This is a genomic window from Enterobacter sp. CPE_E890, from assembly GCF_046521475.1.
Taxonomy (GTDB): Bacteria; Pseudomonadota; Gammaproteobacteria; order Enterobacterales; family Enterobacteriaceae; genus Enterobacter; species Enterobacter adelaidei.
Genome location: NZ_JBKFZW010000001.1, coordinates 3,393,640 through 3,505,256 on the forward strand (window position 1 = coordinate 3,393,640; position 111,617 = coordinate 3,505,256).

Annotated in this window: 121 protein-coding genes, 1 tRNA gene and 10 pseudogenes (2 of these 132 only partly in view); 54 read left to right on the top strand and 78 right to left on the bottom strand. The window is 51.7% G+C overall.

What is annotated here, in order from left to right:
- The 6 genes from folC to pdxB all read right to left on the bottom strand — a co-directional run.
- Window positions 1-178, bottom strand: the beginning of a protein-coding gene (folC, locus tag ACLHV9_RS16610; protein WP_407220851.1) for a bifunctional tetrahydrofolate synthase/dihydrofolate synthase. It extends 1,091 nt beyond the left edge of the window; 178 of the gene's 1,269 nt are visible here — the first part of the coding sequence; it begins with the start codon at window positions 176-178; its stop codon lies beyond the left edge, outside the window.
- Between the two features lie 70 nt (window positions 179-248).
- Window positions 249-1,154 (bottom strand): acetyl-CoA carboxylase, carboxyltransferase subunit beta, encoded by a 906-nt coding sequence (accD, locus tag ACLHV9_RS16615; protein WP_003861408.1) that lies wholly within the window; start codon window positions 1,152-1,154, stop codon window positions 249-251.
- A gap of 154 nt (window positions 1,155-1,308) precedes the next feature.
- A complete protein-coding gene (locus ACLHV9_RS16620; RefSeq protein ID WP_028016213.1) occupies window positions 1,309-1,968 on the bottom strand; it encodes a DedA family protein in 660 nt (219 codons plus the stop codon).
- 28 nt (window positions 1,969-1,996) lie between these two features.
- On the bottom strand, window positions 1,997-2,809 hold the full coding sequence (gene truA / locus ACLHV9_RS16625; RefSeq protein WP_028016212.1) for a tRNA pseudouridine(38-40) synthase TruA: 813 nt from the start codon (window positions 2,807-2,809) through the stop codon (window positions 1,997-1,999).
- Window positions 2,809-3,822, bottom strand: coding sequence for an aspartate-semialdehyde dehydrogenase (locus ACLHV9_RS16630; RefSeq protein WP_049005881.1), 1,014 nt, complete (start codon window positions 3,820-3,822; stop codon window positions 2,809-2,811). The genes truA and ACLHV9_RS16630 overlap by 1 nt, the downstream gene beginning before the upstream one ends.
- 67 nt (window positions 3,823-3,889) lie before the next feature.
- Entirely contained in the window at window positions 3,890-5,026 is a 1,137-nt protein-coding gene (pdxB, locus tag ACLHV9_RS16635; protein ID WP_407220854.1) for a 4-phosphoerythronate dehydrogenase PdxB, read from the bottom strand.
- A gap of 113 nt (window positions 5,027-5,139) precedes the next feature.
- Between pdxB and flk the strand changes: the two genes are divergently transcribed.
- Window positions 5,140-6,144 (top strand): flagella biosynthesis regulator Flk, encoded by a 1,005-nt coding sequence (flk, locus tag ACLHV9_RS16640; protein WP_407220855.1) that lies wholly within the window; start codon window positions 5,140-5,142, stop codon window positions 6,142-6,144.
- A gap of 42 nt (window positions 6,145-6,186) precedes the next feature.
- Here flk and ACLHV9_RS16645 read toward each other — a convergent pair whose 3' ends face one another.
- Window positions 6,187-7,365: an MFS transporter gene (locus ACLHV9_RS16645; protein ID WP_410376042.1), complete on the bottom strand. Its 1,179-nt coding sequence runs from the start codon at window positions 7,363-7,365 to the stop codon at window positions 6,187-6,189.
- Between the two features lie 208 nt (window positions 7,366-7,573).
- Window positions 7,574-8,791: a beta-ketoacyl-ACP synthase I gene (fabB, locus tag ACLHV9_RS16650; RefSeq protein WP_028016207.1), complete on the bottom strand. Its 1,218-nt coding sequence runs from the start codon at window positions 8,789-8,791 to the stop codon at window positions 7,574-7,576.
- A 158-nt stretch (window positions 8,792-8,949) separates the two neighbouring features.
- Between fabB and mnmC the strand changes: the two genes are divergently transcribed.
- Window positions 8,950-10,947 (top strand): bifunctional tRNA (5-methylaminomethyl-2-thiouridine)(34)-methyltransferase MnmD/FAD-dependent 5-carboxymethylaminomethyl-2-thiouridine(34) oxidoreductase MnmC, encoded by a 1,998-nt coding sequence (gene mnmC / locus ACLHV9_RS16655; RefSeq protein WP_407220857.1) that lies wholly within the window; start codon window positions 8,950-8,952, stop codon window positions 10,945-10,947.
- 45 nt (window positions 10,948-10,992) lie between these two features.
- Here the strand turns inward: mnmC and ACLHV9_RS16660 are convergent, their stop codons facing one another.
- The 6 genes from ACLHV9_RS16660 to prmB are packed head-to-tail and all read right to left on the bottom strand — an operon-like array spanning window position 10,993 to window position 15,544.
- Window positions 10,993-11,271 carry a YfcL family protein gene (locus ACLHV9_RS16660; RefSeq protein ID WP_028016205.1) on the bottom strand — a complete coding sequence of 93 codons (279 nt, stop codon included), beginning with the start codon at window positions 11,269-11,271 and terminating at the stop codon, window positions 10,993-10,995.
- A gap of 13 nt (window positions 11,272-11,284) precedes the next feature.
- Window positions 11,285-11,830, bottom strand: coding sequence for an elongation factor P hydroxylase (locus ACLHV9_RS16665; RefSeq protein ID WP_108090844.1), 546 nt, complete (start codon window positions 11,828-11,830; stop codon window positions 11,285-11,287).
- Window positions 11,827-12,639, bottom strand: a complete 813-nt coding sequence (locus tag ACLHV9_RS16670; RefSeq protein ID WP_028016203.1) for a sulfite exporter TauE/SafE family protein — start codon at window positions 12,637-12,639, stop codon at window positions 11,827-11,829. The genes ACLHV9_RS16665 and ACLHV9_RS16670 overlap by 4 nt, the downstream gene beginning before the upstream one ends.
- A complete protein-coding gene (mepA, locus tag ACLHV9_RS16675; RefSeq protein ID WP_407220858.1) occupies window positions 12,639-13,463 on the bottom strand; it encodes a penicillin-insensitive murein endopeptidase in 825 nt (274 codons plus the stop codon). The genes ACLHV9_RS16670 and mepA overlap by 1 nt, the downstream gene beginning before the upstream one ends.
- Window positions 13,464-13,465: 2 nt before the next feature.
- Complete coding sequence (aroC, locus tag ACLHV9_RS16680) at window positions 13,466-14,551, bottom strand: chorismate synthase (RefSeq protein ID WP_407220859.1); 1,086 nt, start codon at window positions 14,549-14,551, stop codon at window positions 13,466-13,468.
- A gap of 60 nt (window positions 14,552-14,611) precedes the next feature.
- Window positions 14,612-15,544, bottom strand: a complete 933-nt coding sequence (gene prmB, locus ACLHV9_RS16685) for a 50S ribosomal protein L3 N(5)-glutamine methyltransferase (RefSeq protein WP_008502612.1) — start codon at window positions 15,542-15,544, stop codon at window positions 14,612-14,614.
- A gap of 145 nt (window positions 15,545-15,689) precedes the next feature.
- Between prmB and smrB the strand changes: the two genes are divergently transcribed.
- The gene (smrB, locus tag ACLHV9_RS16690; protein WP_028016200.1) at window positions 15,690-16,241 is read left to right on the top strand and encodes an endonuclease SmrB; all 552 of its coding nucleotides are present in this window, start codon (window positions 15,690-15,692) and stop codon (window positions 16,239-16,241) included.
- A 48-nt stretch (window positions 16,242-16,289) separates the two neighbouring features.
- Here smrB and sixA read toward each other — a convergent pair whose 3' ends face one another.
- From sixA to ACLHV9_RS16710, 4 genes are all read right to left on the bottom strand, one after another.
- Window positions 16,290-16,775, bottom strand: coding sequence for a phosphohistidine phosphatase SixA (gene sixA, locus ACLHV9_RS16695; RefSeq protein WP_407220860.1), 486 nt, complete (start codon window positions 16,773-16,775; stop codon window positions 16,290-16,292).
- Between the two features lie 209 nt (window positions 16,776-16,984).
- Window positions 16,985-19,132, bottom strand: coding sequence for a fatty acid oxidation complex subunit alpha FadJ (gene fadJ / locus ACLHV9_RS16700; protein WP_407220861.1), 2,148 nt, complete (start codon window positions 19,130-19,132; stop codon window positions 16,985-16,987).
- Window positions 19,132-20,442 (bottom strand): acetyl-CoA C-acyltransferase FadI, encoded by a 1,311-nt coding sequence (gene fadI, locus ACLHV9_RS16705; protein WP_028016197.1) that lies wholly within the window; start codon window positions 20,440-20,442, stop codon window positions 19,132-19,134. The genes fadJ and fadI overlap by 1 nt, the downstream gene beginning before the upstream one ends.
- A gap of 184 nt (window positions 20,443-20,626) precedes the next feature.
- The gene (locus ACLHV9_RS16710) at window positions 20,627-20,911 is read right to left on the bottom strand and encodes a YfcZ/YiiS family protein (RefSeq protein WP_028016196.1); all 285 of its coding nucleotides are present in this window, start codon (window positions 20,909-20,911) and stop codon (window positions 20,627-20,629) included.
- Between the two features lie 372 nt (window positions 20,912-21,283).
- Between ACLHV9_RS16710 and fadL the strand changes: the two genes are divergently transcribed.
- The gene (gene fadL, locus ACLHV9_RS16715; protein ID WP_080357350.1) at window positions 21,284-22,624 is read left to right on the top strand and encodes a long-chain fatty acid transporter FadL; all 1,341 of its coding nucleotides are present in this window, start codon (window positions 21,284-21,286) and stop codon (window positions 22,622-22,624) included.
- Window positions 22,625-22,667: 43 nt separating this feature from the next.
- On the opposite strand, the gene mlaA is transcribed toward fadL, so the two are convergent.
- The gene (gene mlaA, locus ACLHV9_RS16720; protein ID WP_028016194.1) at window positions 22,668-23,420 is read right to left on the bottom strand and encodes a phospholipid-binding lipoprotein MlaA; all 753 of its coding nucleotides are present in this window, start codon (window positions 23,418-23,420) and stop codon (window positions 22,668-22,670) included.
- 314 nt (window positions 23,421-23,734) lie between these two features.
- Between mlaA and ACLHV9_RS16725 the strand changes: the two genes are divergently transcribed.
- The gene (locus ACLHV9_RS16725) at window positions 23,735-24,664 is read left to right on the top strand and encodes a formate/nitrite transporter family protein (protein ID WP_028016193.1); all 930 of its coding nucleotides are present in this window, start codon (window positions 23,735-23,737) and stop codon (window positions 24,662-24,664) included.
- Between the two features lie 262 nt (window positions 24,665-24,926).
- Complete coding sequence (locus ACLHV9_RS16730; protein ID WP_407220862.1) at window positions 24,927-25,193, top strand: DinI family protein; 267 nt, start codon at window positions 24,927-24,929, stop codon at window positions 25,191-25,193.
- 95 nt (window positions 25,194-25,288) lie between these two features.
- On the opposite strand, the gene ACLHV9_RS16735 is transcribed toward ACLHV9_RS16730, so the two are convergent.
- From ACLHV9_RS16735 to ACLHV9_RS16920, 38 genes and pseudogenes are all read right to left on the bottom strand, one after another.
- A complete protein-coding gene (locus ACLHV9_RS16735) occupies window positions 25,289-26,692 on the bottom strand; it encodes a phage tail protein (RefSeq protein WP_407220863.1) in 1,404 nt (467 codons plus the stop codon).
- A gap of 98 nt (window positions 26,693-26,790) precedes the next feature.
- Complete coding sequence (locus ACLHV9_RS16740) at window positions 26,791-30,603, bottom strand: host specificity protein J (protein WP_407220864.1); 3,813 nt, start codon at window positions 30,601-30,603, stop codon at window positions 26,791-26,793.
- 52 nt (window positions 30,604-30,655) lie between these two features.
- On the bottom strand, window positions 30,656-31,240 hold the full coding sequence (locus ACLHV9_RS16745; protein WP_022648879.1) for a tail assembly protein: 585 nt from the start codon (window positions 31,238-31,240) through the stop codon (window positions 30,656-30,658).
- The gene (locus ACLHV9_RS16750; RefSeq protein ID WP_023296258.1) at window positions 31,240-31,950 is read right to left on the bottom strand and encodes a C40 family peptidase; all 711 of its coding nucleotides are present in this window, start codon (window positions 31,948-31,950) and stop codon (window positions 31,240-31,242) included. The genes ACLHV9_RS16745 and ACLHV9_RS16750 overlap by 1 nt, the downstream gene beginning before the upstream one ends.
- A 2-nt stretch (window positions 31,951-31,952) precedes the next feature.
- Window positions 31,953-32,711 (bottom strand): phage minor tail protein L, encoded by a 759-nt coding sequence (locus ACLHV9_RS16755; RefSeq protein ID WP_283945365.1) that lies wholly within the window; start codon window positions 32,709-32,711, stop codon window positions 31,953-31,955.
- A complete protein-coding gene (locus ACLHV9_RS16760) occupies window positions 32,708-33,046 on the bottom strand; it encodes a phage tail protein (RefSeq protein WP_058683958.1) in 339 nt (112 codons plus the stop codon). The genes ACLHV9_RS16755 and ACLHV9_RS16760 overlap by 4 nt, the downstream gene beginning before the upstream one ends.
- A 2-nt stretch (window positions 33,047-33,048) precedes the next feature.
- Window positions 33,049-36,540, bottom strand: coding sequence for a phage tail tape measure protein (locus ACLHV9_RS16765; protein WP_407220865.1), 3,492 nt, complete (start codon window positions 36,538-36,540; stop codon window positions 33,049-33,051).
- 46 nt (window positions 36,541-36,586) lie between these two features.
- Complete coding sequence (locus ACLHV9_RS16770; protein WP_016240210.1) at window positions 36,587-36,922, bottom strand: zinc ribbon domain-containing protein; 336 nt, start codon at window positions 36,920-36,922, stop codon at window positions 36,587-36,589.
- A gap of 54 nt (window positions 36,923-36,976) precedes the next feature.
- Window positions 36,977-37,255 (bottom strand): DUF4035 domain-containing protein, encoded by a 279-nt coding sequence (locus tag ACLHV9_RS16775; protein ID WP_045332808.1) that lies wholly within the window; start codon window positions 37,253-37,255, stop codon window positions 36,977-36,979.
- Between the two features lie 8 nt (window positions 37,256-37,263).
- Window positions 37,264-37,647, bottom strand: a complete 384-nt coding sequence (locus ACLHV9_RS16780; protein WP_001549114.1) for a phage tail assembly chaperone — start codon at window positions 37,645-37,647, stop codon at window positions 37,264-37,266.
- Window positions 37,648-37,679: 32 nt separating this feature from the next.
- A pseudogene (locus ACLHV9_RS16785) lies at window positions 37,680-38,099 on the bottom strand (phage tail tube protein); the annotation flags it as partial.
- 58 nt (window positions 38,100-38,157) lie between these two features.
- A complete protein-coding gene (locus ACLHV9_RS16790; RefSeq protein WP_407220866.1) occupies window positions 38,158-38,505 on the bottom strand; it encodes a DUF3168 domain-containing protein in 348 nt (115 codons plus the stop codon).
- Window positions 38,502-38,951: an HK97-gp10 family putative phage morphogenesis protein gene (locus tag ACLHV9_RS16795; protein ID WP_163373930.1), complete on the bottom strand. Its 450-nt coding sequence runs from the start codon at window positions 38,949-38,951 to the stop codon at window positions 38,502-38,504. Before ACLHV9_RS16795 ends, ACLHV9_RS16790 begins: the two co-directional genes overlap by 4 nt.
- The gene (locus ACLHV9_RS16800; RefSeq protein WP_016042205.1) at window positions 38,948-39,286 is read right to left on the bottom strand and encodes a phage head closure protein; all 339 of its coding nucleotides are present in this window, start codon (window positions 39,284-39,286) and stop codon (window positions 38,948-38,950) included. The genes ACLHV9_RS16795 and ACLHV9_RS16800 overlap by 4 nt, the downstream gene beginning before the upstream one ends.
- Complete coding sequence (locus ACLHV9_RS16805; protein ID WP_080396471.1) at window positions 39,286-39,612, bottom strand: head-tail connector protein; 327 nt, start codon at window positions 39,610-39,612, stop codon at window positions 39,286-39,288. The genes ACLHV9_RS16800 and ACLHV9_RS16805 overlap by 1 nt, the downstream gene beginning before the upstream one ends.
- A 33-nt stretch (window positions 39,613-39,645) precedes the next feature.
- Window positions 39,646-40,803, bottom strand: coding sequence for a phage major capsid protein (locus ACLHV9_RS16810; RefSeq protein ID WP_248200541.1), 1,158 nt, complete (start codon window positions 40,801-40,803; stop codon window positions 39,646-39,648).
- 2 nt (window positions 40,804-40,805) lie between these two features.
- Window positions 40,806-41,483 carry an HK97 family phage prohead protease gene (locus ACLHV9_RS16815; protein WP_058651211.1) on the bottom strand — a complete coding sequence of 226 codons (678 nt, stop codon included), beginning with the start codon at window positions 41,481-41,483 and terminating at the stop codon, window positions 40,806-40,808.
- Window positions 41,484-41,499: 16 nt separating this feature from the next.
- On the bottom strand, window positions 41,500-42,774 hold the full coding sequence (locus tag ACLHV9_RS16820) for a phage portal protein (protein WP_407220867.1): 1,275 nt from the start codon (window positions 42,772-42,774) through the stop codon (window positions 41,500-41,502).
- The gene (locus tag ACLHV9_RS16825; protein WP_407220868.1) at window positions 42,774-44,288 is read right to left on the bottom strand and encodes a terminase large subunit; all 1,515 of its coding nucleotides are present in this window, start codon (window positions 44,286-44,288) and stop codon (window positions 42,774-42,776) included. The genes ACLHV9_RS16820 and ACLHV9_RS16825 overlap by 1 nt, the downstream gene beginning before the upstream one ends.
- Window positions 44,289-44,294: 6 nt before the next feature.
- On the bottom strand, window positions 44,295-44,780 hold the full coding sequence (locus ACLHV9_RS16830; RefSeq protein ID WP_045407331.1) for a hypothetical protein: 486 nt from the start codon (window positions 44,778-44,780) through the stop codon (window positions 44,295-44,297).
- A gap of 149 nt (window positions 44,781-44,929) precedes the next feature.
- The gene (locus ACLHV9_RS16835; protein WP_022648757.1) at window positions 44,930-45,166 is read right to left on the bottom strand and encodes a hypothetical protein; all 237 of its coding nucleotides are present in this window, start codon (window positions 45,164-45,166) and stop codon (window positions 44,930-44,932) included.
- On the bottom strand, window positions 45,166-45,507 hold the full coding sequence (locus tag ACLHV9_RS16840) for an HNH endonuclease signature motif containing protein (protein ID WP_407220869.1): 342 nt from the start codon (window positions 45,505-45,507) through the stop codon (window positions 45,166-45,168). The genes ACLHV9_RS16835 and ACLHV9_RS16840 overlap by 1 nt, the downstream gene beginning before the upstream one ends.
- Entirely contained in the window at window positions 45,504-46,094 is a 591-nt protein-coding gene (locus ACLHV9_RS16845) for a hypothetical protein (protein WP_407220870.1), read from the bottom strand. The genes ACLHV9_RS16840 and ACLHV9_RS16845 overlap by 4 nt, the downstream gene beginning before the upstream one ends.
- Window positions 46,076-47,533, bottom strand: a complete 1,458-nt coding sequence (locus tag ACLHV9_RS16850) for a glycosyltransferase family 2 protein (protein ID WP_407220871.1) — start codon at window positions 47,531-47,533, stop codon at window positions 46,076-46,078. Before ACLHV9_RS16850 ends, ACLHV9_RS16845 begins: the two co-directional genes overlap by 19 nt.
- 209 nt (window positions 47,534-47,742) lie before the next feature.
- On the bottom strand, window positions 47,743-48,093 hold the full coding sequence (locus ACLHV9_RS16855) for a hypothetical protein (protein WP_407220872.1): 351 nt from the start codon (window positions 48,091-48,093) through the stop codon (window positions 47,743-47,745).
- A 227-nt stretch (window positions 48,094-48,320) separates the two neighbouring features.
- Window positions 48,321-48,545 carry a hypothetical protein gene (locus ACLHV9_RS16860; RefSeq protein WP_045345419.1) on the bottom strand — a complete coding sequence of 75 codons (225 nt, stop codon included), beginning with the start codon at window positions 48,543-48,545 and terminating at the stop codon, window positions 48,321-48,323.
- 180 nt (window positions 48,546-48,725) lie between these two features.
- On the bottom strand, window positions 48,726-48,995 hold the full coding sequence (locus ACLHV9_RS16865; RefSeq protein WP_128348804.1) for a hypothetical protein: 270 nt from the start codon (window positions 48,993-48,995) through the stop codon (window positions 48,726-48,728).
- 7 nt (window positions 48,996-49,002) lie between these two features.
- The gene (locus ACLHV9_RS16870) at window positions 49,003-49,629 is read right to left on the bottom strand and encodes a glycoside hydrolase family 19 protein (RefSeq protein WP_128348805.1); all 627 of its coding nucleotides are present in this window, start codon (window positions 49,627-49,629) and stop codon (window positions 49,003-49,005) included.
- Complete coding sequence (locus ACLHV9_RS16875; RefSeq protein ID WP_194400461.1) at window positions 49,629-49,910, bottom strand: phage holin family protein; 282 nt, start codon at window positions 49,908-49,910, stop codon at window positions 49,629-49,631. The genes ACLHV9_RS16870 and ACLHV9_RS16875 overlap by 1 nt, the downstream gene beginning before the upstream one ends.
- Complete coding sequence (locus tag ACLHV9_RS16880; RefSeq protein WP_407220873.1) at window positions 49,897-50,292, bottom strand: phage holin family protein; 396 nt, start codon at window positions 50,290-50,292, stop codon at window positions 49,897-49,899. The genes ACLHV9_RS16875 and ACLHV9_RS16880 overlap by 14 nt, the downstream gene beginning before the upstream one ends.
- Window positions 50,293-50,446: 154 nt before the next feature.
- Entirely contained in the window at window positions 50,447-51,025 is a 579-nt protein-coding gene (locus ACLHV9_RS16885; RefSeq protein ID WP_407220874.1) for a DUF1133 family protein, read from the bottom strand.
- Window positions 51,018-51,662, bottom strand: coding sequence for an MT-A70 family methyltransferase (locus ACLHV9_RS16890; protein ID WP_048206688.1), 645 nt, complete (start codon window positions 51,660-51,662; stop codon window positions 51,018-51,020). The genes ACLHV9_RS16885 and ACLHV9_RS16890 overlap by 8 nt, the downstream gene beginning before the upstream one ends.
- Window positions 51,659-52,303, bottom strand: coding sequence for a recombination protein NinG (locus ACLHV9_RS16895; RefSeq protein WP_150325129.1), 645 nt, complete (start codon window positions 52,301-52,303; stop codon window positions 51,659-51,661). Before ACLHV9_RS16895 ends, ACLHV9_RS16890 begins: the two co-directional genes overlap by 4 nt.
- The gene (locus ACLHV9_RS16900) at window positions 52,273-53,244 is read right to left on the bottom strand and encodes a toprim domain-containing protein (protein ID WP_048206686.1); all 972 of its coding nucleotides are present in this window, start codon (window positions 53,242-53,244) and stop codon (window positions 52,273-52,275) included. Before ACLHV9_RS16900 ends, ACLHV9_RS16895 begins: the two co-directional genes overlap by 31 nt.
- Complete coding sequence (locus ACLHV9_RS16905; protein WP_407220875.1) at window positions 53,241-54,773, bottom strand: DEAD/DEAH box helicase family protein; 1,533 nt, start codon at window positions 54,771-54,773, stop codon at window positions 53,241-53,243. The genes ACLHV9_RS16900 and ACLHV9_RS16905 overlap by 4 nt, the downstream gene beginning before the upstream one ends.
- Window positions 54,766-55,041, bottom strand: coding sequence for an NUMOD4 domain-containing protein (locus ACLHV9_RS16910; RefSeq protein ID WP_047352683.1), 276 nt, complete (start codon window positions 55,039-55,041; stop codon window positions 54,766-54,768). Before ACLHV9_RS16910 ends, ACLHV9_RS16905 begins: the two co-directional genes overlap by 8 nt.
- A 481-nt stretch (window positions 55,042-55,522) precedes the next feature.
- Window positions 55,523-56,029: a YmfL family putative regulatory protein gene (locus tag ACLHV9_RS16915; RefSeq protein ID WP_047352704.1), complete on the bottom strand. Its 507-nt coding sequence runs from the start codon at window positions 56,027-56,029 to the stop codon at window positions 55,523-55,525.
- Window positions 56,030-56,057: 28 nt separating this feature from the next.
- Window positions 56,058-56,318 (bottom strand): transcriptional regulator, encoded by a 261-nt coding sequence (locus ACLHV9_RS16920; protein ID WP_248179689.1) that lies wholly within the window; start codon window positions 56,316-56,318, stop codon window positions 56,058-56,060.
- A 105-nt stretch (window positions 56,319-56,423) separates the two neighbouring features.
- Between ACLHV9_RS16920 and ACLHV9_RS16925 the strand changes: the two genes are divergently transcribed.
- The 4 genes from ACLHV9_RS16925 to ACLHV9_RS16940 all read left to right on the top strand — a co-directional run bounded on the left by ACLHV9_RS16925 (window position 56,424) and on the right by ACLHV9_RS16940 (window position 58,381).
- On the top strand, window positions 56,424-57,128 hold the full coding sequence (locus ACLHV9_RS16925; protein ID WP_316376053.1) for an XRE family transcriptional regulator: 705 nt from the start codon (window positions 56,424-56,426) through the stop codon (window positions 57,126-57,128).
- A 125-nt stretch (window positions 57,129-57,253) separates the two neighbouring features.
- Window positions 57,254-57,508 carry a type II toxin-antitoxin system HicA family toxin gene (locus tag ACLHV9_RS16930; protein ID WP_023330793.1) on the top strand — a complete coding sequence of 85 codons (255 nt, stop codon included), beginning with the start codon at window positions 57,254-57,256 and terminating at the stop codon, window positions 57,506-57,508.
- Window positions 57,501-57,956, top strand: coding sequence for a type II toxin-antitoxin system HicB family antitoxin (locus ACLHV9_RS16935; RefSeq protein WP_248179687.1), 456 nt, complete (start codon window positions 57,501-57,503; stop codon window positions 57,954-57,956). The genes ACLHV9_RS16930 and ACLHV9_RS16935 overlap by 8 nt, the downstream gene beginning before the upstream one ends.
- The gene (locus tag ACLHV9_RS16940; RefSeq protein ID WP_248179686.1) at window positions 57,956-58,381 is read left to right on the top strand and encodes a hypothetical protein; all 426 of its coding nucleotides are present in this window, start codon (window positions 57,956-57,958) and stop codon (window positions 58,379-58,381) included. Before ACLHV9_RS16935 ends, ACLHV9_RS16940 begins: the two co-directional genes overlap by 1 nt.
- Before the next feature lie 28 nt (window positions 58,382-58,409).
- Here ACLHV9_RS16940 and ACLHV9_RS16945 read toward each other — a convergent pair whose 3' ends face one another.
- The gene (locus ACLHV9_RS16945) at window positions 58,410-58,616 is read right to left on the bottom strand and encodes a hypothetical protein (protein WP_407220876.1); all 207 of its coding nucleotides are present in this window, start codon (window positions 58,614-58,616) and stop codon (window positions 58,410-58,412) included.
- 400 nt (window positions 58,617-59,016) lie between these two features.
- Here ACLHV9_RS16945 and ACLHV9_RS16950 point away from each other — a divergent pair, with 400 nt between their 5' ends.
- From ACLHV9_RS16950 to ACLHV9_RS16985, 8 genes are all read left to right on the top strand, one after another.
- Window positions 59,017-60,126: a RelA/SpoT domain-containing protein gene (locus ACLHV9_RS16950; protein WP_223604519.1), complete on the top strand. Its 1,110-nt coding sequence runs from the start codon at window positions 59,017-59,019 to the stop codon at window positions 60,124-60,126.
- A gap of 218 nt (window positions 60,127-60,344) precedes the next feature.
- Entirely contained in the window at window positions 60,345-60,497 is a 153-nt protein-coding gene (locus ACLHV9_RS16955) for a hypothetical protein (RefSeq protein ID WP_407220877.1), read from the top strand.
- A gap of 12 nt (window positions 60,498-60,509) precedes the next feature.
- On the top strand, window positions 60,510-60,869 hold the full coding sequence (locus tag ACLHV9_RS16960; RefSeq protein ID WP_047352688.1) for a hypothetical protein: 360 nt from the start codon (window positions 60,510-60,512) through the stop codon (window positions 60,867-60,869).
- Between the two features lie 43 nt (window positions 60,870-60,912).
- Window positions 60,913-61,725: a YfdQ family protein gene (locus ACLHV9_RS16965; RefSeq protein ID WP_047352689.1), complete on the top strand. Its 813-nt coding sequence runs from the start codon at window positions 60,913-60,915 to the stop codon at window positions 61,723-61,725.
- An 81-nt stretch (window positions 61,726-61,806) separates the two neighbouring features.
- The gene (locus ACLHV9_RS16970) at window positions 61,807-62,616 is read left to right on the top strand and encodes a ParB/RepB/Spo0J family partition protein (RefSeq protein ID WP_048206678.1); all 810 of its coding nucleotides are present in this window, start codon (window positions 61,807-61,809) and stop codon (window positions 62,614-62,616) included.
- A gap of 118 nt (window positions 62,617-62,734) precedes the next feature.
- The gene (locus tag ACLHV9_RS16975; protein ID WP_048206674.1) at window positions 62,735-62,959 is read left to right on the top strand and encodes a hypothetical protein; all 225 of its coding nucleotides are present in this window, start codon (window positions 62,735-62,737) and stop codon (window positions 62,957-62,959) included.
- Between the two features lie 245 nt (window positions 62,960-63,204).
- Window positions 63,205-63,693, top strand: coding sequence for a hypothetical protein (locus tag ACLHV9_RS16980; protein ID WP_063448874.1), 489 nt, complete (start codon window positions 63,205-63,207; stop codon window positions 63,691-63,693).
- Between the two features lie 81 nt (window positions 63,694-63,774).
- Entirely contained in the window at window positions 63,775-63,960 is a 186-nt protein-coding gene (locus ACLHV9_RS16985) for a DNA-binding protein (protein ID WP_165298120.1), read from the top strand.
- Here ACLHV9_RS16985 and ACLHV9_RS16990 read toward each other — a convergent pair.
- On the bottom strand, window positions 63,944-65,113 hold the full coding sequence (locus ACLHV9_RS16990) for a tyrosine-type recombinase/integrase (protein ID WP_032634979.1): 1,170 nt from the start codon (window positions 65,111-65,113) through the stop codon (window positions 63,944-63,946). The two genes, ACLHV9_RS16985 and ACLHV9_RS16990, sit on opposite strands and share 17 nt — an antisense overlap.
- A gap of 195 nt (window positions 65,114-65,308) precedes the next feature.
- Here ACLHV9_RS16990 and ACLHV9_RS16995 point away from each other — a divergent pair.
- From ACLHV9_RS16995 to ACLHV9_RS17025, 7 genes and pseudogenes are all read left to right on the top strand, one after another.
- Window positions 65,309-65,383: transfer RNA gene (locus tag ACLHV9_RS16995), tRNA-Arg, on the top strand.
- A gap of 175 nt (window positions 65,384-65,558) precedes the next feature.
- Window positions 65,559-66,758 (top strand): tyrosine-type recombinase/integrase, encoded by a 1,200-nt coding sequence (locus ACLHV9_RS17000; protein ID WP_007851503.1) that lies wholly within the window; start codon window positions 65,559-65,561, stop codon window positions 66,756-66,758.
- Between the two features lie 143 nt (window positions 66,759-66,901).
- Window positions 66,902-67,123: pseudogene (locus ACLHV9_RS17005) on the top strand (transposase); the annotation flags it as partial.
- Between the two features lie 236 nt (window positions 67,124-67,359).
- Window positions 67,360-68,442 (top strand): DNA-binding transcriptional repressor LacI, encoded by a 1,083-nt coding sequence (gene lacI / locus ACLHV9_RS17010; RefSeq protein ID WP_410375991.1) that lies wholly within the window; start codon window positions 67,360-67,362, stop codon window positions 68,440-68,442.
- Window positions 68,443-68,563: 121 nt separating this feature from the next.
- Window positions 68,564-71,638 (top strand): beta-galactosidase, encoded by a 3,075-nt coding sequence (gene lacZ, locus ACLHV9_RS17015; RefSeq protein WP_015386474.1) that lies wholly within the window; start codon window positions 68,564-68,566, stop codon window positions 71,636-71,638.
- Window positions 71,639-71,655: 17 nt separating this feature from the next.
- Window positions 71,656-72,941, top strand: a pseudogene (gene lacY / locus ACLHV9_RS17020) (lactose permease).
- 65 nt (window positions 72,942-73,006) lie between these two features.
- A pseudogene (locus ACLHV9_RS17025) lies at window positions 73,007-73,143 on the top strand (maltose acetyltransferase domain-containing protein); the annotation flags it as partial.
- Between the two features lie 16 nt (window positions 73,144-73,159).
- Here ACLHV9_RS17025 and ACLHV9_RS17030 read toward each other — a convergent pair.
- A protein-coding gene (locus tag ACLHV9_RS17030) for an IS1 family transposase (RefSeq protein ID WP_410375992.1) occupies window positions 73,160-73,856 on the bottom strand; the annotation gives its coding sequence in 2 pieces (ribosomal slippage) (window positions 73,160-73,604 and window positions 73,603-73,856; 699 coding nt in all).
- Window positions 73,857-73,910: 54 nt separating this feature from the next.
- Between ACLHV9_RS17030 and ACLHV9_RS17035 the strand changes: the two are divergent.
- A pseudogene (locus ACLHV9_RS17035) lies at window positions 73,911-74,144 on the top strand (IS5/IS1182 family transposase); the annotation flags it as partial.
- A 56-nt stretch (window positions 74,145-74,200) separates the two neighbouring features.
- Here the strand turns inward: ACLHV9_RS17035 and ACLHV9_RS17040 are convergent.
- From ACLHV9_RS17040 to ACLHV9_RS17075, 8 genes and pseudogenes are all read right to left on the bottom strand, one after another.
- Window positions 74,201-74,506: pseudogene (locus ACLHV9_RS17040) on the bottom strand (hypothetical protein); the annotation flags it as partial.
- Between the two features lie 87 nt (window positions 74,507-74,593).
- Complete coding sequence (locus ACLHV9_RS17045) at window positions 74,594-75,835, bottom strand: vWA domain-containing protein (protein WP_047343499.1); 1,242 nt, start codon at window positions 75,833-75,835, stop codon at window positions 74,594-74,596.
- A gap of 427 nt (window positions 75,836-76,262) precedes the next feature.
- On the bottom strand, window positions 76,263-76,838 hold the full coding sequence (locus ACLHV9_RS17050) for a TerD family protein (protein WP_020996162.1): 576 nt from the start codon (window positions 76,836-76,838) through the stop codon (window positions 76,263-76,265).
- Between the two features lie 68 nt (window positions 76,839-76,906).
- Window positions 76,907-77,485: a tellurium resistance membrane protein TerD gene (terD, locus tag ACLHV9_RS17055; RefSeq protein ID WP_000116680.1), complete on the bottom strand. Its 579-nt coding sequence runs from the start codon at window positions 77,483-77,485 to the stop codon at window positions 76,907-76,909.
- A 48-nt stretch (window positions 77,486-77,533) separates the two neighbouring features.
- On the bottom strand, window positions 77,534-78,574 hold the full coding sequence (gene terC / locus ACLHV9_RS17060; RefSeq protein WP_000255079.1) for a tellurium resistance membrane protein TerC: 1,041 nt from the start codon (window positions 78,572-78,574) through the stop codon (window positions 77,534-77,536).
- A gap of 22 nt (window positions 78,575-78,596) precedes the next feature.
- Window positions 78,597-79,052: a tellurite resistance TerB family protein gene (locus tag ACLHV9_RS17065; RefSeq protein ID WP_000007449.1), complete on the bottom strand. Its 456-nt coding sequence runs from the start codon at window positions 79,050-79,052 to the stop codon at window positions 78,597-78,599.
- 22 nt (window positions 79,053-79,074) lie between these two features.
- Window positions 79,075-80,232, bottom strand: coding sequence for a TerD family protein (locus ACLHV9_RS17070; protein ID WP_001054786.1), 1,158 nt, complete (start codon window positions 80,230-80,232; stop codon window positions 79,075-79,077).
- Entirely contained in the window at window positions 80,232-80,813 is a 582-nt protein-coding gene (locus ACLHV9_RS17075) for a tellurium resistance-associated protein TerZ (RefSeq protein ID WP_000254137.1), read from the bottom strand. Before ACLHV9_RS17075 ends, ACLHV9_RS17070 begins: the two co-directional genes overlap by 1 nt.
- A 321-nt stretch (window positions 80,814-81,134) precedes the next feature.
- Here ACLHV9_RS17075 and ACLHV9_RS17080 point away from each other — a divergent pair, with 321 nt between their 5' ends.
- The 14 genes and pseudogenes from ACLHV9_RS17080 to ACLHV9_RS17145 all read left to right on the top strand — a co-directional run.
- Window positions 81,135-82,193, top strand: a complete 1,059-nt coding sequence (locus ACLHV9_RS17080; protein WP_126325310.1) for an ATP-grasp domain-containing protein — start codon at window positions 81,135-81,137, stop codon at window positions 82,191-82,193.
- 9 nt (window positions 82,194-82,202) lie between these two features.
- A complete protein-coding gene (locus tag ACLHV9_RS17085; RefSeq protein ID WP_001280115.1) occupies window positions 82,203-83,345 on the top strand; it encodes a phosphoribosyltransferase domain-containing protein in 1,143 nt (380 codons plus the stop codon).
- Complete coding sequence (locus ACLHV9_RS17090; RefSeq protein ID WP_049120898.1) at window positions 83,338-84,126, top strand: hypothetical protein; 789 nt, start codon at window positions 83,338-83,340, stop codon at window positions 84,124-84,126. The genes ACLHV9_RS17085 and ACLHV9_RS17090 overlap by 8 nt, the downstream gene beginning before the upstream one ends.
- Window positions 84,113-85,192 carry a cysteine protease StiP family protein gene (locus tag ACLHV9_RS17095; RefSeq protein ID WP_063928006.1) on the top strand — a complete coding sequence of 360 codons (1,080 nt, stop codon included), beginning with the start codon at window positions 84,113-84,115 and terminating at the stop codon, window positions 85,190-85,192. Before ACLHV9_RS17090 ends, ACLHV9_RS17095 begins: the two co-directional genes overlap by 14 nt.
- On the top strand, window positions 85,192-86,148 hold the full coding sequence (locus tag ACLHV9_RS17100) for an HpcH/HpaI aldolase/citrate lyase family protein (protein ID WP_000797367.1): 957 nt from the start codon (window positions 85,192-85,194) through the stop codon (window positions 86,146-86,148). Before ACLHV9_RS17095 ends, ACLHV9_RS17100 begins: the two co-directional genes overlap by 1 nt.
- Before the next feature lie 10 nt (window positions 86,149-86,158).
- Complete coding sequence (locus tag ACLHV9_RS17105; protein ID WP_126325309.1) at window positions 86,159-87,367, top strand: DUF4236 domain-containing protein; 1,209 nt, start codon at window positions 86,159-86,161, stop codon at window positions 87,365-87,367.
- Window positions 87,368-87,384: 17 nt separating this feature from the next.
- Window positions 87,385-87,852, top strand: coding sequence for a tellurium resistance protein TerW (gene terW / locus ACLHV9_RS17110; RefSeq protein ID WP_001176767.1), 468 nt, complete (start codon window positions 87,385-87,387; stop codon window positions 87,850-87,852).
- A gap of 464 nt (window positions 87,853-88,316) precedes the next feature.
- Window positions 88,317-88,955, top strand: coding sequence for a vWA domain-containing protein (locus ACLHV9_RS17115; protein ID WP_024182867.1), 639 nt, complete (start codon window positions 88,317-88,319; stop codon window positions 88,953-88,955).
- A gap of 22 nt (window positions 88,956-88,977) precedes the next feature.
- Complete coding sequence (locus ACLHV9_RS17120; RefSeq protein ID WP_000116681.1) at window positions 88,978-89,619, top strand: TerD family protein; 642 nt, start codon at window positions 88,978-88,980, stop codon at window positions 89,617-89,619.
- Window positions 89,619-90,257 (top strand): vWA domain-containing protein, encoded by a 639-nt coding sequence (locus ACLHV9_RS17125; RefSeq protein WP_013087240.1) that lies wholly within the window; start codon window positions 89,619-89,621, stop codon window positions 90,255-90,257. Before ACLHV9_RS17120 ends, ACLHV9_RS17125 begins: the two co-directional genes overlap by 1 nt.
- Before the next feature lie 85 nt (window positions 90,258-90,342).
- The gene (locus tag ACLHV9_RS17130; protein ID WP_045899550.1) at window positions 90,343-91,383 is read left to right on the top strand and encodes a TerY-C metal binding domain-containing protein; all 1,041 of its coding nucleotides are present in this window, start codon (window positions 90,343-90,345) and stop codon (window positions 91,381-91,383) included.
- The gene (locus ACLHV9_RS17135; RefSeq protein WP_063928008.1) at window positions 91,383-93,020 is read left to right on the top strand and encodes a PP2C family serine/threonine-protein phosphatase; all 1,638 of its coding nucleotides are present in this window, start codon (window positions 91,383-91,385) and stop codon (window positions 93,018-93,020) included. Before ACLHV9_RS17130 ends, ACLHV9_RS17135 begins: the two co-directional genes overlap by 1 nt.
- A 25-nt stretch (window positions 93,021-93,045) precedes the next feature.
- The gene (locus ACLHV9_RS17140; RefSeq protein WP_032662300.1) at window positions 93,046-94,545 is read left to right on the top strand and encodes a helix-hairpin-helix domain-containing protein; all 1,500 of its coding nucleotides are present in this window, start codon (window positions 93,046-93,048) and stop codon (window positions 94,543-94,545) included.
- A 74-nt stretch (window positions 94,546-94,619) separates the two neighbouring features.
- A pseudogene (locus tag ACLHV9_RS17145) lies at window positions 94,620-94,877 on the top strand (transposase); the annotation flags it as partial.
- Between the two features lie 12 nt (window positions 94,878-94,889).
- On the opposite strand, the pseudogene ACLHV9_RS17150 reads toward ACLHV9_RS17145, so the two are convergent.
- The 7 genes and pseudogenes from ACLHV9_RS17150 to ACLHV9_RS17180 all read right to left on the bottom strand — a co-directional run.
- A pseudogene (locus tag ACLHV9_RS17150) lies at window positions 94,890-95,045 on the bottom strand (IS30 family transposase); the annotation flags it as partial.
- 31 nt (window positions 95,046-95,076) lie between these two features.
- Window positions 95,077-96,669, bottom strand: a complete 1,593-nt coding sequence (locus ACLHV9_RS17155; protein ID WP_058691233.1) for an IS66-like element ISKox1 family transposase — start codon at window positions 96,667-96,669, stop codon at window positions 95,077-95,079.
- 30 nt (window positions 96,670-96,699) lie between these two features.
- On the bottom strand, window positions 96,700-97,050 hold the full coding sequence (tnpB, locus tag ACLHV9_RS17160) for an IS66 family insertion sequence element accessory protein TnpB (protein ID WP_004189161.1): 351 nt from the start codon (window positions 97,048-97,050) through the stop codon (window positions 96,700-96,702).
- Window positions 97,047-97,487 carry a transposase gene (locus ACLHV9_RS17165; RefSeq protein ID WP_048994037.1) on the bottom strand — a complete coding sequence of 147 codons (441 nt, stop codon included), beginning with the start codon at window positions 97,485-97,487 and terminating at the stop codon, window positions 97,047-97,049. The genes tnpB (ACLHV9_RS17160) and ACLHV9_RS17165 overlap by 4 nt, the downstream gene beginning before the upstream one ends.
- Before the next feature lie 83 nt (window positions 97,488-97,570).
- Window positions 97,571-98,328, bottom strand: a pseudogene (locus tag ACLHV9_RS17170) (IS30-like element IS30 family transposase); the annotation flags it as partial.
- A 55-nt stretch (window positions 98,329-98,383) separates the two neighbouring features.
- The gene (locus tag ACLHV9_RS17175) at window positions 98,384-99,307 is read right to left on the bottom strand and encodes an IS5 family transposase (RefSeq protein WP_058689838.1); all 924 of its coding nucleotides are present in this window, start codon (window positions 99,305-99,307) and stop codon (window positions 98,384-98,386) included.
- Between the two features lie 51 nt (window positions 99,308-99,358).
- A protein-coding gene (locus tag ACLHV9_RS17180) for an IS3-like element ISSen4 family transposase (RefSeq protein ID WP_121528277.1) occupies window positions 99,359-100,479 on the bottom strand; the annotation gives its coding sequence in 2 pieces (ribosomal slippage) (window positions 99,359-100,221 and window positions 100,221-100,479; 1,122 coding nt in all).
- A gap of 558 nt (window positions 100,480-101,037) precedes the next feature.
- Here ACLHV9_RS17180 and ACLHV9_RS17185 point away from each other — a divergent pair.
- Window positions 101,038-101,205 carry a helix-turn-helix transcriptional regulator gene (locus ACLHV9_RS17185; RefSeq protein WP_044593897.1) on the top strand — a complete coding sequence of 56 codons (168 nt, stop codon included), beginning with the start codon at window positions 101,038-101,040 and terminating at the stop codon, window positions 101,203-101,205.
- Window positions 101,206-101,434: 229 nt separating this feature from the next.
- Window positions 101,435-102,433 carry a hypothetical protein gene (locus ACLHV9_RS17190; protein WP_015386466.1) on the top strand — a complete coding sequence of 333 codons (999 nt, stop codon included), beginning with the start codon at window positions 101,435-101,437 and terminating at the stop codon, window positions 102,431-102,433.
- On the opposite strand, the gene ACLHV9_RS17195 is transcribed toward ACLHV9_RS17190, so the two are convergent.
- Window positions 102,430-103,389, bottom strand: a complete 960-nt coding sequence (locus ACLHV9_RS17195) for a hypothetical protein (RefSeq protein WP_058691042.1) — start codon at window positions 103,387-103,389, stop codon at window positions 102,430-102,432. The two genes, ACLHV9_RS17190 and ACLHV9_RS17195, sit on opposite strands and share 4 nt — an antisense overlap.
- 81 nt (window positions 103,390-103,470) lie before the next feature.
- Between ACLHV9_RS17195 and ACLHV9_RS17200 the strand changes: the two genes are divergently transcribed.
- The 12 genes and pseudogenes from ACLHV9_RS17200 to ACLHV9_RS17255 all read left to right on the top strand — a co-directional run.
- Complete coding sequence (locus tag ACLHV9_RS17200; protein ID WP_007869717.1) at window positions 103,471-104,355, top strand: GTPase family protein; 885 nt, start codon at window positions 103,471-103,473, stop codon at window positions 104,353-104,355.
- 260 nt (window positions 104,356-104,615) lie between these two features.
- Complete coding sequence (locus ACLHV9_RS17205; RefSeq protein WP_044593432.1) at window positions 104,616-105,353, top strand: DeoR family transcriptional regulator; 738 nt, start codon at window positions 104,616-104,618, stop codon at window positions 105,351-105,353.
- Window positions 105,354-105,409: 56 nt separating this feature from the next.
- Window positions 105,410-105,682: a hypothetical protein gene (locus ACLHV9_RS17210; protein WP_007869719.1), complete on the top strand. Its 273-nt coding sequence runs from the start codon at window positions 105,410-105,412 to the stop codon at window positions 105,680-105,682.
- Window positions 105,683-105,725: 43 nt separating this feature from the next.
- Window positions 105,726-106,022, top strand: coding sequence for a permease (locus ACLHV9_RS17215; RefSeq protein ID WP_202402041.1), 297 nt, complete (start codon window positions 105,726-105,728; stop codon window positions 106,020-106,022).
- A 126-nt stretch (window positions 106,023-106,148) separates the two neighbouring features.
- The gene (locus ACLHV9_RS17220) at window positions 106,149-106,970 is read left to right on the top strand and encodes a DUF932 domain-containing protein (RefSeq protein ID WP_007869723.1); all 822 of its coding nucleotides are present in this window, start codon (window positions 106,149-106,151) and stop codon (window positions 106,968-106,970) included.
- Window positions 106,971-106,993: 23 nt separating this feature from the next.
- Window positions 106,994-107,233: a DUF905 domain-containing protein gene (locus tag ACLHV9_RS17225; RefSeq protein WP_007869725.1), complete on the top strand. Its 240-nt coding sequence runs from the start codon at window positions 106,994-106,996 to the stop codon at window positions 107,231-107,233.
- Window positions 107,234-107,336: 103 nt separating this feature from the next.
- Entirely contained in the window at window positions 107,337-107,795 is a 459-nt protein-coding gene (locus ACLHV9_RS17230) for an antirestriction protein (protein ID WP_013098170.1), read from the top strand.
- Between the two features lie 15 nt (window positions 107,796-107,810).
- Window positions 107,811-108,287 (top strand): RadC family protein, encoded by a 477-nt coding sequence (gene radC / locus ACLHV9_RS17235; RefSeq protein WP_013098171.1) that lies wholly within the window; start codon window positions 107,811-107,813, stop codon window positions 108,285-108,287.
- An 8-nt stretch (window positions 108,288-108,295) separates the two neighbouring features.
- On the top strand, window positions 108,296-108,523 hold the full coding sequence (locus ACLHV9_RS17240; protein WP_013098172.1) for a DUF987 domain-containing protein: 228 nt from the start codon (window positions 108,296-108,298) through the stop codon (window positions 108,521-108,523).
- Window positions 108,524-108,536: 13 nt separating this feature from the next.
- Window positions 108,537-108,854, top strand: coding sequence for a type IV toxin-antitoxin system YeeU family antitoxin (locus tag ACLHV9_RS17245; RefSeq protein ID WP_007869729.1), 318 nt, complete (start codon window positions 108,537-108,539; stop codon window positions 108,852-108,854).
- 20 nt (window positions 108,855-108,874) lie between these two features.
- Entirely contained in the window at window positions 108,875-109,201 is a 327-nt protein-coding gene (locus ACLHV9_RS17250) for a TA system toxin CbtA family protein (RefSeq protein WP_007869731.1), read from the top strand.
- Window positions 109,202-109,557: 356 nt separating this feature from the next.
- Window positions 109,558-109,819: pseudogene (locus tag ACLHV9_RS17255) on the top strand (Arm DNA-binding domain-containing protein); the annotation flags it as partial.
- A 23-nt stretch (window positions 109,820-109,842) separates the two neighbouring features.
- Here ACLHV9_RS17255 and tnpC read toward each other — a convergent pair.
- Together tnpC and tnpB (ACLHV9_RS17265) are read right to left on the bottom strand one after the other, a co-directional pair.
- Window positions 109,843-111,381, bottom strand: a complete 1,539-nt coding sequence (tnpC, locus tag ACLHV9_RS17260; protein ID WP_003843773.1) for an IS66 family transposase — start codon at window positions 111,379-111,381, stop codon at window positions 109,843-109,845.
- Window positions 111,382-111,430: 49 nt separating this feature from the next.
- Window positions 111,431-111,617 carry the 3' portion of an IS66 family insertion sequence element accessory protein TnpB gene (tnpB, locus tag ACLHV9_RS17265; protein ID WP_003843771.1) on the bottom strand. 161 nt of this gene lie beyond the right edge of the window, so 187 of the gene's 348 nt are visible here — the last part of the coding sequence; its start codon lies off the right edge, out of view; the stop codon is at window positions 111,431-111,433.

Genomic DNA, 111,617 nt, shown 5'->3' on the forward strand with positions numbered 1-111,617 from the left:
TACCGTTGGTGCCCGCGACAGTAAAAACGAAAGGCGCAGGTTTCAGCACATCAAGACGCGCAGCGACCTGGCTTACGCGCTCAAGGCCCATATCAATGGTTTTGCTGTGCAGGTTTTCCAGATAAGAAAGCCACGCGGCCAGGGGCGACGTGGCTTGGGGAATGCTTTTATTTTCCATGATGCCCGGTTGTCATTAACAGTTTAGAAAGCAAAAGGGCAGCGCCAACCGGCCCTGCCCTTTTCAGTTATCAGGCCTCGGGTTCCTGATCCGGTACCACCACGCCTTCGCGCGGCTCATCCGGGTTTGGCGCTGGCAGGTTCATCAGCTTCGCCAGAATGCTCGCCAGCTTCAGGCGCATTTCCGGACGACGGACAATCATGTCGATGGCGCCTTTTTCGATGAGGAACTCACTGCGCTGGAAGCCCGGCGGCAGTTTTTCACGCACGGTCTGCTCAATAACGCGAGGACCCGCAAAGCCGATCAGCGCTTTTGGCTCAGCGATGTTCAGATCGCCCAGCATCGCGAAACTTGCGGAGACGCCACCCATGGTTGGGTCGGTCAGCACAGAGATGTAAGGCAGACCACGCTCCTGCATTTTTGCCAGTGCAGCAGAGGTTTTCGCCATCTGCATCAGAGACATCAACGCTTCCTGCATACGCGCACCGCCAGAGGCAGAGAAGCAGATCAGCGGGCAGTTGTCTTCCAGCGCCTGCTCAACGGCACGCACAAAACGCGCACCCACCACTGAACCCATTGAGCCGCCCATAAAGGAGAACTCAAACGCAGCGGCAACAACCGGCATCTCATGCAGGGTGCCCTTCATGACGATCAGCGCGTCTTTCTCGCCGGTCTCTTTCTGTGCAGAGGCCAGACGATCTTTGTATTTTTTGGAATCGCGGAACTTCAGCACGTCTTTTGGCTCAAGCTCGCTACCCAGTTCTACCAGAGAACCTTCGTCCAGCAGGCTATGCAGGCGGTTACGCGCCGACATACGCATGTGGTGGTCACACTTCGGACACACCTCTAGGTTGCGTTCCAGCTCTGCGCGATACAGAACCTGGCCGCAGCTATCACACTTCGTCCATACCCCTTCAGGAATGCTCGCTTTGCGCGTTGGGGTAATGTTGCTTTTAATTCGTTCAATCCAGCTCATTGATAACCTTTCTGCCTGAACCTGGTCGTATGCCAGTTTTGCTATAAGAGGCGAATAATGCCATTTTTGCCTCCAACAGACCATGAATGTTGCACATTAAAACATAACAGCCCGAAACTTTGGATAAAAAAGTGGTCGAACCGCCAGTGTGCATTTACTTCGTTTGTTTCGCCGCCGCACGTTTGTGACGGATAATTTCAATCACGCCCGGCAGTACAGAAAGCACAATAATCGCTACAATCAGTAACTTAAGGTTTTCCTGAACCACCGGAAGATCGCCAAACAGGTAGCCTGCATAGGTAAAGAGCAGAACCCACAGCAGCGCGCCAACCACGTTGTATGCTGCAAAGTGACGATAGGACATATGTCCCATTCCCGCCACAAACGGTGCAAATGTACGCACAATAGGCACAAAACGCGCAAGGATAATGGTTTTACCACCATGGCGTTCATAAAACGCATGGGTCTTGTCTAAATAGCTACGACGGAAAATTTTCGAGTCCGGATTACTGAAAAGCCGCTCACCAAATACTCGCCCAATCGTATAGTTGACCGCATCACCAATAATGGCGGCAATCACCATCAGCACAACCATCAGATGTACATTCAGATCATTGGTCGGTAACGCTGATAACGCCCCGGCGACGAACAGCAGCGAATCCCCGGGTAAAAATGGGGTGACGACCAGACCTGTTTCACAGAACAGAATGAGGAACAGAATAGCGTAAACCCAGACGCCATATTGCGCGACAAGCTCTGCCAGGTGAACATCAATATGCAGGATGAAATCAATCAAAAAACGAATTACGTCCATATTGTTTAAGCCCTAATTGCACCTTTGTTTAGTCCGCTAAAAATAGCGGGCCCATTGGCGGTTTCGGCAGGTCAAACCGATCCGGATAGTCTACCGAGACCAGATACAACCCCTCCGCTTTCGCCGTGGCTGCCGCAAGCGTTCTGTCCTTCGCTGCCAGCAGTTCAGCAATCCAGCTCTCCGGCTGGTGTCCGGCACCCACTTCCATCAGGCTGCCCACAATATTCCGTACCATATGATGTACAAAGGCATTGGCTTTGATATCCACCACCACATAAGCGCCAAAACGGCTGACGTTTATGTGCATGACATTACGCCACGGCGTGCGGGACTGACACTGCACCGCACGAAACGACGTAAAGTCATTCTCACCAATCAGACATTGCGCCGCACGATGCATACGTTCAGCATCAAGCGGTTCATAAAAATGCGTCACACCCTGGCTTAACACCGCTGGACGAAGACGTTGATTGTAGATGACATAACGGTAGCGACGCGCCGTGGCGCTGAAGCGCGCGTGAAAATCATCCGGCACAGCTTTCACCCAACGAACAGCAATGTCACCAGGTAAATTCGCATTTACACCCAGCGTCCAGGCAGCATCTTTACGCACGGCTGTGGTTTCAAAGTGAACCACCTGCCCCGTGCCATGAACACCCGCGTCCGTACGGCCCGCGCACAGGACGTTAATTGGCTCGTTTGCCACCTGAGAGAGCGCTTTCTCCAGCTTCTCCTGGACGCTGCGCACCTCATTCTGACGCTGCCAGCCATAGTATTTACTGCCATCGTACTCAATACCGAGGGCAATTTTATGAACTGGCTTTTGATCCACGTCTGACATCAGTACAGGTACTCCTGTACCAGTTTTTCAGCGATTTTGACCGCCATCAGCGCACCGCCGAAACGAACGTTGTCAGCAACGGACCAGAACTGGACCTGCTCCGGCATACCGTAGTCGTTACGCACGCAGCCAACGGAAAGATGCGCGCTACCGGTGGCATCGCCCACCTGGGTCGGGAACTCGCTCTCTTCGGAAAGCACAATGTCTTCCCCACGACCAAACGCATCGCGCGCTTCCTCTGCCGCCAGCGGACGCAGCGCTTCAAAACCTACCATCTGCGCGTGACCGTAGAAGACCGGGGACTGCACGACGTTCGCGGAGATCATCAGGCCGTCGTCCTGCAGAATTTTACGAACTTCATCGACGATCCGGCGCTCTTCGCGCACGGAACCCTCGCGATCGGGCAGCAATGGCAGCATGTTGAACGCCAGCTGACGACCAAAGAAATCGTCTTCGTCAATCGGGATACCGTTCAACAACTTCGCACTCTGACCGGCCAGCGCATCGACGGCCTTTTTGCCATTTGCGGAGGCGGACAGCAGACTGGTGACAGTAATACGCGACAGGCCGCCGTCGTCGATAAGTGGTTTCAGAGCGGTCAGCAGCTGGCTGGTCAGGCTGTTTGGTACCGCGATGATATTGCGATTACGGTAATCAGCCAGCACAAACGGGTTCACGTCCGGCACCACCAGCGGCACATCCGGTTCCATGGAGAACAGACCGCTCAGGTCGATCACCAGACAGCCTGCGTTAGTCGCCTCTTCAATGTAAGCAGCAGTGGCTTCAACGCCCGCGGCGAAAAATGCCAGCTGCGCCTGCGTCCAGTCGAACGCTGCCGCATCCTGAACCATCACGGATTTACTGTTGAAACGCAGATGCTCACCCGCGCTATCGGTACGCGCCAGCGCATAGATATCGCCCACCGGGAACTGACGCTCAGCAAGGGTTTCGAGCAGGGCTTCGCCCACGGCACCCGTGGCACCTAAAATGGCAATGTTCCAGCCTTCAGACATGGTGGTTTACTCCAGAAATAAAAAAGCGTCCCTGTTGGAGTATCCGACAGGGAGCATTAAGAAGACATTAATGCGCCGGGTGATGAACGGCGTTAAAACCCAGTTTATGCAGTAGCGTTGCAGCCTTTGCGTCATCGCAAATCACATACAGAGAGGACCACTCACGGCGCTCAACATAGTTTTTGCGCAGCTTGTCAAACTCACCCGGGATCCCCGCCACCTTACGCAGTAGCGCATCATCGCGGCGCACATCATACACCAAATGTACCAACCTTTTCAGCGTCGCCTGATCGAGCGGACCATGCAGAGTAATGCGGCCAAATTCAGGTGCAGGCAGTAAGGTATCCAGCGCGACCTGCTGCGGATGCCCAATAAAGGCACTGTAGGCTTCGAAGACCTGAGTCGTGCCGCGCGCTTTCCCCTCGAGGGTGTAACCGGCGATATGCGCAGTACCCACGTCCACCTTGTTAAGCAGCTCAACGTTGAGATCCGGCTCTGGCTCCCAGACGTCCAGCACCACGCTGAGGTCTTGCCCATCATTCAGACATGTCAGCAGCGCGGCATTATCCACCACCGGACCGCGGCAGGCATTTATCAGAATAGTGCCAGGTTTCAGACGACGGATCAGGGCTTCGTCGGCAAGATGCAGCGACTTATACGGCCCTTCTTTAAACAACGGCGTGTGGAAAGTGATCACATCGCACTGTTCAATCAGTTCATCCAGCGGGCGGAAATCCCCTTCCTCACCGTTGTCTTTGCGCGGAGGGTCGCACAGCAGAGTACGAATACCCAACGCTTCCAGACGTTTTTGCAGGCGTCCGCCCACATTACCCACACCGACAATCCCTACGGTACGATCCTGCAACGCAAAACCGTCACGCTCGGCAAGCATCAGAAGGGAGGAAAAAACGTATTCCACTACAGCAATGGCGTTACAGCCCGGCGCGGCGGAAAAACCGATCCCCGCCTGCTTAAGCCATTTGTCATCCACATGATCGGTCCCTGCCGTTGCGGTCCCGACGAACTTAATCGCTTTACCGGCGAGCAACGACTCATTTACTTTGGTCACCGAGCGCACCATCAGCGCATCCGCATCATCCAGTTCGTTTACCGGGATTGGACGACCAGGGACAGCCTTAACGTTACCCAGGCGGCTAAACAGCTCACGGGCATAAGGCATATTTTCATCAACGAGGATTTTCACGTCTGAGTACCTGTTTGAGAGGAAGAAAACCTGCCAAGTGTGCCATAATCTGGCCGCCAGGCATATACGTATGCCAGGTTTACGCTGAGTTTTGACTTTAAGGATTTTTGACGATGCAGCCCATTTCAGGTACGCCGCCACGCCCTCCGGGTGAAGGCCCTGTCACGCCGAACGTTGCCGGTGAACAACCGCTATCCACACAACAGCGCACCGTGCTGGAGCGACTGATCACGCGCCTGATTGCGCTGACGTCACAGCAAAACGCGGAAGTCTGGGCCGGGGTTAAGCATGATTTAGGTGTCCGGAACGATGCACCGCTGCAGTCGCGCCATTTCCCTGCGGCCGAGCAAAATCTGAATCAGCGTATTACCGCCGCACAGCAAAATCACACCACCCGGCAGATTGTCTCACAGCTCACCGAGCTGTTAGGCCAGGGCAATAACCGACAGGCGGTCAGTGATTTCATTCGCCAGCAGTTTGGCCAGACCGCCCTGAGTCAGCTGACGCCAGAGCAGTTGAAAACCGTGCTGACGCTGCTGCAAACCAATCAGCTGACCATCCCGCAACCGCAACAGCGTCCGTCAACCGAGCGTCCGCTGCTGCCTGCTGAACACAATACACTGAACCAGATGGTGACCAAACTGGCCGCCGCCACCGGCGAGTCAACGAAGCTTATCTGGCAGTCGATGCTGGAGCTTTCCGGCGTGAAAGCGGGCGAGCTGATCCCGGCGAAACAGTTTACCCATCTGGTGACCTGGCTACAGGCCCGTCAGACGCTGAGTGCCCAGAATACCCCTACCCTGCATACGCTCCAGGCGGCACTGAAACAGCCGCTTGAGCCGCATGAATTTGAGGTGATTCGGGATTACGCCCAGCAGACCTGGCAGGCCACGCCGCAAACGGTACTGACCACCGCGCAGGTGCAGGATTTGCTGAATCAAATCTTTATCCGCCGCGCCGAGCGTGAAGGCGGCGTGCCGGAAGTCAGGGATATTCAGCCGATCTACAACCCGCTGTTTGCACCGGTCGTGGAGACCTTCAGAACGCTGTCTGCCCGTCCGGGGCTGTTGTTTATTGCGCTGATGATTGCGCTGGCGATTTTCTGGCTGGTTGCCTGAGGTTTTTCCCGGTGGCGCTGCGCTTACCGGGCCTACAACGGCTCAAGTCCTGCGAAACGCCACCAGCGTCACAATAATCCCAACCACCGCAGAAACCGCTCCGGCCAGGAACACTGACGGATAGCCAAACGAAGTGGCTAACAGCCCCGCCAGCGGCCCGGTGACACCGTATGAGATATCCTGAAACGCCGCATAGCCGCCCAATGCTGTACCACGCACCTGCGGGGCAACACGCTTCACGACTTCAACGCCGAGCGCCGGGAAGATCAGTGAACAACCGCAACCGGTGAGTGCTGCGCCGATCAGTGCAACAGAAGCGACCGGTGCGTTCCACAGTAGCAACAAGCCAACGGTTTCTATCATCAGCGACGCTACCGCCACTTTCACACCGCCAAAACGATCCGGCATCCAGCCGAACAGCACTCGCATCAGCACAAATGCGCCGCCAAAGGCAGTGAGGGTAAAGCCCGCCATCGCCCAGCCACGGCTCATGAAATAAAGCGAGACGAACGTACCAATCACCGCAAATCCCACGCCCTGCAGTGCCAGGCCAAGACCCGGCTGCCATATTTGACCAACCACGCTCCACAGGGAAGAACGCTCCCCTTTATGGGCAGGTACTTTACGGACCGAACCGTTAAACGCCCACGCCAGCAGCGGTAACAGCATGGTGGTGGCAGCCAGCGCCGCAAATCCAAACTGGCTATTGATCAGCAGTCCAAGCGGTGCGCCCGCGGCCAGCGCGCCATAGATGGCCATACCGTTCCAGGACATCACTTTTCCGGAACGCGCAGGCCCCACAAGACCCATACCCCAGGTCAGGGTACCGGTCAGCAGCTGGCTTTCACCAAAGCCGAGGATTAAGCGGCCCAGCACCAGCAGCGCAAATTTATACGCGGCGTCGACCGGCAGGAGAGCAGCCAGCAGCCACGCACCACCTGCCAGCCCGCAGGCAAAAATCCCCTGCAGTGCGGAACGTTTAGCACCGTGCTGATCCGCCAGACGGCCGGCGTATCCACGCGTTAATACCGTGGCTAAAAACTGAATGCCCACGGCAATGCCGACCATGGTGTTGCCATAGCCCAGTTCCTGATGAACGAACAGCGGGATCACCGGCAACGGCAGGCCAACGGTCATATAGGTCAGAAATACGGCAAAGGCGATGCGGAACAGCGAGACGTTCGCTGAAGGGGTTGTTTCTGTTTGAGTTATTGCAGTCATGCTTTACTCCGAAATGAAGAGTAAGGCGGGGAAATGCCACGCCCCCTCTACCTGTTTACCAGGATTAAGGTGCGTTGGTTGACGTTAAACGCTTACGCATTATCGTGAGGATAATGTTGAGGTGTGAAGTTTGCCTGTCAGATCAGCCAGTTGTCAATGCATAAAAAAAGGGAGCCTTATGGCACCCTTTCTGAATCAAACATAAAACTTATGCTTTCAGCTTGCGCATCACCAGCGTGGCGTTGGTGCCGCCGAAACCGAAGCTGTTGGACATGACGGTGGTGAGCGTCGCGTCCATTGGTTTGGTCACGATGTTCAGGCCAGCAGCCTGCTCGTCCATCTCTTCGATGTTGATGCTTGGGGCGATAAAGCCGTTTTCCAGCATCAGCAGAGAGTAGATCGCTTCCTGCACGCCAGCCGCACCCAGAGAGTGTCCGGTCATCGCTTTGGTCGCGGAGATTGCCGGGCTGTTGTCGCCGAAGACTTCACGGATTGCACCCAGCTCTTTCACGTCGCCTACCGGAGTAGAGGTACCGTGGGAGTTCAGGTAGTCGATTGGGGTATCAACACCGTGCATCGCCATCTTCATGCAGCGCACCGCACCTTCTCCAGATGGCGCAACCATGTCAGCGCCATCAGACGTTGCACCGTAGCCCACGATCTCAGCATAGATGTGCGCGCCACGTGCCAGCGCATGTTCCAGCTCTTCAACCACAACCATACCGCCGCCGCCAGCGATAACGAATCCGTCACGGTGCGCATCATAGGTACGAGATGCTTTATCCGGGGTTTCATTGTACTTGGTGGACAGTGCGCCCATCGCGTCGAATTCACAGGCCATTTCCCAGCCAAGCTCTTCGCCGCCGCCAGCAAATACGATGTCCTGTTTACCCAGTTGGATCTGCTCAACAGCATTACCGATGCAGTGTGCAGACGTCGCACACGCGGAGCTGATGGAGTAGTTCACACCGTGAATTTTGAATGGAGTCGCCAGGCACGCGGAAACCGCAGAACCCATGGCTTTGGTTACCACGTACGGACCTACCGCTTTCAGACCACGCGGGCTACGCATTGCGTCAGCACCGAATACCTGCGCTTTTGATGAGCCGCCGGAACCGGCGATCAGACCCACGCGCGGGTTGTTCTGATAAACCTCTTCACTCAGGCCGGAATCTTTGATCGCTTCCTGCATGGAGAGATAAGCATAAATAGAGGCATCGTTCATGAAACGAACCACTTTGCGGTCAATCAAACCGGTGGTGTCCAGTTTGACGTTACCCCATACGTGGCTGCGCATACCTGAATCTTTAAACTCTTCAGAGAAAGTGATCCCGGAGCGTCCTTCACGCAGAGATGCCAGGACTTCCTGCTGGTTATTACCGATGCTGGAGACAATGCCCAGGCCAGTAATCACTGCACGTTTCATTCAATACCTCTGTAAGTCGCACTATAGTAAGTTTCGAGTCGCACAATAGCGTACACTTGTACGCCGAACAAGTCCGATCAGCCATTTTCTGCGGAAATTTGCACCGATGGGCTCACATCGTTAAGATCGTGCCACTGCCTGTCAGACGAGTAACTTACGTGAAACAAAATGCTATACAACCCGCCAACCTCGAATTCAACGCTGAGGGTACACCTGTTTCCCGAGATTTTGATGACGTCTATTTTTCTAATGATAACGGACTGGAAGAAACCCGCTATGTTTTCCTCGACGGAAACCAGCTCAGCATTCGCTTCCCTGTACATCCGCGGAATCTGTTCGTGGTCGCCGAGAGCGGCTTCGGTACCGGACTGAATTTTCTGACCCTCTGGCAGGCGTTCGATCAGTTTCACGCTGCACACCCTGAGGCTACGCTACAAAGATTACATTTCATCAGTTTCGAAAAATTCCCGCTCACGGCGCACGATCTGCGGCTCGCCCATCAGCACTGGCCGGAACTTGCGCCGTGGGCAGAGCAGCTTCAGGCGCAGTGGCCGCCTCATATTGGGGGTTGTCACCGTTTACTGCTGGACGGCGGACGCATCACACTGGATCTGTGGCTTGGCGACATCAATGAACTGACCGATAAGCTCGATGATTCGATGAATCAGAAGGTAGATGCATGGTTCCTGGACGGCTTTGCGCCTGCCAAAAACCCGGATATGTGGAGTCAGCATCTGTTCACCGCGATGGCGCGGCTGGCGCGCCCGGGCGCAACGCTCGCCACCTTTACCTCGGCAGGATTTGTCCGCCGGGGGTTGCAGGAAGCGGGCTTCACCATGCAGAAGACCAAAGGTTTTGGCCGCAAGCGCGACATGCTGGTCGGCAGGATGGATCAGACGCTGGACATTCCCGCTCAGGCGCCCTGGTTTGCACGCCGCGCCAGCGCATCGCGCGAAGTGGCGATAGTCGGCGGTGGGATCGCCAGCGCCCTGCTTTCTCTCGCCCTTCTCCACCGGGGCTGGCAGGTGACACTCTACTGTGCTGACGAGACGCCAGCAAGGGGGGCTTCCGGCAACCGTCAGGGGGCGCTCTATCCCCTTTTAAGCGCTCACGATCCCGCACTGAGTCAGTTTTTCCCGGCAGCCTTTATCTTTGCTCGTCATCTGTATGACACCCTGCCAGTGGCATTCGACCATGACTGGTGCGGCGTGACGCAGCTCGGCTGGGATGAAAAGAGCCAGCAAAAAATCACGCAGATGCTGTCGCTGGGTCTGCCTGACGAAATTGCCCGCGCGGTAAGTACGCAAGAGGTGGCAGACACCGCTGGCGTGGACACCGGCTGTGGAGGCATTCAGTATCCGCTCGGCGGCTGGCTGTGCCCGGCGGAACTGACCGCGGCGGTCATTGCTCTGGCACAATCACACGGGCTGACGGCACATTATGCTCACAAAGTTGAATCGCTGAGCCGCACAACTCACTGGAATCTCCGTTTTGCCGATGGCAAAGAGGCAAGCCATGCCAGCGTTGTGCTGGCAAACGGGCATCACATCAGTCAGTTTATCCAGACAGAGACGTTGCCGGTTTATCCGGTCGGCGGCCAGGTGAGCCATATCCCGACCGCGCCCGAACTGAGCAAGCTGCGTCAGGTGCTGTGCTATGACGGCTATCTGACGCCGCAAAACCCGTCTAACGGCCATCACTGCATCGGCGCCAGCTACCATCGTGGCGAAACGGATATGCACTACAGCGATGCGGACCAACAGCAAAACCGCCAGCGACTGATTGACTGTTTCCCGGATGCTGCGTGGGCGAAAGAGGTTGACATCAGCGAGGGGGAAGCGCGCTGCGGCGTGCGCTGCGCCACCCGCGACCATCTGCCTATGGCGGGTAACGTACCGGACTATGAAGCAACACTGGAGGCTTATCAGGATCTTGCGGAAAACAAAGATACTGCAGTGAGTGCACCGGTGTATCCGGACCTGTTTATGCTGGGTGGGCTAGGCTCGCGGGGATTATGTTCAGCGCCATTGCTGGCTGAAGTACTGGCCGCACAAATGAGCGAAGAGCCGATTCCGCTGGACAGGGTTACGCTTGCAGGGCTTAATCCAAACCGACTGTGGGTGCGGAAACTGCTGAAGGGGAAAAAGGTTAAGTAGGCTGTGGTCTGGAGCCCTCTCCCTGCGGGAGAGGGCTGAAAACAATTACTTCGCTTTCGCCTGCTGGAACAAATTGTCCCACATACCCAGCACCAGTGACTGATCGCGAGGAGAGAGTTCTCCTGCCTGAATAGCTTTCTCCAGGCTGCGGGTCACTTCATCATGAACGGCCTCGGCAGTGTGATCGTCCCCGGCCTCCAGCTCAGCAACGGCTAACGTCAGGTGACCACGCAGATAACCGCTGGCGAACAGCTCATCATCACTGGCGTGTTCCACCATGTCATCAATTAACGCCAGAATGCGTGATTCAAATTCTGCGATCATCTTCTTTCCTCAGTTAAAGATCTTCCGGCCAGGGGAAGCATTCCGCCGCGATCGCCGGCGTGTGGTAATAATTCTGTAAAGCCTCGATCAGACGCGCCGGACGTTCCGGAATGCCTTTCTCAAGATATTCCATCACCTGCGCATGAACGCGGCGCTGGAACACGATACGGTCTGGCTCGAAGTCGCCTTCGAGGTTGTCACAGCTCACGTTGAACGGGAAACCCGCCGCGACGCAGAATAACCATTCCAGCGCCTGCGGTTTAACCTCAACATCTTCAAACTGCCCCTGCGTTGCGGCGTCACGTCCGTCCGGGCAGTACCAGTAGCCGAAGTCCACCAGCTCGCGACGCGCTTTTCCGGCGATGCACCAGTGCGAAATCTCGTGCAACCCGCTGGCGTAAAAACCGTGAGCAAAGACGATGCGGTTATACGGCACGTCAGCATCAGCGGGAAGATAGATCGGTTCGTCGTCGCCTTTAATCAGACGGGTATTAAAATCGTCAGCAAAACAGCCGTCAAAAATCTCAATCAGCTGTTCGTATTTATGCGTACTGTTCATGAGTGCATCCCCAACCAGGTGAGGATCTCCTGTCCATGGCTGTCATAAAGAAGTTTGGCGCTCATTACCGCCGAGACGATAACAATCATTGGGCGGATAAGTTTTTGTCCTTTGCTTAACACCAGACGCGAGCCTGCACGCGCGCCCAGGAACTGCCCCGCCATCATCACAAACCCGGTTGCCCAGATAACCTTGCCCCCGATGATAAACAGCAACAGGCCACCAAGGTTTGAGGTCGCGTTGAGCACTTTGGCATGGGCAGTGGATTTGGCAAGGTTAAACCCGGCTAGCGTCACGAACGCCAGCGCATAAAATGAACCGGCGCCCGGGCCGAAGAAACCGTCGTAAAAACCCACACAGCCACCGGCAATCAGAGCAAATGGCAGACCGTGCAGACGACGCTGGCGATCTTCTTCACCGAGTTTTGGCATCAGCAAGAAGTAAAGCCCGATGCAGATGACCAGAATCGGCAGGATCTGGCGCAAAATATCGGACTGCACGTGCTGGACCAGCAGCGCGCCCGACGTCGAGCCGATAAAGGTCATCAGGATATTGAGCTTCTGATCGGCAAGGCTCACCACCTTACGGCGAATAAAATAGAGCGATGCCGAGAGTGAACCGCCGCAAGCCTGCAGCTTATTCGTGGCCAGAGCCTGCGCCGGGCTCATGCCCGCCGCCAGTAGCGCGGGTACGGTTAACAGCCCGCCGCCGCCCGCAAGAGCATCGATAAAACCGGCCAGCATGGCCACAAAGAACAACACCACCAGCAACAGCGGCGACACCATAAACAGATCGACGAAATTATCCATTAAAGTACATGCTCATCCAGTAGCGCCTGGCAGGAAGGCGGCAACGGAGGCGGTGTCTTCTTCTCAGGCTTAGAGGTTCCAGGTTTGGCTGGCTCAAACCAGCTTTGCAGTTCATATCCGCAGCCATCGCCCGACGGCGGTAGCGGCTGATCTTCACATTCCAGGCTGTTCGCCGGGCAGCGCAGACGCACGTGCATGTGCGCACGGTGCTGGAACCACGGGCGGACTTTGCGCAGCCAGTCGCGATCGGTTCCGGCATCCAGGCAGAGCTGCTGTTTGATAGCCGGGTTGACGAAAATCCGCGTGACGTCGTTATCTTTTGCCGCCAGCTTGATCAAACTGAACACATCCTGCGACCACAGCGAAGGCACAACGTTTTTTCCGTCGCTTGCCACCAGATCCAGCGCCTGCGGTTTTAGCAGTTGGGCAGAACTCCAGCGCGTCTTCGGAAGTTGCAGGAAGATATCGACATCCAGCCCTGTCTGGTGACTGGCGTGCCCACTGTTAAAACGACCGCCGGCAGGCATCCCCATATCGCCAATCAGCATCGTGCCCAACCCCAGGTTATGCACCTGGTTCCCCAGACGCTGGATGAACAACACCAGATCCGGGTGACCGAAATAACGACGCTGATCGGTACGCATCACCTGGTAGGTATCGGACTGCAGCGGAAGCTCCTGGGCACCGACGATACAGCCGTTCGAAAAGGCACCAATGGACTGCGCGCTCCCCGCCACCGGGTGGGTGATTTTTTGCCATGGCGTCGCGGCCAGACTGGCTCCACTGGCGAGCAGCGCCAACAGAGCAATTGCGGTCTTTTTCATGTTTACCAGCGTGGAATGGTGGTCGTCACATCCGCATTCTGCGCGCGCTGGCGCAGGAAGTGATCCATCAGCACGATAGCCAGCATCGCCTCGGCGATCGGCACCGCGCGGATCCCCACGCACGGATCGTGACGTCCTTTGGTGATCATCTCAACTTCTTCGCCATCGCGGTTAATCGTATGGCCCGGCACGGTGATGCTGGAGGTCGGCTTCAGTGCGATGTTGGCAACAATCTGCTGCCCGTTGCTGATCCCACCGAGAATGCCACCCGCATGGTTGCTCTGGAAACCGGCTTTCGTGATTTCGTCGCGGTTCTGACTGCCACGAAGCTGAACCACGTCAAAACCGTCGCCAATCTCTACACCCTTCACCGCGTTAATGCTCATCAGCGCGTGGGCGATGTCGGCGTCGAGACGGTCAAATACCGGCTCACCCCAGCCAGCCGGGACGCCGTCCGCCACCACGGTGACTTTCGCACCAATGGAGTCGCCCTCTTTTTTCAGGCCGCGCATCAGTTCGTCCAGCGCCTCCAGCTTGTCGGCATCAGCACAGAAGAACGGGTTCTGTTCAACCTGCTCCCAGTCCTTGATGGCCAGCGGAATGTCGCCCATCTGGGTCAGACAGCCACGGATCACAATGCCAAATTTCTGCTGCAGATATTTCTTGGCAATTGCCCCTGCGGCCACGCGCATCGCGGTTTCACGCGCGGAAGAACGTCCACCGCCGCGATAGTCACGGAAGCCGTATTTTTGCTCGTAGGTGTAGTCGGCATGGCCTGGGCGGAACACGTCCTTGATAGCACCGTAGTCCTGAGAACGCTGATCGGTGTTTTCGATCAGCAGACCAATGCTGGTCCCGGTGGTACGGCCTTCAAAGACGCCGGAGAGAATTTTGACCTGGTCCGGCTCGCGACGCTGCGTGGTGTAGCGAGAGGTGCCCGGGCGACGACGGTCGAGGTCGTGCTGTAAATCGGCTTCGGTCAGTTCGATGCCTGGCGGTACGCCGTCAACGATACAACCCAATGCCAGCCCGTGCGATTCACCAAAGGTGGTCACGCGGAATACCTGTCCAATACTGTTTCCTGCCATCACGGCTCCGATGTTGTTGTTTGTGTTTGAGCGTTGTGAAACGGGCCGAAGCCCGCTGGATTAATCTTTATAGATGCTGAAGTGTTCGCGCGCGTCGAGCAGCTGCGCTTTGGTCAGCATAAAGACGCCGTCACCGCCGTTGTCGAACTCAAGCCAGGTGAACGGCACATCCGGGTACTGCTCTATCAGATGTACCATGCTGTTGCCCACTTCACAAATCAGAACGCCGTCGTCGGTCAGGTAATCCGGCGCGCAGGCCAGAATGCGGCGGGTCAGCTTCAGGCCGTCAGAGCCTGACGCCAGACCGAGCTCCGGCTCGTGACGGTATTCGTTCGGCAGATCGGACATGTCTTCCGCATCGACGTACGGCGGGTTAGTGACGATGAGATCGTATTGCAACGTTGGCAGGTCGCGGAACAGATCGGAGCGAATTGGCGTAACGTGGTGAATCAAACCATGTTCTTCAATGTTGTGCTCGGTAACAGCCAGCGCGTCGGTGGAGATATCCACTGCGTCCACTTCCGCTTCCGGGAAAGCATACGCGCAGGCGATGGCGATGCAGCCACTGCCGGTACACATATCCAGAATGTGTTGCGGCTGATGGCCGATCAGACCTTCAAAGTGGTTATTAATCAGCTCACCAATTGGCGAGCGCGGCACCAGCACGCGCTCATCGACATAGAACTCGTGGCCGCAGAACCAGGCTTTGTTAGTCAGGTAGGCGACCGGAATACGCTCGTTCACGCGGCGGATCACACGTTCAACAATGCGGTGTTTTTCGCTTGAGGTCAGGCGCGCGGTGCGCATGTCTTCAGGAATATCCAATGGCAGATAGAGAGACGGCAGCACCAGCTGAACAGCCTCATCCCACGGGTTATCGGTACCGTGACCGTACCAGATATTGGCGGCGCTGAAGCGGCTAACCGACCAGCGCAACATGTCCTGTATGGTATGCAGCTCGTTTACTGCTTCATCGACAAAAATTTTATCCACTCTTTCCTCCAGGGCATGCTCGCATAATTTTCGGCGGCTAGTTTGCCATGAAGACGGCGATAAATCAGCAATGACGCGTGCCGCTTGAGGTTAAAAAATGCGTTTAGTCGGGTACACTATCGGAAATACGAGATGAGAATGACAAATGAAAAAGAAAACATCGCTCAGCGAGGAGGATCAGGCGCTCTTCCGACAGCTGATGACCGGGACGCGTAAAATCGCGCAGGACACTATTGTCCATCGCCCGCAGCGTAAAAAAATCAGCGAAGTACCGGTCAAACGGCTGCTGCAGGAGCAGGCGGATAACAGCCACTATTTTTCAGATGAATTTCAGCCGCTGCTCAATACGCAAGGGGCGGTGAAGTATGTACGTGAAGACGTCAGCCATTTTGAGCTGAAGAAATTACGCCGTGGGGATTATTCACCCGAGCTGTTTCTCGATCTGCATGGTTTGACGCAGATGCAGGCGAAGCAGGAGCTGGGAGCTTTAATTGCGGCCTGTCGCCGTGAACATGTTTTTTGCACTTGCGTGATGCACGGCCACGGCAAACATATTCTCAAGCAACAAACACCCCTGTGGCTGGCTCAACATCCGCACGTGATGGCTTTTCATCAGGCACCCAAAGAGTACGGCGGAGATGCCGCATTGCTGGTGTTGATTGAAGTAGAAGAGTGGCAGCCGCCAGAATTGCCCTGACAGAACAGCGGGAAGCATACTCTGCTCCCCGCTATAGCACACGTCACATCAGATCGCTTTTGCCATCTTCAGGTTGCACGGACTCATCTGCCAGTTGAAGGTACCTCTGCCCATTTCGTCGAGAGTGACATTGGCAATGGCGGATGTCGTGAACATCGGCGGAGTCTCACCCGGGCAAAGCTCAGATACCAGATAGCCAACCAGTGGCAGGTGGGAAATGACCAGCGCGGAAGCGACACCTTCATTGTACAGCGCCTGAAGATAAGCGCTGACAAGGCCTACATCGCCACACGGGGTGAGTTCAGGGAGAACATCCACACTCGCAGGCAGGTTCATACACTCCCCTACCACGTCCAGCGTCTGTTCTGCACGCAGGAACGGACTCACCAGAACGCGTTCGATGTCCACTTTTTGACCTTTAAGCCAGGTCGCCATCAGACGAGATTCGTCGCAGCCACAGACGGTCAAAGGACGTACTGAGTCACTGGCGGCATCGAGTGCCGCGTCGCCGTGACGCATGATAAAAACTTGCATATTGCACCGCTTTTGTTAACCAGAATCACCGGCGTTAACTACCCGCGATAACTGCTGAGAGGTAGAAAACCCGATGGCCGGGCATTGTGCCTGATCCATTCGGTGAATGAAACGCTGTTTTTTACCTCAATGGCGTAAGTATAGTCAATCTCTGTTTACAAAATCGCCAGAACAGGTTCATTCACTTCAGGATTTACCCTTCTTTGACCTCAACTTACGAGGACAGTTTCCCTTACAGGCCAAAATGTCTGGCCCTGTTCCGCCATCTGCAATAATTCGTCACACGGTGTAAACCGTGGACCATACTGCGAGGCCAAACGTTGCAGGATAGCAACCACTTCACCCGCACCAAGCGTATCCATGTAACGGAACGGGCCGCCAAGGAACGGCGGGAAACCAATGCCGAATACCGCGCCGATGTCACCATCACGCGCGCTCCTGATAACCTGCTCACCAAAGCAGCGCGCCGCTTCATTGAGCATAATCATCACACACCGTTCAGCACACTGAACGGCAGACAGTTTTCCCTGACCGGCGGTCGAAATAAGCCCATAAACAGAAGGGTCGACCTGTTTCTTGCTTTTACGCCCTTTCGCGCCGTAAAGATAGAAACCGCGTTCATTTTTTCTGCCTTTGCGATCGTCCTTCAAAATTGCAGAAACAATATTTGCAGGCGGGGTAAAACGATCGCCATAAGCGGCTTCCAGCACAGGTATAATTTTAGTTCCGGTGTCTATTCCCACCTCATCCAAAAGTTGGATTGGCCCAACAGGGAAACCAAACTTGACGAGCGCCTCGTCGACGTGCTCGATTTTCTCGCCTTCTGTCAGCAACCGCATGGCTTCATTAATATAGGGAGCCAGAATGCGGTTAACGTAAAAACCAGCTTTGTCCGCCACAACGATCGGTGTCTTACCCTGCATTTTGGCCAGTTTCACCACGGTGGCGATGGTTTGCGGGCTGGTTGTGGCATGCGGGATCACTTCCACCAGCGGCATTTTTTCTACCGGGCTAAAGAAGTGCAGGCCAATCACCTGCTCCGGACGCACGGCTTTCGCCGCGATATCGCCAATCGGCAATGACGACGTGTTTGAGGCAAAAATGGTGTGCGGGGCGCAATGTAGCTCAACGTCTGCCACCATCTGCTGCTTAAGCGCCAGATCCTCAAACACGGCTTCAATCACCAGATCGCGATGCGCAAAACCACTGTAATCCGTCGTACCGGAGATCATCGCCAGGGTTTTATCACGCTCGCTTGCCTTGATATGGCGGCGTTTGACCTTCTGATCAAGGTTCTGCCAGCTATACTGCAGCGCGTGGTTGATCCCTTTCGCAGCGATGTCTTTGATACGTACAGGCAATTTACCTTTGCTTGCGGTAACAAATGATATTCCGCCGCCCATTAGCCCACCACCCAGTACGCCAACGGCGCGTAGCGGAGCAGGTTGAGCTTCACTGCCCGGATCTTTTTTCACCTCAGTGCTGGCAAAGAAAATGCTGCGCAGTGCCTGCGACTGCGGCGTCATCGCCAGTTCACCGAAGGCTTTAGCCTCAGCGGCATAGCCGCTACTGCTGCCCTGTGATAACCCTGTTTCAATAACCTCAAGAATTCGCTTCGCCGCCGGGTAGTTGCCTTTGGTTTTCTGCTCAGTCTTTTTACCCACCATACTGAACAGCAAAGCACGTCCCAACGGCCCGGCCAGAACGCGTTCACGAACGGGTAGAGGACGTTTAGCCTGGCGTCCTTTCAGAGCCAGTTCGACGGCAGCCTCCAGCAAAATGGAATGAGGAACCACTTCATCAACCAGGCCGGCTTTCAGAGCCTGGCGGGCACGCAGTTGCTTACCCGTCAGGATCATTTCGAGTGCAGTGCTGACCCCCACAAGGCGTGGCAGACGCTGCGTTCCGCCTGAGCCTGGCAGAAGTCCTAACTGCACTTCCGGCAGACCCAGAATGGTTTTTGCGTCATCGGTACAGATACGACTATGACAGGCCAGCGCCAGCTCCAGTCCTCCGCCCAGACATGCGCCGTGGATCGCGGCAATCACCGGGATCGGCAGAGCGTTGATCTCCGCCATCACCTGCTGGCCCTGACGCGCCAGCTCTTCGGCTTCCAGAGCACTTTGCGCACGGGCGATCATGTTAATGTCGGCTCCGGCAATAAAGTTGTCCGGCTTAGCAGAGATAAACACCAGGCCACGAATGGCCTTGTTTTCACGGATCTGCTTTAGCATCGCGCGAACCTGAACACCAAATTCAGCCTTCAGGGTATTCATCTTTTCATCAGGCACATCAATAGTGATAACGGCGACGTTATCGAGGCGAACCGTCAGATTAAATGCAGATGGCATATCCATTATTCAGCCTCCAGAACCATTGCTGCACCAAGGCCACCCGCAGCACAGGCGGTAACAAGGCCAAACCCGCCGCCACGGCGACGTAGCTCGTGTAATGTTTGCGTGATCATCCTCGCCCCTGTGGCGGCAAACGGATGACCATAGGCGATAGAGCCGCCCAGCACGTTGAATTTGCTTTGATCCACTTCACCAGTGGCATGGGCACGGCCCAGCACATCTCGCGCAAAACGCTCGCTTGCCAGTAACTGCACGTTTGCCAGGGTTTGTGCGGCAAAGGCTTCGTGCATATCAATCAGGGTTAAATCAGCCAGCGTCAGCCCTGCGCGATCCAGTGCCAGCGGCGTGGACCAGGCAGGCCCTAACAGCATGTCCTGCCAGACATCAATGGCGGTAAAAGCGTAGCTGCGCAAATAGCCCAGGGGGGTGATACCCAGCTCTTTCGCGCGGGATTCGGTCATCAGGATCACCGCAGCAGCGCCGTCCGTCAGTGGCGTACTGTTAGCCGCGGTTACCGTGCCATGTTTGCGGTCAAACGCAGGGCGCAGTTTTGCATAATCCGCCAGCGTCGAGGTGCCGCGGATATTGTTATCTTCCGCAAGCGGTTCTCGATATGGCGGGATATAAGCGGTCATCACTTCATCAGCCAGTTTACCTTCAGACCAGGCTTTCGCTGCCAGCTGATGTGAACGGTGGGCCAGCGCATCCTGCTGCTCGCGGGTAATGCCATAGGTCTTCGCCATCTGCTCGGCGGTATCACCCATGCGTAGACCCGTGGAATATTCCGCAACGGCAGGAGGTACAGGCATGAGATCCCTCAGGCGTAAACGAGAGAAGAGTTTGAGCTTCTGTCCGGTTGTGCGGGCTTTGTTGGCGTCAACCAGGATACGCGCCAGCTTTTTGCTGACCCCGATCGGCAGTACCGAAGAGGAGTCCGCTCCGCCAGCAATACCGGCACGAATAGTGCCCGCCATCAGGCTTTCAGCCACGTTAGCTACAGCCTGGAAGCTGGTCGCGCACGCGCGGCTGACGCTGTAGGCATCAGTATGGACATTCATTCCGGTACCGAGGACGATTTCCCGCGCAATATTGGGTGCTTCAGGCATCTGCACGACCTGACCGAAAACCAGCTGTTCGATGACCTCTGGCGGAATTTCGCTGCGAGCCAGCATCTCCCCCACCACCATTTTCCCCAGGTCAACAGCCGGTATGCCATGAAATGCCGTTGCCTGACGTGCAAATGGCGTACGCAATCCACTGACAATGGCAATGCGATCGCCCTGACGGGTAATAAGCGGTAATGCCTGACTCATAACACTCCCCTGTAAAATTTTTTGCGCAAACATAAAGTGGTCTGACCTGATAATAGTCTTAACCATTTTTTTACATTCAGCCAATCAGGGAAACGAAAAAGTGCGAGCTAAAACACAGAGAAGAAAAAGAAAATGCCCCTGCATGGCAGAGGCATTTGTGAGGAATGACACCGGGCAAAAAAGATTAACGCAGACCCAACTGGAAAATCAGCGTTTCTGCTTCGCAGGCGAACACAAAGTCGATATCCAGCTTCACGCCGCCTTCCACTTCGGTGAGGGTAGACTTAATGTCGCACGGTTCGGATTCCACATCACGCGCACGTTTGCTCAGCGCGGTCAGTGTCTCTTCCGCTTCGGCACGGTTGGTGAATACACGGCTGTAAGAGGCGGTGCAATCGGAGTTGTCCATGATGGTACCAACATCCATACAGCAGCAAACCGGGGTTTCATCAGCACTGCATTTACTCATAGCTCAATTTCCTCTGTATTCGCGCAGGACGCGAGATAAACACGATGCTGATATTTTACGCCCCGACGCTGGCTCTCTCCAGCCGTTAATGGCGTAAAATCGGATAAGTGACCAATATCACACTAAAAAATGATCTAAAACAAAAACCACCCTTTTGGGTGAGTCGCGATGGTCACATTTTTGCCAAGCAGATCTCGTTTCAAGAAACATGTTTGAAAATATTAATAAACAAACTTGCAACATTCTGGCTGGTCAGACCTATACTCTGGCCACTGGTCTGATTTGTCTGTCATACCTCAGACCCTACACTTCGCGCTCCTGTTACGGTATGTAACAATTATTGAATAAAAATAACTCAATGAGGTTATGGTCATGAGCCAGAAAACCCTGTTCAACAAGACTGCGCTGGCAGTCGCAGTGGCACTCGTATCCACTTCCGCATGGTCAGCGGGCTTTCAGTTAAACGAATTTTCTTCCTCTGGCCTTGGCCGCGCATATTCCGGGGAAGGCGCCATCGCTGATGATGCGGGTAACGCGAGCCGTAACCCGGCACTGATTATGATGTTTGACCGCCCAACGTTCTCTGCTGGTGCCGTCTATATTGACCCGGATGTTAATATCTCTGGTAAATCGCCGTCCGGTAAGAGCCTGAATGCGGACAACATCGCCCCAAGCGCCTGGGTTCCAAACGTACATTTTGTTGCACCTATTAACGACCAGTTTGGTTGGGGGGCATCAGTGACCTCTAACTTTGGTCTGGCGACTGAATATGGCGATAACTATGCAGCGGGCACAATGGGCGGTAAAACTGACCTGAAAACCGTAAACCTGAACCTGAGCGGCGCTTATCGTCTGAACGACAACTGGAGCTTTGGTCTTGGTTTTGATGCGGTTTACGCCGATGCTAAAATCGAGCGCTATGCAGGTGACGCCGGTATGCTGGCTGCCGGTCAGATTCTCTCTCAGGTACCAAACCTGCCTGCGGCAGCACGCCCGGCCGCCATCGCCAAAGCCAAACAACTGGCCGCCATCCCTGCCGACACCCAAATTGCACGCCTGAAAGGCAGCGAGTGGGGTTATGGCTGGAACGCGGGTATTCTGTATGAGCTGGATAAAAACAACCGTTGGGGTTTGACCTACCGTTCTGAAGTTAAAATCGATTTCGACGGAGATTACAACAGCAACATGAACACCGCCGTCCCAGGTTTCCCGTATCCAACTGGTGGCAGAACTATTCCGGGCTCTCTGACGCTTAACCTGCCAGAAATGTGGGAAGTTTCAGGTTACAACAAGGTTGCGCCACAATGGGCAATTCACTACAGCATGGCTTATACCAGCTGGAGTCAGTTCCAGGAGCTGAAAGCGACCGGCTCTAATGGCCAGACGCTTTTCTATAAAGATGAGAGCTTCAAAGACTCTTATCGTATCGCGCTGGGTACCACCTACTACTACGATACTAACTGGACCTTCCGTACCGGTATTGCCTTTGATGATAGCCCGGTTCCGGCTCAGACCCGTTCCATTTCTATCCCGGATCAGGACCGCTTCTGGCTGAGCGCAGGTGCGACTTATGCGTTCAATAAAGATGCTTCTGTTGACGTAGGTGCCTCTTACATGCACGGTCAGTCCGTGACCATCAAAGAAGGTCCGTACGAGTTCCGTTCTGAAGGTAAAGCCTGGCTGTTCGGTACTAACTTCAACTACGCGTTCTAATCGCGCGGGATCAAAAAAGGTGAGCATCGCTCACCTTTTTTATTTACTGCGAATCAATGTCTTTTAATTCGTTCTCGATGGCCTTCGCGTTTGGATTCTCTTCCGGCTTCAGCTTACCGCCGTTGGCAATAAAGTCATGATTCTGGAAGTACGCTTCACGAACCATAATATACGGGTCAGAAGACTGACGCAGCAGACCATCAGAGTCGAGCAGTTGCGCACGTGTTTCAATCCCTTCCACCGTCCATTTACCAATCGACAGCGGCCAGGTTAGCCACGACAGAACCGGATACAGCGTATCCACCATATCACCGCCATCATCACGGACGGTGAAACTGCCATAGAACGGCAGATGGACATACGGGCCGTAACCTACGCCATAATGCCCCAGAGTACTACCGAAACGGTGCGGTTGTTCACGCTGCAGTTTCGGGTTGGCCATACCTGCAACATCAATGAAGCCCCCCATCCCCAACAGAGAGTTCAGGAAGAAGCGAGTAAAGTGCACCATCCCCTGATACGGGTCACCCTGCAGGAAATAGTTCACCATTACCGCAGGCTCTTCGAGGTTGCTGGTAAAATTGCTTAACCCATTACGCGCGGGTTGCGGAACATAATCGCGCCATGCCACTGCCACCGGGCGAACCACATACGGGTCCAGCACGTTGTAGTTGAAGCTATACATTGAGCGGTTAAATCCTTCGAGAGGATCGGAGCGTCCCGTTTGCTCCCCAGAGCTGGCGCAGCCCACAAGCATCGTCGCACCCAGCGCAAGCGCCGACAGCCGAAGTTTCATAAATATCTCCCTGTTCAGTTTGGCTATCGTTGATTGCCATCCGTAACGGAGCCTTTAATGCTCCGCCTGTAAACATGCAAGCGATTGTAACAGCACGTTTACCGATGTCCATGAGCACAATTACGGGCAGTAACCAGCGTGACTCTGATCTCAGCATAGCCTGGCTTTTGGAATTCGTTTCGCTGGCAATTTTATAATGTGTTTGAAAGAGATGTCTCACCTTTGTTGCTATTGCCACCAATTTAAGAGCTTCCCCACAGGCAGCCCAATAAAAACCGCTACGCTTAGAAGAAAATCAACCTGCGGGAGTAATTATGAAAGAAGTAGGCGAAGAAAAAGTGGGAGAAAGTAATGAGAAGATTGAAATTGAGAGCGAAGAGAAAGCCCGCGGCGAGAAGATAGAAGTTGACGAAGATCGCCTCCCCTCCCGCGCGATGGCGATCCACGAGCATATTCGCCAGGATGGCGAAAAAGAGATGGAACGTGATGCCATGGCCCTTTTCTGGTCAGCTATCGCTGCCGGGCTTTCAATGGGGGCTTCTCTGCTTGCTAAAGGCATCTTTCATGTGCAACTGGAAGGTGTGCCCGGCGGGTTTTTACTCGAGAATCTCGGCTATACCTTCGGCTTCATTATCGTCATCATGGCGCGGCAGCAGCTGTTTACGGAAAACACCGTTACCGCCGTTCTGCCAGTAATGCAAAACCCTACCCTCGGTAATTTCGGTTTACTGATGCGTCTGTGGAGCGTGGTCCTGCTGGGCAATATCATCGGTACAGGCGTCGCGGCCTGGGCATTTGAATATATGCCGATATTTGATGAACCCACCCGCGATGCGTTTGTGAAAATTGGCATGGATGTGATGAAAAATACGCCAGCCGAAATGTTCTCCAATGCCATCATCTCCGGCTGGATTATCGCCACGATGGTCTGGATGTTTCCTTCAGCCGGCAGCGCTAAAATTGTGGTAATCATCTTGATGACCTGGCTGATTGCGCTGGCTGACACGACGCATATCGTGGTGGGTAGCGTTGAAATACTCTATCTGGTCTTTAATGGCACACTTCACTGGAGCGATTTTTTCTGGCCATTCGCCCTGCCGACGCTTGCGGGCAACATCTGCGGCGGGACATTCATCTTCGCGCTGTTGAGCCATGCGCAAATCCGTAACGACATGTCGAACAAACGCAAAGCAGAGCTTAAGGCACGGGAAAATGATGATAAATCGACAAAAAAATCGGCATGAATGGTGACTCTTTGAGCAGTCAGGCGGCAATGCGCTTAACGCAAAGTGTAAATAACGTTATACTCGTGCCGCCTCGTCCCCTTAGTTAAATGGATAAGTAAAGAACAACGGTTATATTATTGTTTTTATTTGTTTTTAAACCAATATTTGACAGACAGATGTACCCAAACGTGTACACGAAATAATTTAAACTCTTACTTGACGCATGATTACTCCATAGCTTAAATACTGTATATCCAAACAGTAGATAATGGAGCGCATTATGTTTGTTGAACTGGTTTACGATAAGCGAAACGTTGAAGGCTTGGAGGGAGCCAGGGAGATTATCCTGGCCGAGTTGACGAAGCGGGTGCACCAGATTTTTCCTGATGCCGAAGTGAAAGTGAAGCCGATGCAGGCAAACGGCCTGAATAGTGATGCCAGCAAAAGCGATCGGGAAAAACTAAACCGCATGCTGGAGGAAATGTTTGAAGACTCCGATATGTGGTTGGTTTCAGAGTTCCCGACTGTTCGCCAGGCTGGCCTATAAATCTTGTTCGGGTAATATTCCCGGCGTTTGCTCGGGCATGAACACTGAGCAATCAACCGCCGCTCATTCTTACACAAAATGGACGGCGGTTTTTTTTAAGACCCCTGTTCCTGCTTTAAAGCCTCTTCCGTTTGTTTCTGTTTCTGATTCCAGATGCTACTCGCTGGCATTTCTACACGAACGCTGACGAACTGATCAGCCGGGATATCAACCGGCTCGCCATCTGCCAATCCAGCATGCTCATTCCTGGCAAATGCTGGCGCTGTAGGATGTTCGCGGTGATAGGTTTTTACCAGCACAGAGCCGTCTGCGTTAACCTCATAGTCCAGCCATATCAGCGGTTGCTTATTCCTGTCAGTGGGAATATCAAAACCTCCGTCGATACCGCCCCAGGCAGCGTCTGAATTGAGAGCTTCACACCCCTCAATGAGGTATTGGCCTACATCCAGACGAGTGACTTTAACGCCTTCTGATTCATCGTTAGTTTCATATCGTCCGTCACCGTAAATATTCACAATTGGTGACGCGATTTTGATAAACCCGCTGCTATCTACGGTTGTGTTGCTTGTATCACGCACTACGGCGAGATTGTACCAGGACTGAGAGTTGGGGTTATAAACCTTATAACCGAACCCACGTTTTCCATTACTGTCGCCATAAAAACCTATTAGCTGCATTCGGGCGGATTCATCGGCAGAGGTAATATCAATCCAAGCCCCTACGGCTCCACCTTCAACCTGGCCAGTAATAAAGCCAGTACTGTTTTTCCAGTAAATGTTCGTCGGTGTATCACCAGATGCAAACCGTGCCGTCTTTTGTCTTATGGCTCCAATGTTAGTACAGGCCCCCCAGTAATCTCCGGTGGTTGCGCCCGTTCCACCATAACGGGTTCCGAGTGGTACCGGATTACCATTATTCGAAATAACAACTCCCCATTCATCTTTTCGAATGACAAGAGCATGATCCCGCGCTGGGCCATAAACGATACTTTGATCATCATGGGTAACGAATGCTCCTAAACCGAGGTTTGTGCGAGCGTCTGCGGCATTCGTTGCGCCGGTTCCGCCGTCTGCGACAGTAACCGCACCGTTGCTCCCTTTCTGTGCCAGTTTACCGATGCCAGGGATGGTTACGGTGGTCCCGTTGATGGTAACGGTGATGGTCTGGTTTGCTGAGGTAGTGGCGAACGTCTCCCACGCGCCAATGTTCTCGTCATACTCTTTGATAAGCTGCGACATCGCCTGGGCCAGCCCGTCGACAGAGATATTGTCTGACACCAGAATGCCGTACTTCTGGCCGCTGAGCGCTGGAGATGCGGCAGGCGTAACGGTCAAGGATGTCGCGCCGTCGACAGATGTAATCTGGAACATCTGCACCGGGTTTGACGCAACGATAATCGTCTGACCAGCACGAACCTGAGTGGCCGGTGCAGTCCAGTTTGTTCCCGTTCCAGTGGCGGTATTTCCGTTGATGGCGATGGTGCCAGTGTTATAAAGCATATATTCTCCAGACAATAAAAAACCCGCCGAATGAACTGCTCCCTTAAAGTTGGACTGTTTTCTTAGCGGGCTATAAATCAGGTTGAATGTCAGAAAGATCAGGCAAATGAGCCGGTACCGCGGGTAATGGTTAATGTCGGTGCTGATATCGTCTTACTGGCTGTTCCTGTTCCTATGACCGTGATGGTCCCGGTTACAGTCGCTGATGTGATCCCCCTTACTGCATGTCTTACGGTCATCCAAAGCCCACCAGTCCCGGCAGGAACATTGATTGTGCCCAAGTAACGTGTATTCCCGTTGATGTTGAGAGTTATGGAGACTGTTGTGGTACCAGACAGTGAAGAAACGAAAATCAATGCCTCAAGAAGTGCTGATTTACCGAGTGCTGATGTTGAGGAATCCGTAAACGTGATTGTTTGTGACCCAACCCCGCCGCCGGAAATATTCACGTCACTTCCAATCCCGACGTTTGCAATGTCACCGACAAAAGTGGTCGCCTCGACTGACCCTTTGAAGCTGCCGTTAGTGGCATATACAGTTCCACGCACGGTGACGTTATTGAAAACGGCATAACCGGATTTATTGATATGCCAGCCAACATTCCCCGAGCCATCCCAGGTTGAGGACTGGATATAGTTGCCGATTTTTCCGTTATTGATCGTACCTTCACCAATCACCGTATCCCTGATGATTGTCTGCCCATTCTGAATAACGAATGGGAGCGTAACATCACCTCCGGCCTGGGTCATGACGGCGAAACGGTCAGCCAGGAACATCACCTGTGACTGCATACCCTCTGGCGTGTTCTCGACGCCGATTCCCATTCCGGCAGCATACTGTCGCCCATTTGAATCGACCGATACCTTGATGTTGTACATCGCGCTGAGATCACCATTTACGTCTGCTATAGCCTTCGCGTTGACGTTTATTGCGGCACTGTTTTCTCCTGATTTAACCGTCAGGGTGTTAATTTTTGTTGCCGAAGCCTGGGTAAAGTCAGCAAGTGTTTCGGTCAGATCTGTTGAGTTAGAGATATTCCCACCTGCTTCCGCATCCAGCGTGACTAGCGCACGGGCAACAGCCTGGCTGGCATCAGCAATGGTGGTATCGACACGATCTATACTGGCGCTGTTCCCGGCATTCGTAGCTGTCTGAGAGCGACGACTTACAACCTGCGCTAGCCCATTCTGGATAATCGCAATTGCCGAGTTCTTCACGCCTCCTGTCATGCCGTCCATCGAAACGGAAATCTCATCGATTTTTACAGCGGCCTGCGCCAGACCGTCAGCATTCTCCTGTATCTCTTGCGCCTGCTTCTCCAGCTCGTCGGCATGACTTTTGATGTCATCCGCCATACCAGCAATTTTTTCATTGCTGTCCACAGCGTTCTCGATCAGGTCTTTGAATGTCTCAGACCCCTTCATATCCTCCAGGATGGTATCAGTGATATCAGAAACATCAGTGCTGGCCTGCCCCCGTATAAAGTCGGTATACCCCGATTCATTACCAGTTCGGTCAACCAGCTGCGCGCGGTACCAGAAAATCTGTCCCGCCTTAAGCCCCATCTGCTGATATTTACGTTGTGGGTATGGCACATCGGCCAGCAGTATCGCATCGCCCTCAGTCCCCGTCAGGCTGTACTGAATTTCCGTCTTCAGCGTGTCGTCGGTATTCGCCGGGAATCCCCAGTTCAGCTCGATACCGAACACCACATTTTCAGAAGCGATGAAGCCGACCGGTTTCGGCGGATTGCCCACTTTACCCGTAAGATTTACTTCTGATGATGTCGCCCATACTGATGAAACGTCGCTGGCGTTCACCGCCCTGACACGGACCAGATAGCGACCCGAGTAGATACCCTGAACTTCAAAGCCGAGAGAAGACGTTCGGGGCACACTAATCCAGTTGCCGCTGTCACGCCGCCATTCCGCCTCGTAAGCAACTGCACCCTGAACAGCATCCCAGGCAACGCGCATAGTGGTAATCGCAATGTTCTGGTTAACCGTAGAGTAACTGTCTACGACAATATTTCCTGGGGGAGCCTGAACCCCCGGTGGAATGACACTGACTGGCCGCTCGTCCAGTCTTGCGCCGGTATCAACAGCGGAATAGATATCAGGGTTGTAAGTCGTCCCGGTGACCTCGAAAGTACCATCGTTGTTGTCCCGCGTTCCCGTAACACGGAAAAGCGCTATAAACAGATCGTCAGAGTCCACACCCCAGTTACATTCAGCCTCCGGCGTTTCGCTGTAGGGTGTGGTGACAGTGACTGTGTTTCCGTTAACGGCCTGGACGGTTCTGGCCTGAGCTGTGCCTGATGGAAGATTCAAAAACAGCCGGTTCCCGGCCTTCACATCAGCGGCGCGATCGAGGGTTATGTTGCGGCCGTTAACCGCACTCACCCTGCCGCCGATAGTTCTTCCGGCCAGCTCGTTAGCAGCCACGCCGATCACCTCCCCGACAGGTGGAACGTCCATGCCCGTGCTGAAGGTCACCACCTCGCCGATACCGTTAGTGAGCAGCGCCCAGCGCCCCCGCCGGTTTGCCTCTGACTGCCTGGTGCAGCCGATCGCAGTCATTTCGAGCTGACGATAATCGAAGCGCATGGCCAGATCGTTATCGTAAACAGGCTCAGGCGTGTCTTTATAGTGGTTGGCAGGGTCTGACCAGTTCACCAGCGCGGCAGTGTTTCGGGTGGTTTCACTCGGATCCGCAAAGGTAAATTTTCCTTCAACAACGCTGGCGTGGTTATAGATGTGCCACACATCCCGTGGCATATCAGCCAGGACATACATCTTATTGTCGCCCCAGTACGTCATGCCGCGAAATATACCCGCCAGATCACGAAGTACGGTCCAGGCGTCATTACGGTCCTGGATATAAACGTTGCAACGAAAACGAGGCTCCGTACCGCTGCCGCCCTTGCCGTCTGGTACCAGTTGATCGCAATACTGGGCGATGCGATAAAGTTCCCATTTGTCTATCTGAGTCGCATCGATTCTTTGACCCAGCCCGAAGCGCTCGTTAAGAATGATGTCGTAATAAATCCAGGCAGGGTTATCCGTCCACGCCCATTTAAATACGCCCTCCCATGTACCAGAATAAGTGCGGGTTTCGGGATCATAAGTATCAGGTACACGGATGATTCGCCCTTTCGGATTGCACACAACCTGAGGAATGCCATTAGGGAACTGCTTTGCGTCAAACTCTACATACAGCAGCGCTGTGTTAACGTAGCGAAGTTTGGCGTCAATAATTTCAGTAACGGCCACAACGCGCATGGTGTCGACGATATTCACGCTCGTGGAATCCGGCGTGATTCTGCGAACCCGTAACTGCCATCCAGTCGAGGCTTTCGGAAGATTGACGCGGTGACTGCGCTCATAAAGCGACGTGGTTTTGTCATCAACAGCACCGTTAACCACCGTTTCATACGGCCCGCCATCGACCGACAGATCGATAGCATACTCGACGCGGGTGCCGACTTTATCACCGTTGTTTTTCTGGAGTAAAAGAGTTGGCCATCCCAGGCGAATTCGCAGCGCAGAGAGCTGCGTGTTGGATACCGCCCGAACATACGGTACAGCCTGTTTCAGCTCATATGAAACCTGAAGTTCGTTTTCAATGCCCGGAAAGCCCTGAATGTAATCCTGGTCCTGAGTACCGGAACGGAACTCGTATTTTACATTATTGAAATTGTAACTTCCGTCGGCGTTCTGGAGAGGGGTGTATGAAGATGAGTCGCCAAGGAAAATATTTTTACCATCAAGCCCGCCGGCGAACTCCCCCTCCCCAAGAGCAATCAGCACCTTTGCCCTTGCAATGGACTGAATGCTGTCTGGTGCCTCAACAGGCGTACGGGTCTGATTGCTGCCACCTTTGCCGCGGCCTTTGATGATTGTCGTCGTCATATCGCGTCCATAAAAAAGCCACCGTCAGGTGGCTTGCAGTACGTGGTTTTGTTTATTGCTGATCTTCTGCATAAACCCCGGCGGATATAATGGCGCCGCCAATTTCCCGTTGCCCATAAAGCAGGGGGACGGGATTGCCAGATGCCGTCGTGTTAACGGGACCACCAAACGCATAGGAGGGTTTGTTATCAGGTTCCTGACGCATTCGCAGACCTGAAACCTGAGGAGAGAGCATTTGCACTACACCGCCAACGGCCATTGCGGCACCAACGGAAAACATGAGGTTACTTGCTGCGATACTAACTCCCGGCATCCATATGGCAGCAGCGACCAGAGCCGTTCCGAGCAACGCCTGGAAAACTCCAGCTCTTTTACTACCCCTTATCACAGGGATTATTCTTAACTCATCACCCGGCCCCAGGAGTTCAAACTCTTCGTGCCCGATATTGCGACGATCCCGGAAAATAACAAAATCCAGTCCCTTTGCCCGAGCTTCACGCAGATAAGCATCAAAGCCGTCAATGGTGTTAGAAAGCGCCCTGAAAACTTCGCTGGCGGACGTTAGTGCACGGCGATGTGTCCTGCCAAATCGCTGAGCCATTGAGCCGCTGAGTTTGATAACGGTTTTTCTTTCCATTACATCAAATCCTTATAACGCAGAATTTTGATGGTACGGTCACGGTAATAGCCACCGTAGGGAATACGCTGGCTTAGCTGGCCATACATGTGATGCAGTAGCATGTTGCCATCAAGCAAAATCCCGGCATGGTTCGGGACGGTGGACTGAACCTGCATGATAACCATGTCACCTGGCTGAGCGGGACCGTCGTACTCACGGAAACCGCATTCCTGCCAGTTATCCATATAGAGGTTTTCACCCTGCTCCCACCAGTGGCGATCTACGCTGTAGTTGGGCAGTTCAATGCCGTGCTCGATGCGGAAATAGTCCATGATGAGAGACCAGCAGTCTGCATACCCGAGTACAAACTGGCGCCCTGTGAGGGGACGGTCTCCGCGAGGCATGACGGTGCGAATGTCGCCCTCCGGCCACGATGCAATAATCCAGGGCAGTTCCGTGGCATCACACATCAGCATGTCGAGCTCGCTCGGCTGAGTTGTTGCCCCGTCGCCGGGATGGCTGTGGACGATCGCCACCACAGTGCCCTGCTCTTCGGCGGCCGCATAATCCTCAGGATTAAGTTCAAATTGCTCAGTCGGCGACTCAGCATTATTTTTGCAGGGGATGTATTTCTCCACCCGCCCCTTCTGAATAACCACGCCACAGCACTCCTCTGGGAAGGATGCGGCGGCATGGGCCAGAATGGCGCTAACTGTTTTGTCGCGCATGATTATCCTCTCAGAAGTGAAGCGCCTGGGAACCCGCCATAATCCAGCTGTTCATTCTCTCCGAAGCGAGGTTTACAGCCCGTTGACAGCAATCCGGAGCAAACATCCTGTGAAGGATCGTCCACCCGATTGCCGTCTTTATCGAACCAGCCGTTTTGCCCGGCGTAGGTGCAGCCGTTCCCGGTTTTGTACCAGCCCCGCATGCACCACGTGCACATTGGCTGAATTTGCCGGGTCGGAATGAGTTGCCCTCGCAAATCGGCTGGACTTGAAAGCTCAAACTCTACGGTTTCATCGTCTGACCCTGATTTACGGTCGATGTAATAAACCTGTTTGCGCTCCTCGTTGGGATTCGCAGTCGGGTTCCCGCCAGGAAAATTTCTTTCGTCCAGGTAGTGGGCGAAGGTGTCATGGATGATCACCTTTGCTTTAGCCATCCCCTGAAACCTGCGGCACAGCGCGCCAATCGTACCGCTGATGTTTGCAACAGTGAGTGACGGCCGTGAACTCTGGCCGTCACTGCTTACAGATATGCCGGTCAGTTCATACGGCCACGCGCCATACTCCTGCCCCTGCCACCACACCGACTTCGGCTCAAGTTTTGACTCGTCGCCGCCTGCGGCGATGATTTCCGCCTCGGTATGCGGGATTGTCTCGTTGTGAAAGCGAAGAATACCCGCACCGAACGCTGAGCCGTCCACCTCGATCAGGCGGACGCGCTTACCCGGTTCCAGTTTCTGGACATCAGATGAAATACTCATGGATGGTATGCCTGTATGAATGTGCTGCTGAGGGTGTATTTTTTGTTGCCGTGGGTAGATATCTGGAAGGATTCCGCGCGCCATAAACCTGAAGGATCAAGCGGTGGCTTCCAGATAAATGACTTCCACCCTGCATGTCTGTTCAGAAAGTTTTTAATGGCCTGAATGTAAGCCTCGTCGCCGGTAAAGCTCACGCTCCACTGAGGTGTTACCGGGTTGATGCCGTCCCCGGCCACCTGTGTATAGCCATCGCCAAACTGCGCCTTTCGGGTACGAAAACTTGTATCAACCTGAGAGGCAACCTTTGGGCACCAGCTGAAGGTTTCGACTGCCATGGTTAAACTCCCTTGATTAATCGCCACAGAGGCGAGCCCGGCATGCTGGCCTGTTCGTTAATGACACCAGTGATGGCATCCTTAAGCTGCCTGCCTGCTGCTCCGGCAGCACCCTGACTGGACGCCTGTGGAGAACCGCCCTGAATATTGATATCGCCGAAGTTAACTGAAGGCACGCCGCCAGAGACCTGCGGCATCCCTACTGCGCGAACAGCAAGATCACCATTAGGTGCCCGCGTAAGCGGCATAATGGCTTCCGGACCAGCCTCGGCAAAAACCCCTGCGCCTTTGGCAAAAGCAAACAGCTGAGGCGTCTGAAAAACGCCATTGCTGTAAGCGCTCAGGGACGGAGAGTCGTAAACATTACCCTTCGCATTAAATGTGAAGTTCGCGCCAGCATTCTGAATAGCGGTACCGCTGCTGGCGGTTGCGGCTGACGAGGCACCAAAACTGAACAGTGATCCAATTGAGCTGACACCATTAGCAACAGCCATGTTCACCAGAACGTTCTGGATAATCTTCAGTACGCTCACGCCCCAGTCCTTCCAGCTGTCAACGTTGCCATTAAGCATGTCGGTGATCGTGGTGACCGCCCCCCCCATGGCCTGCTTCATGCCGTCAGCGGCCATGGAAGAATAATCAGTGGCTTCGTCCACCCAGTTCGCATAACCCTCAGACAGTCCCGTCATCCAGTCGTCACGCTGAGCATCAGAAGCTGCGTAATATCCCTCCTGGTCGCGCAGGCGCTCTTCGAGGTAGCGCTTATTAAGTGCCAGCCCCTGCTGATAGAACGTCTCGTCGATTTCACCAGCCTGACGCTGGCGGAGAAGATCGGTATTCTTCTGCTCAAACTCCTTACGCAGATTGAACTGCTCCTGAAGTCTTTCACGGAACCTGGCTCCCTGCCCATAGCCCAGCAGTTGCGCTTCATTGGCTGCGCGGGCGCTGGCGTTACTGTCAGCAAGGTTGGCTTCGTAATTTCGCAGTTGCTCACGCAATTTAACCTGGTCAATGAGCGCAGCATTCTGCAATACCGTCTTTTTCTGGGCTTCTGTCAGAGAAGCAAGCTCGCCCTGGCTGACCTGGTATTTAACCTTCGCCAGTTCAGTATTCTGGCCTTGCAGGGCAATCTGCTCTTTTTGCTGCTTGATAAGGCGCTTATACACATCCTCGGTTTTCTCGCCTTCGGTTTTACCACCCTTCGCCTTAGGTTTGTTGGCCTCATTATTCCGCCATTCAGCAAGACCGTTATTAATCAACTCCTGACGGCCTGTCTGGAATTGCGGATCACTGGTTAACCCCAGGTCATCGGCTGCATAACTCAGACGCAGGCGCTCTTTGGCCTCACCCTTCAGGCGTGACAACTCAAGATCCCGACGGCTCTTTTCGAGGGCATCGGTTTGCTTTTTGTCGAGGTCGGCCTGAGGAAGTCTGAGAGGGACGTTCGCCAGCCCTTGCCGAGCCATTAATAGCTGATTTCCCAGCCCCAGCAGACGGTTAAATTCGTCATGCTGCCCATTCATCAACAGGAGAGATTGATAAGCCCGGTTTTGATTAGCAGCCTCTTCTCGAATGAGTGCCACCCGGCGATGTTCAAGCCCTTCCAGAACCTGTTGAATAGAAGCGGATTCTTGCTGCATCTGAGCAAGTCTTTCTTGCTCAACAGATAACTGCTCTGTAGCCGTAGCCAGCCCACGAGTCACAGTGTCCAAATATGTCAGGTGGTTAATCATGAAACCACCGCTGGTAGTTGGACCGGGATTACTAATCACTGACTGATAACCAGCTATCTGCTCTTTCAGGCTTTCAACCTTGCTCTTTTGTTCATCAATTAGCCTGTTTTGTTCATTCAGTGCGGCACGAGTTTTCTCTGCATTATCTGAAGCTTCAGGAAGGGTCATTGCCCTCGTCTTTTTACTGACTTCATCTATCGTGCTGGCATACTCCTGAGCAGAGCGCCGAGCCTGCTCCTGATTTTGATACACCGCATACCAGGCACCGGCTCCAAGCATCACCAATCCCGGCACGCCGCCAATGAGCCCGAGGGCACTGCTTAAAAGGCGGGTGCCAACAGATGTGACACTATTGAGATTGCTTTGGGTGGTAACACGATTTGCAAGGTTCCGGTCTCTGGCGGCCTCCGCGGAAGCCAGGCGTCTTTCAGCGATAGCCTGTGCATCGGCGTTTTTTGCTGCCACCAGACCTGCCTGCGCACGCTCAAGCGCTGTTCTGGCTCTGACTTTCTCTGTAGCAGAACCGCTGGCTAGAGCGGTAGTCAGCCTGGCCTGGGCTGCAGTGACTTTTGCTTCTGCCGCAGCAATTTTCTCTTGCTGCGCAGCCTGAACATCTGCGCTACGCGATCTCTGTACAGCTTGCTGAGCCCTATAAACCTCCGCCCTTGAGGCGGCAACGGCAGACTGCGCAGCCTTATCCTGTGCAACGGCAAGAGCAACCTCTGACTTAGCCGCAGAAATTAGCGCGCCGGTTGCGCTCGTGGCGCTAGTTACTACTCCACTGAGATACCTTGCCAGCCCAACGCCAACAAGTGCACCCGCCACTGTTGTGATCGTGGACATATTGTCTGCAACATCACTTAGTGCGCCGCTTACTGCCGAAGAGGTAAATGAATCAAGCGTTTGGGCAACTCCGTCTAGGCCACCAGATAGCGCATCGGTAGCACCTGTAGCCTGGTTGACACCTCCAACCCATGCCATGAACGAGTTTGTGACTTTTTGCAGGGATCCGGAAACTGTTTGCGGCATGCTGGCAAACTCACCCTGTAATGAGCCCAACTGGCTCATTAATGCAGGAACAACCTTATCAATCGTAAGTTGCCCCTGGTCAGCCATGCTCTTCAGGTCTTTGCGGGCCACGCCCATTCCGGCGGCAAGTGCGCGGATAACACGATCACCTGCTTCGTTAACGGCGTTGAATTCTTCACCGCGAAGAACGCCCTGCGCCAGAGCCTGGCTGAATTGAGTGATAACAGAACTCGCTTCCTGAGTATTAGCCCCCGAAAGTTTAAGGCCGGTAGAAACAGCTTCGGTAATTTTCAGAACTTCGTCAGAGCTATACCCAAACTCACGCATTGAAGCAGCTGCGCGTGAAAAAAGGTTTGCGTTGTCTGAAAACGCGGTGCCAGTTCTTTGGCTGATTTCCATTAACTGGCGCTGAGAGGCAGCAAAATCATCAGCTGAAGATGATGCCTGCTTAAGACGGGCGTTTACTGAATTCCACTCATCAGCAATCTGCACGAGCTTACCAGTCGCAAAAGCGGCCGTAGCAGCAGCAGCGGCTCTTCCTGCCGATGCAAACCCAGCGGTCAGATCAGATAACGCCCTTTCGCTCTCTCGGGCGGCAGCGGCAGCCTGACGGCCACCATTTTGCATGGTGCGGTAATAATCCTGCCCCATACGTGAAGCGCGGGAAATTTCCGTCTGGAATGATTGCGAGTTAGCGGAAATTTTGATTATTAACTCACGTAAAGTTGCCATTTAGTCTAACTCCAGACGTAAAAAAACCGCCGAAGCGGTTTTATTTTTATTGTTTCCAGACCTTTTGCCTGGCTTCTTCGAGGTATTCTTCATCAGTCTTAACCGGTGGGGAATCGACTGCTAAATCACTACCACAGTGCTTACATTTAATAGCTTCGCTTTTGATTAACTCTGCACAGAATGGGCACTTCTTCATACCATCGTTTTCAATTAAGTCTTTTTCTTCTGCCGCAACATCCTTCTTTATTACCAAAGAATGTACAAAAGCAATTATGAATAGCAGAGCACCATACACCCACCATGCAAAGAAAGATCTTCCTTTGCTTTGAGCAATTAAGGCTGGAATTAAGCCTATAACAATTGAAACTAGTAAAATTTCCATTTTGGTTCCCCAGCATTATCAGTCTAAGAATCCTAATATTATCTGGGTCAAAAGTCACTGCGTCGCGGCAGTAAGTGCAGCCTCAAGCCCAGCAAACGGGTCCTTCGGTTCTGATTGCTCATCGCCACCCCATCGCAGGATCGCATCGTCCAGCGGTACTTTTGCCCCCTGCGAACCGTAGATGGCAGAGACGAGCTGAGCTGCCTGAATGTCGCCACGGATATCGCCAACCGGACTTTGCCTGTCGAACTCAATCCACATCAGAAGCTCGCTTGCCGTCATATTCTGCCGAAGCTCTGAGAGCGTGCGCCCCATCCGGAGCGCAAGCGACATCAGAAACTTTACGCCGGGGGTTGAGACTTTTCCCGCGCTTCGTCCGCATTGTTGATCAGGTCAAGCGCCTGTTTGAGCAGGCGTGAATGGACGGGGCCGTAGATTTCACGTACCTGCTCTTCTTCGTCTACGCTGAATACCGGTTGCTTATCGGTGTCGCACAGGACGTCAATGAAGAGCACCACGTCAGCGCAAAGATTACGGTGTGCCTTTTCCGATACCGACACATTTTCATCATCAGCACCCGCTTTCACCACCTCCTGCCAGCGCAGCCAGGCTTCACCAGACGGCTCACGCAGAACCACTTTGACGCCTTCCCACTCAGGAACGGCGACCGTCTTATGACGAAAACCCGACATCTTAGCCAGGGCGAGATTTTTAATATTCTTCATGCGACCTCTCAGGAGCCAGACTCGATGTTTTCAGGCTTACCTTTCAGGCGCAGGGAGAACGTTGCCGCCACTACGCCGTTGGTACCGGAAGACCAGGTGTGCTGGCGGATTTCAGCCAGGAACTTAAAGCCCTTGCCGGACGGGAAAATGACCTGGAAAGCGTAGGTCGTATCGTTGTCATACGCATCACGCAAGGCGTCCTGCGCCGGATTCTTGTAGAAGTTTCCGGACAGAGAGATTTCTGACGGAGAAGGCAGGCCGTTGATGTTCTCCTGCTCGGTAGAGCAAAGCGTTGTTACGTCGATATCCTGCTTCTGGCCGCCAGTGAACTGAATTTCTTTGATGGTGCAACTCAGATCGAGGAAGGTTGCGGAATCCATCGTTTCTTTGGTGGCTGGCAGGGAGGAAATAAGGATCTTCGTCAGCTGCGATTTTTCATAAAGTGCAGACATAGCTGTCTCCTGGAAAAAGAAAACCCGCCATCAGGCGGGTTCGTGGGTGAATTAATTGTCAGGGGGTAACTTTAAAATCCAGGGTGGCACGGTAGAGCCGATAATCTGGCTCGTACCCGGGGATTTTTAGCACCTCTGTAGGGGTTAACGGCTCAAGCGAAGCGAGCACCAAATCTCTCAGGGATCGTGATTCAGTGATCGTTGTGGAATACACATCGACCTGAACGGAAACCCTGCTCTCTGCCTGGCCACACAGCACGTCAGCGGAAACATCATCGACGATGGAAAAGATAATCCAGGGTGGAGAGACAGACGGTTTCCCGTCACTACCTAATGGCGCAACATAGGGGTATACCCGCCCCTCTGCCAGGGGAGAAAGCAAGGCGTAGATATTATCTTCATTCACTTGCTCAATACCTCATCAATAGCCTGATTCATCCTGGCAATGGCGACGCTGGCGGCCTCTTCCTCGCGCGTATCGTAAGCGGGTCGCACAAACGGATGTGCAGGCATGTTCGCAGTGCCCAGCTCTACAAAGCGCCAGTAAAAGGCGTTTCTCGGGTTATTCGCCTTCATCGTGTTATCGCTGTTTCCGGTGCGCGGGTTAACACCACGAATGTGGACACCGGAAGAAATTTCCCCGCGGCGGCGGCTTTTTTGGGTCACCACCACCACGTTTTTTTTCAGTTTCCCGGTGCGCACCGGTGCACGGGCGATCACTTCTTCCTTAAGCACTTCGGCGCCGGCGCGCGTGGCATCACGCAGAACCCTGTTATTCTCAGCGCGGCTGAGCGCCTCAAGGTCTTTTGCGATGTCATTTAAACCAGAAAAGTCGAGGCTCGTTTCAATCATTTTTCAGCTCCCGTTTTGCAAAGAATTTCCAGGCGAGTGCCAGTCGCATTTGCTACAGGAGGACCGATGATATTTAGCACCTGACCTTTATACGGGCCGCTGAGCACTTCCAGACGAGAAGAGGCATTCAGCTCTGACCTGAAGCGCATCCAGACGCGAATCGTTGCCTGCGCCGTTTCCGCGCCGCCTGAAAGCTGCTCTCTGCCGCTGATCCCCTTTACCTCAGCCGGGACCGGGTTGCCACCTGTCCACGATTCAACCGGCTGACCAGATGGATCGCGCGAAGTCGTGAAGGTGAGAATTTTTACCCGGTGCCTGAATCGTCCAGGTTCCATCAGGAGCCCTCCTCAGGTTCAGATTTACCGCGCCAGTTGCGATGGATGAACATCATGCGTTCTGCTGCAGCGTTCTCATATAGCTGTATTTCGCTTTGCGCGGTGCGGTGTTCAAACATGTCAGCAAAGACAAGGAGAACGGCGCCCTTAACGGCTGCAGGAATATCAGCTGCAACTTTCCATGCTGGTTCATCGCACCAGCGTATGCAGTAGTCAAAAGCTGCCTGAGCGTACAGGGTAATCAGCTCGTCCCTGTCGTCTTCCTCAAATTCAATCTGCTGCTTAAACAGGCGGAGGCCAATTACATCCAGAACATCTATCGCCATACGTTAAAAGGGCGGGTCTCCCCGCCCCCTCCATCATGAGCCAGAAGAGAAACTGCCCTTGATGATTGCCGTCGGGCGATAGTGCGCCAGCGCCAGGCGCTCTTCACAGAGGATGGTCAGCATGTTTTTCACGAAGTTATCGCGGTCTTCACGGCTGACTTCCACGGTGGCATCCATGCGATCCCACACCTGTGAGGCCATATCAAATCCGCCCACCGTAAAGGTGCCTGCGGCCTGCGCCTTAGTAGGAACCACTGGCAGGCCCCACATGATGTTGCTGGTAAACGCCTGAGGACCACCGAAGATATAGCGGCCTTCGTTGTCTTTCAGCAGCGCGATGTTGTGCCAGTCGCGCGGGTTCAGGACGATACCGGAAGCGCTAAACTCAGACTCTGTCACCTGGTAAATAGCGTGAGCGATAATGTCAGCGCGGGTGTCGCCAGTGGCATTCAGCGAGGTGTCGTAGGCGGTTGCCACTTTGTTCAGACCTTCCAGGTTATCCCCGGTGCCGTCGCCGTTCAGCAGCTGACCTTCTTCCTTCAGTGCCAGACCGTACATGAGGCGGTTGTTAACGTAGGACTGCAGCATTGGCGCATCGTCCATCACCTGACGTGATGCCTGCACCCAGTGCGCGATGGTCTTTACGTTCGCGGTCTGTTTGCTGAAGGTGATATCCGACTCTGGCTTAAGCGCCTTCTCTGCCACTACGTCGGCGTTATTGGTAAACACCTCTTCACGCACGTATTCGAGAGCGTTGCTGGAAATTCGGCCCTGAGCCAGCAGGTCACGAATAGTCAGACGGCGCAGGCCCGGCATGATGATGCCAGGGATCTGCATCGGCTGGATCAGTGAGCCAGCAGAATCAGCGTCACTGCCGAGAGACTTGTTAAACGTCTTCGCGTCGAAGGTGCCCTGTTTACCGTCCCATGACTTGATGAGCTCTTCAGCAGCACGTTCAGAGAAGGATTTCTTCTCACCCGGATTTTCAGCACCGGAAGCCAGTTTCTGTTCCAGATCGAAGAGGCGTGTACCGGATTTGGACAGTTCTTCCTGTACTTTTGCCAGGTCGGACTGCAGCTGTTTGGAAACCTGGCCCGTGCTTTCGATTTCAGCTTTCTGCGCATCGAACAGCTGGGTCATTTTCTGCTGGGATTCTTCGATTGCTTTTTGAATGAGAGCGAGTTCAGACATAATTAATTACCTAAATTGTAAGGGAAAGATTTAATGCTCTGAAGCAGAGCGTTGATTTGTGCTTCGTTTCCGTCGCCCTCGGACTCGCTCCGAATCGCTGACTTAAACCGGGCTATTAACCCAACTGCCTGTGATTTGGTGAGCCCGACTGAATCCCTCAGCCAGTTCTCCACATCACGAATCGTTTCAATGCCATCGACACTTTTCATGGCTGCGATGCCAGCCTGTTCATTGGCGGGGAAAGTGCAGACGCTGATTTCGCGCAGAGCCTGGATATTCTTAAAAATGCGGCCTGTTGGAATGATGGTGTAATCGTCTTTCGCAACGGAAAAGCCAACCGACATACCTTCAACCGTACCGTGCTGCATTGCCGCTTTCAGGTCGGCGGCGCCGCTATGCCCTGGGGTAAGTTGACCGCGCACATAAAGGCCTTTTTCGTCTTCGGCCAGGCTGTCCCATTTACCAACCGGCAGCTCCCACGTCTTATGGTTGAAAAACATCGCCACTTTGCGGGTCTGGTTCGCCAGTGCGTTTTTAAACGCCCCGGGCAGAATGATGTCGCCATCGGAATCGGTGTTATTAAAAACAGAGGCGTAGCCTTCAAAAATCCCCTGTTTACCGTCACCGGTGAATTTGATTTCTGTCTCGTCGAAGGACAGCGTTTTTACGATCTCAGGCATTACGGCCCCCATAAAATTAAGCCCCGTTATTACGGGGCTCTTTGTTGGTTCCTAAATCGGTGATCGGCACGTATTGCGACTGCCGCATTGCCACATCCCCACCCGGCAATGGCGGGAGGTTGTCTGTTCGTCGCATCTCGTTGATGGTGCGTAGCCCTGCCTCTCCCATTGCCTTCATAAAGGCAGCGCGGGATGCCGAATCACCCCTCAGCAGGCCGTCGAGGTTGTGCTCAGCATGAATGCGGCCGACATCCTTAGCAGGAATAAGCCACCGCTGAACGCTGTTTTCCCACCGGGAGATATAGGGCTGCAGGGTGTACTGCAGGAAGCCGAGATTCTGCTGCTCGATGCCCGATCCCCAGCTCGTTGACTTCTCAACATCGCCGACAAGGTGAGGCGGTACGCCAAAGAACCGAGCCAGCTCGCTAACCTGGAATTTTCGGGACGCCATCATTTCGGCATCCTGTGGCGTTACGCCAATTGCCGATGTGGAAAAGCCCGCTTCCAGAATCCAGAGGCGTTTTTTTACCGGACCGCCGGCGATCTCTTTGAAGTTATCTTCAACCTGCGAGCGCTGCTGTTCAGTCAGCACTTTTTCGCCGGTTGAGAGGATTTGCGGAGACTTGGCGCCGTTGGCAAAGAAATCTCGCTGCTGGTCCTCCATCGCAACTGCAACACCTGCCGATTTACAGGCAAAAGCAATGGGTGACAGGCCGACCAGCCCGGTAAATCCGAAGCCTTTAAGGTGAAAAATCTCTCTCTGCGAAAAGTCGGCGTATTCGCTGTCGCGTTGATAGCGATAAACCACTTTTTTTCCGACGAGTTTCACATCCATATTGGCAGACTGAAGCGGGAGAAGGCTGATCACGTCACCTGCGCTGTTGCGGTCCACCAGTGCATACGCGTTACCGTAGAAACAGAGCTGCATCGTCATGGCCTCCCTGAATTCCTGGGCGGTCATGTACTGATTCGGTGAGTAGCGCAGCAGTCGCGCCAGCGGATTGCTCAAATCCACTTTTTTACGGTTGTCATTCTGGTCAGTTTCGAAGACATCAAGCGGTAAGCATGCCGTGAGCGTTGAAATCAGGCTCACGCAGCGCCAAACCGTCGAAATTTGCAGTATCCGTTCATCGTTAATGGATGAATCGCCCAGGTGTCCGTGGGCCGAAACAGGCCCCGTCTGTGAGCCCTGATTTGGGGTGACTAAACGCCCGCCGACAAACCAGGACTGTAGCCTTGCCCACCAGCCGTTATTGGTTCGCAGGTCAATCGTGTATTTAGGTTCTTCCATCACATGCTCAGCGGTCGGAAAATGAAGTCGTCGAAGTTACCACCCGGTTCGGTAACTTCCCCATTAGCAGCACCAAGGGACATTGTCATTGCGACCATGCCATCAATACGGCCCGTTGCTTTGGATTTATCGAGCTTGCGGTTGCCAGCAGCATCTTTCACCACCACCGCATTCACAGCACACATCGTTAATACGGGGTGCATGCCGTGCCTCACACGCCCGTTAAGCATCAGAGACTCCAGCGTGTCTACAGCTGGCCCCATATCCTTAAATCCCTGGCCGAACTCGACCAGCGGGAGGCTCAGCCCAATGGCATCGGCATCCTTCCTGAACTGGTCAATGCGCCAGCGGTCAAAAGCCATCGAGGTAAGGTCGAAATCACCGATAATTTCAGCGATATCCGCAACGACGAATGAGTAATCCACCGAAGCGCCTGGCGTGGTGCGCAGCAACCCCTCTCTCACCCAGACGTCATATGGTGCGCGGTCCGTTTTGGTTCGCTCTTCAAGAGTCTTTTGCGGTGTCCAGAAGAAGGGGAAAACATCCCAGACACCATCATCTGCTTCACCAGCAATAACCAGCGCCGTTAAGTCGTTCCTGGCTGACAGATCCAGCCCCGCGTACCACTTCCTCGGTGTGTTAATCGGCATCTCTCCGCAAAGCTCCCACACGCTGCGGGAGATAAACGGCGATACGGTAGACACGCGCTGATTGAGGTTGAGGTTTCGGAAGGTATTTTCGAAGCTTGGCATTCGGCCAGCTTTCTCAGCCTGGCGCGCCATGTCTTTTTCTGACCTGAATGTTCCCAGCGCCGGGTTCGCAGCAAGCCAGGACTCGCGTTTACTGATATCAGCGTCTTTTGGCGCTTCATAAACGTGGCACACGATGTGCGGATCTTTCGATTTGACAGCATCATCAATCCAGATGCTCAGCAGGTCAGCATCGTTTGCTGCCTGCGTACTGATAACAATCAGCAGCGGGTTTTCATGGGCCCCCTGCGCGGTAGTTATTGCATCTATAAAATCATCCTGCGGCCCCCTAACCTGCCCGGTTTCATCGAGAATGGCCAGAATGGGGGAAAGGCCGTGCGTCGTCTTACCTTCTGCGGATAAAGCCTTGTATTCGACGTTACAGGGCAGGCCGATCAGCTTTTTGCCGCTCGGCGTAATGTGTACTATCTCCTGCAGCTTAGGGTTCAGGTTAACCATCTTCACCGCGAGGTTAAAAACGATGGCCGCCTGCTCCCGGCTAAGTGCACCGCTGACAATCTGCGTGTTCTGTACCGCTTCAGGCCCTACCAGGTGAGCCAGCAGGATTCCGGCGATTAAGCCTGTTTTACCGTTTTTTCGGGCGATGCTGAGGATCGCCATATCCGTTCCGGCTGGATTGTCGTAAACCGCCAGGATGAATTCTTTCTGAAAGGGGTCCAGCCTCATTGGCTGGCCGATAAGCTTGCCTTCCGGCACGATGCAAAAGCGCTCAATGAACGCTATTACACGCTCACCTCGCGTCATAGTCTTTTATCCGTGCTTGGGAAAGGCGATCAGGTTGTCGTCCTGGTCCTGATGCTCGTTTTTGGTATTTCGTGCATCACGATCATTCTGATTGCGTTTCTTCTGGTCGCGGCTTTCGCCGTTGGTTGCGTGGGAATGGATCTGGAGGTCACGGCGCTGAGCCAGAATAGTTCGCTGCAGCTCAACAATCTGCTTGCGTAGGTCTTTGATAAGCCCTTCGTCGCGGCCCTCTCCGCGAATTCGCTCTTCTTTGCGCAAATCCTTGCGTAAAACGGTGATATAGAGCTGATTATTTGCCAGTTCTACAGCGGCCAAAAGGTCGGCTGGCGTCCAGCTGTCCAGAGCTTTCGATCTGATATTGTCATGCCAGAATGGTTCGGCTTTTTTCTCCAAACCTGCATGGGACGGAGGATCGATGGTGTCCACTGCTGCATTTTTCATGGCCTGAACCGCTGCCGCCGAACTGTCGGAACGGGTTCGTTTATCTGCCATATGTCAACACCTTAAAACTAAAAAAATCGGGTTAGCGTTAAAATCAAACTTTGGCGGCGGTCATTTGGGGCAAAGGTTTTGAAGATTTGATCCCCCCCCTGCCCTGATGCGATTCGTTCTCATTTGATTTCATTGCATTTGAAATGATTTCACTCATTCATTATCCGCTTCACTTCATCATTCCAGGACGTCTGTTTATCAACCTGCTCGAGTTTCTGATCGCCTTTCCCGTACTCGGACCACACATGCCCTGAGACGGTCAGTGTCGGTACGTTCTCGCCTACGGTGTGGGAGAACTGGATAGACGTTACGTGCTTCATCTCCACGCCATCAATCGCCAGCTGAACAAACTTACCGTCGCGGTATTCAATGATGAGGTCTTTCATTACGTGCTCCAGTGAGACGCAGGATCGAGCGGGTAGCCGTTGGCATCACAGCCTATTACCGAGCCGCTCTTCTCCATTCTCTGTTTCGTTGAGTCGTGATGTGCTTTGCACAGTGGCTGCCAGTTCTCTTTACTCCAGAACAGGAGCTGTGCTTTCGATATGGCCAGCGGGTTACCTGACTTAAGCGCATCTTTGAGTTTGTGGGGCTCGATATGGTCAACCACCGTTGCCGGGGTAATGCGCCCCTGCTGCTCGCACATCACACATAGTGGGTGCTGCTGCAGGAAGCGCAGACGGGCCTTATCCCATCGGCTGCCATATACGCGGGGCTCTTTATTCATGCCAGTCTCCATGCGCGGCGGCGTTCCGTCCTCGGCTCGTTGTCAGGGTGACGCTCAACCGTCGGGATGTCAGCGTGATCCACCAGCGAGTAACACGGATAAATTACCCTGCCACCGAACGCCTCACCGACGGCGTAATCAGCTGCCAACGTTTTATTCCATGCGTTAAGCATGCGCGCCAGGCTGCCCTGAGGAGGGCTGTAACATACGCCGTGAATCAGCTTGCTCAACACGATGTGGTCACCACAGACGCGATCCGCATCCACCAACATTCCGGCTATCTCTTTCTGATACTGCGGCGGTCGGCCGGTACCGAGATAAAAGCTCATCATGTCGTCAGGGAAGCGAGTTAGCCAGTCAGTAATCATTTCGCTGAATCCGGGTACCGGCAGCGCGTCGTCTTCCAGTACCACCACCCGGCAAGGCTGCTCAGCAGCCCATTCAAGGGCGCGTCGATGATTCCAGTTCGCGCCATGGTTACCATCGTCAATCAGCAGATGAGCATCCAACATCGTGGCAAGACGTTGTGCATGCCCTATCCGGGAATGATGACCAACCACAACAAACTTCACTTGTGGCGAAACCATGCAACCTCCTTACCGATGCCCTCGGTTTTGAACACCGTGTGTACCAGAGGGCCGGTGACCAGCCTGTCAGCGAATGACTGTGCAACGATACCGAACGCCAGCATGTCCCCCACAGCAACGGCCGCCTGTTCTTTCTTCCAGAAACGATAACTCTCGATCCGGTAGTAAAGACGGATAATGCCGTGAGCTAACGCCATTACATCAGCACGGGTGCCACCCAACAGACCAGCGTTAAGCATCACATCGCCCCGGTGCGCTTCAATAAATTCCTGATAGATACGCTCAGGATGATTCTGCTTTGCCCAGGTGTCGGCGTAGGTCTTCGGTTCAGATCCGACATAAACCTTTCCGGGCTGCATTTCTTCCCACGGCGCGCGAAGCATTTCGACATCGGTACCATCGGTACACCAGACAAACCGGTATTCAGGGTGATCGCGCAGGTGCTGCCAGATATGTAACCAGCGCCGGAAGTAGACATTCATCTTCACGTCAGGAACGCGGTAAAGCTCAACGTCTGCCGGTGCCGTCTGCAGTTCATCCACCAGCGCGATGCGGCCACACTGTCGAAGCGAAGCTGCCCACCCGCTCAACATGTCAGGTGAGGCTACCATTCTCGTACCGCGCTGGGGGTCGGGCTGGCTGGTCAGTAGCGTAGTGATAACCACGTCGCGCTGCCGTCGATATTCCACGTAACCGGTAAACCCGGTATCACGCCGTTCGTTGTGGATTTTAACGTTACGTTCCACCAGCGCCTGCCGGTCAGGTTTCGGTACCGAACGCTCTACGGCCTCATGCTCATCAAGAGAATGAATTAGCTTTTCTGAACCTACAACATCAGCGTAAGCCCATGTCGTCAGGCCAGCGTTATGGATGCGCAGAGCGAGGTCGCTGTGTTCGTACATGCCGCGACCATAAACCGGATCGAATCCGCCTACCTTCTCGATGGCGCTGCGGTGGTAGTACAACATCACTCCGCGCTGCCCAGTATAAGCAATATGCTTATCATCCCGGTACAGAACGGTCATATCGTTAATCTTTCGCGGGCCAGCCAGATCGAGAAACTGATAAGCCAGGTGCGGCTCTGGAGATTCGATATACGGCAGGTGCCAGTTGTCGGCGATAGGCCAGGCGTCGTCATCCCATAAAAACAGATGCTCGCACCCGGCATCCATCAGGACTGACAGGCTGGCGTTCTTCGAAGCAACAATGCCGAGTGATGTTTCATTGCGAAGCAACTGCACGCCGTCGGGCACTACCGCTGCAGGTTTTGAACCATCATCGACTACCACCACCAGAGCGCCGGCTGGCAGGTGCCTCATGTGCTGTTCGAGTGAACGTTTTAAAACGTCTGCGCGCTGATGCGTCGAAATGGCAATGCCAATCCGCGATGAAACTGCACTGGCGGGAGCGTATGGGACACCATCAATAGTGACCTGCATATTACCTCCCGTCAGATTCCGCGCCGTAGGGAATGCCAGATCGTGCCGCCTGGCTGCATTGCTTGTTGCACAGTTTCTTCCACAACCTTTTTGATGGTCTGCTGTAAGGCTGTCTCTGGCGCTTTTCCTTTTTCGTCAGCATTAATCTTGACGTTACAACTCGTAGACAATATGCCATCGCCGATCAGCGCCTTATGGATATACGCTTGTCAGGATTTATCGACAAACCAGCCCCATTTATAGCCTTCAATTGGGCAGCAACCACGGATGTCTGCTTCCGCAACTACAGGGCTGCCGATATAACCACCAGCAGGAACACCAAAGCGCGTATCTGCCAGGTGCTTAATGGCAAACCCCTGCCCTTCAGCGGTTAGGAAGGTGAAATAATTTTCCTTTTGATACTCCGTCGCGGTATGGCGTGTCTCAGCGAATCCCAGCTCCAGAAGCTCAGCAGCACCAGATTTAGCTGGCAGGTCACCAGACTGAAGCGCGCCACGGAAAAACAGCGCATACAGAACATCCGTCGCCGCGCCGGACAACGTAATAATTTTCTGACCCATGATTTATTTCCTTTTAGGCGTGAGCCTGTCGCACGGCAAAGCCGCCGAAAGTTAACGGTTTGCCCAGGCTCACAGCTGAAAGACTTTCTTTGATGTGCGCGTGCGATGCGCATTAAAAAGCCCCGCAGGTGCGAGGCCGATTTGTACCGTTTAGGGGATAATGGTTGCCTTATCCGCTTGTTGGGATAACCATTATCAAGCCCACCCGCAGATGAGCTTTGTAATGGTTACTGCGCTGGTTGAATATCGATGAAGTACTCTTTGCCCTGCTCAAACTGTTCGAATGCAGCCGGGTTCGAGACAACCAGCTGCAATTGGCCGCCAGGCGTGTACTTTGACCATGACTTGTTTTCTTCTGTGTCAGCGGTCACGGGGCTCATGTGAATTGTACGGTGTGAATCGCCATCTGCTTTCTGAATAAAGTGGCAGCGGAATTTAGCGCGAACGGTCATGGGGTTTCCTCGGATAGTAAAAAGCCCCGCTATTGCGAGGCGCTGGTTTGTTTCTGGCAGTTAGCCTGCCACGCTTTGTTATGCGCCAGAATGTCTTTCTTCGTCTGACGCTCCAGTACATCCCAATCGTGATCCGTTCCGTAGATGGGTTTAACCCAGTCGCAAGCCGTGTCGACTACCTCAACCCTTACGGGTCCAGTTTGTGCGCAGCTCGCGATCAATATCGTCATCAGGCATGCGGTTAACAGTCTGCTGTACATTGCTGGCCTCTTTCGTTGTCTCTACCCGGCGTTCTGCTGCTGCGACCGTTGCCGCTGCGTTATCTTCGGTGCGCTGCTGGTCGGCTTTCGCTTCCGCTTTGCTGGTGCCGCGTGAATGACCAATACCAAAAGCACCAGCGATGGCCGCCATTATCAGGGCAGCAATACCAACGATTGTTTCTAATCCCATATCAACCTCACACCAGTACCGTTTTTGCCTGACCGAACCTAGCGCGACGATCTTCAAGTCCGTTCGTTCCGCCGTTGATAATCTTCGTCACCTGCAGTACGTCGCCAGAATACTTCAAGCATCCCTTAGTGGCGAAAAACCACGCCGCGCTTCTGGCTGCATAAACGTCTTCGGCTAATAGCTCAGGCTGCTTAACCAAATCAACCTTCAGCCCATTCCCGCAATCACGGTAGTTGTTGAGGCCAGTAACCTGGATAAGTCCACGCCCACGGTATAACCAGCCGTCACCGGGTGCGTTGTTCCCCATGCGTTTGCTGTATACCAGGTTAGCGATAGCTCGCTGGCGCTCAATGGGTAATACCCGCTCTTGCGGGCGACGTCCAAGCGCGTTTGCCTGGTCTGCTGTGAGTCGTCCGGCACGGATGAAATTCACGAGTGCTGCAATGCGGTAATTGAAGCTCTCCACCAGCAGAGTGAAGCCAGCTGATTCATGCCCTACCTGAGCAATAAACATCGCCTGATCTACCGGCTTGGTGATGCCGAACTCTGTCATCGCATCACTCACTGGCTGAAACCAGCGCGCAGCTAACTCGGCGCTTAGCCCAGCCGCCTTTTGAAATTGTGATTGGTTCATTAGTGCCTCAGTGCATCAACCAGGCGCGCTACGTTTCCCCGAGCCCAGAGAACGGCGGCGCATATCAGGACGTTCACCAGCACCACGAACCAATGCGATTCATGGTACAAGCCGAACAGGTAACGGAAAGGAACGCTGGCGTATACCAACACCGTGAAATAAGCCATCAGCGATATCAAAGGGCGATGTCTCGCCCCGCCGCGCTGGTAGAACATCAGAGCAAGGACGATCACCCCACAGATGAGGGCATTCGCCATTGCACTCGGATCACTTGTTACCATTGCTGGTCCCTCCTCCACGTAAACGAGAGAGAATTCCAAACAGGCTACCCAAATCCTGGCTGTTGACGAACGTCAGCAGCTTAATCGCAATAGCGGCTACGATTACCGCGCCCAGCGCATCAAGTGGCCTGTCGCTATACCCCGTCCATTTGGAGAAGTAAGAGCCAAGAAGTGGAGCGCCAATAACGCCGAAGATGAATGAGGTGATGAAGTAGCCCACCAGCTTAAGGCGGCTGATATTAACCGCCGTAGCGACATAGAACACTGCACCAGCGAATGCGCCAAACACCACACCATAATCAATGCCGGTTACCAGGCCGAACATGCTGGCCCCCATCAGACCACCAGCCGCTACCGTAGTGCCAGAAACAGGATCGGACATTTAGCCCCCTCTTATTGCCGTGAGTCCTCTCAGAACGAGGGGAAATAAAAAGGCCGCCCAAAGGCAGCCCTTAAAATAAAAAACCCGCAGCAGTGGCGGGTTTATGTTTTGTTCTGTTGCTCAGTTCGCTTTAACGTCCCGAGCATAACACAATTTAAGCACTTTGCGCGCAAACTTTCAAGCTAAATTTGTCGTCATTTGTTCCGAATGCGTCACACATTGGTGCGTAAAGCATCGATTCTGCAAGATTTAGCCAGACATCAACTCGGCTCTCACAAGTACGCAAGCACCACTCAGGATGTTTTTTGTTCAGGTCGCGAGCCATCGCTTTTTTACTGAGGCGTTTAATGTAACGATCCTCAATTAACCAATATAAATTTTTATGGTCTGCCTGGATGAGCACCTTGCAAAGCACTGAGTTAACGATCAGAGCTTCTTCGTCTGTGCAGAACGCCAGACCACTTTTATGTTTGCTTTCGAGTAACTCTTTGAAGAATGCTTCCAGTTCTGGCTTCTTGATACCGGCTTTTTTCATGCGGCGCAGGGCATCATTGATGGCGGTCTTTGTAACTTTCCCTGCCGCGAGCAGTTGGTTAAACATATTTCCGCCAGAAACACCGCCGATATAAGACCATCGCCCCCACATGCGAAGCTTGCCCTGAATCCAGAGACTTTCGAGAGTCCTGAGGCGAATCATTTCGCCTTTTTTCCCAACTTCAGATGGATTAATCATTGGCGTTCACCTCTTTTATCTGTCCTGTAATAATTTCAATGCTGTTGGTGCATTCGTTTCCCCAGCGGTCCCATCCTTTCCATTCTTCCCGAGCGAATATTTCGATTCTTTTCACTTCTCCGTAAAGTTTTTCCAGTCGGTTCCTTACTTCCCACGGCTTCGCGCTATGTTCGCCAAGGCAGGTATGAACAACCTGTTTTACCGATGCGCTGACGCGGGTTAATCCTGCGCCTCGGGTTGCAATCAATACATCTTCTGTATTGCTGCGCGTATGGTTCCCGCCATTCATGCGGGTTTCACGGTCCAGCATTTCCAGCAGATCGTTAAAGTCCACCAGCTCTCCGGTGTTCAATGCCTTATTGAAGCGATCAGCGGCATTTTGATTCAGCTTCACCCACGTAAACCCTTTCATCGTTCTGACACGGAAACCCCAGGATTCCGCCAGCTCTACTGCTTCCCGGTTGTGTGTCCCGGTGTACCACATTGCCAAAACAGCGTTTTCAGCTGCCAGTGACCATATTGGTAAACGCTTAAGTTCCTCCATGCTCATTGTGCTGTAATGATTACAGGCAGCTCCGTTACTGATTTTGTTGCCATATTCCCAGGGTGGGTCACAGTAGATCAGTTGGTAATTCATGCAGCGCTCCGGTTTTTCAGCTCGCGAGTTTTACGGCGGTATTTGGCCGCAATTTCTTCCAGGTCTTCTTTTGAGTAATTCTTCGCTTCGTGTGGCCCCTCCAGCCATTCCACCAGCTCTAGCCCGTACCAATTAATTAAGGTTTCTCGGTACCGGGCATGAACCGTCTTATTTTTTGCTGTGAACCGGCCAGCGCCACCATTACAGGCCTTGCATTGTCGATAGGCATTTTTCTCTTCGAACCGAAGTTCAGGACGAGCGCCTACACTCATGAAGTGACCACAATCCCATTGACCGCCAAAGATCATCGGCGGGTGATATTCCCCGCAGGATGGGCAAGCTTTGCCCACGTCACGCTCGCGGATGAATGCATTGAATGCTGTCTGAGCCTTCTTAAGAAAATAACCCCGAGGCTGCAGCGCTTTTTTGCGCATCTTCAGCTTGTCCTTTCTTTCGGCCTCTGCCTTTTTGGCTTTGAGCGCACGGTTGTGACCTATAGCGCACAGAGGACCGCAGACATTTTGCAGGTCACGATCTGGTGTGAAGGTCTCCCCGCAGTGAGCGCATTTTTTCGGTTTGTAAACCTTCAGTTTTGTTTTAACTGGTTTCTTCACTGCTTCATCCCTCTGTGAAATACCCATTCGAATACTTCTGAACCATTCAGAAGCAGATCGTTAAAGTCACCCTGTGCAGGCCAACGAACCGAGACGCTTTCCAAATCGTTCTTTGCGTGTAAGTTTGCAGCTGCACATTCGAATGCAGCTGCGTGACCGGCACCGTTCGCGTCGGAGTCTGCGAAAATAATGAGATTCTTTACCCCTGCAGGAACACGGAACTTCTTCATGAAAGCAGTGTTCATCGTTGCCCAGGTGTTGCATTTGGTGATCTGATGGCACGCCAGCGCGGTTTCGATACCTTCAGCGATGCCAAGCGTTGAGGCTGTAGGGAACATGCGAATTGCAACGGATTTAGCAAACTCCAGGTAACTATCCTCCTGCAGCTTCATCATCTTTTTAGATGCGCCGCCTGTGTTTGCTTTCTTGTCGCCGTCCAGGAGGGTGCGGTGCAGATAACACAGCTCGCCACGGTCATCAGTAGCCAGGGCATAGATGGCCTGAAGGTTTTTCCCGTCGACTGGCTGCGTATCGCAGAACCTGATGCTTTCAGCAGGAAGCGTATTTATTCCCCTGCCTTTCAGATATCTGTCAGCGTTGGTACCTCGTAACGGAATTAGCTTTGCAAACTTACGGCTCACCCTTTCTCGCTGTTGCGCCAGAGATGTACGCACGGGATTTGCAGCAGAGCGAGCAGCGGTGTACTCATTGCCGATAAGCTTGTCCACTTCCGAAGCGAGAACCTTAAACTCTTTGCCCGTTGCGCCAGTCAGCAGGGTCCATCCGTCGCCGGAACCACATACACAAATGAATGACCCGGTGCCGTTCTTGTTGTCACACCGGAATTTGCCCTTGCGACCGCATAACGGACACTCTCCCTTGAAATGATTTTTACCAGTAATGCCAGGCAGGCCGTAATACTCGAAAATTTCAGACCAGCGGCCAATGGCGGCTTGTTTGGTATTCATGCGGCTTGCTCTCCCTGTTTGTTTTTGCCTTTTGCAAAGGCGATTTGCTTGGATTTGATGTAATTGCTGACTTCAGGTGTGATCTCTTTTGGCGTGTGGTGAAGTCCGCGCGGCCAGACACCGAATTTCTGTCGATAGGTATGAGCACACCAACCGTCACTTACAGGTCGGCCCTGCGTTGCTCGGGTGCGCTGATAAAAAAGAATCTGTGACCACCAGGATTGCTTCTGCTCACTGGTGAATTTGACTTCCGCTTTGCTGACCTTCGTCAGTCCACGGGATTTATCGGTTTCAACGTCTTCCCCAGCCAGTGGTTTAAAACCACACTTCGGACAGATGTAAATTCCGGCAGGTTTTACGTAATGGCATTGACTGCACTCTTTCGGCAGTTTTTCCGGCTCGTCAGCTTTTACAACTCGCTGCGGGGCATCTTCCATTCCGTCTGAAGACGACGGGAGATAGTCATATTCAATATCATCGGGGTAGCCAAGTTTATTGACCGTCCCGCTGTGATCGAAGATCAGGCAGTAGTCTTTGCCAGGGGCCGCACGTAAACCACGGCCCAGCGTCTGAATCCAGCGCATTTCGCTTTTGGTTGGACGGGCAAAAATGATGCAGCGGACGTCGCTATCAAATCCGGCTACTAGTACACCAACGTTAATGATGATTTTGGTAATACCCTGCTCAAATCGGCGGATGGTCAGCTGGCGTTCGTCGTGTGGTGTGCTGGCAGTCATGACTTCAACCGCTACACCGGCACGCGAAAATTCCATGGTCACATAGTTCGCATGAGCAACATCCACGCAGAAACAAATCGTCGGCCGGTCTTCTCCATTCTCAAGCCAGTTTTTTACGATGTCGCCGACCAGTTTGGCTTCACTCATAACTTTACTGAGTTGGCCTTCTTTGTAATCACTCCCATAACCAGCGACATAGGACGTTTCAACACCTGAAAGATCGGGGTGTGACGGTGCGTAAAACTCATATTTACTAAGAGCGCCAATAGCGATCAGCTCTTTCATCGTCGTTGGCTTAATCAGACGCTGATAGTAATTGCCCAAGAATTTAGCGAAAGGTGTTCCAGAAAGGCCGATCACCTTCGTTGAAGTGTTACGGGTTAGGTTGTCGATAACTTCCAGAAGCTTTTTGCGCTTCAGGTGTGCTTCATCAACGATCAGCAGTTCGATATTGTCAGGAAATTCACGTCGAATAAGCGTATCAGCGCTCGCAATCTGAATGAGCGCGTTTGGGTTGTACGACGGATGATCACGCCAGACATAACTGATCTCTTCGCCAGGAAGGCCATATTCCATGAAACGCGTTGCTGTTTGGTCCAGCAGAACGGTGTAAGGCGCAACAAACATTACACGCATCTGACGACTTACAAATCCGTCAGTGATCAGCGCTGCAATGGCAGTTTTACCAAAACCAACAGGTGCATAGAGCATGAAAGAATTATTTTTCTTCCATGCGCTGCGCAGCATGTTGAGTGCGACGATCTGTTTCTCACGCGGCTGGATGTTAAGCATTGGCTGATACCTCCCCAAATGCTTTCGCAACCAGATCGGCGATCACAAACTTTTGACGCTGACGCTGTACCGAAAGCACAACGGTTTTGGTCCCGTCTTTACGCATACGACCTTTGAGAAAGCCGCCGTGGATGTGGCGGATAAAATATTCAGAATTAGCCAGACGGGGAATGCTGCGCACCCGGCCAAAATTGCTGACTTCATAAGCTTTGGAATAAAGCTCTACTGGGACTGGGGCCCATTTTTCGTTAGCTTCTGAATAAATCATTTAAATCTCCTTTTGGATGGCTAAACGTCCAGATTTCCAAGCGACGTTTTAACCCCATACAGTGATCTATCTGTTAGATCGATCTCTTCTGGTAAAGCTGTTCCAGCCCTTCGGGCTAAAACCCAACACCGCCCCCTTTCCCCCAAACCAGATTTAAAAATTCATACCCTGGGTGGGGGTGACGTATATCCCCTGACTGCCGGGGTATACCTCTTGCAAAACTCTCGCAATCGGCGATTAGCATTCCGCCGTGCTGCGTTCTGCTGCCGGAATGACACAGGCTCAGCGTCGAACGCTTCCTGGTACGCCTGCGCATACGCAATCGCGATTTTTTCCCGCATACCTGCCGGGAGTGTTGCTAACTGTTCTTTAATCCACGGGGCATCCTCACGAGCAAAAACCGTGGGCATAGTCACGTGGGAAATTTGTTCTTGATACATAAGCCCTCCTGCGTCACATAAATACGCCGGGCATAGACTGGTTAGTCTGGTGGTCTGGCAACCTTATCTGGGGCACAGAAGACCCTGAACAACAGCGCCAGGTGTTCCTGCCATTTCGTCATGACTTGATAGCTGTTCTCTTCGATTTGCGCTCTTTCAGCTGCATCAATAACCCCATCTGCAGTAGCTTTGCGAAGGTATTGAGAGTGTTTTCCGATCCATTCAATGGATTCCATAAGGCGTTGATTTATGTCACCGTTATCAATTTGTTCAACATCAGCAAACGGAATAAAACCGCCACCAGAAGCTTTCGCGATTGCATGGGCAATATGGTGAGAGCCACCAGCTTTCTGAAGCACTATTGCCCAGCCAAACGGGAAGACCTGATCGCCATCAGCACGTAAGCGGTTGAACAAAGAGTTCTCTGTTACATCAAGCCATTCAGCTGCTTCGGCATATCCGCCTGGTAATTCCGCAATTGTCTTTTTAATTGCGGCCACCAGCCATGCAGGCTGCTTTTCAACTTTCCACTCTGGTTGATTACCCACGGTTAACCCCTTGATTCTGTGGTTATGCTTAAGCAACTGAAGATGTAATCTCTTCCTTGTTGTCAGGAAGACCATCATTCGGATTCGGATAGATATCAGGTCTCAACTGATGAGGGGTAACACTCCACCCGCCAAGCTCGCAAAGTTGCAAAACCCGCTCTGATGGCACTTGGTTGTTAATGATCCAATTAGCAACAGATTGGGTAGATTTGAACCCAAAACTACGCGCTACTTCTGACAGAGACCGCCCTGCGGCCTTGATAGCAGACTCAGTGGGTGAAATTGACATGAGAAACTCCTCTAGTTGATAGAGGAATAATACTACCTAAAGTAGAAAACGCAACAACTTAAAATAGAAATGACGAAATACGATGAATTACGTAATCTTCTACCTATGGTAGAAGAACAAAAGCATTCCGATTTTGCAGCCCGCCTGAATGAACTGATCTCGTTAAGTGGTTTTTCAATCACTCAACTATCAGAAAAAACAGGCGTAACCTATGAAATGGTTAGGCGTTACACGCTTGGTACAGCAAAGCCAAGAACACCGACAATGCGGAAACTATCTGCAGTTTTAGGTGTGGATGCCGCTTATCTTGAATATGGAGTGGGTAAACCTTCACAAGGCAGCGCTCATGGTCATGATGTCAATAGGAATATCCAAGATGTTTATAGGGTTGACGTCCTTGATCTGGCGGTAAGTGCTGGTCCCGGAAACTATATGCTTTCGGACTATGTTGAAGTTCTTTATGCAATTGAATTCACCACTGAGCATGCCCGTTCTCTCTTCGGTAATCGTCCACAGCAAGACGTCAAAGTCATGACGGTTAGCGGGGACAGCATGGCCCCAACGCTGGTTTCAGGAGATAGGTTGTTCGTAGATATCTCGGTGCGACATTTCCAGACTGACGGCGTTTACTCTTTCGTCTTTGGTAAAACATTTCACGTAAAACGCCTACAGATGCAGGGTGACAAGTTGGCCGTTCTGTCTGATAACCCCGCTTATGAGAAGTGGTATATCAACGAAGATAATCAGGATCAGCTCTATGTCATGGGTAAGGCGTTGATTCACGAGTCTATAAAATACAACAGACTGTAGTAGTTCACGCAGAAGGTCAGCCTAGCTAGTACTTTCTGGGAAAACTTTGAAACAATCTGTCTATTGTTAGCATAGATTGCAACTAGATTTCAGTTGCACTATCTTTAACAGAGGATGTATTCTTCGTGGGAAGAAAGGAAAAGTTAAAGTTGAAGTTAGATAGGTTGCCCAAAAATTTCACTTGGGATGAACTTGTCGCGCTTATGAGCCAGTATGGCTTCAAACTTTTGAACGCAAAACGTGGTTCAGGGCGTAAATTTTATAGCCAAGCCCTTGATAAATTAGTAATTTTTCATGAGCCACATCCTGAAAACACCCTCAAAAGATATGTCTTGGAAGAAGTTAAACTGCTGTTAGATGAGATTGATGATCATGAATAACCTGATGCAATACAAAGGGTACTATGGTAGCTCCAGCATTTCATTTGAAGACGGAGTTATGCATGGGAAGCTCGAATGCATAAATGATCTCGTCACATATGAAGGCGCTACCGTTGCGGAGCTTCGTGCTGCCTTTGAAGAGGCCGTTGACGACTATCTCGCAACTTGTGAAGAGATCGGGAAGTCGCCTGATAAGACGATGAGCGGTTCCTTCAACGTGCGTATAGGTGAATCTCTACATAAGAAAGCGTACTTAGCGGCCAAGTCAAAAAATATGACTTTAAACGATTATGTAAAACAGGCTGTAAGTGAGTCGGTAAATGGAAGAAAAGAGGTTCATTACCACTTTGAAAAGCCAAGGGATGTGAGGGAAGTCTCGTTCTTCTCCTCAAGACGCACTGAAGAAACCTATTGGGAAGTTTCAGTGGATAATGGAGTGCCGCACTAATGCTTGATAAGATTTGCTTTAAAGGGTTCGATTTAGAGGGCTCTTCACTTTTTATCAACGACGATGACAACTCTGAGGGCGGAAAATACAGCTTAAAATTTTCAGAGCACCGTGTGATTCCGCAGAATGATGAAGATGGAAACTGGGTATTTATTGAGGTCACACCTTCAGTGATCGGCTTCCCACGTGACCAAACGAACATTGATGACTGTGAAGATGTGCTCTTCAAAGCAGAAGCTAACTTGACGTTAACTTTTGAATGCTACCTTGATGAAAAGGTTACTGAAGATTTCTACAATGAAAATTCTTGGTTCTTTGAGAATTATGTTTACGTCTGTACAAAATTAGTATTTGAAAACATGTTTAAAGATACAGTATTAGACACCATCAAGTTACCATGGTCTCCAAAACCTACTGATAATTAAGATATTACCCGGCCTAATAGCCGGGTTTTTATTTACCTTTCCTTACCATAGAGGCTGAATCCCGCAGTATCCCCTTGTGAATGACGTTTCCTACAGCCCTCCTCTTTGCCTCAAGATAGTCAATTACGTTTTCCCGATTGATTTCAACACCATCAATGATTAACTGAATAACAACCCCACCGATCTCACCAGCTATGAATGCTGCACGGTCTTCTTCCAGCTCGTTACGATCCATACCCCTGCCCTCTGTGCTGTTTTTTTAAACATACCACTACTCCCAAAATAAATAAATTCAATTTTAAATCAGTAACATAAACCAACACCGCGCATTTTCTACTTTTTGTAGTTGCATTTTTCTACTTTAAGTAGGATTATTCAATCATCAACAGCGAACAGACCGAAACAAACAAAGCTTGAAGTCTGATTCGCTGGAGATGGTCGAACGGCGCGACTTTAAACCATGCGTCGGAACCGTGGCGGGACAGGATGTCGGCAATACGGGGCAAAAAAAGATTTATTCCAGCCTCTTCATGGTGAGGGGGTTGGGCTGAATCAACACCAGTTAGCAATGCTAAACGAGATACGGAGCACACAGTAATGTCATTGCGTTGTGTCAACGATTTCAGGAGGTTATAGTGCCATTATTAAAGCTACCAGATGCAGGTAACAACATGGCAAATGCACAGTACGAGAAGGGAAAAATAGTACTCGAACACTCAAAAAACCAAGTAAAAAAAGCTGGAGAGTGTATACGTAAAGGAAATGGCGATATCGAAAAAGCTATCGAAATTATCCAGCAGTATCGCGCCGCACATCTTTACCCATTGATGATTATAAAAAATCTGGTATGGAAGCATGCACAGAAGATAAATAAAAACGCGATTATAGCGCGGCGTTTAAAACGACTCCCGACAATCATTGATAAGCTTCGACGCAAAACGCTGGATGGCGTCACCCCAAACTCTATTGCAGTAACGAGAATGAGTGATATTGGCGGCTGTCGTGTTATTGTTGAAAATAGATTACAATTGCTTTTGTTGGATTCATCTCTTGACAAAAGTAGAACCACGCATAAATCAAAAGTTAAAGATTACATAAAGTCACCAAAGTCTACAGGATACCGTGGCATTCATCGGATTTATACCTGCTACGATAAAGATGAAGCTCACCAATGGAAAGGATTCGATATTGAGGTTCAGTTAAGAACAAAGCTTCAGCACTTGTGGGCTACGACTATTGAGGTGGTCGACTTATGTGAAGGCCGTACACTTAAAACGAACCCCTTTGAATCAAACCCATCATGGGTTAATTTTTTCAGGCTAATGAGCGAATTTATAGCTGAAGAAGAAGAGTTTATAACTCTAACCCCGCAAGAAAAAAATCAGATCAAAATAAGATTAATGAGTTTAAATGATAAGCTCAATGCAATAGAAAAACTGAAGTCATTCAACAGGTTATTTTCAGATAAGGATTTAGACTTATCAAAAATAAAAGGTGGGTATGTTATCATTGCCTTAAAAGGTAATAAAATATATTACAAAGCGTATACGCCATTGCAAAAACATTTGGCTATTCAAGCTTACTCAGCCGTTGAAAAGGATGAAGAGGCGAACGGCCTGTTTGTAGAAATGGATGATTTACGCAAATTATCTTACGCATATCCTAACTATCTTATTGATACAAGATTTTTCATAGATAAGTATGAACTTTATACCAGTACAAATTATTGGACTAGGCCTAGGTAGTTTAATCCATAATTTAACAAGGTCGCAAAAGCGGCCTTTTTTATTGCCTAAGTCTTGGCGGTTATCCAGTCTTCAACCATTCCAACAGGAGGAAGATGATAATGTTCTGATGGCTGACCGCCCTTTTTCTTCAATGTGTCCGCTTCCGGTGTTGGCTGGGTTTCCCTGCCCAGCGCGGGTTCAACTCCTGCCGGATACCCTATCTATCGGTGACCAGTATGACCTTCCGTAACGTTAATTTTCAGTACGGCGATCTGATGCGCGCCCCTCGTGGTGTGCAGGCTGTTCGCAACCCAAAAACCATCGCTAGTATCTGGCGGCGTAGCTGGCTGTGCAGGTTGCTTATCCAGAAAGGCGATCCAAATAGTTAACTGGAGATATTTATGTCCGAAAATAAAAACACCACGCCGTTTAGTCAGCAACTTGCCTATATCAATAAAGGCACGCTGGATGCTGAATTAACCGAGGCGCTGGCAGAAGTTATTAAGGCTGTTCGAGAAACAGGTAAGAAAGGCGCTGTTACTCTGACGCTGAACTGTGCAATGCTGAACAACCGCGATGAAAACACCATGAAGGTTACGCCAAAGGTCACTCGCACTATTCCAGAGCTTGACCGTGCAGACACCATCATGTTTGCCACTGCCGATGGCGATTTGCTCCGCGATGACCCTTCACAAACCCAGTTGGATTTGAAAGTCATTGAGCCAAAAACTCAGACTGCACCAATCAAGCTGGCCCAGTAATACCTATCTAACCAACCGTTCTAATCTGAAAAGGAAATATTCAATGTCTCATATTGAAGGCTCTGCCGTATCCGAAATTCGTGATCTGGTTTCTGCAAACCTGAAAACACAAACTGATATCCCGTCTGTTGTCGTGCCGGAGGGCTTTGAAGTCAAGTCGCTTGAAAGCCTACAGCTGGCACCGTCACGTATTCGTCAAGCTGCAAACCTGATCTCCCCTGGGTCTCTGATCGCTTACATTCAACGTTTCCGTGATTCTCGTACTGTTGTTTTCGCAGATAAGACCAAAACGCGAATCGTAGCCGTGTTGGACTTCCATCAGGATGCAGAAAAACCAAGCTGGGCCGCACACAAGGCCGTTTATGACTGCCCGTTCTCTGATGAATGGAAAGCCTGGGTTGCTGCTGATGGGAGCAAAATGGACCAGATTAACTTTGCTGAGTTCCTGGAAAACAACATTCAGAATGTCGCGCCGGTTAGTGATTCATATCTAGGGCCGTCAGGAACTGAACTGCTGGAAATGGTTCTCGCATTCCAGGAAACCCGTAAGTCAGAGTTTAAGTCCGTTAAACGTCTTTCTGATGGCACCTGCCAGTTCCAGTTCAGCGATGAAAAATCCGGTTCTGGCAACACCAAAATGCCAGAAAAAATCAGCCTGGCAATTTCACCATTCCATAACGGTTCGCCGTATCAGGTCGATGCCCGTATCCGTTATCGCCTGCGTGACGGTCAGTTAATCCTCTGGTATGAGCTGATCGAACCTAAGAAAGTTGTTGAGCATGCATTCCAGGAAATCGTCACTGATATGGAAAACCAGCTCGGTGAAGACCTGCCTATTTACGAAGGCTCCATTTAACCCATCAATACCGTGTGTTGTTTTATGCGCCCCCATTCGTGGGGGCGTATAGCAAAGCATTCCCTGAAAGAAGGTGATCATATGCCAAGCTTAGGCCAGCTCTATAACGATAAAGACGCCGGATTAACCACCCGAAAAACTTACAACGTACCAGTAGATAAAATTTATGCCGAGGAAGGCTACAACGTTCGTGAACTTAACCAGGCGCATGTAGAAGAATTCCGCGATGCCTTTATTGCCGGGGAATATATACCGCCGCTTGCCGTAGAAGTTACTGAGCGCGGGGTGAAAGTGATCGACGGCCACCACCGTTATCATGGCGCGTTGGCTGCTATCGCAATGGGGCACGATATTGTTCGTCTTGAGTGCAAAGATTTTGTAGGCAGTGAGGCTGACAAAATCGCCTTCATGGTGACCAGTTCTCAGGGGCTGGCATTGACTCCACTTGAACGAGGCGCAGCTTATCATCGCCTTCAAAATCAGGGGTGGAGCCCTTCAGAGATAGCGTCAAAAGTTAAACGCTCTGAGTCAGATATTCTTCAGCACCTCCAGCTTCACGAATGCACACCGTATATCAAAAAGCTCGTTCGTGACGGCTCAATGAATTACGCAATCGCAATCGGTATATCTCGTGAGCATGGTGTTTACGCAGATCGTGAAGCTTCACGTCTGATGAAAAAAGCCGAGGCAGCTGGAAAGAAAAAAGTTACCAAGAGCATAGCCAGCCCTCAGTTTAATGCTGGAAAAGCCAGGAAGTTCCTTGAACTTATTTCCTCTTGTACAAAGGATTCCGGGGAAGGGCTAACCATTGAAATTCCACCAGCAATACAAGCCGAAATCACATCTATTCTTCGGGAGTTTCGTCACGAAACTGACGAGGCTGCACCATGAAAAAAATATCCGAACTGATGATGTGGTCCCTGTTCTTTTCTCTCTTAACAGGGATTGGGTTAACTGCTGGATTCTACTGTTTCATCGGGACTGTAAAGCTGATCGCGAGGGTAATAGCATGAAAATTGAATACCAAGACATGGGGCCCACTGCAAAAATCATAATCACCAGCACCGTATTCGAGTTTCGCCGACACGTTCGGGTTGTTGATACGATTTTGATGTGTACTCCTGGAGTCATTGCGGATCGCCGTGGTTTCTTCCTCATGAAAACGGTGATTTCAGGTCGCTCTAAAGAAATGCTTCGCGCCAATAAAACAGCAGTGCGTGAGGTAAACCGATGATCATCATTGCCAATGAGTAAGAGGCCCATCGTGGAAAATTATCACTTACCACGCTGTCCTAATTGCGGTATGTCACCCTCTTTGAAGGTTCGTAGTCGGGGAATGAACTGGGGATCGGCAGAAATTCGTTGCTCGAATGGCTGTTCGGGTATGCGCGCCGGATTTTCGTACCCGCCAGATCATGAAGCTGAGGCCCGAAAAGAGCTGCGCGAAAAATGGGAAAAACTGGTGAAGGACAAAGCCCAATGAGCACTATTACCAAAGAGTTCACCAAAGAGCAGTTACAGCAAATCGAAGCAGCTGCGAAAGAAGTCCTGTGGCCTGTCGTGTGGTCGGAAAAGAAAGCACGAGAGCACTTCAGTGAAAAAATAACTGCCAAGGTGGTACTGAAGCTGGCGCGTATCGCGCTGGCATCGCTCGAAACGGAGCCTGCGATTCACCGCTGGCGTCGTGTGACCGTTGAGCCATACGGCCCTTATCCTTGGCATTACGGTAATTTTATCGGCTTCTCAAAACCCGTTGAGGGAATTGAGGACGAGTATTTTTACTCCGCCCCGCCAGCGCCGGTAGTTCCTGATGAGGCTATAAGTCTTGCCGTTGATGGAATAATGTCTACTTACGCAGATAATCAGGACGAATGCCGGAAACGTATTAGAAATCATATTGAAGACGCCTGCCGCGCCGCCATGCAGGGAGCAATGCAGCAGGAGGAGACGGTAAAATCAAAAAAGTAGATCGCTGCGATGTCTGCACTGAAGGCGCTCGCGGCGGGTGTGGTACGTGTGTTTTTAACGGTAATTTTTGATGAGGTATTTATGACTACTACTGATTTTATGGAGGAGCAGGAAGTATTCGACCTGCTCAAAAAGAAAAAAACTGCTGTTTGGCGCTTACGCAAAGAACGTGGTTTCCCCAATCCTGTTCTCACATATCCGTCACGCTACAGCCGTAAAGCAGTTATGAAATGGATTGAAGAGGGCGGCGTCAACCGAGCTGTTTAACATGCCAGAATATTTTATCGGCATACATTTCATAAGCCTCTTTCTGCTCCACCAGCCAGTCGTGTTTGTTGTACACGGCCATCACACCACCCAGTTCATGCCCCAGCATCTTTTCGGTGACATGGGGCATAACTCCCTCCCCTGACAAATTCGTTACCAGTGAGCGCCTGAAATCGTGCGTTCTCCATTCAGGTATATCAATTTTATCCCTTAGTTTTTTCATGTAGAGATTTGCTGACGAACGATCTATTGCCTTATCCAGTTCCTGGCCAGGGAACAGGACGGTGTTACCCGAATTTAAAAGCCTCTCTACAAAAGGCTTTACCTGCTCAAAAACAGGACGACGAATAACATTCCCCATTTTTGAATGCTCAGCTGGAGTAGTCCAAATAAGATCGTCCATATTGAATTCACTGTTAGTAGCCAGGCGAAGTTCTGACAATCTGGCTCCCCACAACAACAACAGTTGGTGAAGCACCTTGTTGGAAGTAACGATCTTGTTGTTTTCCAGCGCGAGCCATATTTTTGCCAGTTCGGTATAGGTTAAAACCCTGCTACCAACATCCGGCTTCTTTCCTATCGTCTTAACGCTGAGCTTCAGAACCTCGCACGAAGGTATGAGTTGTCGGCTGATACACCAGTTCATTACTGATCGCAGCTGCAGGAGAAGTACCCTGGCCTTTTTGCCGTTTTTCTTTTCCTGCTTATCGAAAAACCTAACCCATGCTGAAACAGGGATGTTGACGACGGGGGCATCCGGGAATTCTGTGTACATAGTGTTGTACACAACTGACTTGTATAAAGTCTGTGTATTAGGCTTCAGGGTTTCAACATACTTGTTCCACCACTGATCGAGACACTCTTTCAGCGTCAGCTCGCCATCCTCTTTGGCAAAATAATTTTTAGGGTTTAGCCCCTTGAGGTACAATTCGCGCATCTCGCCGACTATTACGCGCGCTTCTTTCAGAGAGGTAGCTGGATAGCGTCCAATAGAAAGGCGAACAGGTTTACCGTTCCATCGGTACCGAAACTGAAACGTAATCGTTCCGGTAGGGGTTATACGCACGCTGAGACCGTCGCCATCTGTTACTTCTGGCGCGCCGTTGTATGGCTTGTCATTGATGCTGCGTAGTTTGGTATCACTGAGGGCCACGGCTCTGTATCCTGTACACACTGATTTTCAGCATTCTGTACTCAATCTGTACGCAATGGCAAGTGAACCAAATGATTTTCTTTGCGTACAGACATGAACGAACAGGAAATAAAAGAGACTAAAAGCTTGAAGCTGCGTGGACTATTGGGATAACATGCAACACAAGACGAACACTTAAAAATCAGTTATTTCTACGTCCTCTTAGTTAAATGGATATAACGAGCCCCTCCTAAGGGCTAGTTGCAGGTTCGATTCCTGCAGGGGACACCAGATATAACTCTCCTGATGTCTACCGAATTCAATAAAAACCTTTTATAATCAGCCATAACCCCTCTTCTCAGGCTATGCGACGTCAACTGAAGTCTACCCATATCTACGTGAATCAATAAACGTTTGGGGGCCTAAGTGGGGGCTTATCCTGTTCAACGGAAAATGAGGCCCCCAAATGCCACTGAATGCTCGTCAGGTCGAGACTGCAAAGCCCAGAGATAAAGCCTATAAACTCGCTGATGGCGGAGGGCTCTATCTCATGGTCAATACTAACGGTTCAAAGTACTGGCGAATGAAGTATCGATTTGCCGGTAAAGAGAAAAAACTCTCGTTCGGAACCTATCCTGACATCTCACTTGCGGAAGCCCGCACTAAGCGCGATGAAGCGAGAAAAACATTGGCAAATGATAAAGATCCCGGTGAAGTTAAAAAAGCCGAACTACTTGCCCAAAAACTATCGGTTACGAATACTTTTGAAGCGATAGCGGTTGAGTGGTACAACGCAAAAGTTTCTGGCTGGTCAAAAAACTACGCTGACTATGTTAACCGGGCCTTCAAAAACAATGTATTTCCCTTTGTTGGATCGCAGCCGGTTAATGAGATAAAGCCACTGGAGCTTCTGTCTGTATTGCAGCGTATGGAAAAGCGAGGTGCGCCGGAGCTTGCCAGTAAAGTGCGCCAACGTTGTAGCGAAGTGTTCCGTTACGCTATTGTTACTGGCCGAGCCGAGTACAACCCTGCGGCTGATCTTGGTAGTGCTTTACAGGGGTACGAGAAACAACATTATCCCTTTCTTACTGCTGCTGAGCTACCCGAGTTTTTACAAAAGCTTTCACAATACACCGGCAGTCTAGTAACGCTTCTGGCGACCCGACTACTCATGCTTACGGGCTTACGAACCGTCGAATTACGTATGGCAGAATGGAGTGAAATCGACTTCGAAAACCATATCTGGGAAATACCGAAAAGTAGAATGAAGATGAGGCGACCCCACATAGTGCCCCTTTCTGCTCAATCCTTAGCAGCACTTCGGCAACTAAAGCAATTGACCGGTACTTACCAGTTTATCTTTGCAGGTCGAAACGATGTTAATAAACCAATGAGCGAAGCCAGCATCAATATGGTTATTAAAAGGATTGGTTACGATAAGAGAGCAACCGGACATGGTTTTCGTCACACCATGAGCACAATCTTGCATGAGGAAGGATTCAACACTGCTTGGATTGAGACCCAGCTCGCGCATGTGGACAAGAACGCGATTCGCGGGACCTATAACCATGCGCAGTATCTTGAAGGGAGGAAAGAGATGATGCAGTGGTATGGGGACTATTTGGATGGATTGCGATTGGATGGAAACGTTGCCAGAGTTAGTTAATGAAGAGCCGATTCGAGTTCGGCCTTCGCACCAACAGTATGTAAATAGACCTCAACTGAGGTCTTTTTTTATGCCTAAAATGAATCGCCACGGGTTTAACAGACACCTCAGAGTCATTTAAGATGGCTTAAAGAGAGGTGCCCATGAGCGGTAAGCGTTATCCCGAAGAGTTTAAAACTGAAGCAGTCAAACAGGTTGTTGATCGCGGTTATTCTGTTTCCAGAGTTGCAACACGTCTCGATATCACCACCCACAGCCTTTATGCATGGATAAAGAAGTACGGTCCGGATTCTTCCACTAATAAAGAACAGTCAGATGCTCAGGCCGAGATCCACCGTCTCCAGAAAGAGCTGAAACGGGTTACCGGTAATGCTGTCAACCTGTTGATGACTATTTTAATCTGTAGTCATTCAATCCTTGTAACATCAGGATGATCCTGGTGTCAGTGAAAATACGAAATCAACACGTTGGTATCATTACCCACCTGTGAACTGACGTCGGCATTTTGAATCTCACTTCGGCGTGCCCCCTCCGAATGGCGCAAAACATTTCGTGGTATGGCATGATAGCACCCGAAGAGAGTCAATTCAGGGTGGTAAATGTGAAACCAGTAACGCTATACGATGTCGCAGAGTATGCCGGTGTCTCTTATCAGACCGTTTCCCGCGTGGTGAACCAGGCCAGCCACGTCTCTGCGAAAACGCGGGAAAAGGTGGAAGCGGCGATGGCGCAGCTGAACTACATTCCCAACCGCGTGGCACAACAACTGGCGGGGAAACAGTCGTTGCTGATTGGCGTTGCTACCTCCAGTCTGGCCCTGCACGCGCCGTCGCAAATTGTCGCGGCGATTAAATCTCGCGCCGATCAACTGGGTGCCAGCGTGGTGGTGTCGATGGTAGAACGAAGCGGCGTCGAAGCCTGTAAAGCGGCGGTGCACAATCTTCTCGCGCAACGCGTCAGTGGGCTGATCATTAACTATCCGCTGGATGACCAGGATGCCATTGCTGTGGAAGCTGCCTGCGCTAATGTTCCGGCGTTATTTCTTGATGTCTCTGACCAGACTCCCATCAACAGTATTATTTTCTCCCATGAAGACGGTACGCGACTGGGCGTGGAGCATCTGGTCGCATTGGGTCACCAGCAAATCGCGCTGTTAGCGGGCCCATTAAGTTCTGTCTCGGCGCGTCTGCGTCTGGCGGGCTGGCATAAATATCTCACTTGCAATCAAATTCATCCGATAGCGGAACGGGAAGGCGACTGGAGTGCCATGTCCGGTTTTCAACAAACCATGCAAATGCTAAATGAGGGCATCGTTCCCACTGCGATGCTGGTTGCCAACGATCAGATGGCGCTGGGCGCAATGCGCGCCATTACCGAGTCCGGGTTGCGCGTTGGTGCGGATATCTCGGTAGTGGGATACGACGATACCGAAGACAGCTCGTGTTATATCCCGCCGTTAACCACCATCAAACAGGATTTTCGCCTGCTGGGGCAAACCAGCGTGGACCGCTTGCTGAAACTCTCTCAGGGCCAGGCGGTGAAGAGCAATCAGCTGTTGCCCGTCTCACTGGTGAAAAGAAAAACCACCCTGGCGCCCAATACGCAAACCACCTCTCCCCGCACGTTGGCAGATTCCTTAATGCAGCTGGCACGACAAGTTTCCCGACTTGAAAGCGGGCAGTGAGCGCAACGCAATTAATGTGAGTCAGCTCACTCATTAGGCACCCCAGGCTTTACACTCTATGTGTCCGGCTCGTATGTTATGCGAAAATGTGAGCGGATAACAATTCACGCAGGATACAACTATGACAATGATTACGGATTCACTGGCCGTCGTATTACAACGTCGTGACTGGGAAAACCCTGGCGTTACCCAACTTAATCGCCTTGCGGCACATCCCCCTTTCGCCAGCTGGCGTAATAGCGAAGAGGCTCGCACCGATCGCCCTTCCCAAGAGTCGCGCAGCCTGAATGGTGAATGGCGCTTTGCCTGGTTTCCGGCACCAGAAGCGGTACCAGAAAGCTGGCTGGAGCGCGATCTTCCTGACGCCGATACTGTCATCGTCCCCTCAAACTGGCAGATGCACGGTTACGATGCGCCTATCTACACCAACGTGACCTATCCCATTGCGGTCAATCCGCCGTATGTTCCCACGGAGAATCCGACGGGTTGTTACTCGCTCACATTTAATGTTGATGAAAGCTGGCTACAGGAAGGCCAGACGCGAATTATTTTTGATGGTGTTAACTCGGCGTTTCATTTGTGGTGCAACGGGCGCTGGGTCGGTTACGGACAGGACAGTCGTTTGCCGTCTGAATTTGACCTGAGCGCATTTTTACACGCCGGAGAAAACCGCCTCGCGGTGATGGTGCTGCGCTGGAGTGACGGCAGTTATCTGGAAGATCAGGATATGTGGCGGATGAGCGGCATTTTCCGTGACGTCTCGTTGCTGCATAAACCGAGCACGCAAATCAGCGATTTCCATGTAGCCACTCACTTTAATGATGATTTCAGCCGCGCTGTACTGGAGGCAGACGTTCAGATGTACGGCGAGCTGCGCGATGAGCTGCGGGTGACGGTTTCTTTGTGGCAGGGTGAAACGCAGGTCGCCAGCGGCACCGCGCCTTTCGGCGGTGAAATTATCGATGAGCGTGGTGGTTATGCCGATCACGTCACCCTACGTCTGAACGTCGAAAACCCGAAACTGTGGAGCGCCGAAATCCCGAATCTCTATCGTGCGGTGGTTGAACTGCACACCGCCGACGGCACGCTGATTGAAGCAGAAGCCTGCGATGTCGGTTTCCGCGAGGTGCGGATTGAAAATGGTCTGCTGCTGCTGAACGGCAAGCCGTTGCTGATTCGCGGCGTTAACCGTCACGAGCATCATCCTCTGCATGGTCAGGTCATGGATGAGCAGACGATGGTGCAGGATATCCTGCTGATGAAGCAGAACAACTTTAACGCCGTGCGCTGTTCGCATTATCCGAACCATCCGCTGTGGTACACGCTGTGCGACCACTACGGCCTGTATGTGGTGGATGAAGCCAACATTGAAACCCACGGCATGGTGCCAATGAATCGTCTGACCGATGATCCGCGCTGGCTACCCGCGATGAGCGAACGCGTAACGCGAATGGTGCAGCGCGATCGTAATCACCCGAGTGTGATCATCTGGTCGCTGGGGAATGAATCAGGCCACGGCGCTAATCACGACGCACTCTATCGCTGGATCAAATCTGTCGATCCTTCCCGCCCGGTACAGTATGAAGGCGGCGGAGCCGACACCTTCGCAACCGATATTATTTGCCCGATGTACGCGCGCGTGGATGAAGACCAGCCCTTCCCGGCTGTGCCGAAATGGTCCATCAAAAAATGGCTTTCGTTGCCTGGAGAGACGCGCCCGCTGATCCTTTGCGAATACGCCCACGCGATGGGTAACAGTCTTGGCGGCTTCGCTAAATACTGGCAGGCGTTTCGTCAGTACCCCCGTTTACAGGGCGGCTTCGTCTGGGACTGGGTGGATCAGTCGCTGATTAAATATGATGAAAATGGCAATCCGTGGTCGGCTTACGGCGGTGATTTTGGCGATAAGCCGAATGATCGCCAGTTCTGCATGAACGGTCTGGTCTTTGCCGACCGCACGCCGCATCCGGCGCTGACGGAAGCAAAACACCAGCAGCAGTTTTTCCAGTTCAGTTTATCCGGGCGAACCATCGAAGTGACCAGCGAATACCTGTTCCGTCATAGCGATAACGAGCTCCTGCACTGGATGGTGGCGCTGGATGGCAAGCCGCTGGCAAGCGGTGAAGTGCCTCTGGATGTCGCTCCACAAGGTAAACAGTTGATTGAACTGCCTGAACTACCGCAGCCGAAGAGCGCCGGACAACTCTGGCTAACGGTTCACGTAGTGCAACCGAACGCGACCACATGGTCAGCAGCCGGACACATCAGCGCCTGGCAGCAGTGGCGTCTGGCGGAAAACCTCAGCGTGACACTCCCCTCCGCGCCCCACGCCATCCCGCAACTGACCACCAGCGAAACGGATTTTTGCATCGAGCTGGATAATAAGCGTTGGCAATTTAACCGCCAGTCAGGCTTTCTTTCACAGATGTGGATTGGCGATAAAAAACAACTGCTGACGCCGCTGCGCGATCAGTTCACCCGCGCACCGCTGGATAACGACATTGGCGTAAGTGAAGCGACCCGCATTGACCCTAACGCCTGGGTCGAACGCTGGAAGGCGGCGGGCCATTACCAGGCCGAAGCAGCGTTGTTGCAGTGCACGGCAGATACGCTTGCCGACGCGGTGCTGATTACCACGGTCCACGCGTGGCAGCATCAGGGGAAAACCTTATTTATCAGCCGGAAAACCTACCGGATTGATGGAAGTGGTCAAATGGCGATTACCGTTGATGTTGAAGTGGCGAGCAATACGCCACATCCGGCGCGGATTGGCCTGACCTGCCAGCTGGCGCAGGTAGCAGAGCGGGTAAACTGGCTCGGATTAGGGCCGCAAGAAAACTATCCCGACCGCCTTACTGCGGCCTGTTTTGACCGCTGGGATCTGCCATTGTCAGACATGTATACCCCGTACGTCTTCCCGAGCGAAAACGGTCTGCGCTGCGGGACGCGCGAATTGAATTATGGCCCACACCAGTGGCGCGGCGACTTCCAGTTCAACATCAGCCGCTACAGTCAACAGCAACTGATGGAAACCAGCCATCGCCATCTGCTGCACGCGGAAGAAGGCACATGGCTGAATATCGACGGTTTCCATATGGGGATTGGTGGCGACGACTCCTGGAGCCCGTCAGTGTCGGCGGAATTCCACCTTAGCGCCGGTAGCTACCATTACCAGTTGCTCTGGTGTCAAAAATAATAATAACCGGGCAGGCCATGTCTGCCCGTATTTCGCGTAAGGAAATCCATTATGTACTATTTAAAAACACAAACTTTTGGATGTTCGGTTTATTCTTTTTCTTTTACTTTTTTATCATGGGAGCCTACTTCCCGTTTTTCCCGATTTGGCTACATGACATCAACCATATCAGCAAAAGTGATACGGGTATTATTTTTGCCGCTATTTCTCTGTTCTCGCTATTATTCCAACCGCTGTTTGGTCTGCTTTCTGACAAACTCGGGCTGCGCAAATACCTGCTGTGGATTATTACCGGCATGTTAGTGATGTTTGCGCCGTTCTTTATTTTTATCTTCGGGCCACTGTTACAATACAACATTTTAGTAGGATCGATTGTTGGTGGTATTTATCTAGGCTTTTGTTTTAACGCCGGTGCGCCAGCAGTAGAGGCATTTATCGAGAAAGTCAGCCGTCGCAGTAATTTCGAATATGGTCGCGCGCGGATGTTTGGCTGTGTTGGCTGGGCGCTGTGTGCCTCGATTGTCGGCATCATGTTCACCATCAATAATCAGTTTGTTTTCTGGCTGGGTTCTGGCTGTGCATTCATCCTCGCCGTTTTACTCTTTTTCGCCAAAACGGATGCGCCCTCTTCTGCCACGGTTGCCAATGCGGTAGGTGCCAACCATTCGGCATTTAGCCTTAAGCTGGCGCTGGAACTGTTCAGACAGCCAAAACTGTGGTTTTTGTCACTGTATGTTATTGGCGTTTCCTGCACCTACGATGTTTTTGACCAACAGTTTGCTAATTTCTTTACTTCGTTCTTTGCTACCGGTGAACAGGGTACGCGGGTATTTGGCTACGTAACGACAATGGGCGAATTACTTAACGCCTCGATTATGTTTTTGCGCCACTGATCATTAATCGCATCGGTGGGAAAAACGCCCTGCTGCTGGCTGGCACTATTATGTCAGTACGTATTATTGGCTCATCGTTCGCTACCTCAGCACTGGAAGTGGTTATTCTGAAAACGCTGCATATGTTTGAAGTACCGTTCCTGCTGGTGGGCTGCTTTAAATATATTACCAGCCAGTTTGAAGTGCGTTTTTCAGCGACGATTTATCTGGTCTGTTTCTGCTTCTTTAAGCAACTGGCGATGATTTTTATGTCTATTCTGGCGGGCAATATGTATGAAAGCATCGGTTTCCAGGGCGCTTACCTGGTGCTGGGTCTGGTGGCGCTGGGCTTCACCTTAATTTCCGTGTTCACGCTTAGCGGCCCCGGCCCACTTTCTCTGCTGCGTCGCCAGGTGAATGAAGTCGCTTAAGAAATTAATGTCGGATACGGCGCGAGCGCCTTATCCGACCAACTTATCAGGACGGAATGTTAAAAATGAACATGTCGATGACAGAAAAAATAAAAGCAGGCAAGCTATTTACCGATATGTGCGAAGGCTTACCTGAAAAAGACTTCGTGGGAAAACATTAATGTATGAGTTCAATCACTCGCATCCATCAGAAGTTGAAAAAGGGTAATGACTCCAACTTATTGATAGTGTTTTATGTTCAGATAATGCCCAATGACTTTGTCATGCAGCTCCACCGATTTTGAGAACGACAGTGACTTCCTGCCCAGCCTTGCCGGATGCTGCCTCAGGTTCAGGTTATGCCGCTCAATGCGCTGCGTATATCGCTTGCTGATAACGTGCAGTTCTCCCTTCAGGCGTGATTCATAAAGCGGCCAGCCATCCGTCATCCATACCACGACCTCAAAGGCCGACAGCAGGCTCAGAAGACGCTCCAGCGTGGCCAGCGTGCGTTCACCGAATACGTGCGCCACAACCGTCCTCCGTATCCTGTCATACGCGTAAAACAACCAGCGCTGGCGTGATTTAGCCCCGACGTAACCCCACTGTTCGTCCATTTCCGCGCAAACAATGACGTCACTGCCCGGTTGTATGCGTGAGTTTACCGACTGCGGCCTGAGTTTTTAAGTGTCGTAAAATCGTGTTGAGGCCAACGCCCATAATGCGTGCACTGGCGCGACATCCGACGCCATTCATGGCCATATCAATAATTTTCTGGTGTGTACCGGGCTGAGAGGCGGTGTAAGTGAACTGTAGCTGCCATGTTTTACGGCAGTGAGAGCAGAGATAGCGCTGATGTCCGGCAGTGCTTTTGCCGTTACGCACCACCCCGTCAGTAGCTGAGCAGGAGGGACAACTGATGGAGATGGAAGCCACGGGAGCACCTCAAAAACACCATCATACACTAAATCAGTAAGTTGGCACCATTACCACCGTGCAGTGGCTAATCAGCGAATGACCGGGAGTAATGCGCGGTGGAAATGGACAACAGATTACAACCGTCGCTCGATAGCGGAAACGGCGATGTACCGGGTAAAACAGCTGTTCGGGGGTTCACTGACGCTGCGTGACTACGATGGTCAGGTTGCGGAGGCTATGGCCCTGGTACGAGCGCTGAACAAAATGACGAAAGCAGGTATGCCTGAAAGCGTGCGTATTGCCTGAAAACACAACCCGCTACGGGGGAGACTTACCCGAAATCTGATTTATTCAACAAAGCCGTCTTCAATTACAACATCGCCCCAGGGATTCGCTTCACAGCAAAGCTTCAGAAAAGACTTAAACCATCCCTTGTTTTGTATTTCTTCCGGAAGCTGTACCACATGTATGGCCAGACAATCTCCCTGGTAACGATTAGTACTTTGTCTAAGCCCTACAACAATCCCCTTTTCTTGAATCTGTACACCTGCCTGATGCTCTTTCATGTCGGGCGTATAGTGCCTTGCTCTGTTTAACCAAGCCACCAGCTGCTGAGCCGTAGTTGGTGATTCTTCAGCTATCCATTTCAGGTACTTGATGCGGTCCATATGCTCCTCCCTGTACGATTTCCAATGAAAGGCTCTACAGTATTAAGCTGCTGTAGAGCTCATTCAACCATGCTCAAACGGTGCGTATTAAAGGATGCCTAACCTTTTTGTTTCATCGATCCACGGTCTGAATTCTTCCAGTAGATTATCATATAGCTTTTCATCGCTAATCGAACCGAAATCATCCATGGCAAAGAAGTGGGTGTTATCAACCCGGCGGTCAGTAAAGTCATCCAGATTTTTGAGGATACCGTAGCTTGAACCACCCAGGCCGACAAACTTCCAGAAGATGGGGTAGTTGGCAGAACGCCGGATTGCATCTTTAATCGCCCGGGTCTTGCTGATCCCGCCATCGGTAATAAATACTACATATACTGGGATTTTCGAGTCCTTAAAATAGTCGACTATTTCTTCCATCACAGGAGGCTCGTTGTTTGTCCCTCCAAGGCCCGGCAGGTTCTCCCAGGCTGAACGCTTTCCAGACCCGCGAATGGACTGAATATATGTGTCCAGGTTGTCCAGTGTGACGTTTGGATACTTCTTATGCTTCTCTCCAAATCCCCAGACATCCATTTCACCGTCGTCGTCGAACTGGGCGGCAAGAACGGCGATGCGGTCCAGCACAGACTGAACGTTACCCTTACTGAACTGGCCACTCATCGAGCCGGATGCGTCAAGTACAAATGCAACCGCTGCCTCAAGGGTGTCCAGTTTATTTTTAGTGAGACTGACCGAGGCTTTTTTAGCGAGGCTTACAAGGCGCGGAGATCTGGTTTCCAGTTTCTTTTCCAGACTGATACGAGCTGGCTTTGCTGGCTGCGGAGCTGGCTGTGCGACATCAACGCCATAGCTAATGGCCAGAGGCTCAAGTCCACCGTTGAAACCCTGCCCGAGCGCACGAAGCTTCCAGGCGCCATTGTGCCGATATACTTCACCCAGGATGATTGCTTTCTCACTGCGGCCCTGAGTCTCAGCCTGAAAGTCAGCGATACCAGGAGCCTGAATGCTCAATAAACTGAGCCCACTGATGGTATCTTCACCATCAATGACAACGGTGATCGCAATTTTACTGACGTTCGCTGGAACACGATCCAGTGCTATATCAATGCTGGACTGCTGCGAACCGGTAACGAGCTTGACTGCCCCCTCAGGAGAAGCCAAATTATTATAAAAGATAAAGTCAGAATCGCCACTGACCTTTCCCTGAGCATTAAGCAAGAACAGGCAGGTATCGGGTTCGCCTTTAAAGCCGGATTTGGCAGGGTACTGAAGATTCAGCCTGATAGCAGATTGCTGAAGGGGTATGTTTTGTCCGGATTGTAGATTCATATTAACTCTCCTGATTTTTGATTATTTTTAAAGCGCAGCGTTTATATATGTTCCCCAGGCTTAGTTCAGGACGCTGGATATTCGGTGAGGCGTAAATATGGTGTGACACCATATTTCATCACGCTGAAGTTTCTATACCTGTTGAATTTGAATTTTCATTGCCCGGGTATCTTATGTTCCAGATCCCGTTCCTTCATAAATCGCAAAAGTAACATATATCCGAGGGGCATGCTGTTGATATAAGGCACGGAATACTGGCTTAACCAGCAACCATAGATAAACCCGGATCCTGCAAAAAGGTTCACGCCAGAATTAACATTACTCTGCTTTCTGAAAACGCCCGGCCCCCTTTCTCAGATTCAACAGCTGATAGCGGATCGTTACCCAAAAAAAACCCCGGCATTGCCGGGGTCAGACTCAGCGTCTTTTAGACATTGACGCCGTGCTGGGAAGCAAGCGCTGACAGGCCACCGGCAAAACCCTGGCCGACAGCTTTAAACTTCCACTCAGCGCCATGGCGATACAGTTCACCGAAGACCATTGCGGTTTCAGTTGAGGCGTCTTCAGACAGATCGAAACGGGCAATTTCCGTGCCGTTGTCGTTGTTGTAAACGCGCATGAAGCTGTTGCTCACCATGCCGAAGTTTTGTTTACGAGCTTCTGCATCATAGATGGTAACGGCAAACACCAGTTTTTTGATGTCTGCTGAGACTTTGGTCAGATCAATTTTGACCTGCTCATCGTCGCCGTCGCCTTCACCAGTACGGTTGTCGCCCTGGTGCTCTACTGCGCCATCAGGGCTGGTTTTATTATTGAAGAAAATGAAATGGGCATCTGACAGCACTTTACCGTCTTCACCTACTGCGAATACGGAAGCGTCAAGGTCAAAACCCTGACCATCGGTTACACGGGCATCCCAGCCCAGACCAACCATAGCGACATTCATGGTTGGTGCTTCTTTGGTCAGAGATACGTTGCCGCCTTTTACGAGAGAAACTGCCATTTTTAGCTCCTGCAAACAGTTGAATGAGGCTGAATTAACAGCCCCGGATATGAAAAGTTACTTTTCGATCAGGACGCGTTAATGCCGTACTGAGCACATACAGATGCCAGACCACCAGCATAACCCTGGCCTACTGCGCGGAATTTCCACTCACCATTGTGGCGATACAGCTCGCCAAACAGCATGGCGGTTTCAGTGGACGCATCTTCGGTCAGATCGTAGCGAGCGACTTCAGTCTGGTTATCGTCATTAACCAGACGAATAAACGCACCGGATACCTGACCAAAGCTCTGGCGACGAGCCTGAGCATCGTGGATGGTCACAACGAAGATGATCTTGTCAACTTCAGACGGGACGGCGTCCAGTTTAATTTTCAGCGATTCATCATCACCATCGCCCTCACCGGTGCGGTTATCGCCGGTGTGTGTTACGGAACCGTCGGATGACGTCAGGTTGTTATAGAAGATGAAATCTGAATCGCCGCGCACTTTGCCGTTTGAGGCCAGCAGGAATGCTGAAGCATCCAGGTCAAAGTCCTGACCGTCTGTTGAACGCGCATCCCAGCCAAGGCCCACTAGGACGTTTTTCATTGACGGAGCTGCTTTACTTAGGGAGACGTTCCCGCCTTTGGAAAGAGAAACACTCATAAAATAACCTCTTCGATTAGTAATTGTTCAGGTTAACACTTAAGGGGATTAACTCCCCTTTTCCTCAGATTCAGGTTTGCCCGGGAACATGACGCTTGCGAGAATGCCCAGCGCCAGTACACCCAGTACAACATACAGGCTGGTTGTTGCCGCGATGCTGTAACCATGATGCCAGATGTGATCGGTCGCATTCAGGCCGAGTTTTGCCGCGATGAAGAACAGCAGCACGATAACGGCCTTCTCCAGATGAACCAGGTACTGTTTCAGTGCCTCAAGGACAAAGTACAGAGTACGCAGGCCCAGGATAGCAAACATCATGGCACTATAGACGATAAGCGGTTCACGACTGACGGCAATGATTGCCGGTACCGAGTCAAACGCGAACATTACGTCCGAGAGTTCAACCACAGCCACACACAGGAACAGCGGGGTCGCATACAGCGCCGCTTTTTTACCACGGCCAATGGTGACATCGCTGTTTTCTGGTTTCGCCAGTTCAGCATCCACTTCCTTCTGGTTAAGCAGGAAGGCATGCCCTCTGAGCTTCGGCCAGATAGGGAAGAAGCGTTTAACCATGCGGTAAGCCAGATGCTGGGAGTAATCCTCAATTTCATCATCGTCATCACCGCTTTTAAGCATCATGACCGCTGTCCAGGCAACGATAATAGCGAAGACAACTTCAACATACGGCCCCAGACTCAGCAGGCTCGTACCGATGGCGACAAAGATGCCCCTGAAGACAATGGCACCAATGATCCCCCAGTAGAGAACACGGTGGCGATAACGATCCGGAACGGCGAACCAGGAGAAGATGGCCATCATGACGAACAGGTTATCGACCGACAGCACTTTCTCCAGCGCATAACCCGTGACAAACAGACTGGCAACCTCAGCACCGTGGTGGATATAGAGGAAACCGGCAAATGCCATCGCAACCACAACCCAGAATACGGACCAGAGCGCCGCACTCTTCAGCGAAATAGGCTTGTCATCACGGTGCATAAACAGGTCAATAAAGATGGCACCGACTGAAAGCGCAATAAAAACAATGACCGTTTCAGTCGGGAAGCCGATGTGTGTGGAAACCATATTTTACCCTTAGGGATGTGGATCAGAGGCCAAATTCAGCCGGGTCGAAGCCCAACGCGATAGCGATCTCGCGGGAGGCCAGTTTCTCGTCCTGATCGAAGTTACCGTCACTTTTCGCAACGGCAATACCAACACGTAAGGCCAGCTGAGCGGCCTCAGGCTGATCTTTCAGCGCCAGGATGTATTTCATGGTTTCGCCCTTGCCGATTTCAACATCGAAATCGAAGCTTGAAACCAGTTTATTGAAGAACTCAATCACCTCATTGGTATCGAAGACCTTCAGCTCTTCTGAAGAGCGCAGAAAGCCCATCATTTTCTGCTTTTCTTCCGAACTTACGCCGTCACTCGATACGGCAATACGGGCACATACAGCAACGGTGCCCTGCATGAATTTTTTGTTTTTGAAACGGCCAACCTGGCGGGTCAGTTCGTCACGGCCTGAGTTAATGGCACCTTTAACTTTGTCGAAAAAGCTCATACCTGTTTCCTTTGTTGCTGTGTTATTTAGAACCGGCGCTCCAGCGAAATCCCCAGCCAAATGCCCGGTCCATTTCGTCCTGGCCTTTGAAGTACTGGTTAATTCGCTCGACTTTAATTGCGCCGTTTTCGTTTACGAGTCTGGCAATGGCGCACAATGTGCGACGGTTTTCACCTTCGGTCAGGCGGGTCTCAATGGGCGGTTGATCCGGCACATGAATGGTGACCACACCATCAGTCTTGTCCCAGCTGGGAACACCTTCATAAATAAAGGCGTAAATCAGCACTTCGCGGATATGCTTCCATTCACGTCCATTGATATGCAGCCACTCGCCGTCTGATACATCACCCGTCCGGTCATCGCCCTTGAGCTGAACATACGGTTCATCGCGATAATCACCGAATGCATTACCGAGCGCCTGAATGACCGATTTATACCCGTCCTGAAGCTCAACAAAGGCCCCCAGATCCAGGTCGATTCCTTTGGAGCCGAACATGCCTGCAAAGCCTGATTTGCCGCTGCCCCGGTGCCAGTTCAGGTTGATCCGGATTTCACCGAAGTTATCCCGTTTGGTCAGGCTGATTGCAGGCTTCTCTTTTGTCAGCGATACCTTGCTCAGGCTGATTTTTGTCTCAACTGGCGGAGGGGTTACAACCGGAGGAGTCGGGGCTGCGGGAGCCGGTTCGTCGGCAATATTTACGCCGAAATGCTCTGCCAGCGGTTTAAGTCCACCGTTGAACCCCTGCGCAACAAAGCGGAATTTCCAGTCATTATTACGACGGTAAAATTCACCCAGAATTAAGGCTGCTTCCTGACGGCCGCTCAATTCGACACTGCCGCTAACCAGGCCGGTAGCCCCTTGCTCCACGTCGATGGAAAGATTACGAAGACCGGACACCGTCTGCCCACCGTCACAGGTCACGGTGAACGCAATTTTTTGGACATCAGGTTTCAGCCGGTTGAGCGCGACAGTAAAGGTTGAGTACTGGCCTTCACTGACCAGGCTGACGGTACCATCATCGTTACGTGGCTGACCATAGAACACCATGTCCGCATCACCCTGCACCTTCCCGTCGGCATACAGGCGAAACGCCGAAGCATCCACCTGGCCGCCCGAGGTGATCCGGACCCGCAACTCCTGGGCTGGAACGGGGGCATTGCCCCCCGGCGTCAGGTTCATTAGCGGATAACCGCTGAAACGATATCGGAGTGCATATCGTCAATTGTGCGGCCGCGACAGGCATGGCCAAGGGCGGTAAAGTCCCAGTTGCCGTTATTACGGCGCAGCGAAGAAATAACGATCCCGGTATGTGAGCCCTGCTCAGTCAGCTTGTAGCGAGCCAGCTCTTTGCCGGTTTGATCGACAACGCGGCAGAACGCGTTTTCGACGTCATTGAACGACTGACCACGGAAGCTGTTTACCGTAAACGCCAGGTATTCAACGTTTGCAGGCAGTCGGGAGAGGTTGACATTAATCACCTCATCGTCACCGTCACCTTCACCGGTCAGGTTATCGCCACTGTGCACAACAGCGCCGCAGGTGGATTCCAGTTTGCGGAACCAGATGGTGTCAATTGTTTTACCGGTGCTGTCCATTAATACGCAGCCAGCATCGAGATCGATTGAGTCGTTGCCTCCAAACAATCCTCCAAGAAGACCTTTTTTCTTAACCGGATCCCAACCGAGACCGAAATGAAGCTGGCTTAATGCAGATGATTCTTTGCTGAGTGATACCGTCTGGTTCTTAACTAATGAAACCATGTTTTATTCCTTAAAATGGTAATGACCGAGACAATCAAAGGGTTGTTTATTAACTGACGAAGAAAATCATATCATGATGAAGTTCTCTGACAAGGGAAATTTTGGTGGTTTTCTGTAAAAACACAAAAAGAAAATCTTTTCAGGGTGTTAATTTTCTATGTTTAATTTAAATATCAATACTTTATCGGGAATCCAAAAATTAACGACTCACTCCATAACCACAGAAGTTATTAATCATATTATGATTGACATGTAGCTTAGGCACTCATAGACTCACTTCTCAATCATAAATTTGCATGGCGTTCCGGATAATTAAAAAAAATGAACAAGAAAATTTGGTTTATGGAAGGTTTATCCTCCCAGCGAGATATTATTCAGGGGGTAAAATCATTTGCACAAAAAAATAATTTTGCCATTACCGTTTTTGCCTCCCACCGTAACGAAAGAAATGAAATCCTTTCCGTTGCCGACTATTCTTTGACTGAACCTGAAGATCCTCAAAAACGTCTTCAGTTTATCCAGGAAACCATTCAGTCCTACGGCATCCACCATATTCATACTGGCCGTAACAGCCAGTGGTTTGAAGAACACCGTTCAGCCATTGAATCGACCGGTGCCACCCTTACTACCGGTGCAACGGGCGTCGACTGGTTAACTCTGGCTGACGAAAAAGTTACTTTTGCTCAGTTTATGGAGCAAAAGGGTCTCCCGGTCGTACCATCCTGGCGGGTGAATACGCTGGCAGAATTAAAAACACACCTCGCGGCCCCGCCGTTCACTGACAGCCCGGTATGCGTGAAGCCGGTGACGGGTATCTATGGCATGGGATTCTGGCGCTTTGATGACAGTGCTTCGCCTATGGCCGTCTTTAATCATCCCGAACATCGTCTGGTCAGTCCGCAACAGTATATTGCAGCAGCATCAGCTGCTGAGTCGTTTAAACCCCTTGTTTTGATGCCGTACCTGCCAGGCCCGGAATTTTCCGTCGATATCCTCGCGGATAAGGGCGAAATACTCGCAGCCGTGGGACGCCGTAAGGAAGGGGTTATCCAGTATCTGGTAAACGAAGGAAGCGCCTGGGAACTGGCGTGTGACTGCGCCAGGGTTATGAAGGCCGACGGGCTGGTGAATGTTCAGACGCGAAACGATGTGAATGGCAACCCGGTGCTGCTTGAAACCAACATGCGTCCGTCAGGGGGGGTGGGTTATACCCTTCACAGCGGGGTGAACCTTCCTGGGTTATTTGCTGCCTTTAAGCTCGGTCTGATGTCTGAAGATATGGTGCGCCAGAGCGCTAAAAACACCTTTTCTCCGGTTGCGGTGAGATCCATTACGGATGTAATTGTATACCCGGAATCACTCTCTAACCTTCTGAATTAAGGCGTATTTATGTCTGATATCCTCGAAGATATGATTTATCGCCGTACCCTCTCATGCGGTACGATTCAGGTAACCCGCGACCAGGGTGAAGTTTCGCTCGATGACCTGTTTGACATCGCTGAAAGACGTAACCCGAAACGCGCCTTTCTGTTTGTCAGCAAAGTACTCGGCAGGCACATTCCCGTGCCACCCTCAGTCATGCGGCAGGCCTACAGACAGCTTGCCAGCCAGTTCCCCTCGACACTGACAGGACCCGTACTGTTTATCGGTATGGCTGAAACCGCCGTTGGGCTTGGGGCCGGTGTATTTGATGAAGTGCGCCACCAGCATCCTGAATCTGTCTATCTGACCTCTACCCGTCACCCGGTTGATGGCACGTTGCTTTGCGAGTTCAAGGAAGAACACAGCCACGCCACCGATCATCTGATCTATCTGCCAGATGATGAAGAGAAAAGACGTCGTGTTACCAACGCACGAACGCTGGTTTTGATTGATGACGAGGCAACCACCGGTAATACCTTTATTAACCTGCTTTCTGCCCTGCGTAATACCGGCAAGCTTCAACATATTGAACAGGTTATAGCCGTTACGCTTACCGACTGGAGTGGCAAAGCCTTGTCCGAGCGCAGCACCTTACCAGTCACTTCGGTTTCTCTTGTAAGCGGTAAGTGGGGATGGACCCCATTACCTGATGCACCTGTCCCGGACATGCCGAAAGTCAACGTAACTTCACGAGGAGAATGGGACATCCAGGGAAAACAGTCCTGGGGCCGACTGGGGATGCTCGCACCTGCGGCCGATCTCGGCCATGAGGTCTCCGTCCACAAGGGGGAACGTATTCTGGTTCTCGGGACCGGGGAATTCGTCTGGGAGCCGTTCCTGCTTGCTGAACGGCTCGAAGCTGCCGGAGCACAGGCATTTTATGGATCGACCACCCGCTCCCCTATCGCCGTTGGTTATGCCATTGAGTCCGCCATTTCCTTTACGGATAACTACGGGCTGGGCATCCCCAATTTTGTCTATAACGTCGCCCACCAGCAGTTTGACCGCATTCTTGTGTGTACTGAGACACCCGCAGAAAGTATTGACACGCAGCTTCTTAAAGCGCTGGCTGAGGTTGCGGCCGTCGTGGAGATTGTTACCTATGAATAAACCCGTTGTTCTGAGCGACCTTGACGACACGCTCTTTCAGACCCGTCGTAAAATGGTGGACGAGCTGGCCCTGGAGCCATTCCGTACCGGTGCCGTTGATCGCACCCTGAATCCACGAAGCTTTATGACGGAAGAACAGTCCATGTTAGTGGACTGGCTTCTGGAGCAGGCTGAACTCATTCCCGTTACCGCACGGGGAACTGAAGAAATCAGCCGCGTACGGATCCCTTTCCACTCCTGGGCAATCACCACGCACGGGGCCGTCATTCTCACGCCTGAAGGCAACCCCGACGAGGAGTGGAAGGCCCATATGCTCGGCCAGCTGGCTCCCTATCAGGAAAAGCTGACATCGATGCAGCGTCTGATCACTGAAATGATGGACGCAAAAGGGATTAATGCCTGGGCAAGACTGAACTTCGAATACGGTGAAACGGCGGTTTATATGGTGATGAAACACCGCGACAGCACCCGCCTTGACGAGCTCAATGCCATTGCAGATGAGATAGAAACGGTGTTTCCGACCGAGGGCTTCTATATCCACCGCAACAGTAATAACGTGGCCTGGCTTCCCACCCCGGTTGAGAAAGGGCTGGCCGTCAGCTGGCTGCTTGAAAAACTTCGGGCTGAACGCGGCGTTTTCCCCGTAATTGGTCTGGGCGACAGCCTGAGCGATCATCGTTTTATGAAACTGTGCAGCTGGTTTGGCATCCCGCGTCAGAGTCAGTTTGCAGATGCCATTTCACAGCGAATTTTTGGAGAAAATGAAAATGCAGCCACATGAAACATTTACCGGCTCATACCAGCCCGGTGACGTGGAATTTCTTCTAAAGCCGGTTGTCATTGAGATGACGCCGGTTGATCAAAAAGAAGAGCTGATTCAGTCCGGGAAGAAACATTATTCAGACATGCTCAGCCAGGAGCCAGCGCCAACACAATGGCATCTTGATTTGTTTCACCGGGCGCTGGATCGGGGCGCAGAGAGGCTTGCAAAAGAAGTCACACAGCTCGCTATTGCTCTGGCCGAACGCTTCGGTGATGAGCCCATTGTACTGGCCAGTCTTGTCAGGGCTGGCGTGCCGCTCGGCGTTATGCTGCACCAGGCCCTGCGTGACATGGGGAAAACCTCATGGCATTACGGTATCAGCATCATCCGGGATCGTGGAATTGACGGTGCAGCCCTCGACGTCATTGAAGAGCGGCATGGTACCAGCGGTATTGTCTTTGTTGACGGATGGACAGGTAAAGGCGCAATTACCGGAGAGCTTGTACGCGCACTGAAAGATCGCCCGGGCTATCCTGAGCAGCCGCGACTGGTTGTCCTGGCCGATCCCTGTGGCTGCTCCTGGCTTGCAGCCAGTGATGATGACTGGCTCATTCCTTTTGGCATCATGGGTGCGCCGGTGTCAGGCCTTATCTCCCGGTCAGTATGGTCCTCTGAAGGATTACATGGGTGCATGGTTTGCGAGCATCTCAGTGAATTCGAATGCAGCCGGATGCTTGTCGATACCGTCGCTCATTTCCGTAAGAAGTTAACACCGACATCCCTCGCTCCCCTGAGCTGGAATACGGAGTCAGCCCGGACCTTGTGGCAGACAAGTCGCGACGTTATCGCGTTCCTGGCCGATGAATTTAAAGTGGACAGCGTCAATCGTATTAAACCCGGTATTGCTGAAGCAACCCGGGCTGTATTACGTCGGGTACCGGACCATGTATTTGTGCGTTCTATTGACGACCCGGACGTTGCCTTGCTTGTAGGGCTTGCTCGTGAAAAGGGAATAGTTGTTACAGAAATGGGGGGAACCCTCGGCCAGTATCGGGCTGTAACCATTATCAAGAAGGTACTCTGATGAAAAATCGTCTTTCTCCCTGGAATCTGGGAGCCACGCTATACATGCCTGCAACACGGGAAGATATTGCTGATGCCGTCCTGCATGGGAAAATCCCGGGTTTGCGCTCTCTGGTAATTTGCCTGGAGGATGCTGTCAGTGAAGCAGACATCCCCGTCGCCCTCAAAAATCTGGAGCACCTGCTGCACGAGCTCAGTAACAGCATGCGTAGCCTGGGTAAAAATGACTGGCCTCTGGTGTTCATTCGCCCCCGGCATGCCGAAATGGGCAGATGGTTAAAAGCGCATTATGATCTTTCCGCTGTCGACGGGTTTGTGTTGCCGAAATTTACCCTCAGTTCGTTAGCTGAATGGTGGGATATCATGGGCGGGACTCACCTGTGCATGATGCCAACGCTGGAAACAGAAGACGTCTTTGACGTGGTTCAGATGCGCGAGCTGGCCACCCATCTGGTGGAACATCCCTGCCACGACCGCATTATTGCGCTTCGAATCGGCGGCAACGATCTTATGAACGTTGTGTCGCTTCGCCGTCCCCGGGACCTGACGCTGTATGACAGCCCGATGGGCTACGTCATCAAAATGCTCGTTTCGGTCTTCGGCCCGCGTGATTTTGCCCTGACCGCGCCCGTATGTGAGCATATTGACGATCATGCCGTTATGGCCAGAGAGCTGGCTCTTGATATGGCACATGGGCTTGTTGGGAAAACGGCCATTCACCCGGGTCAGATAGAGGTCATTCAAAACGCGCTGATGGTCACTCAGGGTGAGCATTCTGACGCTCTGCGGATCCTGAACTCTACCCAGGCCGTGTTTAAGTCGCAGGGAGCAATGTGTGAACCCGCCACACATCGCCGCTGGGCGGCTGGCATTCTGGACAGAGCTCGTTTTTATGGGTTACAGAACGAGCAAAGCGCTGATGGAATCAGATTACTTACCGTGACCCAGCATCATTAAGGAAATCATAATGGGGTTCAGGTTCAGAAAGTCGATCAACATTATTCCTGGTGTTCGCCTCAACCTGAGTAACGGTGCACCGAGCCTGAGTGTCGGGACGAGAGGTGCTTCCGTTTCTTTTGGAAGCCGGGGGACCTATGCCAATCTGGGCTTGCCCGGTACCGGGCTGAGTTACCGTACCCGGCTTGACCGGGCCGCGCGTTCCGGAGGTGGGAACCGGACGGCTACCGACCCGGGGCTCAGACAGGCGCTTGAGCAGGCAGCCGCTGATCTCATGTCAGCGGTGACCGCAATCCGTAATATTCACGAGCTGACGCCGGATCCCAAAACAGGCATCAGCTGGGCAGAGCTGGAAGCAGTATACCTGCATAACAGAACGTCGCCTTTTCAGCTTCCGGCACCGGTGCGTCCAGAAAAGCCAGACTACCTTGCATTGCCGGAAAAGCCTGCCGAGAGCGAAGGCATTAGTTTTCTGGGTAAATGGTTTGAATCGGAATCAGCTAAAGCTGAGCGCCACGCCGAAAACCTTCGCAGGTGGCAGCAGGAGCTGATTGATGTGGAGCGTGAGAATACCCTTCGACAGCACCGGTACCAGCAACAACGGACGGCCTGGGCCGAACAGTATGCAAACTGGAAGTTTGAGGCTGAAGAACATGAAAAACGGCTCGCCACGGCTCAGGCAGATGCCCGGCAGCAGTTCCGCACAGACGCCGCGTTTTTCGAATCATACCTGGCGGGTGTGCTGGCAGAAACTGAATGGCCGCGTGAAACGCTTGTTGCATTTGAAGTAAAGCCGGAGCTATCAGCAGTCCTGCTGGACGTTGATTTAGCTGAGATTGAAGATTTCCCTGATAAGATTTACGGCGTTAATGCCCGGGGCACGGAGCTGACGGAAAAAGCCATGACGCAAAAAGCCGTACGCGAAAACTATGCCCGCCACGTCCATGGCTGCTTGTTCCGCCTGGTCGGTATCGTTTTACATACGCTACCGTTCGACAACGTGATTGTGTCAGGCTTTACGCAACGGGTCAGTAAACGGACCGGCTATCTGGAGGATGAGTATATCCTGTCCTGCAAATGCACTCGTAGCCAGATGTCGTCAGTAAATTTTGCAGGCATAGAACACATTGATCCGGTTGAAGCGTTAGGCGATGACCCGGTTATTCGAAAGATGAGCAGTACCTTCATTTTTCAGCCTATTGAACCACTAACCCTTTAAGCAGGCTAAATCTTACGATGCAATTAAATACCAGACAGGCCCGGATTTTTAAGCTTGCCAACTTACTGGGCACCGGCAAGCCCGTTTCCGCTGCCGACATTATAACCAGTCTGGAATGCTCAGAGCCGACATTAACCCGGGCCCTCAAAGAGCTACGCGAGTCATATTCTGCGGAGATCAAATACAGCAAGGCAGGTCATTCCTACCATCTCGTTAATCCGGGCCAGCTGGATAAAAAGACCCTCCGCCGGATGAATGAAGCGCTCGCACAGAATGCTGAACTGAAAACCGGTGAGTCTACAGGGAAGGTCGTACTCGATAAGGATAAAAAAACAGCCGTGTCATTATCGCTACGCATGCGGATCTTAAGAAAAATTGACCGTCTGGCTGCGCTGAGTGGCTCGACCCGAAGTGAAGCCGTAGAGAAGCTGGCTCTGCACTCCGTTGATGAACTGATAAAGGAATACAGCGCTAAAAAGTCCTGACGCTAAATCTCAGACCGGGGTGAAAACTCCGGTTTTGTCATATTTCACCTCTGTATTGGCGTGACGTAGTTTTGGTCTATTCTCCTCCCGCAATGTCAGCAGCGCCTTACTGCCTACAAAAGCTGGTGTCTTGACATCCTCTTGTGCTACACATCAATCTTTGGGCGATTTACACTCCATTCATGCAGATCTGTGATGTATGATGATTTTCATACATAAGACAGTTTATTTTTGCCGGAGTTTTTTTCAGTAACCTTATATTCCAGTCCAGTCTGAGCTATTTTCTGTTGATAAGGGGCCATTCACATGTCGGTAATTCAATGGTGGTTAACTTATTTCTATAATGCCGCTTCTGAATATTTAATCTCCACCCGACAGATGTCGTGCCGTTTTATCAAATCAACAAACCCTGGCCTCTTCCTGAAACTACTCTCCTCTTCCGATCTCTTAAGAAGGAATTACATTTGAGACGCTTACCCGTATATCTGCTACTCGACACGTCCGGCTCTATGCACGGAGAGCCTATCGAAGCGGTTAAAAATGGCGTTCAGACGCTGCTTACCACGCTGAAACAGGATCCGTATGCACTCGAAACGGCTCACGTGTCAGTGATCACCTTTGATTCTATAGCCCGACAGGCAGTCCCCCTGACAGACCTCCTGAGTTTCCAGATGCCAGCACTAACAGCCAGCGGCACCACGTCTCTTGGCGAAGCGCTTTCCCTCACGGCCAGCTCCATTGCCAAAGAAGTACAGAAAACGACGGCTGACACTAAAGGTGACTGGCGTCCCCTTGTATTCCTGATGACGGATGGAAGTCCGAATGATGACTGGCGCAAAGGCCTGAATGACTTTAAAGCGGCCAGAACCGGCGTTGTTGTGGCATGTGCAGCCGGGCATGATGCCGATACCAGCGTCCTCAAAGAAATCACTGAAATCGTGGTTCAGCTCGATACAGCTGACAGTTCGACGATCAAAGCCTTCTTTAAATGGGTCAGTGCGAGCATTTCGGTAGGCAGTCAGAAAGTGGAGTCCAGCAAAAAAGAAGTGATCGGTCTTGAAGACCTGCCACCGCCGCCGCCAGAAGTAAATGTGGTCTTATAATTTTATTGATTAAGGGGATGTCATGTCTGTCAGTCTGAGCAAAGGCCAGGGCGTAAGCCTGAAAAAAAATGAATACGATCTCTCGTCCGTTACTATCGGCCTCGGTTGGGATATTAATGAGGAAAAAAAAGGTTTCCTCGGCGGGATCTTTGGTAAAAAAGAAGAAGAATACGACCTTGATGTGATCGCTTTCCTGTGTAATTCAGCCGGAAAGGTGACCGATCTCGGCAATGTGGAAAATGGTAAACCAACGCTTGTGAATGGCGATATCATCTTTTTCAACAGCCTTCGCCATAAGTCAGGCAATATCTGGCTGACGGGCGATAACCGAACCGGAGCCGGTGACGGTGACGATGAGCAAATTATTGTGCGCCTGAATTCCCTTGACGCTCAGTACGAGAAAATTGTGTTCATCGTTCAGATCTACAATGGTGAAAAGCTCCAGCAGCACTTTGGAAAAGTTCAGAATGCCTTCATCCGGGCAGTAGATGCCCGTAATATTGAAATGGCACGATTCGATCTTTCTGGCGGACCCGCCTTCGCCAGCCAGCGCTCCATGGTTTTTGCCGAGCTGATACGCGAGGCTACAGGCTGGAAACTCAGGGCAATTGGTGAGCCTTCAGAATCAGATTCGTTTGTCTCGCACCTGAGGAATTACATGTGATGCGCCGCCTGCCTGTTTACCTTGTTATCGACACATCCGGGTCGATGCGCGGTGAGTCCATCCATTCCGTTAACGTTGGAATTCAGGCGATGCTTAGCGCTCTTCGCCAGGATCCCTACGCCCTCGAAAGCGTTCATATCTCCATTATCACCTATGACAATGGGGCGCGTGAGTTCATTCCTCTCACGCCGCTGGAAGACTTCCAGTTTTCTGACATCGTTGTGCCAAGCGCAGGCGGGACGTTCACCGGTGCTGCCCTTGAATGTCTGATGCAGTGTGTTGAACGGGATGTACGTCGCTCAGATGGTGATACAAAAGGAGACTGGCGTCCTCTGGTATTCCTGATGACTGATGGAACCCCTTCTGATGCCCTGGCGTACGGTGAAGCGGTAAAAGCGATTCGCGGCCGGGGATTCGGATCCATCATTGCCTGCGCCGTTGGTCCTAAAGCAGGCCATGAGCACTTAAAACAGCTCACCGATAAGGTTGTGTCTCTGGAGACGCTAGATTCAACCGCGTTTGCAGGTTTCTTTAAATGGGTATCGGCCAGCGTGTCTTCCGGCAGCACAAGCGCGGGGATCAATAACGGAACTGATACCCTTCCCCCTCCTCCACCAGAAATCCAGCTGGTGCTCTGACAGACAGAAAGGTGCTGCTTTCCGGGCAGCACCTTTCTGTACAGCAACGTTTTCTGCTGGCCGTACCAGCCGTACGAGGAAAATTATGAGACGCCTTCCCGTGTTTTTTGTCCTGGACTGTTCAGAGTCCATGATTGGTGAAAACCTGAAAAAAATGACTGATGGTCTGCAAATGATCGTCGGAGATTTAAGAAAGGATCCACACGCACTTGAAACAGCCTGGGTTTCGGTAATCGCATTTGCCGGTGTAGCCCGTACGATTGTACCTCTTCACGAAATTGCCTCGTTCTACCCTCCCCGCCTTCCCGTTGGCGGCGGTACGAGCCTTGGGGCCGCATTGCGTGAGCTGACCGTACAAATTGATACCCAGGTCAGAAAAACCACTCATGAGGCTAAAGGCGACTGGAAACCCGTCGTGTATCTCCTTACCGACGGACGTCCGACTGACGACACAACCGCAGAAGTGAAGCGCTGGAAGGATCACTACGCGAGTAAAGTGAATCTCATTGCCGTTGGCCTGGGGCCGTCAGCGGACCTGAATACCCTGCGGCAACTGACAGAGAATGTCATGCTGTTCACCGAGTCTCAGGAAGGGGACTTTACCCGCTTCATCAAATGGATCACAGCCTCGGTTACGGCGCACAGCCGCAGCGTCGGAGACGACAAACAACCTGAGCTCAGCCAGACTGAATACATAGTCCGGCTGGCCAAGGACGAGCCAGTAAAAGCGTACGACGAAAACTGCGTTACGCTTACCGGCCGTTGCAGCAAGACCCGTCGTCCGTATCTGATGAAGTATGAACGGCCACCAGCAAGGATTTCCGGGCTCGATTTCAGCCTGAACCTGAACAGCTTTAATATTGCCGGATGCTATCCCATCGATGAGGACTATTTTGCATGGTCAGATGCCACCGCTACCGGTTTGCAGGTAAACACCAGCGAACTGCATGGCGTACCGGGTTGCCCTCACTGCGGTAATGCCAGTGCGTTTGCCCTGTGCTCATGCGGAAAATTGCTGTGCATTGACGGCCCGGATGACGTGATCTGCCCGTGGTGTGAAACAGGCCTGTCATTCAGCAATGATGGCGGAAACACTAACTTCGACGTAAACAGAGGGAGAGGTTGATGTCGCAAAATGCTTTACTTGAAGAGAAGATTATCCGCTTAGTGCTGTCTGAGCTGGGCCACCCTGTAGAAGGTGAGCGGCTTTTTCTTCTATCGCACGACCCTTCCCTTACTGAAGAGATTATGCGGCTTAAAGAGCGGATTGAGAGCCTTGCACAGGGTTTATCTGCGCGGGTTAGCGAAGGTTATAACGACGCAGAGATCGCCCCCTCGTCAGCATCCAGCCTTTCCGATCAGCAACAAACGGTCGTAAGTGATGCAGATAACCCGGGCATTGACGCTACCGATACACCATTACTGCAACCCCTGCCAGAAAATGAACCTCATCCTCCGTTCTGGAAGCTGATGCCTTATTACGAATTTGATAAACCAGCACAGAGGGAAGACGAAAACCTGTCTTCCCTGGTATTAAAACCCGGGCAGATACCGACAGGCCAGCAGCGGGCCGGATTAGCTGTGCCACCTGCCGTTCCCCCGAGAGCTAAAATAGTTATTCCCAACGCCCGCGCAGGCGAACGTTTCTCTTCGCCGGTTGCTATAGTTCTGGATGAGGGCCAGCAGGCTACTGTCAGGGACGTTGTCTTTCCCAGGAACATTGGCCTGACCTTTGACAAAGAGCATAAGTTGCTGACAGGTACACCCACCGAAAGCGGCGATATAGAGCTTTCAGTACTCTGGTCATGCGCTTCGCACGACGAATGCGAAACAAAACAGCTTTTTATAGTCAATCCCGATCCGAGAAGCCTGTGGAAGGTGGTAGAGCCACCAGCAGGCGCTTCCTACCCTAAGTCCCATCTGGACGCTGCTGGCCTGGTCAAGGGTGACATACGTATTGCTGCCGCCAGTCGCCGGGGACGATCTCATGAGCATGCCGGGAGCTTCAGAGATGACGACTTCTATATCAACCACTGCCAGGAAACAGGATGGTCTGTCATGCTGGTCGCAGACGGGGCCGGTAGTGCGGTAAATTCCCGGGAAGGCTCCCGGATTGCAGTCCAAACGGCTGGCGATTACCTTTTCAATCAGCTCAGTGGTTTGAAAGGCGTCCATCTAAAGCAGCACATCACGGCGTGGGAAGGGAGCGATCAGCAGGCAACCATAAACGCCATGCTTCATCATTTTAAACAGGCAGCTACGCTCGCGGTCAACAGTATCCAGAACGAAGCCATTTGTGCAGAACAACCTGTGAAATCCTATTCAACAACCCTACTGGCAACTGTAGCGCTACGAACTGATAATGAGCTGTTTGCGGCTGCATTCTGGCTTGGTGATGGTGCGATAGGTGCATACAGCCCTTCCGGTAAAGTCAGGATACTGGGAAATCCCGATAGCGGAGAATACGCAGGACAAACCCGCTTTCTTGACCAGAGCATTATCGCAGACCCCTCGTTTAGCGGCCGCATCAGCGTGGGTAAATGGAATGATGTATCTCACTTGATCCTCATGACAGATGGCGTATCAGACCCTCTGTTTGAGACAGATAACGGGCTTCGCAGTGACGAAAAATGGACCCGTCTCCTTGATGAGCTCATCCCTGTCCTTACAGACGCCAGTATTGCGCCTGAGAGGTTAGGCGACTGGCTTAACTTTTTCTCCACAGGGAACCACGATGACCGCACTATTGCGGTGTTGTGGTAAGGCATACGCTTCTTCGGTGATCAATATGGCAAATATTGTTACGTGCAAAACAAAGGACGGCGAAACAGTCCAGTATGTTGACGAGGTAATTGGTTCGGGCTCGATGAAGGATGTTTACTTCTCGCCTGATAAATCATACGTCGTCGCTTTTTATCATAAACCGCAGAACGAGCAGGCCCGGGATCGGATTGATATGATCACCGGACGCTACAGGCAAAACATTTTTGGCCAGTCCGGAGGTGAATACTGGAAGGACCTGTTTTGCTGGCCGACCCACGTTGTTGAGCATGGGGATAAAATCGGCATCGTGGTTCCAACCTACAAAAGCTACTTTTTCTTTAAATACGGCTCTAAAAACGATGATTTTCTTGGCATAAAAGGCCGTGAAAAGGAAGGCAAATGGTTTGCCAGCGCCAGCAACCAGAATAAATTTCTCGACCCACGTGAACGAGGCAATACGCTTACCTATCTCAAGGTCTGTCTGCTGCTAACAAGAGCCGTCAGAAGGATGCATGCGGCAGGTCTCTGTCACAGCGATCTAAGCTATAAAAACGTGCTTATCGATCCAGAAATGGGACATGCCTGCATCATTGACGTAGACGGCCTGGTTGTCCCTGGAAAGTATCCTCCCGACGTCGTGGGCACCCCGGATTTTATCGCTCCGGAAGTGGTGAAAACCAGCCATCTTTCCAAAGAGGATCCGAACCGCGTATTGCCAAGCATTTCTACTGACCGTCATGCGCTGTCGGTGCTTATCTACATGTATCTGTTCTTCCGTCATCCGCTACGTGGCGGAAAAATACATGACATGTCGGATGAAGTACGTGATGAGACCTTATCTATGGGTGAGAAGGCACTCTTCATTGAACATCCGACAGACAAAAGCAATGCAGTCAAAGTCAGTCAGCTATCCTCCTTTTCACTGCCCTGGGCTGACCCGGAGAAAATTCCTTACACCATCATGGGCCCTTATCTGACGCCTTTGTTTGAACGCGCCTTTATTGATGGCTTACACGATGCCACTAAACGCCCGACCGCCGATGAGTGGGAAAGTGCCCTGGTTAAAACAGTCGATCTGATACAGCCCTGCCAGAACAAGGCGTGTGAACAGAAATGGTACGTTTTCTCAGGTAAGACAAAGCCGGTTTGTCCCTACTGCGGTACGCCATACAAGGGTAAATTACCGGTTCTAAATTTATATTCATCCCGAAAGGAAGGCAGTTATCGTCCTGACGATCACCGGTTGATGGTGTGGAGCGGGCAGTCAATCTATGCGTGGCATGTGAATCGCCTCATTGCGCCAAATGAGCGCACAACCGATGCACAAAGGAAACGAGTTGGGTATTTTGTTTTCCATAACGATCAGTGGTGGTTAGTAAATGAAGGCATAAATGGGCTTATGTCATTACCGGATAAACGACAGATTGCCATTGGTGAAAAAATTGAACTGACGAATAACGCTCAGTTTGTTCTGTCAAAGGAGGAAGGCGGCAGGCTAGTCGTCGTTCAGTTAGTAGAAAACTAACGTGAAGTGGTTTACTGAATTTGGCCACCTGAACAGAGGTGATATGCTCACCTCAGAACAACACAGGTGTCATAATGAAAAAAAGAAATTTCAGCGCAGAGTTTAAACGCGAATCCGCTCAACTGGTCGTTGACCAGAACTACACCGTGGCAGATGCAGCCAGCGCTATGGATGTCGGCCTTTCCACAATGACGCGATGGGTGAAACAATTACGTGATGAACGGCAGGGCAAAACACCAAAAGCCTCCCCCATTACCCCGGAACAAATTGAAATCCGTGAGCTCAGGAAAAAGCTACAACGTATTGAAATGGAAAATGAAATATTAAAAAAGGCTACTGTAGATTCAATCTGTCAATGCAACACCCCTTTCAATTATCTCTTTCGGTGTTTTGAACTTCAGTGTCTTTCTCGGTCTGTTGTTTAGCTGAGCAGCAACCAGATCTAGTTCATGTTGAGTATATTGGGCAAGACATGTCTTTTTAGGAAAGTACTGCCGAATTGTAAGCGTTAAGTGAGCGCCGTATTGACGGTTATTTATCGGTAAGAACCACGTTCCATGGCAGCAGTTCGGCCACTTTGTTGCTGGGCCACTCCGGCAGTACGCTCAGGATATGGCGAAGGTAGGCTTCCGGATCGATACCATTCAGCCTGCACGTCCCGATCAGTCCGTACAGCAGGGCTCCGCGCTCACCACCGTGGTCGCTGCCGAAGAAGATAAAATTCTTTTTCCCAAGACAGACGGCACGAAGGGCTCGTTCGGCAGCGTTGTTATCAGGCTCTGCCAGGCCATCTTCACAGTAGTAGCACAGCGCATCCCACTGGTTCAGGACATAAGCGAACGCTTCGCCCAGACGGGACTTTTTCGACAGCGTCTCATTTTTTTCTACCAGCCATTCATGCAGCGATGCCAGCAGTGGTTTGCTTTGCGATTGTCTGGCTGCCAGACGCTCTTCTGTCGTGAGGCCGCGTATTTCTTCTTCTATCGCGTACAGCTCACCGATACGTTTCAGGGCTTCTTCCGCTGTCGCTGTGTGAGTGCTTATATAGACATCATGGATTTTTCGGCGGGCATGGGCCCAACATGCGGCTTCTGTCAGCGGCCCTCCTTCACGTTCCGGACTGAACAACCGATCGTAGCCTGCGAAGGCATCCGCCTGCAGCACACCATGATAGTGGCGAAGGTGTTGCTGAGGATGTTTTCCCTGCCGGTCTGGCGAGAAGGCGAACCATGCCGCTGGCGGATCTGATGAACCTGCGCTTCTGTCGTCACGTACATACGTCCAGATACGCCCGGTTTTCGTCTTCTTTCTGCCCGGTGCAAGCACCAGAACCGGAGTGTCATCCGTATGCAGTTTGTGGCAGTCCATCACGTAGTGGTAAAGGGCCTCATCCAGCGGGGCCATTAACCGGCAACATGCATCCACCCAGTTGGAGAGCAGAGCCCGGCTCAGATCCACGCCCTGACGGGCAAAGATTTCGCACTGGCGATACAGCGGCAGGTGTTCGCAGTATTTGGCCGTTAACACGCGGGCCAGCAGACCCGGCCCGGCGATACCCCGATCGATGGGACGTGATGGCGCAGGTGCTTCAACGATACAGTCACATCGGGTGCAGGCCTTTTTCACCCTGACCGTGCGGATCACTTTCAGGGCGCTGGAGACCAGTTCCAGCTGCTCCACGCTGACTTCGCTGAGGTACGCCATACTGCTGCCGCATTCCGGACAGCTGGTTTCCGCAGGATCCAGCCGATGTATCTCGCGGGGAAGATGTGCTGGTAACGGGCGACGATGGCGGGACTGACGCAACTGGCGAGGTACCTGCGGATCGTCTTCCCGTCCGTTGTAGCGATCGCTTTGCTGCTCCTGCTGTTTCAGCAGGGCTTCGGCTTCTTCAACCTGTCGGCGAAGTTTTTCGGAGCGGGTACCGAACAACATTCGACGCAGTTTTTCTATCTGTGCCCGCAGATGCTCTATCTCGCGCTCTTCGTTCTCTATTTTCTCTTCTGCGCGGGCCAGTGCAGAACGCAGGAACGACTCAGTCTCTGCAACGAGACTGAGCTGACTGTCTTTCTGGCGAAGCGCGTCTTCCAGCGCAGCGATACGGGCGAGATAGTCGTGATTCATAACCGCTTTTATAATGCGGTTATGATTTTTTTACAACATTGTCAGTGAGTTAAGGCGGGATATTTTTGGCTGGCGCCAGTCCAGCTTATCAAGGAGCATGGCAAGTTGTGAGCGGGTGATCGCGATTTTGCCGTCGCGTACAGCAGGCCAGACGAACTGTCCCTCTTCCAGGCGTTTGATAAACAGGCACAGACCATCAGCATCAGCCCAAAGTATTTTCACGGTATCGCCACGGCGTCCCCGGAAGATAAACAGATGGCCGGAGAAGGGATCCTCATCCAGAACGTGGTGTATCTGTTCGCCCAGCCCGTTGAAGGATTTACGCATATCCGTGGCCCCGGCGACCAGCCAGATGCGGGTGCCTGACGGGAGGGATATCATGGTGTCCTCCCGGTCAATTCGCGGATCAGCACAGTCAGCAACTCTGACGACGGGTTCTCCAGCGTCATTTTGCCGTGGCGGAACTCAACATGACAGGAAGTGGCGCTGGCGTGAGCGGAGGAGAACGTACACAGAGTGTCATTCTCTGCTGCGGGCAACGGGTCGTTGATAACGTCGACGGACAACAGAGTCGGAGAAGCCGGAAGAGATTGAGGTACCACCGGCCCCACGATAGTTGCAGGCATTCGACGAGAGATTCGCCCCTCTCTCTGCCAGAGGCGTAGCCACTTAAAAATGAGATTATTATCAACGCCATGTTCCCGCGCCAGTTGTGCGACGTTGGCATCTGGTCGTGAAGCCAGTTCGACCATCCGAAGTTTGAAGTCACTGGAATAGACGGTACGCGATTCAGTTCGCCAGTTGGCAGCATTTTCCATAAACAGAGCTCCTTCTAAATTAGACGGAGCTCTAAGCTAGCGATCCCGGGACTGGAATCACAGGCGGCAGTGACTTGACGCTTACGCCGAATTAGCCCATTTGTGTTCTCATTTGTTCCCCGCTGCCAAGGACTCTGAGGATCGCAGAAGTAAACTTTAACGCCGGTGCTGACAGTAAATTCTAGATGTCTGGCCAGTTCCATTCCTCTGTCCCATGTCAGTGATTTTCTGAGTTCTGACGGTAAACTCAGGAATTTGTCGGTAAGAGCCTGATTTACTGAGACAGAATCTTTGCCCCTGAGTCTAAGGATGATCGTATAACGTGATTTTCGGTCTACAAGTGTGGCTATATGAGAGTTTTTGTACCTGAGACTAAATCGCCCTCCCAATGCCCCAGAGAGCGTCTGTTATCGATATTTCGGGAACGTTCGTGAATTGGTGTTCCGTTCACTATGTTAATCGTACCTCTTTCGCCTTTGCGGGTATGACGCCTGCCATGGCGAAGGCTATGCGACCGTCGCAGATGCTGTATATTCAGGTGGTGTAGCGCTTCACGGCTACGAAAGTACAGCGTTTTATAAATTGTCTCAGGTGATATTCGCAGCGTTTTTTGACGTGGTTTTGTTCGCCTTAACCATCCTGATATTTGCTCTGGAGACCATTTCATCTCCAGCTTTTCCAGAACAAGCTTTCGCAATGGTAAATTTTGATCCAGTAAGCACGGTTTTGGCCTTTTCGCCATTCTGTTGGCTCGGTTATTAGCATCAACAGCTTTGTAATAGCGTCTGCCCCGATTACGCTGAACTTCACGTGAGATCGTCGAAGGACTGCGATTCAGCGCGGCTTTGTTGAATAAATAAGATTTCGTGCGAACGACCCTGTAGCTGGCTGGATTTTCAGGCAATACGCACGCTTTCTGGCATCCCAGCCTTTGTCATCCTGTTCAACGCACGCACCATGGCCATAGCTTCCGCTACCTGACCATCGTAGTCACGCAGCGTCAGTGAACCTCCCAACAACTGCTTCATTCTGTACATTGCCGTTTCCGCTATCGAGCGACGGTTATATTCCGTTGTCCATTTCCACCGTGCATTGCTTCCGCTCAGCCGCTGATTAGCAACGGCACGGTTGCGGTCTGCGTACTCACCGGGCCAGTAACCTGCACCTTTTCGGGGCGGGATAAGCGCGCTGATTTTCTTACGCCGCAGTTCATCGTGACAGAGCCGGGTGTCGTAAGCCCCGTCTGCCGCGGCTGCCCTGATTTTTCTGTGAGTCTGCCGGATAAGGCCCGGGAAGGCTTCTGAGTCCGTGACGTTATTCAGCGACAGGTCTGCACAGACAACTTCATGTGTGTTGCTGTCAACAGCAAGATGCAACTTTCGCCAGATACGACGGCGCTCTTTGCCGTGCTTTCTGACTTTCCATTCGCCTTCACCAAAGACCTTCAGCCCGGTGGAATCAATCACCAGGTGTGCGATTTCACCCCGGGTGGGCGTTTTGAAACTGACATTAACCGACTTTGCCCGCTTACTGACACTGGTGTAATCCGGGCAGCGCAACGGAACGTTCATCAGGGCAAAAATGGAATCAATAAAACCCTGCGCAGCCCGCAGGGTCAGCCGGAATACGCGTTTAATCACCAGAACGGTGGTGATGGCGAGATCAGAATAGCGCTGGGGCCTTCCTCGTGATGAAGGCGTTGCCGACTCATACCAGGCCTGAATCGCCTCATCATCCAGCCAGAAAGTGAGGGAGCCACGGTTGATGAGAGCTTTGTTGTAGGTGGACCAGTTGGTGATTCTGAACTTTTGCTTTGCCACGGAATGGTCTGTGTTGTCGGGATGACCTGCCCCCACGATTAGATACAACACTCAGTTAGTAACGTCGGAATCTTCATTCTCAGAATGACCCTTTCTCCAGCCCGCTGCAAATTCAGACGGTGTCTGATAATTCAGCGTGGAGTGCGGGCGGCATTCGTTATAATCCTGCCGCCAGTCATTAATAATTTTCCTGGCATGAACGATATCGCTGAACCAGTGCTCATTCAAACATTCATCGCGAAATCGTCCGTTAAAGCTCTCAATAAATCCGTTCTGCGTTGGCTTGCCCGGCTGGATTAAGCGCAACTCAACACCATGCTCAAAGGCCCATTGATCCAGTGCACGGCAAGTGAACTCCGGCCCCTGGTCAGTTCTTATCGTCGCCGGATAGCCTCGAAACAGTGCAATGCTGTCCAGAATACGCGTGACCTGAACGCCTGAAATCCCAAAGGCAACAGTGACCGTCAGGCATTCCTTTGTGAAATCATCGACGCAGGTAAGACACTTGATCCTGCGACCGGTGGAAAGTGCGTCCATGACGAAATCCATCGACCAGGTCAGATTGGGCGCCGCCGGACGGAGCAGCGGCAGACGTTCTGTTGCCAGCCCTTTACGACGTCTTCTGCGTTTTACGCCCAGGCCACTGAGGTGATAAAGCCGGTACACGCGCTTATGATTAACATGAAGCCCTTCACGGCGCAGCAACTGCCAAATACGACGGTAGCCAAAACGCCTGCGCTCCAGTGCCAGCTCAGTGATGCGCCCTGATAAATGCGCATCAGCAGCCGGACGGTGAGCCTCATAGCGGCAGGTCGACAGGGATAAACCTGTAAGCCTGCAGGCACGACGTTGCGACAGACCGGTCGCATCACACATCAACATCACGGCTTCCCGCTTCTGGTCTGTCGTCAGTACTTTCGCCCAAGAGCCACCTGAAGCGCCTCTTTATCCAGCATGGCTTCGGCAAGCAGCTTCTTGAGTCTGGCGTTCTCTTCCTCAAGCGACTTCAGGCGCTTAACTTCAGGCACCGCCATACCGCCATACTTCTTACGCCAGGTGTAAAACGTGGCATCGGAAATGGCATGCTTGCGGCAGAGTTCACGGGCGGGTACCCCAGCTTCGGCTTCGCGGAGAATACTGATGATCTGTTCGTCGGAAAAACGCTTCTTCATGGGGATGTCCTCATGTGGCTTATGAAGACATTACTAACATCGGGGTGTACTAATCAACGGGGAGCAGGTCAGTGGTATAGCTGATGCCTTCCATTCAACATGCAATCAATGTTCAGCAATCTGCAGCAAGATGTTGTTTGATATAGCTGTCCATATATCGGTTACGCTGACTTTAAATATATCTTTAATTTTTATTTATTTGGTTTGATTGGCTGGGTTTTTAATTAATGTTTGAATTTATATTCCAATCTTGATCTGTTTGTAAGATTTAAATACTAGTAAATGCTGCGTGGGTAGCAACCTGAATCTTACCATTTTTACTTTAATGGCAGGTCTCATTTGATCATTTTGCATGATCAACTTAGGCGGTTTTATCGGAGCATCTTACAAAGACTACACCATCAATCGTTTCCTCCCCTCTAGTTCGCAACTGAAGTGAATTGTCAAGACAATTTCTAGAGCGATCTTTTGCCTGCACTTTGTGGCCCTATACAGCCAGTATCTTGCGAAAGGGCGGCACATCAGGAGAACAGTGTGGAAAGAAGTGAAAACAATGACATGCAACTTGTAGATATGAAGTGGATCGCAGCAACGCTGAAAGTCACTGATAAATGGATTTATAAGCAAATTCAGGACGGAGAATTTATGAAGCCAATAAAACTTGGCAGAAGTTCTCGTTGGAGGCTAAGTGACATACACGAATGGTTGGAAAACCGCGTGAAGTGAACATGGACGGTATGTAATGGCAATATGTTGCAGAAAAGGGTGCAAAGAGAATATAGCATCTATTAGCTATGAATATGGTGTCAGGCTTTGTTATATCCACTTTAATAGACGGAAGGAATTGAGCCGAAAAAGGAATGTAAAGAAAGACATTCGCTGTAAAGTTTGTGGTGCTAATTTCTCTGAAACGAGAAATAATAAATTTTGCTCAAATAAATGCAAAGGGATTGGTATGAGAACCCTTAAGGATTCTGATAAAACTGAAATCCATAATCACTCGTACTGGCTTAACACAGAGGGGTTTATTAAAAACAATCCATTGCAATTGAATTCAATTAACGGTCTTGAGGATATCGCCAACATCATTTCACTATACCGAATTAAATCCCGATTACAGATTCCATGTAGCCATTTTTTGAAAAAGAAAATACGAGGCAACTGCAAAAAAAATGAACACAAACTAACTCCATTTATTAAGCTGGATTTAAGTCATAAGTATCCAAATTCAAAAGGAGGGATGAATGTACCAGAGAACATTATGATTGCACCTTCATTTATAAACAAAATGAATAAAGATAAAATCCCTGAAAATGATGCTTTTGAGATGTTTAATGGTCATTCTCTAAGTAAGAAAAGGAAGGATATGCCGCATAGTCTCATCAATTCTATCGTTAGAAATTATTCAGACGATGAAGTTAATGCATTGTTTTGTAAAATTGGCAAGCTGCCAAGAATAAAAAATGGACAAAGCAGATATTTAAATGCTGACGCAGTTTTCAACCAGGTTTTTATTTTTGATCTATTGAATGCGGAACTGATTCGCTTAAAAGAAAGAACCATCCTTTATTGTCTGAAATACATATGTAAGCTTTTTCGAAACAAAATAATTAAGTTTAAAGGTAAGCGTGTCACTTTTATTACCTGCTACTTTGATATGATTGCACTTGCTTTCTTTCATGCTTATTTGCGAGGCGATCCTGAACGCTTTTTATCCAGAATTAAGAGGTTCGTGTGGGTAATGGAAAATGGGAAGAAAACAATGTTAAGGGTACGTGCGCTTTTTTCTTCACTATCTCTGTTTAGGCGGTATTGTAAAAAACACCTGTCAATATCTGTTAGCGATCCTGCGTCTGCTAAAGAGAGTATATTAGACATTTATGCGAAGTTTTTTGCGGTTAAACCCTCCTACATTTCCGATGAGGGCTATCCGAGGTGGATTCGCAAATGCTAGTGAGGTGTGAATTCATTATTATCAAGTTCATCGCTAAGTATATCCATGAAATAATCGATCGCGTTCTTGATATTACGCAACTCAGTGCCTGAGGAATTAAGTGAGTTGTTTATTTCAGTGTTTTTTAAGATTACGCCTTTAGCTGCGCTCAATATTAAAGCATCGATGATAACGAATGTGTCAAGTGTGAGCAATTTCCTTTTTATTGTTTCAAAACTCAGCCAATTATCTATATCATTTTGCACTTGTTTTGGATATGACTGCCTTTCGAGTTTGATGATGCCTGCAATTTGGCTGGAGAGAATATAATCAGAGTAACGAAGATCAATTGTAATCCATAAATTAGATAAAGAGGCCATTTCAGTTGAGTAAGGATAATTATCTGGAATGATTTGGCTGGTCAGATGATTGATTTTATTAAAAACAGAGCTTAACTCAGGATTGGCGCTTCGGGCATTAGGGTAATCATTAGGAGTGAAGGGGAAGCATGCATGGCATGCTTCAAGAAAACGCATGTGCTCCTTTATACTGGGATGTGCATTTCTGGATTCATTAAAAATCCTTTCAAAGGTAAGTTTTTGCACAGCCTGTCTGGGGTTTTGTTTCCAGATAATTAAATCCACATTGTCTTGCTTTAAAATATCAAGGTTTTCGATGCGTGTTGACAACGTTTTTAACTTTTCCTTATTTGAATCGTTTTGCATGAATTTGTTTCGCAGAGTTCTCTTTTGGCTGTCAGAAAGCTTTTTATTATCAAAATCCATGCTGTTTATTTCCATGCGTTTGATTGCTCTTTCACAGTTAAAGAATAACTCTCTGCAGTAGAATGCATTCATTAACTCTTCTTTTTTATAGGTTGATATACGCCTGGAGTATAGTGCTTTGTTCTTTTTAATGAATTCCAGAACTTCTTTTTTTGCTTTTTCTTGATTGTGACTTTTCATTTTTTTATTCACGATTTAAATTTTCTTTAAATATATATCACCAGATTGACAGAGGCAAGCGATGCTTTCTTAATCAATTGATAAGGTGACATAATGAAATGCAATAAAGAATTAAATCAGCTGTATTCGCCACTTAGTCTGCTGCCCAGCAATGTTGCAGAGGAAGTCACTAAACGTCTGCACGACATTATTCATTACCAGCCCATCATCGGCATAATGGGAAAGACTGGTGCTGGGAAGTCGAGTTTGTGTAACGCACTGTTTCGCAGCACGGTCTCGGCCGTCAGTCATACCACTGCGTGTACCCGTGAGCCACAGCGTTTTACGCTGCAGGCAGGTGAACGCCAGGTGACGCTGATTGATCTGCCCGGGGTGGGCGAAAGCCCGGAGCGGGATGAAGAGTATCAGGCACTGTATCAACGTATCTGGCCGGAGCTGGACCTGGTGCTCTGGCTGATTAAAGCCGATGACCGGGCACTGACCCCCGACTGTGATTTTTATTTTCGGATGCTGTCACCAGGCAGTGCTGGGAGGGATAAGGTGCTTTTTGTCCTGACCCAAGCCGATAAAATCGAGCCTTCCCGTGAATGGAGCGGCTTTCTTAATCAACCTTCAGAGCAACAGTTAAAACACCTGAAGGAAAAGCAGCGCGCGGTGTGCTCGTTATTCAACCACCCGGCACTCCCGGTGATCACCGTATCAGCAGCCACTGGCTGGCATCTGCCTGAGCTGGTGGAGGTGCTGTTTCGCTCACTGCCTGCCCGCGCCAGCAGTGCCGTCAGTTCGGTCATCAGACCACAATACCGCACGCAAAAAATTGAGGCGCAGGCGCAACAGGATTTTGGCGATACGGTCAGCGACGTGATGACACACACCCTGTCGGAGCTGTCCCTTCCCTCCGCAGTGAATGCGGTGGTCAGTACCGTGATTAGTGCGGTGGTCTCTGTTGCCCGCAGTGTCTGGCGGTTTTTCTTCTGACGGCTGAAATGCCGTTATCCCGTGAGCAAATGCACCACTATGTGTGCACCTTGCATTCGCTCTCCGTTTGCCGGACACACCCTGTCCATTTTAGGTGTGGTGTATCCGGTTAAAAAACAGACTGAATACAGTCAGTGCCGCAGCCCGTACGGTACTGACGGGTGATAAAAATATTTTTCGCCCTGTCCATACCCTGACCCTCCCCCTGTTTACAGTAATCACATCTTTTTCAATACGTTCATCACGATGGAGAACATGCCATGTCACAGACTGAGCACCGCTATGACCGACTGGCGGTCAGACTGTCTCTCATTATCAGTCGTCTGCTGGCAGGCGAAACACTGAGCGTGAAGACACTGGCAGTCGAGTTTGGTGTCTCGGTACGCACCCTGCGCCGCGATTTTCGTGAGCGGCTGATATATCTGAACCTTGAGTACCGTCATGGGCACTGCCGATTGTTGTCAGATCCCGGTATGGCACAGCGTGCCCCGGGAACCCTGTGCTTTATGCGCAATGTTGGGCTTCAGCAGGTGTTTCCAGAAACGGACCTTCGCTTGGTAAACACGCTAACGGACAGTGAGGATATCTCATCCTGTCTGGTCTGGCAGGAGGACGCCGAAAGCGCCCCCGTCCGCCCCGGTCTCTTTTCCCGACTGGTCGATACCATCATTCAGCAGCAGTGCATCCGGGAACTGGCTGACGGTGTGCGGGCTGAACACCTGGCACCGTACCGGCTTATTTTCCTTGAGGGAGCGTTGTATCTGGTCGGTGAGCAGCACGGAAGGAGCGTTGTTCTGCCGCTGTCCGGGATCACCGCCATCACCGTCCTGAGTGAGGGCTTCGAGCGTCGTGATACGGTATGTCAACTCACCCGTCAGGTGGCCTTCATCCGGGCGCTGCCTCATTTCCCGGTCATGCACGACGTGATGGCTGCATCCCATTCTGCGCCACCTTTAACAGAGGAGAAGAGCCCTGCTGCAACTAACACGACGGGGTGACCATCAGGCCATCCCTTTCATTGTTGTCTATTACCTACTTAATAAGGAAACACCGTATGCATCCGCGTTATCGTCGCATGATTGCCAGCGCCCTGGCCCTCAGCAGTGTCAGTCTTTTTATCCCCACCGTAGCCCAGGCTGGATACAGTGATTACGAGGCATTCCGTCTGGTCAGAACGGAGAACAGCGCCGCGGGCGGGGCACAGAAAATCTGCACGTATCAGAGTATGGTCACCCGAAAATATGTCCAGTTGGACATGCCCTATACCTGCCAAGGCATGATGTTTCGCAACCGGAACGACGGGCTGTTTTACGACAGAACAAACTAACTCACTGAGTTTATGGAAATTGCCATGTTTAAGGAGGGCTGCTATGCCTTTGAGCCTTTGTCTCAGCCTGTCAACCCTAGTGGGGCTGATTATCACGGTTGTTGATACCCGTATTGTCGGGTTCGGGTATTCAGCATGGGCCGCCGTGCTGCAGTGTGTCCTGCCGGGCCTGGGCGTCTGGCTGGGTAATCTCATCCGAAAATGGATCATGCCGGATGCGGTTTACGGAAGTACCGGTGCCGTCATTCAGGCCCGTCTGCTCTGGGCGGTATTGCCCCAGTTTATTGGCTGGTTCATCGGATTTATAGTCGCCATGAGCATACTGGGTATCCGGGCCTGAGCCTCCCGCGACAAACTCAACGACGGGTATTCCCCCTTCCGCACACTTTGCTGTTTAACCCCCTACCACGGCCTGCTCAGTTGAGCAGGCCGTTTTCGTTTGTTTTTTTCTCACAGGAGTCTCGCCATGACCCGATTAGCCAGCCGCTTTGGTGCGGTAAATCTTATTCGCCGTGACCGTCCGTTAACCCGTGAGGAGTTAATGCATTATGTACCAAGTGTGTTCAGCGAAGACAAGCATGAGTCCCGAAGTGATCGTTATACCTGTATTCCGACCATTACCCTTCTCGATAACCTTCAGCGCGAAGGCTTCCAGCCATTTTTTGCCTGCCAGACCCGGGTTCGGGACCAGAGCAAGCGAGAGCACACCAAACACATGCTGCGCCTGCGTCGCGAAGGCCAGATCACTGGCAAACAGGTCCCTGAAATCATCCTGCTTAACAGTCATGACGGCTCCAGCTCATACCAGATGCTGCCGGGGCTGTTTCGTGCAGTCTGCCAGAACGGGCTGATTTGCGGTGAGAGTTTTGGTGAGGTACGTGTGCCACATAAAGGCAATGTGGTGGAGAAAGTCATTGAAGGGGCTTACGAAGTACTGGGGATATTCGACCGTGTGGAGGAGAAGCGCGATGCCATGCAATCGCTTTTGTTACCGCCACCAGCACAGCAGGCACTGGCCAAAGCGGCGCTCACGTACCGCTTTCGCGAAGACCACCAGCCGGTGACGGAATCACAGATACTTTCCCCACGCCGCTGGCAGGATGAGAGTAACGACCTGTGGACCACCTACCAGCGCATTCAGGAGAATCTGATTAAGGGCGGTCTGCCGGGCAGAACGACCAAAGGCAAGCGAGCTCATACCCGTGCGGTAAAGGGGATTGACGGGGACGTGAAGCTCAACCGGGCGCTCTGGGTCATGGCGGAGAATATGCTGCACCTAGCGTCCTGACACGCTGACTATCCGGAGTCACCATGACTGAATCGTTAACCCTGCCTCCCGGTTCGTTCTCACGTCAGCAGGCCGAAACCCTTATCCGTCTGTACCGTAATATCACCATTGAAGACGACCAGGGCAGTCACTTCCGCCTGGTGGTTCGCGACACCGAAGGCCGGACGGTCTGGCGGGCATGGAACTTTGAACCGGATGCCGGTGAAGGTCTTAACGGCTACATCCGGCAGTATGGCATCCACAAAGACACCGTTACCCGCTGACCCCGAAGCATTTACCCGCGACATCTCACCTTCCCGAACACGCTTTGTTAACCCCATACGCCAGCCCTCGCCGCTGGCGTTTTTTATTGACGGAGACATATCCATGACAACGCAGACGCAGTACGACCTCGCACCCGCTAACCAACCCGAATTTGAACTGACCGTCACGCCAGTCCCCGATGAACAGCGTATCGATTTCTGGCCGCAACACTTCGGCAGCATACCGCAGTGGCTAACCTTGGAGCCGCATATCTTCGCCTGGATGGACCGCTTCTGTACGACCTACGGCGGTGGTATCTGGTCGTTCCACACCCTGAGCAACAGCGGGGCATTTATGGCCCCCGAGTATGACAGTGACGATAAATGGCATCTGTTTAACTGTCTGAATGGCAACGATGCAGATATGAGTGCAGAAGCCGCCGGTATCGCGGTCTGCCTGATTGAATACAGCCACCATGCCTGTCGCACCGAATGCGATGCAATGACCGCACACTTCTACCGCCTGCGGGACTACGCCCTGCAGCATCCTGAAGCCCACGCCATTCTGCGTATCATCGACTGACCGGAGGAACAACGAATGAAACAGCTTTCCTTTTTACCCGGCGAGATGACGCCACACGACCGGCGTCTCATCCAGCGGGCGCTCAGGGCGCTGGACCGGCACCTGCATGAGCCCGGCGTGGCCTTCACCTCCACCCATGCTGTCCGTGAATGGCTGCGACTGCATATGGCCGCACTTGAGCGGGAAGCGTTCCGGGTGCTGTATCTGGACAACCAGAATCAGTTGATTGCCCATGAAACGCTCTTCACCGGCACGATTAACCGCACTGAAGTCCATCCCCGGGAAGTGGTCAAACGTGCTCTGCATTTCAACGCGGCGGCGGTGATACTGGCGCATAACCATCCTTCCGGTGAGACAACACCCAGCCAGGCTGACAAAGCCCTCACGCAGCGACTGGTGCAGGTGCTTCAGCTGGTGGATATCCGCGTCCCTGACCACCTGATTGTTGGCGGCAGGCAAATCTATTCGTTCGCAGAACACGGTCTGTTGTGAGGTATGACATGAAAATTATCAGTAAACGCCGGGCAATGACGATATACCGCCAGCATCCTGAGTCCCGGATCTTTCGCTACAGCAGCGGAAAATATCAGTGGCACGGCAGCGTCTGTCATTACACCGGCAGGGACGTTCCGGATATCACCGGAGTCCTCGCGGTATACGCCGAACGCCGCCAGGACCGCAACGGGCCTTATGCCTGCCTGATGAGTATTACCCTGAACTTACAATAAAAGGAGAGCCCCCATGACCCACATCATCTGGGGCCTGCAGCGGGCTATCACGCCGCGCCTGGGAGCCCGTCTGGTACAGGAGGGCAACCGGCTGCACTACCTGGCTGACCGGGCCAGCATCACCGGTATGTTCAGTGACGCCGAATGCCGGAAGCTGGATGACACATTCCCACACTTTATCCGCCAGATGGAATCGATGCTGACCACCGGTGAACTCAGCCCCCAACATGCCCACTGCGTCACCCTGTACCACAACGGTTTTACCTGTGAAGCCGACACCCTTGGCAGTTGCGGCTACGTATACATCGCCATTTATCCCACTCAGCGTTAATTACCTTCACGAGAGCAAACATGAAAACTTTACCTGCAACAACTCAGCGGGCAGCGAAGCCCTGCCTGTCACCCGTGGCTGTCTGGCAAATGTTACTGGCGCGTTTGCTGGAACAGCACTACGGTCTGACAATAAACGACACCCCATTCAGCGATGAAGTTGTTATACAGCAACATATCGATGCCGGTATCACCCTGTCAGATGCCGTGAATTTTCTGGTGGAAAAATACGAACTGGTCCGTATCGACAGGAAGGGATTTCGCTGGCAGGAACAATCCCCTTACCTTCGGGCTGTCGATATTCTGAGGGCAAGACAGGCAATAGGTCTTTTACGAGGATCTCATTGAGATATGGTAAGATGAAGTTTTCGAGTACGATATCTATTAAGCGGAATCGAACCAAAGACGGTTAGTTATTATTCAATGAATTCTGTCAAAATAACTTTTGGGGGCCTTATTGGGGGCCCCTTAACTTTATTAACAACAAATAAACCTTAACTATCAACAAATAAACCATACATATTCGAAGTCTGCAGGGGGACCATGATTACATCTCAGCAAGTCTAATAACACCCATAACTCACTGATTTAAATCCTAATCACTAATCTTGTTCGTCCAGTAAAGTGCCATTATTTCTAATAGAATCTATACATCTTTGCGTATAAGATTGTGTATAACTGAGTTCGATCTTTTTTCTATACACATGCTGCTATCTGACATCCAAATAAAACGAGCAAAACCAAAGGATAAGCCCTATACGTTTGAACTATGGTATGGGGTTGTCACTTCTTATCGACACATCAGGAAGTAAAGGCTGGCGTTATCGCTACCGCTTTGCAGGCAAGCCGAAGATGATTTCCTTTGGCGTGTACGGTGATGTATCGCTTGCTAAGGCGCGTGCTAAACGTGACGAAGCTCGTTCAATGTTGGCCAAAGGGATGAACCCTAGCGGTAAGCGTACAGCGAGAACCGTATTGACGGGAACGGGTTATTCAGTTGGCAGGGTTATTCGCCAGGGTAACAGTTCGCTGACCTGATTGACCGGCCAGTCAGCTATGACGTTGAGCACATGACAGAGATACCTCTCTGGCTCCACGCCGTTCAGTTTGCACGTCCCGATCAGGCTGTACAGCAGTGCTCCGCGCTCACCACCGTGGTCAGAGCCGAAGAACAAGAAGTTTTTGCGGCCCAGGCTGACCGTCCGCAGCGCATTTTCAGCGATATTGTTATCGGCTTCAGCCCAGCCATCGTCTGCATAGTACGTCAGTGCTGGCCACTGGTTCAGTGCGTACGCGAACGCCTTCGCCAGCTCTGAGTGTCGCGACAGCGTTTTCATCTTTTCACGCAGCCAGCTTTCCAGGGATTTCAGTCGCGGTTTAGCTTTCTGCTGACGCTCACCAAGACGCTGCTCTGCCGGCATTCCCCGTATTTCAGCCTCGATAGCATACAGTTCGCCTATCCGTTTCAGGGCTTCCTCCGTCAGCACTGATGGAGTACGAACGTGCACATCATGGATCTTGCGGCGGGCGTGAGCCCAGCAGGCTGCTTCAGTTATCTGTCCATTGCGGTACAGCTCGTTGAACCCGGCGTACGCATCCGCCTGCAGAACACCGCTGAAGCCCGCAAGATGGCTCTGCGGATGGATGCCTTTTCTGTCCGGGCTGTAAGCGAACCACACGGCCGGCGCCAGCGCTGACCCGGCGTTGCGGTCGTCGCGAACGTACGTCCACAACCGCCCGGTCTTCGTCTTTTTATTACCTGGTAACAGTACCGGGACGGGCGTGTCATCGGCGTGGAGTTTGCCACCCATCAGGACATAGTCCTGAAGCGCCTCTTCCAGCGGCGACAGTAGCCGGCAGCATGCATCCACCCAGCCCGACAGCAGTGAGCGACTCAGTTCCACGCCCTGGCGGCCGTATATTTCAGACTGGCGGTACAGTGGTGTGTGCTCTGCATACTTTGAGGTCAGCACGCGGGCCAGCAACCCCGGGCCGGCGATACCCCGCTCAATGGGCCGTGAAGGCGCCGCTGCCTGCACGATCGCATCGCACTGAGTACAGGCATGTTTTTCACGTACTGTCCGGATAACCCGGAAGGCGCTGCGCATCAGCTCCAGCTGTTCGGCGGCATCTTCACCCAGGTAACTCAGCGAACCACCGCACTCCGGGCAACAGGATTCTGCCGGAAGCATACGCTTTTCATCACGCGGGAGTGATTCGGGGAACGGTCTGCGGGTGCGGGTCTGACGCAGCGAGCGCTGCACTTCCGGGTCATCCACACGACCGGTCAGCGTATCGCTTTCTTTCTGAAGCACCTTCAGGTCAGCTTCCATCTGTGCGATACGACGGGATACTTTTTCGGAACGGCTGCCGAAGTTCATCCGGCGGAGTTTATCCAGCTGCGCCTGCAGGTGGTCTATTTCGCGCTCACGGTCGGCCAGCTTTTCCAGCAGGGCGCGGTTCAGCGCTTCCTGTTCGGCAAGCCGCTGTTTCAGCAGAAGGATTTCGTCAGAAGAGGTGTCGTTCATAAGCCCGTATTTTACCAGGCTTATTCAGCAACAACCAGGATAAAGAGGCCTACAACATGGTCAGAGATGTCAGCAACCGTTTAGGTTGTCGCCAGTCGATGCCTTCCATCAGCATCGCCAGCTGGGCCGGGGTCAGGAACACTTTGCCATCACGGGCAGAGGGCCAGGCGAAGCGACCACGCTCCAGCCGTTTGGTCAGCAGGCACAGCCCGTCGCCGGTGGACCACAGCAGTTTG

Bases quoted from the DNA above. Each gene is read 5' to 3' on its own strand.
- ACLHV9_RS16810 (WP_248200541.1), bottom strand. From the start codon at position 40,803: ATGTCTGAACTCGCTCTCATTCAAAAAGCAATCGAAGAATCCCAGCAG.
- ACLHV9_RS16825 (WP_407220868.1), bottom strand. From the start codon at position 44,288: ATGACGCGAGGTGAGCGTGTAATAGCGTTCATTGAGCGCTTTTGCATC.
- ACLHV9_RS16900 (WP_048206686.1), bottom strand. From the start codon at position 53,244: ATGAATACCAAACAAGCCGCCATTGGCCGCTGGTCTGAAATTTTCGAG.
- ACLHV9_RS16735 (WP_407220863.1), bottom strand. From the start codon at position 26,692: ATGCTTTATAACACTGGCACCATCGCCATCAACGGAAATACCGCCACT.
- ACLHV9_RS16905 (WP_407220875.1), bottom strand. From the start codon at position 54,773: ATGCTTAACATCCAGCCGCGTGAGAAACAGATCGTCGCACTCAACATG.
- ACLHV9_RS17230 (WP_013098170.1), top strand. From the start codon at position 107,337: ATGACAACGCAGACGCAGTACGACCTCGCACCCGCTAACCAACCCGAA.
- ACLHV9_RS16980 (WP_063448874.1), top strand. From the start codon at position 63,205: ATGAGCACTATTACCAAAGAGTTCACCAAAGAGCAGTTACAGCAAATC.
- ACLHV9_RS16620 (WP_028016213.1), bottom strand. From the start codon at position 1,968: ATGGACGTAATTCGTTTTTTGATTGATTTCATCCTGCATATTGATGTT.
- ACLHV9_RS16945 (WP_407220876.1), bottom strand. From the start codon at position 58,616: ATGGATCGTAACGAGCTGGAAGAAGACCGTGCAGCATTCATAGCTGGT.
- ACLHV9_RS16645 (WP_410376042.1), bottom strand. From the start codon at position 7,365: ATGACTGCAATAACTCAAACAGAAACAACCCCTTCAGCGAACGTCTCG.
- ACLHV9_RS17080 (WP_126325310.1), top strand. From the start codon at position 81,135: ATGAACAAGAAAATTTGGTTTATGGAAGGTTTATCCTCCCAGCGAGAT.
- ACLHV9_RS16630 (WP_049005881.1), bottom strand. From the start codon at position 3,822: ATGTCTGAAGGCTGGAACATTGCCATTTTAGGTGCCACGGGTGCCGTG.
- ACLHV9_RS17165 (WP_048994037.1), bottom strand. From the start codon at position 97,487: ATGGAAAATGCTGCCAACTGGCGAACTGAATCGCGTACCGTCTATTCC.
- ACLHV9_RS17225 (WP_007869725.1), top strand. From the start codon at position 106,994: ATGACTGAATCGTTAACCCTGCCTCCCGGTTCGTTCTCACGTCAGCAG.
- fadI (WP_028016197.1), bottom strand. From the start codon at position 20,442: ATGAGTCAGGCATTACCGCTTATTACCCGTCAGGGCGATCGCATTGCC.
- ACLHV9_RS17185 (WP_044593897.1), top strand. From the start codon at position 101,038: ATGCAACTTGTAGATATGAAGTGGATCGCAGCAACGCTGAAAGTCACT.
- tnpB (WP_004189161.1), bottom strand. From the start codon at position 97,050: ATGATATCCCTCCCGTCAGGCACCCGCATCTGGCTGGTCGCCGGGGCC.
- flk (WP_407220855.1), top strand. From the start codon at position 5,140: ATGCAGCCCATTTCAGGTACGCCGCCACGCCCTCCGGGTGAAGGCCCT.
- ACLHV9_RS16970 (WP_048206678.1), top strand. From the start codon at position 61,807: ATGCCAAGCTTAGGCCAGCTCTATAACGATAAAGACGCCGGATTAACC.
- ACLHV9_RS17245 (WP_007869729.1), top strand. From the start codon at position 108,537: ATGACCCACATCATCTGGGGCCTGCAGCGGGCTATCACGCCGCGCCTG.
- ACLHV9_RS16800 (WP_016042205.1), bottom strand. From the start codon at position 39,286: ATGGAACCTGGACGATTCAGGCACCGGGTAAAAATTCTCACCTTCACG.
- ACLHV9_RS16730 (WP_407220862.1), top strand. From the start codon at position 24,927: ATGTTTGTTGAACTGGTTTACGATAAGCGAAACGTTGAAGGCTTGGAG.
- ACLHV9_RS17215 (WP_202402041.1), top strand. From the start codon at position 105,726: ATGCCTTTGAGCCTTTGTCTCAGCCTGTCAACCCTAGTGGGGCTGATT.
- terW (WP_001176767.1), top strand. From the start codon at position 87,385: ATGCAATTAAATACCAGACAGGCCCGGATTTTTAAGCTTGCCAACTTA.
- terD (WP_000116680.1), bottom strand. From the start codon at position 77,485: ATGAGTGTTTCTCTTTCCAAAGGCGGGAACGTCTCCCTAAGTAAAGCA.
- ACLHV9_RS17000 (WP_007851503.1), top strand. From the start codon at position 65,559: ATGCCACTGAATGCTCGTCAGGTCGAGACTGCAAAGCCCAGAGATAAA.
- ACLHV9_RS17220 (WP_007869723.1), top strand. From the start codon at position 106,149: ATGACCCGATTAGCCAGCCGCTTTGGTGCGGTAAATCTTATTCGCCGT.
- ACLHV9_RS16870 (WP_128348805.1), bottom strand. From the start codon at position 49,629: ATGAACCAATCACAATTTCAAAAGGCGGCTGGGCTAAGCGCCGAGTTA.
- fadJ (WP_407220861.1), bottom strand. From the start codon at position 19,132: ATGGATATGCCATCTGCATTTAATCTGACGGTTCGCCTCGATAACGTC.
- ACLHV9_RS17100 (WP_000797367.1), top strand. From the start codon at position 85,192: ATGAAAAATCGTCTTTCTCCCTGGAATCTGGGAGCCACGCTATACATG.
- ACLHV9_RS17070 (WP_001054786.1), bottom strand. From the start codon at position 80,232: ATGAACCTGACGCCGGGGGGCAATGCCCCCGTTCCAGCCCAGGAGTTG.
- ACLHV9_RS16765 (WP_407220865.1), bottom strand. From the start codon at position 36,540: ATGGCAACTTTACGTGAGTTAATAATCAAAATTTCCGCTAACTCGCAA.
- ACLHV9_RS16820 (WP_407220867.1), bottom strand. From the start codon at position 42,774: ATGGAAGAACCTAAATACACGATTGACCTGCGAACCAATAACGGCTGG.
- ACLHV9_RS16960 (WP_047352688.1), top strand. From the start codon at position 60,510: ATGTCCGAAAATAAAAACACCACGCCGTTTAGTCAGCAACTTGCCTAT.
- ACLHV9_RS16740 (WP_407220864.1), bottom strand. From the start codon at position 30,603: ATGACGACGACAATCATCAAAGGCCGCGGCAAAGGTGGCAGCAATCAG.
- aroC (WP_407220859.1), bottom strand. From the start codon at position 14,551: ATGGCAGGAAACAGTATTGGACAGGTATTCCGCGTGACCACCTTTGGT.
- ACLHV9_RS17125 (WP_013087240.1), top strand. From the start codon at position 89,619: ATGCGCCGCCTGCCTGTTTACCTTGTTATCGACACATCCGGGTCGATG.
- ACLHV9_RS16925 (WP_316376053.1), top strand. From the start codon at position 56,424: ATGGTAGAAGAACAAAAGCATTCCGATTTTGCAGCCCGCCTGAATGAA.
- ACLHV9_RS16660 (WP_028016205.1), bottom strand. From the start codon at position 11,271: ATGATCGCAGAATTTGAATCACGCATTCTGGCGTTAATTGATGACATG.
- ACLHV9_RS17200 (WP_007869717.1), top strand. From the start codon at position 103,471: ATGAAATGCAATAAAGAATTAAATCAGCTGTATTCGCCACTTAGTCTG.
- ACLHV9_RS16880 (WP_407220873.1), bottom strand. From the start codon at position 50,292: ATGTCCGATCCTGTTTCTGGCACTACGGTAGCGGCTGGTGGTCTGATG.
- ACLHV9_RS16830 (WP_045407331.1), bottom strand. From the start codon at position 44,780: ATGGCAGATAAACGAACCCGTTCCGACAGTTCGGCGGCAGCGGTTCAG.
- ACLHV9_RS17155 (WP_058691233.1), bottom strand. From the start codon at position 96,669: ATGAATCACGACTATCTCGCCCGTATCGCTGCGCTGGAAGACGCGCTT.
- ACLHV9_RS16860 (WP_045345419.1), bottom strand. From the start codon at position 48,545: ATGACCGTTCGCGCTAAATTCCGCTGCCACTTTATTCAGAAAGCAGAT.
- ACLHV9_RS16920 (WP_248179689.1), bottom strand. From the start codon at position 56,318: ATGTCAATTTCACCCACTGAGTCTGCTATCAAGGCCGCAGGGCGGTCT.
- ACLHV9_RS16965 (WP_047352689.1), top strand. From the start codon at position 60,913: ATGTCTCATATTGAAGGCTCTGCCGTATCCGAAATTCGTGATCTGGTT.
- ACLHV9_RS17095 (WP_063928006.1), top strand. From the start codon at position 84,113: ATGCAGCCACATGAAACATTTACCGGCTCATACCAGCCCGGTGACGTG.
- ACLHV9_RS16755 (WP_283945365.1), bottom strand. From the start codon at position 32,711: ATGAGTATTTCATCTGATGTCCAGAAACTGGAACCGGGTAAGCGCGTC.
- ACLHV9_RS16665 (WP_108090844.1), bottom strand. From the start codon at position 11,830: ATGAACAGTACGCATAAATACGAACAGCTGATTGAGATTTTTGACGGC.
- ACLHV9_RS16935 (WP_248179687.1), top strand. From the start codon at position 57,501: ATGAATAACCTGATGCAATACAAAGGGTACTATGGTAGCTCCAGCATT.
- ACLHV9_RS17120 (WP_000116681.1), top strand. From the start codon at position 88,978: ATGTCTGTCAGTCTGAGCAAAGGCCAGGGCGTAAGCCTGAAAAAAAAT.
- ACLHV9_RS17050 (WP_020996162.1), bottom strand. From the start codon at position 76,838: ATGGCAGTTTCTCTCGTAAAAGGCGGCAACGTATCTCTGACCAAAGAA.
- ACLHV9_RS16955 (WP_407220877.1), top strand. From the start codon at position 60,345: ATGACCTTCCGTAACGTTAATTTTCAGTACGGCGATCTGATGCGCGCC.
- terC (WP_000255079.1), bottom strand. From the start codon at position 78,574: ATGGTTTCCACACACATCGGCTTCCCGACTGAAACGGTCATTGTTTTT.
- ACLHV9_RS17205 (WP_044593432.1), top strand. From the start codon at position 104,616: ATGTCACAGACTGAGCACCGCTATGACCGACTGGCGGTCAGACTGTCT.
- ACLHV9_RS16795 (WP_163373930.1), bottom strand. From the start codon at position 38,951: ATGATTGAAACGAGCCTCGACTTTTCTGGTTTAAATGACATCGCAAAA.
- ACLHV9_RS16910 (WP_047352683.1), bottom strand. From the start codon at position 55,041: ATGATTTATTCAGAAGCTAACGAAAAATGGGCCCCAGTCCCAGTAGAG.
- ACLHV9_RS16890 (WP_048206688.1), bottom strand. From the start codon at position 51,662: ATGAATTACCAACTGATCTACTGTGACCCACCCTGGGAATATGGCAAC.
- ACLHV9_RS16780 (WP_001549114.1), bottom strand. From the start codon at position 37,647: ATGAAGAATATTAAAAATCTCGCCCTGGCTAAGATGTCGGGTTTTCGT.
- ACLHV9_RS16940 (WP_248179686.1), top strand. From the start codon at position 57,956: ATGCTTGATAAGATTTGCTTTAAAGGGTTCGATTTAGAGGGCTCTTCA.
- ACLHV9_RS17065 (WP_000007449.1), bottom strand. From the start codon at position 79,052: ATGAGCTTTTTCGACAAAGTTAAAGGTGCCATTAACTCAGGCCGTGAC.
- ACLHV9_RS16725 (WP_028016193.1), top strand. From the start codon at position 23,735: ATGAAAGAAGTAGGCGAAGAAAAAGTGGGAGAAAGTAATGAGAAGATT.
- accD (WP_003861408.1), bottom strand. From the start codon at position 1,154: ATGAGCTGGATTGAACGAATTAAAAGCAACATTACCCCAACGCGCAAA.
- ACLHV9_RS17240 (WP_013098172.1), top strand. From the start codon at position 108,296: ATGAAAATTATCAGTAAACGCCGGGCAATGACGATATACCGCCAGCAT.
- ACLHV9_RS16760 (WP_058683958.1), bottom strand. From the start codon at position 33,046: ATGGCAGTCGAAACCTTCAGCTGGTGCCCAAAGGTTGCCTCTCAGGTT.
- mlaA (WP_028016194.1), bottom strand. From the start codon at position 23,420: ATGAAACTTCGGCTGTCGGCGCTTGCGCTGGGTGCGACGATGCTTGTG.
- ACLHV9_RS16855 (WP_407220872.1), bottom strand. From the start codon at position 48,093: ATGGGTCAGAAAATTATTACGTTGTCCGGCGCGGCGACGGATGTTCTG.
- ACLHV9_RS17190 (WP_015386466.1), top strand. From the start codon at position 101,435: ATGAGAACCCTTAAGGATTCTGATAAAACTGAAATCCATAATCACTCG.
- ACLHV9_RS16770 (WP_016240210.1), bottom strand. From the start codon at position 36,922: ATGGAAATTTTACTAGTTTCAATTGTTATAGGCTTAATTCCAGCCTTA.
- fadL (WP_080357350.1), top strand. From the start codon at position 21,284: ATGAGCCAGAAAACCCTGTTCAACAAGACTGCGCTGGCAGTCGCAGTG.
- ACLHV9_RS17250 (WP_007869731.1), top strand. From the start codon at position 108,875: ATGAAAACTTTACCTGCAACAACTCAGCGGGCAGCGAAGCCCTGCCTG.
- fabB (WP_028016207.1), bottom strand. From the start codon at position 8,791: ATGAAACGTGCAGTGATTACTGGCCTGGGCATTGTCTCCAGCATCGGT.
- ACLHV9_RS16895 (WP_150325129.1), bottom strand. From the start codon at position 52,303: ATGGGTATTTCACAGAGGGATGAAGCAGTGAAGAAACCAGTTAAAACA.
- ACLHV9_RS17130 (WP_045899550.1), top strand. From the start codon at position 90,343: ATGAGACGCCTTCCCGTGTTTTTTGTCCTGGACTGTTCAGAGTCCATG.
- ACLHV9_RS17140 (WP_032662300.1), top strand. From the start codon at position 93,046: ATGGCAAATATTGTTACGTGCAAAACAAAGGACGGCGAAACAGTCCAG.
- lacZ (WP_015386474.1), top strand. From the start codon at position 68,564: ATGACAATGATTACGGATTCACTGGCCGTCGTATTACAACGTCGTGAC.
- mepA (WP_407220858.1), bottom strand. From the start codon at position 13,463: ATGAAAAAGACCGCAATTGCTCTGTTGGCGCTGCTCGCCAGTGGAGCC.
- ACLHV9_RS17075 (WP_000254137.1), bottom strand. From the start codon at position 80,813: ATGGTTTCATTAGTTAAGAACCAGACGGTATCACTCAGCAAAGAATCA.
- ACLHV9_RS17135 (WP_063928008.1), top strand. From the start codon at position 91,383: ATGTCGCAAAATGCTTTACTTGAAGAGAAGATTATCCGCTTAGTGCTG.
- ACLHV9_RS17210 (WP_007869719.1), top strand. From the start codon at position 105,410: ATGCATCCGCGTTATCGTCGCATGATTGCCAGCGCCCTGGCCCTCAGC.
- ACLHV9_RS17085 (WP_001280115.1), top strand. From the start codon at position 82,203: ATGTCTGATATCCTCGAAGATATGATTTATCGCCGTACCCTCTCATGC.
- ACLHV9_RS16745 (WP_022648879.1), bottom strand. From the start codon at position 31,240: ATGGAAAGAAAAACCGTTATCAAACTCAGCGGCTCAATGGCTCAGCGA.
- ACLHV9_RS17045 (WP_047343499.1), bottom strand. From the start codon at position 75,835: ATGAATCTACAATCCGGACAAAACATACCCCTTCAGCAATCTGCTATC.
- ACLHV9_RS16850 (WP_407220871.1), bottom strand. From the start codon at position 47,533: ATGCAGGTCACTATTGATGGTGTCCCATACGCTCCCGCCAGTGCAGTT.
- truA (WP_028016212.1), bottom strand. From the start codon at position 2,809: ATGTCAGACGTGGATCAAAAGCCAGTTCATAAAATTGCCCTCGGTATT.
- smrB (WP_028016200.1), top strand. From the start codon at position 15,690: ATGAAAAAGAAAACATCGCTCAGCGAGGAGGATCAGGCGCTCTTCCGA.
- radC (WP_013098171.1), top strand. From the start codon at position 107,811: ATGAAACAGCTTTCCTTTTTACCCGGCGAGATGACGCCACACGACCGG.
- sixA (WP_407220860.1), bottom strand. From the start codon at position 16,775: ATGCAAGTTTTTATCATGCGTCACGGCGACGCGGCACTCGATGCCGCC.
- ACLHV9_RS16840 (WP_407220869.1), bottom strand. From the start codon at position 45,507: ATGAATAAAGAGCCCCGCGTATATGGCAGCCGATGGGATAAGGCCCGT.
- ACLHV9_RS16670 (WP_028016203.1), bottom strand. From the start codon at position 12,639: ATGGATAATTTCGTCGATCTGTTTATGGTGTCGCCGCTGTTGCTGGTG.
- ACLHV9_RS16805 (WP_080396471.1), bottom strand. From the start codon at position 39,612: ATGGCGATAGATGTTCTGGATGTAATTGGCCTCCGCCTGTTTAAGCAG.
- ACLHV9_RS16885 (WP_407220874.1), bottom strand. From the start codon at position 51,025: ATGATTAATCCATCTGAAGTTGGGAAAAAAGGCGAAATGATTCGCCTC.
- ACLHV9_RS16985 (WP_165298120.1), top strand. From the start codon at position 63,775: ATGACTACTACTGATTTTATGGAGGAGCAGGAAGTATTCGACCTGCTC.
- ACLHV9_RS16875 (WP_194400461.1), bottom strand. From the start codon at position 49,910: ATGGTAACAAGTGATCCGAGTGCAATGGCGAATGCCCTCATCTGTGGG.
- ACLHV9_RS16775 (WP_045332808.1), bottom strand. From the start codon at position 37,255: ATGTCGCTTGCGCTCCGGATGGGGCGCACGCTCTCAGAGCTTCGGCAG.
- ACLHV9_RS16865 (WP_128348804.1), bottom strand. From the start codon at position 48,995: ATGGGATTAGAAACAATCGTTGGTATTGCTGCCCTGATAATGGCGGCC.
- ACLHV9_RS16710 (WP_028016196.1), bottom strand. From the start codon at position 20,911: ATGAGTAAATGCAGTGCTGATGAAACCCCGGTTTGCTGCTGTATGGAT.
- ACLHV9_RS16835 (WP_022648757.1), bottom strand. From the start codon at position 45,166: ATGAAAGACCTCATCATTGAATACCGCGACGGTAAGTTTGTTCAGCTG.
- tnpC (WP_003843773.1), bottom strand. From the start codon at position 111,381: ATGAACGACACCTCTTCTGACGAAATCCTTCTGCTGAAACAGCGGCTT.
- ACLHV9_RS16975 (WP_048206674.1), top strand. From the start codon at position 62,735: ATGAAAATTGAATACCAAGACATGGGGCCCACTGCAAAAATCATAATC.
- ACLHV9_RS16750 (WP_023296258.1), bottom strand. From the start codon at position 31,950: ATGCGCGACAAAACAGTTAGCGCCATTCTGGCCCATGCCGCCGCATCC.
- ACLHV9_RS17105 (WP_126325309.1), top strand. From the start codon at position 86,159: ATGGGGTTCAGGTTCAGAAAGTCGATCAACATTATTCCTGGTGTTCGC.
- ACLHV9_RS17090 (WP_049120898.1), top strand. From the start codon at position 83,338: ATGAATAAACCCGTTGTTCTGAGCGACCTTGACGACACGCTCTTTCAG.
- ACLHV9_RS16845 (WP_407220870.1), bottom strand. From the start codon at position 46,094: ATGGTTTCGCCACAAGTGAAGTTTGTTGTGGTTGGTCATCATTCCCGG.
- ACLHV9_RS16815 (WP_058651211.1), bottom strand. From the start codon at position 41,483: ATGCCTGAGATCGTAAAAACGCTGTCCTTCGACGAGACAGAAATCAAA.